At 57.7% G+C, this 112,945-nt stretch carries 111 protein-coding genes and 1 pseudogene (2 of these 112 only partly in view); 59 read left to right on the forward strand and 53 right to left on the reverse strand.

Annotation, left to right across the window (positions count from 1 at the left end):
* Window positions 1–382, forward strand: partial view of a response regulator gene (locus tag ACLEIV_RS03410; protein WP_410455253.1) — the 3' portion only. 245 nt of this gene lie to the left of the window's left edge; only the last 382 of its 627 coding nucleotides appear in the window; the start codon falls outside the window, past its left edge; the stop codon is at window positions 380–382.
* Window positions 383–448: 66 nt separating this feature from the next.
* On the opposite strand, the gene ACLEIV_RS03415 is transcribed toward ACLEIV_RS03410, so the two are convergent.
* Window positions 449–3,931 (reverse strand): NahK/ErcS family hybrid sensor histidine kinase/response regulator, encoded by a 3,483-nt coding sequence (locus tag ACLEIV_RS03415; protein ID WP_410455388.1) that lies wholly within the window; start codon window positions 3,929–3,931, stop codon window positions 449–451.
* Window positions 3,928–5,073, reverse strand: coding sequence for a 3-phenylpropionate MFS transporter (locus ACLEIV_RS03420; protein ID WP_410455254.1), 1,146 nt, complete (start codon window positions 5,071–5,073; stop codon window positions 3,928–3,930). The genes ACLEIV_RS03415 and ACLEIV_RS03420 overlap by 4 nt, the downstream gene beginning before the upstream one ends.
* Before the next feature lie 86 nt (window positions 5,074–5,159).
* On the opposite strand from ACLEIV_RS03420, the gene ACLEIV_RS03425 reads away from it, so the two are divergent.
* The 4 genes from ACLEIV_RS03425 to ACLEIV_RS03440 all read left to right on the forward strand — a co-directional run bounded on the left by ACLEIV_RS03425 (window position 5,160) and on the right by ACLEIV_RS03440 (window position 8,681).
* Window positions 5,160–6,059 (forward strand): ChaN family lipoprotein, encoded by a 900-nt coding sequence (locus ACLEIV_RS03425; protein ID WP_410455255.1) that lies wholly within the window; start codon window positions 5,160–5,162, stop codon window positions 6,057–6,059.
* 99 nt (window positions 6,060–6,158) lie between these two features.
* Complete coding sequence (locus tag ACLEIV_RS03430) at window positions 6,159–6,491, forward strand: SMR family transporter (RefSeq protein WP_410455256.1); 333 nt, start codon at window positions 6,159–6,161, stop codon at window positions 6,489–6,491.
* Between the two features lie 17 nt (window positions 6,492–6,508).
* Complete coding sequence (locus tag ACLEIV_RS03435) at window positions 6,509–7,240, forward strand: glycerophosphoryl diester phosphodiesterase (RefSeq protein ID WP_410455257.1); 732 nt, start codon at window positions 6,509–6,511, stop codon at window positions 7,238–7,240.
* A 124-nt stretch (window positions 7,241–7,364) separates the two neighbouring features.
* A complete protein-coding gene (locus tag ACLEIV_RS03440; RefSeq protein ID WP_410455258.1) occupies window positions 7,365–8,681 on the forward strand; it encodes a DEAD/DEAH box helicase in 1,317 nt (438 codons plus the stop codon).
* A gap of 384 nt (window positions 8,682–9,065) precedes the next feature.
* Here the strand turns inward: ACLEIV_RS03440 and ACLEIV_RS03445 are convergent, their stop codons facing one another.
* Window positions 9,066–9,980 carry a LysR family transcriptional regulator gene (locus ACLEIV_RS03445; RefSeq protein ID WP_410455259.1) on the reverse strand — a complete coding sequence of 305 codons (915 nt, stop codon included), beginning with the start codon at window positions 9,978–9,980 and terminating at the stop codon, window positions 9,066–9,068.
* A gap of 107 nt (window positions 9,981–10,087) precedes the next feature.
* On the opposite strand from ACLEIV_RS03445, the gene ACLEIV_RS03450 reads away from it, so the two are divergent.
* Genes ACLEIV_RS03450 through grxB form a run of 3 tightly spaced genes read left to right on the forward strand, consistent with a single transcriptional unit; the run spans window position 10,088 to window position 12,572 of the window.
* Window positions 10,088–10,756: an SDR family oxidoreductase gene (locus ACLEIV_RS03450; protein WP_410455260.1), complete on the forward strand. Its 669-nt coding sequence runs from the start codon at window positions 10,088–10,090 to the stop codon at window positions 10,754–10,756.
* An 18-nt stretch (window positions 10,757–10,774) separates the two neighbouring features.
* Window positions 10,775–11,902, forward strand: a complete 1,128-nt coding sequence (locus ACLEIV_RS03455; protein ID WP_410455261.1) for an alkene reductase — start codon at window positions 10,775–10,777, stop codon at window positions 11,900–11,902.
* 34 nt (window positions 11,903–11,936) lie between these two features.
* Complete coding sequence (gene grxB / locus ACLEIV_RS03460; protein WP_410455262.1) at window positions 11,937–12,572, forward strand: glutaredoxin 2; 636 nt, start codon at window positions 11,937–11,939, stop codon at window positions 12,570–12,572.
* Window positions 12,573–12,758: 186 nt separating this feature from the next.
* Here grxB and ACLEIV_RS03465 read toward each other — a convergent pair whose 3' ends face one another.
* Complete coding sequence (locus tag ACLEIV_RS03465) at window positions 12,759–13,919, reverse strand: benzoate/H(+) symporter BenE family transporter (protein ID WP_410455263.1); 1,161 nt, start codon at window positions 13,917–13,919, stop codon at window positions 12,759–12,761.
* A 124-nt stretch (window positions 13,920–14,043) separates the two neighbouring features.
* On the opposite strand from ACLEIV_RS03465, the gene ACLEIV_RS03470 reads away from it, so the two are divergent.
* The gene (locus ACLEIV_RS03470; RefSeq protein WP_410455264.1) at window positions 14,044–14,619 is read left to right on the forward strand and encodes a helix-turn-helix domain-containing protein; all 576 of its coding nucleotides are present in this window, start codon (window positions 14,044–14,046) and stop codon (window positions 14,617–14,619) included.
* 196 nt (window positions 14,620–14,815) lie between these two features.
* Here ACLEIV_RS03470 and ACLEIV_RS03475 read toward each other — a convergent pair whose 3' ends face one another.
* The 4 genes from ACLEIV_RS03475 to ACLEIV_RS03490 form a co-directional block, all read right to left on the reverse strand.
* Window positions 14,816–15,253 (reverse strand): CBS domain-containing protein, encoded by a 438-nt coding sequence (locus tag ACLEIV_RS03475; protein WP_410455265.1) that lies wholly within the window; start codon window positions 15,251–15,253, stop codon window positions 14,816–14,818.
* A gap of 141 nt (window positions 15,254–15,394) precedes the next feature.
* Window positions 15,395–15,931 (reverse strand): heme utilization protein HutZ, encoded by a 537-nt coding sequence (gene hutZ / locus ACLEIV_RS03480; protein ID WP_410455266.1) that lies wholly within the window; start codon window positions 15,929–15,931, stop codon window positions 15,395–15,397.
* Complete coding sequence (gene hutX / locus ACLEIV_RS03485) at window positions 15,924–16,427, reverse strand: heme utilization cystosolic carrier protein HutX (RefSeq protein ID WP_410455267.1); 504 nt, start codon at window positions 16,425–16,427, stop codon at window positions 15,924–15,926. The genes hutZ and hutX overlap by 8 nt, the downstream gene beginning before the upstream one ends.
* Before the next feature lie 18 nt (window positions 16,428–16,445).
* A complete protein-coding gene (locus ACLEIV_RS03490) occupies window positions 16,446–18,446 on the reverse strand; it encodes a TonB-dependent hemoglobin/transferrin/lactoferrin family receptor (RefSeq protein ID WP_410455268.1) in 2,001 nt (666 codons plus the stop codon).
* A gap of 155 nt (window positions 18,447–18,601) precedes the next feature.
* Here ACLEIV_RS03490 and ACLEIV_RS03495 point away from each other — a divergent pair, with 155 nt between their 5' ends.
* The 10 genes from ACLEIV_RS03495 (at window position 18,602) to ACLEIV_RS03540 (ending at window position 27,780) form a co-directional block, all read left to right on the forward strand.
* Entirely contained in the window at window positions 18,602–19,285 is a 684-nt protein-coding gene (locus ACLEIV_RS03495) for an energy transducer TonB (RefSeq protein WP_410455269.1), read from the forward strand.
* Between the two features lie 3 nt (window positions 19,286–19,288).
* The gene (locus ACLEIV_RS03500; RefSeq protein ID WP_410455270.1) at window positions 19,289–19,909 is read left to right on the forward strand and encodes a MotA/TolQ/ExbB proton channel family protein; all 621 of its coding nucleotides are present in this window, start codon (window positions 19,289–19,291) and stop codon (window positions 19,907–19,909) included.
* Window positions 19,906–20,331: an ExbD/TolR family protein gene (locus ACLEIV_RS03505; protein ID WP_410455271.1), complete on the forward strand. Its 426-nt coding sequence runs from the start codon at window positions 19,906–19,908 to the stop codon at window positions 20,329–20,331. The genes ACLEIV_RS03500 and ACLEIV_RS03505 overlap by 4 nt, the downstream gene beginning before the upstream one ends.
* Window positions 20,328–21,167 (forward strand): heme/hemin ABC transporter substrate-binding protein, encoded by an 840-nt coding sequence (locus tag ACLEIV_RS03510; protein ID WP_410455272.1) that lies wholly within the window; start codon window positions 20,328–20,330, stop codon window positions 21,165–21,167. The genes ACLEIV_RS03505 and ACLEIV_RS03510 overlap by 4 nt, the downstream gene beginning before the upstream one ends.
* A complete protein-coding gene (locus ACLEIV_RS03515) occupies window positions 21,164–22,180 on the forward strand; it encodes a FecCD family ABC transporter permease (RefSeq protein WP_410455273.1) in 1,017 nt (338 codons plus the stop codon). The genes ACLEIV_RS03510 and ACLEIV_RS03515 overlap by 4 nt, the downstream gene beginning before the upstream one ends.
* The gene (locus ACLEIV_RS03520) at window positions 22,177–22,944 is read left to right on the forward strand and encodes a heme ABC transporter ATP-binding protein (RefSeq protein ID WP_410455274.1); all 768 of its coding nucleotides are present in this window, start codon (window positions 22,177–22,179) and stop codon (window positions 22,942–22,944) included. Before ACLEIV_RS03515 ends, ACLEIV_RS03520 begins: the two co-directional genes overlap by 4 nt.
* 386 nt (window positions 22,945–23,330) lie before the next feature.
* Window positions 23,331–24,386 carry a BMP family protein gene (locus ACLEIV_RS03525; protein WP_410455275.1) on the forward strand — a complete coding sequence of 352 codons (1,056 nt, stop codon included), beginning with the start codon at window positions 23,331–23,333 and terminating at the stop codon, window positions 24,384–24,386.
* 452 nt (window positions 24,387–24,838) lie between these two features.
* Entirely contained in the window at window positions 24,839–26,506 is a 1,668-nt protein-coding gene (gene ettA, locus ACLEIV_RS03530; RefSeq protein ID WP_410455276.1) for an energy-dependent translational throttle protein EttA, read from the forward strand.
* Between the two features lie 249 nt (window positions 26,507–26,755).
* The gene (locus ACLEIV_RS03535) at window positions 26,756–27,466 is read left to right on the forward strand and encodes an AzlC family ABC transporter permease (protein ID WP_410455277.1); all 711 of its coding nucleotides are present in this window, start codon (window positions 26,756–26,758) and stop codon (window positions 27,464–27,466) included.
* Complete coding sequence (locus ACLEIV_RS03540) at window positions 27,463–27,780, forward strand: AzlD family protein (RefSeq protein WP_410455278.1); 318 nt, start codon at window positions 27,463–27,465, stop codon at window positions 27,778–27,780. The genes ACLEIV_RS03535 and ACLEIV_RS03540 overlap by 4 nt, the downstream gene beginning before the upstream one ends.
* A gap of 79 nt (window positions 27,781–27,859) precedes the next feature.
* Here ACLEIV_RS03540 and ACLEIV_RS03545 read toward each other — a convergent pair whose 3' ends face one another.
* Complete coding sequence (locus ACLEIV_RS03545) at window positions 27,860–28,675, reverse strand: phytanoyl-CoA dioxygenase family protein (RefSeq protein ID WP_410455279.1); 816 nt, start codon at window positions 28,673–28,675, stop codon at window positions 27,860–27,862.
* Between the two features lie 94 nt (window positions 28,676–28,769).
* On the opposite strand from ACLEIV_RS03545, the gene ACLEIV_RS03550 reads away from it, so the two are divergent.
* Window positions 28,770–29,675 carry a LysR substrate-binding domain-containing protein gene (locus ACLEIV_RS03550; protein ID WP_410455280.1) on the forward strand — a complete coding sequence of 302 codons (906 nt, stop codon included), beginning with the start codon at window positions 28,770–28,772 and terminating at the stop codon, window positions 29,673–29,675.
* Between the two features lie 81 nt (window positions 29,676–29,756).
* On the opposite strand, the gene ACLEIV_RS03555 is transcribed toward ACLEIV_RS03550, so the two are convergent.
* Window positions 29,757–31,097, reverse strand: a complete 1,341-nt coding sequence (locus ACLEIV_RS03555) for a Na+/H+ antiporter family protein (RefSeq protein WP_410455281.1) — start codon at window positions 31,095–31,097, stop codon at window positions 29,757–29,759.
* A 145-nt stretch (window positions 31,098–31,242) separates the two neighbouring features.
* Complete coding sequence (locus ACLEIV_RS03560; RefSeq protein WP_410455282.1) at window positions 31,243–31,833, reverse strand: DUF4202 domain-containing protein; 591 nt, start codon at window positions 31,831–31,833, stop codon at window positions 31,243–31,245.
* Window positions 31,834–32,040: 207 nt separating this feature from the next.
* On the opposite strand from ACLEIV_RS03560, the gene hmpA reads away from it, so the two are divergent.
* The 3 genes from hmpA to ACLEIV_RS03575 all read left to right on the forward strand — a co-directional run bounded on the left by hmpA (window position 32,041) and on the right by ACLEIV_RS03575 (window position 34,654).
* Window positions 32,041–33,237, forward strand: a complete 1,197-nt coding sequence (gene hmpA / locus ACLEIV_RS03565) for an NO-inducible flavohemoprotein (protein ID WP_410455283.1) — start codon at window positions 32,041–32,043, stop codon at window positions 33,235–33,237.
* Window positions 33,238–33,353: 116 nt separating this feature from the next.
* Entirely contained in the window at window positions 33,354–34,196 is an 843-nt protein-coding gene (locus ACLEIV_RS03570; RefSeq protein WP_410455284.1) for an HpcH/HpaI aldolase/citrate lyase family protein, read from the forward strand.
* 92 nt (window positions 34,197–34,288) lie between these two features.
* On the forward strand, window positions 34,289–34,654 hold the full coding sequence (locus tag ACLEIV_RS03575; RefSeq protein ID WP_410455285.1) for a glutathione S-transferase N-terminal domain-containing protein: 366 nt from the start codon (window positions 34,289–34,291) through the stop codon (window positions 34,652–34,654).
* Window positions 34,655–34,730: 76 nt separating this feature from the next.
* Here the strand turns inward: ACLEIV_RS03575 and ACLEIV_RS03580 are convergent, their stop codons facing one another.
* Window positions 34,731–34,880, reverse strand: coding sequence for an entericidin A/B family lipoprotein (locus tag ACLEIV_RS03580; RefSeq protein WP_410455286.1), 150 nt, complete (start codon window positions 34,878–34,880; stop codon window positions 34,731–34,733).
* 242 nt (window positions 34,881–35,122) lie between these two features.
* Between ACLEIV_RS03580 and chrA the strand changes: the two genes are divergently transcribed.
* Both chrA and pdxR read left to right on the forward strand, forming a co-directional pair.
* Window positions 35,123–36,253: a chromate efflux transporter gene (gene chrA / locus ACLEIV_RS03585; protein ID WP_410455389.1), complete on the forward strand. Its 1,131-nt coding sequence runs from the start codon at window positions 35,123–35,125 to the stop codon at window positions 36,251–36,253.
* 181 nt (window positions 36,254–36,434) lie between these two features.
* Window positions 36,435–37,913 carry a MocR-like pyridoxine biosynthesis transcription factor PdxR gene (gene pdxR / locus ACLEIV_RS03590; protein WP_410455287.1) on the forward strand — a complete coding sequence of 493 codons (1,479 nt, stop codon included), beginning with the start codon at window positions 36,435–36,437 and terminating at the stop codon, window positions 37,911–37,913.
* Between the two features lie 61 nt (window positions 37,914–37,974).
* On the opposite strand, the gene ACLEIV_RS03595 is transcribed toward pdxR, so the two are convergent.
* The 4 genes from ACLEIV_RS03595 to ACLEIV_RS03610 form a co-directional block, all read right to left on the reverse strand.
* On the reverse strand, window positions 37,975–38,742 hold the full coding sequence (locus tag ACLEIV_RS03595; protein WP_410455288.1) for an IclR family transcriptional regulator: 768 nt from the start codon (window positions 38,740–38,742) through the stop codon (window positions 37,975–37,977).
* Window positions 38,743–38,774: 32 nt separating this feature from the next.
* Window positions 38,775–39,182: a GlcG/HbpS family heme-binding protein gene (locus ACLEIV_RS03600; protein WP_410455289.1), complete on the reverse strand. Its 408-nt coding sequence runs from the start codon at window positions 39,180–39,182 to the stop codon at window positions 38,775–38,777.
* A gap of 73 nt (window positions 39,183–39,255) precedes the next feature.
* On the reverse strand, window positions 39,256–41,208 hold the full coding sequence (locus tag ACLEIV_RS03605; RefSeq protein WP_410455290.1) for a TRAP transporter large permease: 1,953 nt from the start codon (window positions 41,206–41,208) through the stop codon (window positions 39,256–39,258).
* Between the two features lie 119 nt (window positions 41,209–41,327).
* Complete coding sequence (locus ACLEIV_RS03610; protein ID WP_410455291.1) at window positions 41,328–42,341, reverse strand: TRAP transporter substrate-binding protein; 1,014 nt, start codon at window positions 42,339–42,341, stop codon at window positions 41,328–41,330.
* A gap of 199 nt (window positions 42,342–42,540) precedes the next feature.
* On the opposite strand from ACLEIV_RS03610, the gene ACLEIV_RS03615 reads away from it, so the two are divergent.
* Both ACLEIV_RS03615 and ACLEIV_RS03620 read left to right on the forward strand, forming a co-directional pair.
* Window positions 42,541–43,707, forward strand: coding sequence for a GMC family oxidoreductase (locus ACLEIV_RS03615; RefSeq protein ID WP_410455292.1), 1,167 nt, complete (start codon window positions 42,541–42,543; stop codon window positions 43,705–43,707).
* Window positions 43,605–43,994 carry a GMC oxidoreductase gene (locus ACLEIV_RS03620; protein ID WP_410455390.1) on the forward strand — a complete coding sequence of 130 codons (390 nt, stop codon included), beginning with the start codon at window positions 43,605–43,607 and terminating at the stop codon, window positions 43,992–43,994. Before ACLEIV_RS03615 ends, ACLEIV_RS03620 begins: the two co-directional genes overlap by 103 nt.
* Before the next feature lie 37 nt (window positions 43,995–44,031).
* On the opposite strand, the gene ACLEIV_RS03625 is transcribed toward ACLEIV_RS03620, so the two are convergent.
* From ACLEIV_RS03625 to ACLEIV_RS03640, 4 genes are all read right to left on the reverse strand, one after another.
* Window positions 44,032–46,521, reverse strand: coding sequence for a heavy metal translocating P-type ATPase (locus ACLEIV_RS03625; protein WP_410455293.1), 2,490 nt, complete (start codon window positions 46,519–46,521; stop codon window positions 44,032–44,034).
* 74 nt (window positions 46,522–46,595) lie between these two features.
* Window positions 46,596–47,018: a Cu(I)-responsive transcriptional regulator gene (gene cueR / locus ACLEIV_RS03630; protein ID WP_410455294.1), complete on the reverse strand. Its 423-nt coding sequence runs from the start codon at window positions 47,016–47,018 to the stop codon at window positions 46,596–46,598.
* A gap of 34 nt (window positions 47,019–47,052) precedes the next feature.
* Window positions 47,053–47,382: a zinc-ribbon domain containing protein gene (locus tag ACLEIV_RS03635; RefSeq protein ID WP_410455295.1), complete on the reverse strand. Its 330-nt coding sequence runs from the start codon at window positions 47,380–47,382 to the stop codon at window positions 47,053–47,055.
* Window positions 47,383–47,428: 46 nt separating this feature from the next.
* The gene (locus tag ACLEIV_RS03640; RefSeq protein ID WP_410455296.1) at window positions 47,429–47,620 is read right to left on the reverse strand and encodes a heavy-metal-associated domain-containing protein; all 192 of its coding nucleotides are present in this window, start codon (window positions 47,618–47,620) and stop codon (window positions 47,429–47,431) included.
* Between the two features lie 119 nt (window positions 47,621–47,739).
* Between ACLEIV_RS03640 and ACLEIV_RS03645 the strand changes: the two genes are divergently transcribed.
* The 5 genes and pseudogenes from ACLEIV_RS03645 to ACLEIV_RS03665 all read left to right on the forward strand — a co-directional run bounded on the left by ACLEIV_RS03645 (window position 47,740) and on the right by ACLEIV_RS03665 (window position 53,044).
* On the forward strand, window positions 47,740–49,164 hold the full coding sequence (locus ACLEIV_RS03645; protein ID WP_410455297.1) for a heavy metal sensor histidine kinase: 1,425 nt from the start codon (window positions 47,740–47,742) through the stop codon (window positions 49,162–49,164).
* A 313-nt stretch (window positions 49,165–49,477) separates the two neighbouring features.
* Window positions 49,478–50,362, forward strand: a complete 885-nt coding sequence (locus ACLEIV_RS03650) for a LysR family transcriptional regulator (RefSeq protein ID WP_410455298.1) — start codon at window positions 49,478–49,480, stop codon at window positions 50,360–50,362.
* A 143-nt stretch (window positions 50,363–50,505) separates the two neighbouring features.
* Window positions 50,506–50,619 (forward strand): annotated as a pseudogene (locus tag ACLEIV_RS03655) (IS5/IS1182 family transposase); the annotation flags it as partial.
* Between the two features lie 354 nt (window positions 50,620–50,973).
* Window positions 50,974–51,957: a DUF1852 domain-containing protein gene (locus ACLEIV_RS03660; protein WP_410455299.1), complete on the forward strand. Its 984-nt coding sequence runs from the start codon at window positions 50,974–50,976 to the stop codon at window positions 51,955–51,957.
* 43 nt (window positions 51,958–52,000) lie between these two features.
* Entirely contained in the window at window positions 52,001–53,044 is a 1,044-nt protein-coding gene (locus tag ACLEIV_RS03665) for a methionine synthase (protein ID WP_410455300.1), read from the forward strand.
* 309 nt (window positions 53,045–53,353) lie between these two features.
* Here ACLEIV_RS03665 and ACLEIV_RS03670 read toward each other — a convergent pair whose 3' ends face one another.
* The 4 genes from ACLEIV_RS03670 to ACLEIV_RS03685 form a co-directional block, all read right to left on the reverse strand.
* Window positions 53,354–53,698: a c-type cytochrome gene (locus ACLEIV_RS03670; RefSeq protein WP_410455301.1), complete on the reverse strand. Its 345-nt coding sequence runs from the start codon at window positions 53,696–53,698 to the stop codon at window positions 53,354–53,356.
* 135 nt (window positions 53,699–53,833) lie between these two features.
* Complete coding sequence (locus ACLEIV_RS03675) at window positions 53,834–54,319, reverse strand: cupredoxin domain-containing protein (RefSeq protein WP_410455302.1); 486 nt, start codon at window positions 54,317–54,319, stop codon at window positions 53,834–53,836.
* A 41-nt stretch (window positions 54,320–54,360) separates the two neighbouring features.
* A complete protein-coding gene (locus ACLEIV_RS03680) occupies window positions 54,361–55,224 on the reverse strand; it encodes a copper resistance protein B (RefSeq protein ID WP_410455303.1) in 864 nt (287 codons plus the stop codon).
* 26 nt (window positions 55,225–55,250) lie between these two features.
* Window positions 55,251–57,104, reverse strand: coding sequence for a copper resistance system multicopper oxidase (locus ACLEIV_RS03685; protein ID WP_410455304.1), 1,854 nt, complete (start codon window positions 57,102–57,104; stop codon window positions 55,251–55,253).
* A 352-nt stretch (window positions 57,105–57,456) separates the two neighbouring features.
* Between ACLEIV_RS03685 and ACLEIV_RS03690 the strand changes: the two genes are divergently transcribed.
* A complete protein-coding gene (locus ACLEIV_RS03690) occupies window positions 57,457–58,134 on the forward strand; it encodes a heavy metal response regulator transcription factor (protein WP_410455305.1) in 678 nt (225 codons plus the stop codon).
* A gap of 59 nt (window positions 58,135–58,193) precedes the next feature.
* Here the strand turns inward: ACLEIV_RS03690 and gabT are convergent, their stop codons facing one another.
* Both gabT and ACLEIV_RS03700 read right to left on the reverse strand, forming a co-directional pair.
* Window positions 58,194–59,474: a 4-aminobutyrate--2-oxoglutarate transaminase gene (gene gabT, locus ACLEIV_RS03695; RefSeq protein WP_410455306.1), complete on the reverse strand. Its 1,281-nt coding sequence runs from the start codon at window positions 59,472–59,474 to the stop codon at window positions 58,194–58,196.
* A 24-nt stretch (window positions 59,475–59,498) separates the two neighbouring features.
* Window positions 59,499–60,962 carry an NAD-dependent succinate-semialdehyde dehydrogenase gene (locus ACLEIV_RS03700; protein WP_410455307.1) on the reverse strand — a complete coding sequence of 488 codons (1,464 nt, stop codon included), beginning with the start codon at window positions 60,960–60,962 and terminating at the stop codon, window positions 59,499–59,501.
* A 217-nt stretch (window positions 60,963–61,179) separates the two neighbouring features.
* Here ACLEIV_RS03700 and ACLEIV_RS03705 point away from each other — a divergent pair, with 217 nt between their 5' ends.
* The 5 genes from ACLEIV_RS03705 to ACLEIV_RS03725 all read left to right on the forward strand — a co-directional run bounded on the left by ACLEIV_RS03705 (window position 61,180) and on the right by ACLEIV_RS03725 (window position 65,736).
* Complete coding sequence (locus tag ACLEIV_RS03705; protein WP_410455308.1) at window positions 61,180–62,112, forward strand: LysR family transcriptional regulator; 933 nt, start codon at window positions 61,180–61,182, stop codon at window positions 62,110–62,112.
* A 275-nt stretch (window positions 62,113–62,387) separates the two neighbouring features.
* A complete protein-coding gene (dctP, locus tag ACLEIV_RS03710) occupies window positions 62,388–63,395 on the forward strand; it encodes a TRAP transporter substrate-binding protein DctP (protein ID WP_410455309.1) in 1,008 nt (335 codons plus the stop codon).
* Between the two features lie 64 nt (window positions 63,396–63,459).
* Entirely contained in the window at window positions 63,460–63,990 is a 531-nt protein-coding gene (locus ACLEIV_RS03715; RefSeq protein WP_410455310.1) for a TRAP transporter small permease subunit, read from the forward strand.
* Complete coding sequence (locus ACLEIV_RS03720) at window positions 63,990–65,306, forward strand: TRAP transporter large permease (protein WP_410455311.1); 1,317 nt, start codon at window positions 63,990–63,992, stop codon at window positions 65,304–65,306. Before ACLEIV_RS03715 ends, ACLEIV_RS03720 begins: the two co-directional genes overlap by 1 nt.
* Window positions 65,307–65,313: 7 nt before the next feature.
* The gene (locus ACLEIV_RS03725) at window positions 65,314–65,736 is read left to right on the forward strand and encodes a universal stress protein (protein ID WP_410455312.1); all 423 of its coding nucleotides are present in this window, start codon (window positions 65,314–65,316) and stop codon (window positions 65,734–65,736) included.
* Here the strand turns inward: ACLEIV_RS03725 and ACLEIV_RS03730 are convergent.
* Both ACLEIV_RS03730 and zntR read right to left on the reverse strand, forming a co-directional pair.
* Entirely contained in the window at window positions 65,733–67,016 is a 1,284-nt protein-coding gene (locus ACLEIV_RS03730) for a purine/pyrimidine permease (protein ID WP_410455313.1), read from the reverse strand. The genes ACLEIV_RS03725 and ACLEIV_RS03730 overlap by 4 nt on opposite strands.
* Before the next feature lie 108 nt (window positions 67,017–67,124).
* Window positions 67,125–67,553, reverse strand: a complete 429-nt coding sequence (zntR, locus tag ACLEIV_RS03735; RefSeq protein ID WP_410455314.1) for a Zn(2+)-responsive transcriptional regulator — start codon at window positions 67,551–67,553, stop codon at window positions 67,125–67,127.
* A 217-nt stretch (window positions 67,554–67,770) separates the two neighbouring features.
* Here zntR and purH point away from each other — a divergent pair, with 217 nt between their 5' ends.
* The 3 genes from purH (at window position 67,771) to ACLEIV_RS03750 (ending at window position 71,809) form a co-directional block, all read left to right on the forward strand.
* Window positions 67,771–69,354: a bifunctional phosphoribosylaminoimidazolecarboxamide formyltransferase/IMP cyclohydrolase gene (purH, locus tag ACLEIV_RS03740; RefSeq protein ID WP_410455315.1), complete on the forward strand. Its 1,584-nt coding sequence runs from the start codon at window positions 67,771–67,773 to the stop codon at window positions 69,352–69,354.
* Between the two features lie 199 nt (window positions 69,355–69,553).
* Complete coding sequence (purD, locus tag ACLEIV_RS03745; RefSeq protein WP_410455316.1) at window positions 69,554–70,840, forward strand: phosphoribosylamine--glycine ligase; 1,287 nt, start codon at window positions 69,554–69,556, stop codon at window positions 70,838–70,840.
* 600 nt (window positions 70,841–71,440) lie between these two features.
* Window positions 71,441–71,809: a COG4315 family predicted lipoprotein gene (locus tag ACLEIV_RS03750; RefSeq protein WP_410455317.1), complete on the forward strand. Its 369-nt coding sequence runs from the start codon at window positions 71,441–71,443 to the stop codon at window positions 71,807–71,809.
* A gap of 69 nt (window positions 71,810–71,878) precedes the next feature.
* On the opposite strand, the gene ACLEIV_RS03755 is transcribed toward ACLEIV_RS03750, so the two are convergent.
* The 4 genes from ACLEIV_RS03755 to ACLEIV_RS03770 form a co-directional block, all read right to left on the reverse strand.
* Window positions 71,879–72,235 (reverse strand): sirohydrochlorin chelatase, encoded by a 357-nt coding sequence (locus ACLEIV_RS03755; RefSeq protein WP_410455318.1) that lies wholly within the window; start codon window positions 72,233–72,235, stop codon window positions 71,879–71,881.
* Window positions 72,232–72,660 (reverse strand): hypothetical protein, encoded by a 429-nt coding sequence (locus tag ACLEIV_RS03760; protein ID WP_410455319.1) that lies wholly within the window; start codon window positions 72,658–72,660, stop codon window positions 72,232–72,234. The genes ACLEIV_RS03755 and ACLEIV_RS03760 overlap by 4 nt, the downstream gene beginning before the upstream one ends.
* A 126-nt stretch (window positions 72,661–72,786) precedes the next feature.
* Entirely contained in the window at window positions 72,787–73,059 is a 273-nt protein-coding gene (gene hupA / locus ACLEIV_RS03765; protein WP_204796192.1) for a nucleoid-associated protein HU-alpha, read from the reverse strand.
* A 219-nt stretch (window positions 73,060–73,278) separates the two neighbouring features.
* Window positions 73,279–74,142 (reverse strand): NAD(P)-dependent oxidoreductase, encoded by an 864-nt coding sequence (locus ACLEIV_RS03770; protein ID WP_410455320.1) that lies wholly within the window; start codon window positions 74,140–74,142, stop codon window positions 73,279–73,281.
* A gap of 404 nt (window positions 74,143–74,546) precedes the next feature.
* Between ACLEIV_RS03770 and nhaC the strand changes: the two genes are divergently transcribed.
* Window positions 74,547–76,010, forward strand: coding sequence for a Na+/H+ antiporter NhaC (gene nhaC / locus ACLEIV_RS03775; protein WP_410455321.1), 1,464 nt, complete (start codon window positions 74,547–74,549; stop codon window positions 76,008–76,010).
* A gap of 130 nt (window positions 76,011–76,140) precedes the next feature.
* Window positions 76,141–77,241 carry an alanine/ornithine racemase family PLP-dependent enzyme gene (locus tag ACLEIV_RS03780; RefSeq protein WP_410455322.1) on the forward strand — a complete coding sequence of 367 codons (1,101 nt, stop codon included), beginning with the start codon at window positions 76,141–76,143 and terminating at the stop codon, window positions 77,239–77,241.
* Between the two features lie 369 nt (window positions 77,242–77,610).
* Here the strand turns inward: ACLEIV_RS03780 and astD are convergent, their stop codons facing one another.
* The 6 genes from astD to ACLEIV_RS03810 all read right to left on the reverse strand — a co-directional run bounded on the left by astD (window position 77,611) and on the right by ACLEIV_RS03810 (window position 83,925).
* The gene (gene astD, locus ACLEIV_RS03785; protein ID WP_410455323.1) at window positions 77,611–79,098 is read right to left on the reverse strand and encodes a succinylglutamate-semialdehyde dehydrogenase; all 1,488 of its coding nucleotides are present in this window, start codon (window positions 79,096–79,098) and stop codon (window positions 77,611–77,613) included.
* A 3-nt stretch (window positions 79,099–79,101) separates the two neighbouring features.
* Window positions 79,102–80,118, reverse strand: coding sequence for an arginine N-succinyltransferase (gene astA / locus ACLEIV_RS03790; RefSeq protein WP_410455324.1), 1,017 nt, complete (start codon window positions 80,116–80,118; stop codon window positions 79,102–79,104).
* Window positions 80,119–80,195: 77 nt separating this feature from the next.
* On the reverse strand, window positions 80,196–81,410 hold the full coding sequence (locus ACLEIV_RS03795) for an aspartate aminotransferase family protein (RefSeq protein WP_410455325.1): 1,215 nt from the start codon (window positions 81,408–81,410) through the stop codon (window positions 80,196–80,198).
* A 394-nt stretch (window positions 81,411–81,804) separates the two neighbouring features.
* Window positions 81,805–82,386: an anthranilate synthase component II gene (locus tag ACLEIV_RS03800; RefSeq protein WP_410455326.1), complete on the reverse strand. Its 582-nt coding sequence runs from the start codon at window positions 82,384–82,386 to the stop codon at window positions 81,805–81,807.
* Between the two features lie 112 nt (window positions 82,387–82,498).
* On the reverse strand, window positions 82,499–83,473 hold the full coding sequence (gene epmA / locus ACLEIV_RS03805; RefSeq protein WP_410455327.1) for an elongation factor P--(R)-beta-lysine ligase: 975 nt from the start codon (window positions 83,471–83,473) through the stop codon (window positions 82,499–82,501).
* A gap of 53 nt (window positions 83,474–83,526) precedes the next feature.
* Window positions 83,527–83,925 carry a VOC family protein gene (locus tag ACLEIV_RS03810; RefSeq protein WP_410455328.1) on the reverse strand — a complete coding sequence of 133 codons (399 nt, stop codon included), beginning with the start codon at window positions 83,923–83,925 and terminating at the stop codon, window positions 83,527–83,529.
* 250 nt (window positions 83,926–84,175) lie between these two features.
* Here ACLEIV_RS03810 and ACLEIV_RS03815 point away from each other — a divergent pair, with 250 nt between their 5' ends.
* Complete coding sequence (locus ACLEIV_RS03815; RefSeq protein WP_410455329.1) at window positions 84,176–85,219, forward strand: GMP reductase; 1,044 nt, start codon at window positions 84,176–84,178, stop codon at window positions 85,217–85,219.
* A 117-nt stretch (window positions 85,220–85,336) separates the two neighbouring features.
* Here ACLEIV_RS03815 and efp read toward each other — a convergent pair whose 3' ends face one another.
* Window positions 85,337–85,903: an elongation factor P gene (gene efp, locus ACLEIV_RS03820; protein WP_410455330.1), complete on the reverse strand. Its 567-nt coding sequence runs from the start codon at window positions 85,901–85,903 to the stop codon at window positions 85,337–85,339.
* 42 nt (window positions 85,904–85,945) lie between these two features.
* Here efp and epmB point away from each other — a divergent pair, with 42 nt between their 5' ends.
* Window positions 85,946–86,965, forward strand: a complete 1,020-nt coding sequence (epmB, locus tag ACLEIV_RS03825; RefSeq protein ID WP_410455331.1) for an EF-P beta-lysylation protein EpmB — start codon at window positions 85,946–85,948, stop codon at window positions 86,963–86,965.
* Between the two features lie 20 nt (window positions 86,966–86,985).
* Complete coding sequence (locus ACLEIV_RS03830; RefSeq protein WP_410455332.1) at window positions 86,986–87,294, forward strand: hypothetical protein; 309 nt, start codon at window positions 86,986–86,988, stop codon at window positions 87,292–87,294.
* A gap of 215 nt (window positions 87,295–87,509) precedes the next feature.
* Here the strand turns inward: ACLEIV_RS03830 and ACLEIV_RS03835 are convergent, their stop codons facing one another.
* The 4 genes from ACLEIV_RS03835 to ACLEIV_RS03850 form a co-directional block, all read right to left on the reverse strand.
* A complete protein-coding gene (locus ACLEIV_RS03835) occupies window positions 87,510–89,450 on the reverse strand; it encodes an EAL domain-containing protein (RefSeq protein ID WP_410455333.1) in 1,941 nt (646 codons plus the stop codon).
* The gene (locus ACLEIV_RS03840; protein WP_410455334.1) at window positions 89,447–89,947 is read right to left on the reverse strand and encodes a putative pterin-binding protein; all 501 of its coding nucleotides are present in this window, start codon (window positions 89,945–89,947) and stop codon (window positions 89,447–89,449) included. Before ACLEIV_RS03840 ends, ACLEIV_RS03835 begins: the two co-directional genes overlap by 4 nt.
* 226 nt (window positions 89,948–90,173) lie before the next feature.
* Complete coding sequence (groL, locus tag ACLEIV_RS03845; protein ID WP_410455335.1) at window positions 90,174–91,811, reverse strand: chaperonin GroEL; 1,638 nt, start codon at window positions 91,809–91,811, stop codon at window positions 90,174–90,176.
* A gap of 35 nt (window positions 91,812–91,846) precedes the next feature.
* Complete coding sequence (locus ACLEIV_RS03850) at window positions 91,847–92,137, reverse strand: co-chaperone GroES (RefSeq protein WP_104488540.1); 291 nt, start codon at window positions 92,135–92,137, stop codon at window positions 91,847–91,849.
* 198 nt (window positions 92,138–92,335) lie between these two features.
* Here ACLEIV_RS03850 and ACLEIV_RS03855 point away from each other — a divergent pair, with 198 nt between their 5' ends.
* On the forward strand, window positions 92,336–93,688 hold the full coding sequence (locus ACLEIV_RS03855; RefSeq protein WP_477529381.1) for an MATE family efflux transporter: 1,353 nt from the start codon (window positions 92,336–92,338) through the stop codon (window positions 93,686–93,688).
* A 352-nt stretch (window positions 93,689–94,040) separates the two neighbouring features.
* Here the strand turns inward: ACLEIV_RS03855 and ACLEIV_RS03860 are convergent, their stop codons facing one another.
* The gene (locus ACLEIV_RS03860) at window positions 94,041–94,529 is read right to left on the reverse strand and encodes an FxsA family protein (RefSeq protein WP_410455336.1); all 489 of its coding nucleotides are present in this window, start codon (window positions 94,527–94,529) and stop codon (window positions 94,041–94,043) included.
* 168 nt (window positions 94,530–94,697) lie between these two features.
* Here ACLEIV_RS03860 and ACLEIV_RS03865 point away from each other — a divergent pair, with 168 nt between their 5' ends.
* Window positions 94,698–95,159, forward strand: coding sequence for a protein-disulfide reductase DsbD domain-containing protein (locus tag ACLEIV_RS03865; protein WP_410455337.1), 462 nt, complete (start codon window positions 94,698–94,700; stop codon window positions 95,157–95,159).
* Between the two features lie 80 nt (window positions 95,160–95,239).
* On the opposite strand, the gene ACLEIV_RS03870 is transcribed toward ACLEIV_RS03865, so the two are convergent.
* Window positions 95,240–95,953 (reverse strand): SIMPL domain-containing protein, encoded by a 714-nt coding sequence (locus ACLEIV_RS03870; protein ID WP_410455338.1) that lies wholly within the window; start codon window positions 95,951–95,953, stop codon window positions 95,240–95,242.
* Between the two features lie 51 nt (window positions 95,954–96,004).
* On the opposite strand from ACLEIV_RS03870, the gene ACLEIV_RS03875 reads away from it, so the two are divergent.
* A complete protein-coding gene (locus ACLEIV_RS03875; RefSeq protein WP_410455339.1) occupies window positions 96,005–96,328 on the forward strand; it encodes a GIY-YIG nuclease family protein in 324 nt (107 codons plus the stop codon).
* A 15-nt stretch (window positions 96,329–96,343) separates the two neighbouring features.
* Here ACLEIV_RS03875 and fkpA read toward each other — a convergent pair whose 3' ends face one another.
* Complete coding sequence (gene fkpA, locus ACLEIV_RS03880) at window positions 96,344–97,129, reverse strand: FKBP-type peptidyl-prolyl cis-trans isomerase (RefSeq protein WP_410455340.1); 786 nt, start codon at window positions 97,127–97,129, stop codon at window positions 96,344–96,346.
* Window positions 97,130–97,158: 29 nt separating this feature from the next.
* On the opposite strand from fkpA, the gene ACLEIV_RS03885 reads away from it, so the two are divergent.
* Window positions 97,159–98,244, forward strand: coding sequence for a WD40 repeat domain-containing protein (locus tag ACLEIV_RS03885; protein ID WP_410455341.1), 1,086 nt, complete (start codon window positions 97,159–97,161; stop codon window positions 98,242–98,244).
* Window positions 98,237–98,452, forward strand: a complete 216-nt coding sequence (locus ACLEIV_RS03890) for a SlyX family protein (RefSeq protein ID WP_410455342.1) — start codon at window positions 98,237–98,239, stop codon at window positions 98,450–98,452. Before ACLEIV_RS03885 ends, ACLEIV_RS03890 begins: the two co-directional genes overlap by 8 nt.
* A 69-nt stretch (window positions 98,453–98,521) precedes the next feature.
* Here ACLEIV_RS03890 and ACLEIV_RS03895 read toward each other — a convergent pair whose 3' ends face one another.
* Both ACLEIV_RS03895 and ACLEIV_RS03900 read right to left on the reverse strand, forming a co-directional pair.
* Window positions 98,522–99,049: an FKBP-type peptidyl-prolyl cis-trans isomerase gene (locus ACLEIV_RS03895; RefSeq protein WP_410455343.1), complete on the reverse strand. Its 528-nt coding sequence runs from the start codon at window positions 99,047–99,049 to the stop codon at window positions 98,522–98,524.
* A gap of 124 nt (window positions 99,050–99,173) precedes the next feature.
* A complete protein-coding gene (locus tag ACLEIV_RS03900; RefSeq protein ID WP_410455344.1) occupies window positions 99,174–99,374 on the reverse strand; it encodes a YheV family putative zinc ribbon protein in 201 nt (66 codons plus the stop codon).
* 62 nt (window positions 99,375–99,436) lie between these two features.
* Here ACLEIV_RS03900 and ACLEIV_RS03905 point away from each other — a divergent pair, with 62 nt between their 5' ends.
* The 4 genes from ACLEIV_RS03905 (at window position 99,437) to ACLEIV_RS03920 (ending at window position 103,579) form a co-directional block, all read left to right on the forward strand.
* Window positions 99,437–100,114 carry a hypothetical protein gene (locus ACLEIV_RS03905; RefSeq protein ID WP_410455345.1) on the forward strand — a complete coding sequence of 226 codons (678 nt, stop codon included), beginning with the start codon at window positions 99,437–99,439 and terminating at the stop codon, window positions 100,112–100,114.
* A 275-nt stretch (window positions 100,115–100,389) separates the two neighbouring features.
* Entirely contained in the window at window positions 100,390–102,288 is a 1,899-nt protein-coding gene (locus ACLEIV_RS03910; RefSeq protein ID WP_410455346.1) for an ABC transporter ATP-binding protein, read from the forward strand.
* Entirely contained in the window at window positions 102,285–102,716 is a 432-nt protein-coding gene (locus ACLEIV_RS03915; RefSeq protein ID WP_410455347.1) for a TIGR02444 family protein, read from the forward strand. The genes ACLEIV_RS03910 and ACLEIV_RS03915 overlap by 4 nt, the downstream gene beginning before the upstream one ends.
* A gap of 14 nt (window positions 102,717–102,730) precedes the next feature.
* Window positions 102,731–103,579: a 23S rRNA (adenine(2030)-N(6))-methyltransferase RlmJ gene (locus ACLEIV_RS03920; protein WP_410455348.1), complete on the forward strand. Its 849-nt coding sequence runs from the start codon at window positions 102,731–102,733 to the stop codon at window positions 103,577–103,579.
* Between the two features lie 459 nt (window positions 103,580–104,038).
* Here ACLEIV_RS03920 and ACLEIV_RS03925 read toward each other — a convergent pair whose 3' ends face one another.
* Both ACLEIV_RS03925 and ACLEIV_RS03930 read right to left on the reverse strand, forming a co-directional pair.
* On the reverse strand, window positions 104,039–105,145 hold the full coding sequence (locus ACLEIV_RS03925) for a 1-acyl-sn-glycerol-3-phosphate acyltransferase (RefSeq protein ID WP_410455349.1): 1,107 nt from the start codon (window positions 105,143–105,145) through the stop codon (window positions 104,039–104,041).
* 85 nt (window positions 105,146–105,230) lie between these two features.
* Window positions 105,231–105,824 (reverse strand): LysE family translocator, encoded by a 594-nt coding sequence (locus ACLEIV_RS03930; RefSeq protein WP_410455350.1) that lies wholly within the window; start codon window positions 105,822–105,824, stop codon window positions 105,231–105,233.
* 154 nt (window positions 105,825–105,978) lie between these two features.
* On the opposite strand from ACLEIV_RS03930, the gene ACLEIV_RS03935 reads away from it, so the two are divergent.
* From ACLEIV_RS03935 to ACLEIV_RS03945, 3 genes are read left to right on the forward strand one after another with little or no spacing between them, the layout of a single operon-like run.
* Window positions 105,979–106,959 (forward strand): hydrolase, encoded by a 981-nt coding sequence (locus ACLEIV_RS03935; protein WP_410455351.1) that lies wholly within the window; start codon window positions 105,979–105,981, stop codon window positions 106,957–106,959.
* On the forward strand, window positions 106,956–107,180 hold the full coding sequence (locus ACLEIV_RS03940; RefSeq protein WP_410455352.1) for a YheU family protein: 225 nt from the start codon (window positions 106,956–106,958) through the stop codon (window positions 107,178–107,180). Before ACLEIV_RS03935 ends, ACLEIV_RS03940 begins: the two co-directional genes overlap by 4 nt.
* Before the next feature lie 58 nt (window positions 107,181–107,238).
* On the forward strand, window positions 107,239–108,108 hold the full coding sequence (locus tag ACLEIV_RS03945) for a phosphoribulokinase (protein ID WP_410455353.1): 870 nt from the start codon (window positions 107,239–107,241) through the stop codon (window positions 108,106–108,108).
* 206 nt (window positions 108,109–108,314) lie between these two features.
* Here the strand turns inward: ACLEIV_RS03945 and ACLEIV_RS03950 are convergent, their stop codons facing one another.
* A complete protein-coding gene (locus ACLEIV_RS03950) occupies window positions 108,315–108,719 on the reverse strand; it encodes an OsmC family protein (RefSeq protein ID WP_410455354.1) in 405 nt (134 codons plus the stop codon).
* A gap of 181 nt (window positions 108,720–108,900) precedes the next feature.
* Between ACLEIV_RS03950 and crp the strand changes: the two genes are divergently transcribed.
* Entirely contained in the window at window positions 108,901–109,539 is a 639-nt protein-coding gene (crp, locus tag ACLEIV_RS03955) for a cAMP-activated global transcriptional regulator CRP (RefSeq protein ID WP_410455355.1), read from the forward strand.
* A gap of 131 nt (window positions 109,540–109,670) precedes the next feature.
* Here crp and ACLEIV_RS03960 read toward each other — a convergent pair whose 3' ends face one another.
* Together ACLEIV_RS03960 and ACLEIV_RS03965 are read right to left on the reverse strand one after the other, a co-directional pair.
* Window positions 109,671–111,929, reverse strand: coding sequence for a putative bifunctional diguanylate cyclase/phosphodiesterase (locus ACLEIV_RS03960; protein WP_410455356.1), 2,259 nt, complete (start codon window positions 111,927–111,929; stop codon window positions 109,671–109,673).
* An 868-nt stretch (window positions 111,930–112,797) separates the two neighbouring features.
* A protein-coding gene (locus ACLEIV_RS03965) for a phosphoribosylaminoimidazolesuccinocarboxamide synthase (protein ID WP_410455357.1) crosses the window boundary here: on the reverse strand, window positions 112,798–112,945 show its end. Its footprint extends 956 nt past the window's final position; only the last 148 of its 1,104 coding nucleotides appear in the window; its start codon lies beyond the right edge, outside the window — the gene reads right to left on this strand; the stop codon is at window positions 112,798–112,800.

The following is a 112,945-nucleotide window of genomic DNA, read 5'->3' on the forward strand; positions in this document are numbered from 1 at the left end:
GGTGGTGGTCTCTGCCAGCGAAGAGCCGACGGTGGTGGTGCAGGCCATGCGCTTCGGTGCCATGGGGTTTATCCCCAAGTCCACCCCCATGCGCACCCTGGTCAGCGCCCTCAACACCATTCTCGGAGGCGATCCCTGGTTTCCCGAGGGGATAAGCCTGGATCACGCCCCCGAAAACGACATTGCCGAGCGCCTGGCCAGCCTGACGCCGCAGCAATTCAAGGTGTTGACCATGCTGTCCGAAGGCATGCTCAACAAGCAAATCGCCTACGAGCTGGCGGTATCGGAAGCCACCATCAAGGCTCACGTCACCGCCATCTTCCGCAAGCTGAATGTAAAGAACCGCACCCAGGCGGTCATCGCCCTGTCACAAAGCGAGTAAAAGACAGCCTTACACCTGCACTCTTGGTCAGCGCCGGTCAAAGGGCCACTATGCCCGCCTCACCTCTTAAAGCAGATGCTGCAGCAGCGCCCGCAGTTTCAGCGGTTTCAACGGCTTGCTGAGATAACTCAGCCCCCTTTGCTGCAACTCGGCCTGCAATTCCGGCTGCCGGTCGGCACTGATCACCACGGTGGGCACCGGCTCGAACTCCCGGCGCAGCGCCTCAATCAGCGCGACCCCGGTTTCCCCTTCATCCAGATGGTAATCCGACAGTATGATCTGCGGCTCGAAGCCATCGCGGTAATACCGATGCGCTTCGGCGCCGTTCAGGGCCAGTTTTACCTCGCACCCCCAGCGCGTCAGCAGACCCGACATGGCGATGAGAATATCGGTGTCGTTGTCGATACACAACACCCTCACCCCCGCCATCCGACTGCGACTGCTGGCCGGCAACGGTGATAGCAATGGATCTTCCTGCTCGCCCCCCGATACCGCTCGGGGCACTGTGACGCTGAACACCGAGCCCCGGCCTTCGGTGGAGCATACCGCCAGCCGGTGGCCCAGCATCACCGCCAGCCCCTGGGAGATGGCCAGCCCCAGCCCCAACCCTTGTTGATGATGGCGCTGGCCATGCTCCAGACGCATGAATTCGTCAAAAATCACTTCCTGTTTATCGGAGGCGATACCGGGCCCGTTGTCCCACACCTCGATACGTAGCTCATCGCCTCGCTCTGCATCATGGCAGCGACGCAACCCCAGTAAAATGCGCCCGCCCGGGTTATAGCGCAGGGCATTGGTGAGAAAATTCTGCAGAATACGGCGCAACAGCCGAGCGTCACTGTGTACACCGAGACCGGAAGACACCACATCGAAACGGCCGCCGTCCTGTTCGGCCAATACCCCGAACTCGGCCTTGAGGGTATCGAACAGCTTGTTGAGCGCGAAATCTTCGGGCCGGGCCGTCAGCTTGCCCGACTCCAGACGCGACATGTCGAGCAGGTCGCCGATAAGATCCTCTGCCGCCACCAGAGAGCGGTCTATGTGCCCCGCCAGCCGGCGGCTTTCATCATCGCCCGAGGTTTCCAGCCAGGAGGAGGCAAACAACTTGGCTGCATTCAGCGGCTGCATCAGATCATGGCTTACCGCCGCCAGAAAACGGCTTTTGGAAGCACTGATCCTTTCGGCCTCATGGGTTGCCGCCAGTAACTGCCGGTTGACCGTCGACAACTCCCGAGTGCGTTCGGCCACCCGGGCCTCCAGCACCACATTGGCGTCTTTGAGCAACTGCTCCGCCTGACGGAAGGTGGTGATGTCGTTGAAGGTCATCACGAAACCGCCACCGGGCATGGGGTTTCCCTGTACTTCGATCACCCGGCCATCGGGCCGGGTACGGGCAGACACATGGGCGCTGCCGGCTTTCATGTGATTCACCCGCCGGGCCACATGCTCGTCTATCGTGCCGGGGCCGCAAAGGCCCCGCTCTGCATTATGGCGAATGATATCGGCGATCGGACGCCCCACCTGAATAAGCCCCGGCGGATAGGAAAACAGTTCGATATAACGCCGATTCCAGGCTACCAGGTTCAACTCCTTGTCCACCACCGAAATGCCCTGACCGATATGCTCGATGGCCCCCTGCAACAGACCCCGGTTAAAGCGGAACACATCGCCGGCTTCATCGACAATGGCGGCCAGCTCGTCCAGCTCCATGGAGCGGCCCTGCAGTACCGATGACAACACCAGGCGTGCCGACGAGGCACCGAACACCCCGGCCAGCACCCGCTCGGTATGGCGGATCAGACTGGCCGGCGCCTGCATGCTCCCCTCCAGGGTACCCTGCTCGCCGGCATAGCGGGAAAAGGCCCGGCTGACTCTCGCCTCGCCCACAAAGCGGGAAGCCAGTTGTTCCAGCTCCTGTACCGACACCTTGGCCCGATAGACATCGCCGTCATCCCTGCTCTGCCGGCCGACAAAGGCCGCCGCCTGAAAGCGTTCGCTGACCGACGACACCGACAACCAGGAGCCCAGCAGATAGGCGGCGAGGTTGAACACCAGGCTCAGCAAGATACCCCAGGTGACCGGGCTCATCTCGCCCACCGCGCCCCAGGCGGGTGGCGTCAGCAACCAGAGCAGAAAGTTGGTGTCGGCGTCACCGGCAAAGAGCCCGGTTGCGGCCATCAGGTTCAGCAGCCACATCACCATACCGAGACTCAGGCCCCAGTAGGCCCCGCGCCGGTTACCGCCGCGCCACAGCAGCCCCAGCACCAGAGCCGGAATAAACTGGGCGATGGCGGCGAAGCTCAGATAGCCAATCCGGGACAGGCTGTCGATGTCTTCCAGCCACAGAAATACCAGCCAGGCGGTGGCCATGATCACGATAATGGCGGTACGGCGCACCTTGAGCAGCAGCTGGGCAAAATCATTGAAATCGGCGCCCTGCAGCTGTCGACGACGCAGTATCATCGGCAGCACCAGATCGTTGCTGACCATGATAGCCAGCGCTATGGTGGAAATAATCATCATGCCGGTGGCCGCCGAGGCGCCGCCGATAAAGGCCAGTACCGCCAGTCCCGGCTGCTCCAGTGCCAGCGGCAGGCTGATGACATAGGTATCGGGCGAGGTATCGGCGGCCAGCCACTGCTGTCCGGCCAGCGCCAGCGGCAACACGAACAGGCCCATCAGCAGCAGATAGACCGGAAACAAGCGGCGCGCCCAGCGCAAATCCGCCGGATCGTGGTTTTCCACTACCGTGACATGAAACTGGCGCGGCAAACAGATGATGGCGCTCATCGATAACAGGGTATAAACCCCCATGTCGAGCAGATTGGCACCGGTCACCTGGGTGAAGTTGCCGATAAAATCCTCGGTAACCATCATTCGCTGCTGGTTCGGATAAGCCAGGATCAGCCAGAGCGCGAAGCCACCCACCACGATAAAGGCCACCAGCTTGACCAGGGATTCCACCGCAATCGCCACCATAACGCCACGCTGATGTTCGGTGGCGTCGATATGGCGGGTGCCGAACAGCAGAATAAAGAGGGTAAACAACAGGGTAACCATAAAGGCCACCTCGCTCGCCCCTCGACCGCCACCGCCGACCACGTCCGGCGCCATCAGGTTCAGTCCCATGACGATGGCCTTGAGCTGCAGGGCTATGTAAGGCAAGACCCCCACGATGGCGATCAGGGTGACATAGACCGCCAGCCGCTGAGACTTGCCGTAACGGGCGGCAATAAAGTCGGCGATGGAGGTAATGTGCTCGCGCTTGGCCACCTCGATAAGCCTCGCTACAAAGGGACCGGCCAGGGTGAAGATGATGATGGGGCCGAGATAAATCGAGAAATAGGACCAGGTATCGGTGCTGGCCTGCCCCACAGTGCCGAAGAAGCTCCAGGAAGAGCAATACACCGCCAGAGAAAAACTGTACAGCAGGGGGCGCAGGCGCCGGGCGCCCGCCCCCATCCGCACCTTGTCACCCAGCCAGGCACAGATAAAGAGTACCGCCAGATAAGCCAGCGCAATATTAATGACGGTCCAGCCCTGCATCAGGCCTCCTGTGGTAATGAACTCAGCGGTTTCTTCAGCAACCAGAACGCCGGCAGCACGGTTGCCGCCATCAGCCAGTAAATCTGGCCGCCGAGCGATGGGTACCATTGGCCACACAGCACCAGCAGCAAGGCCACCGTCAATCCCATCGCAATAGCGGCATACAGCGCCTGGGCACCGAACACAGCCCCACCGCCCAGATCCCGACTGATATAGCGCATGGCTCCCAGATGACTCAGGCAAAAACTGCCCGCATGCAGCAACTGGGCCAGCATCAGCCAGCCCAACTCGGTCGTTGCGCCCAGCATGCTCCAGCGCAGCAGGGAACAGGCGGCCCCGGCCAGCAACAGCTGACGGGCATCGAAGCGCTCAAACCATCGCTTGTTCATGGCCAGCACCACAATTTCGGCCAGCACCCCCAGCCCCCACAGATAGCCGATGGTCGTGGTGCTGTAGCCCTTCTGCTGCCAGTGCAGCGCGCTGAAACCATAGTAAAAGGCATGGCTGCCCTGCAGCAACGACACTATCAGCAGAAAACGCCGCATGCCGGGACGACGCCACACCTGAAGGATCGAGTCACCCTGCCCACTCAGCCGACTGTCGACCGGAGCAGGACTCATGGGCAACCAGCTCAGCACCAACAGCAACCCCAGCGACAACACCATGGCATGCAGGACCCACTGAGGCCCCAGGTTGTTGCTCAGGCTGCCCACCACCAGGTTGGCGGCAATAAAGGCCACCGCCCCCCAGAGCCGGGACTTGCCATAATCCAGGTGCACCTGCACTATCAGGCGACTGGCAATGGCTTCCCCCACCGGCATCAGGGTCGGGTAAATCAGGCTCACCAGCACCATCAGCACCACCAGCGCCAGGCTCGACTGGCCGCCGTAAAAACAGGCAAAGCCCAGCAGGCTCAACAGGCTCAGCCAACGCACCGCCGGCAGCAAATGGCCGGCAGCTCGAATGCGGCTCATGATGCCGAGATTGCCGATGCAACGCGCCGCCATGCCCAGCCCGAGCAGGATCCCGATAAAACCGGCGTCGGCACCGACATGGCTGAGCCACAAGGCCCAGAAAGGCAGGAAGGTGCCGTAGCCAAAATAATAAATGGCAAAAAATAATGAAAGCCAGAATGCAGGCGCCATGTCCGGTACGAGTTATGGAATAATGCGGCCTATGATAATAACTTTATGAATTAATTGCTGTGTTCTGATTGAACCAAGGTGGTTTCATGCGTCTGTTCCTGTTGTTGACCCTCTTTCTGCTCGGCGGCTGCCAGACCGACGCCCGCCCCCCGACCACCCTGTTCGATTACCGGCTGTACGACCCGACGGGACAAGCGCTGTCTATTGCCCAGACCGCCCGGCAGCTCGACACCGCCGATGTGATCATGGTCGGCGAGCTGCACGGGCATCCGGGCATTCACCGTTTTCAGGCCGAACTGCTGGCCCGCTTGTTGCGCCAGCCACGCCCGCTGGCGCTGGCCATGGAGCAGTTCAGCCGGGACCATCAAGCCACGCTGAACGCCTACCTGGCGGGAAAACTGGGTGAAGATGCCTTTATCGAGCAGAGCCACGCCTGGCCCGGCTATCGCAGCGACTACCGGCCACTGGTCGAACTGGCACGCCAGGCCCAGATTCCGGTATTGGCGGCCAATGCCCCCCGCCACCTGGTGCGTTGCATCGCCAGCAAAGGCCCCGCCTACCTCGACCAGCTGCCGGCAGAACAGCGCGGCTGGGTAGCCGGGCAGCTGACCCTGAGCGACGACGCCTACAAGACGCACTTTATGGCCACTCGCCATCACGGCCAGGCCCCCACCGAATTCCAGTTTGCCGCCCAGACCGGCTGGGATGACACCATGGCCGAGAGCATAAACCGCTATCTGCAGGCTCATCCCGGGCACCGGGTGATGCTGACGGTAGGCCGCTTTCATATCGGTGACGGCCTAGGCACCGCCCGGCGCCTGCAACAACGGGCCCCCGGGCTGAAGATAGTCCTCATTTATCCGGTGACCACGGGTGAAACGCCGCCCAGAGCCCCCTTGTGGTCGTTGAAGGTTGGCTCCCTGCCCGCCGCCCGGCTGGACAAGGAACCCTTGCCGTCCTTCCGTCTCGGCACGCCCGACTGCTGAATGGCCGGTACCACCACAAAAAAGAAGCCTGATGATCTTGCTTTGATCTTCCGGCCTTAATCGGGCACATTGCCTGCCGTATCTGCCACGGAGTCTCCATTGAACGCCTATCTGTTACTGACCATGGCCATCGTTGCCGAAGTCATTGCCACCACGGCACTCAAGGCATCACACGGCTTCAGCCGTCTCGGACCCAGCCTGCTGGTGGTCACCGGCTATGGCACCGCCTTCTGGTTGCTGGGGCTGGTGATGAACACGGTGCCGGTGGGCATTGCCTACGCCATCTGGTCCGGTGCCGGTATCGTACTGGTAACCCTGCTGGCGGTGCTGTTTTACCGGCAGATCCCGGACTTGCCGGCGCTGCTCGGCATGGGGCTCATCATCGCCGGGGTGGCGGTGATCCAGCTGTGGTCCGGAAGCAGTGGCCACTGAAGGATAAGGAGAATGTCATGATCTTGTGCGGACATAGGGGCGTGGCCAGCCTGGCCCCGGAAAATACCCTGGCCGGGCTGCGCGAGGCCCACCGGCTGGGTCTTGAATGGGTGGAAATCGACGTTCAGCTGACCCGAGACGAGCAGGTGGTGGTTGCCCACGACGAAAAGGTCAACCGCTGCACCAACGGCAAGGGGTGGCTGCGCCAATTCGACCGGGATGAACTGAGCCGACTCGATGCAGGCAGCTGGTTTGCTCCGACTTTTGCCGATGAACGCATACCACTACTGCAGGATTACCTCGCCCTCGCCGCCAGGCTCGGCATTCACGTCAATATCGAACTCAAGCTCTACCCTGAAGATGATGCCGAACGGCTGTGCCGCCGGGTCAGTGAGGTCATGACACAAGGCGCCTTCGACCAGAACATGCTGCTGTTTTCCAGCTTCGAGCCCGACTGCCTGCGCCAACTGCGGGTGTTGCAACCGGATATCGACCGCGCCCTGCTGGTGGAACGCATCCCCGACGACTGGCAAACCCAACTACAGCAGCTGAAATGTACCAGCCTGAACTGCCACCACCGCCATCTGAGCCGTGCCCGGGCCGAAGCCATCAAGGCGGCAGGTTACCGGCTGAACTGTTATACCGTCAACCACACGAGCAAGGCTGCTACCCTTGCCGCCTGGGGTGTAGACATGATCTTCACCGACACGCCCCAGGATTACCTGACCACTGGCTCACGTCCGTGCTGAGTGCCAACCCCGCCTCCGTACGCCTTTGTTATAGCCTGCAGCGCTTTTCTGTTATCATGACGGCAGTTTGCCCACCGGCAATGCCTCTCAATCGTCCGCCAGGACCTTATTTGTTCGGAGTCTCATGTCTTTTGCTTCCCTCGGCCTGAACGCCCAGCTCGTTCAAGCCATTAATGAATGTGGTTATACAGAGCCGACCCCCATCCAGACCCAGGCTATTCCGCTGGTGCTTAAAGGTGGTGATCTGCTCGCCGGCGCTCAGACCGGCACCGGCAAGACCGCCGGCTTCGGCCTGCCCATGCTGCAGCGCCTGAGCGAAACCAGGGCCAAGCCGCTGGCCAATGGCCGTGCCCCGGTGCGCGCCCTGGTGCTGACCCCCACCCGTGAGCTGGCCGCTCAGGTAGAAGAAAACCTGCGGGCCTACGCCAAGCATTCGGATCTGACCACCCTGGCCATGTTCGGTGGCGTCAGCATCAACCCGCAGATGAAGGCGCTGGGCCGCAAGGTAGACATAGTGGTCGCCACCCCGGGCCGTCTGCTGGACCACGTTTCCCAACGCTCCATCGACCTGTCCCGGATCGAAATGCTGGTGCTGGACGAAGCGGACCGCATGCTCGACATGGGCTTTATCCGCGATATTCGCCGTATTATTGCCAAGATGCCGGCCAAGCGGCAGAACCTGCTGTTTTCCGCCACTTTCTCCAACGAGATCAAGCAACTGGCCCAAGATCTGCTTCACGAGCCGGAACACATCGAAGTGGCCACCCGCAATGCCACCGCCGACACCATAGCCCAGCGTTTTTACGGCGTGGACAAGAACCGCAAGCGCGCCCTGCTCAGCTACCTGATTGGCCACAACAACTGGCAACAGGTACTGGTGTTCACCCGCACCAAGCACGGCGCCAACCGCCTGGCGATGCAGCTCGACAAAGACGGCCTGCCGGCCATGGCTATTCACGGTGACAAGAGTCAGGGCGCCCGTACCCGTGCCCTGAGCCAGTTCAAGGAAGGCAAGCTGCGCGTACTGGTAGCCACCGATATCGCCGCCCGTGGCATCGACATCAGCGAGCTGCCCCACGTGGTCAACTACGAGCTGCCCCATGTGGCGGAAGACTATGTGCACCGTATCGGTCGTACCGGTCGTGCCGGTATTAAAGGCGAAGCCCTGTCTCTGGTGTGCTTTGAAGAAAAGCCGCTGCTCAAGGCCATCGAAAAACTGATCAAACAAAGCGCCGAACTGGAAATCCTGCCCGGTTACGAGCCGCTGCCAGACAGCCAGCAGCCGCCCATCGAAAAACCCGGCGCCAACAGCCGGGGCCGTGGTAATGGCGGTAGAGGCAACGGCGCTGGCCGCGGCCAGAACCCGCGCAACGCCAACAACAAGGCACCGCGCAGCAACAGGCCGAACCAGCCCCAACGCCACGGCCGTCACGACGGCTAAAACCAAAACCCCGGCATTCGCCGGGGTTATTTTTATCACCCTGGATATTATTGATTTTTTTACTCTTTTTGACGTGGCTATAACCTCGTCTCCTGCCTTACGTCCCCCCCAGTCGAGTTTCGCCACAACCCAATCAGCTGCCCCGATGTGGCCGATGTCATCAAGACTTGGCTCTGATACCTGATCGCCGGATACGTCAGATTCTCGATCGTGACCTGTTGGACAAACTCCGCGATCGAAGCCTCATCCCGCTGATAAATCAGGAGGCCCAGATGTTAGAGGGACTAGCCAGGTCCTTTAGCAAATCATAATCCCCCGCCCAGTATGAGTCTCCAGCCCCCATAAGGATCCAGCTGCCTCCCTCGCTTTTCAGCGGCACTTCTCTCAGTACCTGGCAAAATAATCCAGACTAAAATCGATAAACGCCCGGGTCCGGGCCGGCAAATACAGCCTGGCCGGGTAAATCAGAGACAGATCCGCTCCGTCCGTAACTCCAAGCACGAAATCTTGCAGATAGTCTTGCAAAATCACCACCAGCCGTCCGGATTCGGCATCCTTCTCCACATCGACCCAGGATTTCAGGGCAATGCCATGCCCGTCTATCGCCCAGCGCTTGATCACCTCACCATCATTGGATAACCGGCCCGGTTGTATTGTCAGGTGTTGCTTGTCTTGGCCGGTAGAGAAGGTCCAGCGAGTCAGTTGCTCCCCTGCCCGGATCAGCCCCAGGCACTGATGCTGGTGCAGATCTTCCGGCACTGTGGGTTTACCATGGCGTTCAAGATACCCCGGTGAGGCACAGAGCACCCGGCGGCTGATACGCAACCGGCGCGACACCAGCTGGCTGTCATCCAGGTGACCATAACGAAACACCACGTCCAAACGGCTGTCATGGATCGGTAAAATATCATCACTGAGGATCAAATGAGGCACCAGCTCTGGGTGCCGGTCCAGAAACAAATCCAGCATCGGCGCAATGACATTCTTCCCCAGATCACGCGGCGCCGAGATGCGCAGGTTGCCCCGTAAGACATCCTGCTGGCTCATCATCTGGTTCTCCATCTCGGCAATATTCTTCAGGGTTGCTTTGCTCAGCTGATAGAACTGCTCCCCTTCATCGGTCAGACGCACGGTGCGGGTCGTCCGGTTGAGCAGTTTGACGCCGTAGTGGTTTTCCAACGCCTTGAGTTTGGTCGACACCGATGCCGGCGAGGTATTGAGGTGTTTGGCCGCCGCAGCCATGCCGTTGTGCTCAACAATCGCTGCGAACAGGGCCATATTGGCCAGTTTATTCATCATCTCCCTCTTATTATTTATATATTTTAAATAATAAATTCAGTTTCGACCAGATTATCCCCGCCCCTTCTTCCGCTATTGTTTCTCCAACAGCACAAGGGAACCCCATCATGAAATCAGTTAAAGAACAAAAAATCATTATCATTGGTGGTAATTCGGGGATTGGAAAAGCACTCGCGGTCTCCGCTGAGCATCTCGGTTACTCGGTCGTCACCGCCAGCCGTCAGACCGGCCTGGATATGACTGATCCCGACTCGCTAATTAGCTTTTTTGAACAATATGCGCCATTTGATCACTTGGTGATCACCGCCGGCTCCGCCGCACCGGGCGGACCATTTCGCGACCTGGCGCTTCAGGCACTTCAGCAAGGCGTCACCACCAAGCTCTGGGGCACCCTGACCGCCGTCAAAACCGCCCTGGACTTCATCAACCCACACGGCTCAATCACCCTGACCTCCGGGGTTGTGGCACACAAGGCAGTGGCAGGCACCAGTCCGAAAACCCTGATCAATGCCGCGCTGGAGGGCGTGCTAAAACCTCTGGCGCTGGAGCTCGCGCCCCTGCGTCTCAACATGATTAGTCCGGGCCTGACAGACACCGCAGCCTATCAGCATCTGGCGCCCGAAGCGCGCGCAAGCCTGTTTGACAATGCGGCTGCAAAACACCCTCTAGGCCGGATCGCCACCGCCCATGACGTCGCGCAGGGCTACCTGTTCGCAATTGAAAACCCGAGCCTGACTGGCGCCAGCCTGCACATCGATGCCGGCGGCAAGCTTTAATTTTTTGGAGACACCGACATGACGACACCTACTACCCCGACACTTTTTGCCCCAACGAGCCTACAGGGGTTACCCCTGGCCAATAAAGTGGTGATGGCCCCGATGACCCGCGCCCGGACCTCCCAACCGGGGAACGTCCCCAATGTGATGATGGCAAACTATTATGCCCAACGCGCTAGTGCCGGTTTGATCATCACCGAAGCGACCCAGATTTCAGACGACAGCCAGGGCTACTCATTCACCCCCGGCGTTTACACCCCGGAGCAGGTTACCGGCTGGCAGCAAGTGACCCGGGCAGTTCACGCTCAGGGTGGTCGGATCTTCAACCAGCTCTGGCATGTCGGCCGAGTCTCCCACCCGACCTTCCAGAACGGCAAAGCACCGATGGCGCCCTCAGCTATCAAACCGGTCGAAACTCAGGTTTGGATTGCCGACGAAGAGGGTCAGGGACAAATGGTGGACTGCATTGAGCCCCGGGAAATGACTCAAGCCGACATTCGACGCGTAGTAACTGATTTTGCCCGGGCGGCCCGCCAGGCGATGGCTGCCGGCTTTGACGGAGTGGAAATCCACGGCGGCAACGGCTACCTGATTGACCAATTCCTGCGAACCAACTCCAACGTTCGCAACGATGCATACGGCGGCAGCCGTGACAACCGGATGCGGTTCTTGCTCGAAGTCGTGGATGCCGTGATTGACGCCATCGGGGCGGATAAAGTCGGTGTGCGTCTGGCACCGTTTGTTACCTTTAAAGACATGGACTGCCCGGACATTGTGCCAATAATTTTGGAAAGTGCCCGACATCTGCAGGCCCGGAACGTGGCTTATCTGCACCTGTCGGAAGCCGACTGGGATGATGCGCCAACCATTCCGCTTTCGTTCCGCCAGGCATTACGGGCCGTTTTCACCAATACCATCATCGTCGCCGGGCGTTATGACACGGGGCGTGCCGAGCAAATACTGACGCAAGGCCTGGCAGATCTGGTGGCCTTCGGCAGACCCTTTATTGCCAACCCGGATCTCGTAACCCGGCTTAAGCACCAGAACCCATTGGCAGGTCTTGACCCAAGCACCCTGTTTGGCGGCACGGAAAAAGGCTATAGCAATTACCCAACTTACAGCGAATCATCTCAGCTAACTGTCTGAGCCATTAATTGAACTCAATCATCAGGAATATTGAATGAAACTCTATATCTATGAGCATTGCCCTTTTTGCGCTCGGGTCCGATACATCGCCGGGCGCCTTGGGGTTGCTCTGGACATTGAAGTCCTTGCCTACCATGACGAAGCCACCCCGGTCCGCTTGGTGGGTAAGAAAATCGTCCCGATCCTGCAGCTCGACGATGGCCGACTGATGACAGAGAGCCTGGAAATCATCGAGATGCTGATCAAACTGCACTTCCAGGCACCCGCGGAGCTTACGCCATCCTCCGCCGTGCTGGCGTGGCAACGTAATGCGTTGCCCCTGCTGCAGAAAATAGGTTATCCACGATGGCATCACCTGGCCCTGAAAGAGTTTGCCGCCGCGCAAAGCCGCACCAGCTGGCAGGCACGCAAAGAGACCTCCGAGCTCAATTTTCTTGCCCTGATAGCCAATACGACCAGCATCGTCGGCGAGCTGGAAGTACTGCTGGAACAGACCATCGCATTACTCTCCGACGCCGACAGCCAGCAGCCACTGGCCCTGCTCGACAATGCGATTATCTACTCCATCCTGCGCGGCTATGCCTGCGAGCCGTCAATCAGCTGGCCGCCCGCCTTGCACCGCTGGCTCAAGCAGAGCGCACAGCTGAGCTGCGTCCCACTGGTAGTCTGAGCCGGAACCGTCGCCAAACAATAACGCCCCCGGTGTTAAACTATTCAACACCGGGGGCGCCACGCAAGCCTCTCCAAAAGCTCGCTGACTCTTCTGGCAGGATAGAGGCTGAGTATTCTGGCATTACGTAGCTGTAAAATACTGCTTGAAAAATGTAGTAAATACATCACCGGGGTGGCCGGCTTTTTAGTGTCGATGCCGTCGGTTCAGCCAGTGCACGCCGCCGCCGATCACCAGTCCCCAGAAGGCACTGCCGATACCGAGCAACGCCACGCCCGAGGCGGTGATCATGAAGGTCAACAGCGCTGCGTCACGCTCCTGCTCATTCGCCATCGCCACCGTCAGGCTGTTGCCTATAGTGCCGAGCAGCGCCAGGCCGGCGATGGCCATCACCAGCTCTGTCGGCAAGGCGCTGAACAGTCCGACCACGGTGGCGCCAAACAGCCCCATCAGCAGATAAAATACCCCGGCCCATACCGCCGCCTTGTAGCGCCGACCCGGATTGGCGTCCACCTCCTTACCCATGCAAATCGCCGCGCTGATCGCCGCCAGATTAAGGGCAAACCCACCGAAGGGCGCCAGCAAGAGGCCGCTGAATCCTGTCCAGCCGATCAGCGGTGATGCGGGAGTATGATAACCGTGGGCACGCAGCACGGCGATGCCCGGCACGTTCTGCGAGGCCATGGTCACCATGAACAAGGGCAGTCCGATACCCAGCAGGCCGGTGAGGGAAAAGCTCGGCATCATCAGCACCGGCCGGGCCAGCTGCCACTCGAAGCCGTCAAACCGCAGCAACCCCTCCCCCCCGGCGACCACCAGCCCTGCCAGCAGGCTGAGCGGTATCACATAGCGCGGCCAGCGCCGGCGCAGGGCCAGATAGGTCGCCAACATGGCCGCGACCAACCAGGGTTGGGTCTGGGCCGAGGCAAAGAGATCCAGACCGAAATTCAGCAAGACGCCGCCCAGCATGGCCGCCGCCAGTCCCGCTGGCATCAGCCGCATGATTTTGTCAAACCAGCCGGTCACCCCGCACAGCAGGATCAGGCCTGAGCTGAACAGGAAGATACCGATGGCCTCGCTCATCGGTACCCCGGCCAGGGCGGTCACCAGCAGCGCCGCCCCCGGCGTCGACCAGGCGGTGAGTATCGGCTCCCGGTAACGCAGGGAAAACCAGATGCTGGTGACCCCCGCCCCCAGGCCCAGGGCCCACATCCAGGAGCCGATCTCGACCTGGCTGGCGCCTGCCGCCGCCGCCGCCTGAAAGATAATGGCCGCCGAGCTGGTATAGCCAACCAGCACGGCGATAAAACCGGCAGAAAGATGGGAAAGACCGATGACAGCGCGCATATCACGTATCCTTGCGTGAGAGAGGTGTACGTTATAACGCACACCTCAGGGAGCGCCATGCTAGCAAAGGTATGCTATAACGCACAACAGCATCAGTAAGGAAAAATCAGTCAGGAGAAATCCCATGCAGGAGCCGAATAAGTACCTTGCCACTCGTCTGCGAACCCTGCGTAAAGAGCGGGGCTGGAGCCTGGACCGGTGCGCCGGTGAAACCGGGGTCAGCAAGGCCATGCTGGGACAGATAGAACGCGGCGAGTCCAGCCCCACCATCGCCACCCTGTGGAAGATCGCCGGCGGCTTTCATACCTCGTTGTCCGACTTTCTGGAGCCGACACCCGCTCCTCACCCCGGTCCACTCTACCGACAGGCAGATACGCTGCGCCGGCAACCGGCCGGTGACGGCATCCTGGTGGCACCGCTGTTTCCCTTCGAAGACAGATTTGGCTTCGAGATGCTGGAGCTGACCCTGCTGCCCGGCTATGAACGCCGGTCCGACCCACACGACAGCGGTGTCATCGAGCACGTTATAGTACAGCGAGGAGAAATGGAGCTGTTACTGGAAGGCCGGTGGCAACCGCTGGTTCCGGGTACGGCGGTGCGTTTTCACGCCGACCGGCCTCACGGTTATCGCAACCCGGGCCCTACGCCTGCCGTGTTTTACAACCTGATCCATTACCCCGCCCGCAAGCCTGACACCTGACCGCCAGCTATACCTATTACATCAAGGAGAGCTCCGCCGGCCCTCTGAACACCATGGATGGCGGGAATGCCTGGACGGCAGGAGTACTTCCCGGCCGAGCCCCCTCGGATGGGTTACGGCGAGCCGGCGGAGCTGGCCCTCTGTACGATTGTTTCGCTCGAACTTAAAATACAAACCGATCACTTACGCCTCATCGCTATGCGTTACGTTCCTTGAGCAGCTCGGCACACAGGCGCACAAAGTCGGAAGACGTCACTATGCCCGTCAGACGCTGCTCACTATCCACCACCGTCAGGCAGCCATGCTTGTTCTTCAGAAAAAACGACACCACTTCGGTGAGCGGTGCCTTGACGTCCACGCTTTCGACATCGGGATCGATAATCTCCACCACCCGACACTGACGTTCACGCCGTTCCAACGCGCTGACGCCATAATCCGACAACAGACTCATCACGGTGGCGATCATCCGTTTCTGGGTCAGTACTCCCAACAGTTTGCCGGTCAGCTTGTCTACCACGGGAATATGACGGATGCTTTTTCCCCGCATCAGATCATGCGCATCTTTCAGGGTGGCGGCCTGGTCCAGGGTGAGTAAATCGCGAGCCATGATATCGCCAACAGTAGTTGCAGCCATGAATTGTCCTTCCTTGTTTGTCCGATGAATCACTTCACAATATGTATTATGTGTGACATAGAGCCGGTATGGTTGCAAACACAAAAGAGAAAGCCCGGCAAGTTCGGTGACTTTCCGGGCTTTTTCTACTTTCTGAAATTCTTACTCGGCGGTAGCGACCGGCCTGTGTCCATCGGTCAGGTGCAGTACATCCACCAGATCGTCGCCACTGACGGCAAAGGCCTGGCCGAAGCCCTTGACGAACAACCCCTTGATGGGCACCAGCCGGAACAGATGAAAATCCGTCAGTCCGCTGAGTCCGGACACGGTATCACCAAAACGGGTATGCAACGCATCTATGCCGGCCTGCCACTCGGGGGTGCCAGGCGCTACCCGCTCGGGCCGGGCGTCGAAGGTCAGACGCTTGCGGGCAAACAAAGTGCGGCTGCTCTGCTCGTCTTCCACCATCATCAACGACACCTTGGGGTTGGCCAGCAGGTTTCTGGTATGACGGGCCAGCTCGCTGATCAGGATGTAATAGCCGTCTTCCCGCAGGGCGAAAGGGGCATAGCTGACGTTGGGGTCACCCTCGGTATCCACGGTCGCCAGTACCAGGGTATACATCTGATCGCGAAATTCGCGAATTTCCGGCGCCAGCCGCCCCTGCAGTCGAGCCTGCTTTTCTACTTTATCAACCATGTTGTAATTCCTTCAGTTCGTGAAAGGCGGTGATCTGCTCGGGGAAGAGTGCACCCTTTTCGTCCCGGCCCAGATAAATCTTGAAAATACAGCGACCGTCGGCACCAAAAAACACCATGGCATGGGCTTCCTTACCCCGGTGTGGCTTACTCTGCAGGGCCAGATGACGGATGGCATCCAGCTTGAGGTGGCCGTGCAGCTGGCCCGGCTCGCCGAACAGGTTGTAATAACCGTGACCGAGCCGGCCTCTTGGCAGGCTGGCCTTGACCTCAAATATCGAGCCGGCTACTTCCATGATAGTGGTTACCGGCCCCCACTCCGCCACCCGCTCCAGCACGGTCTGGGCGTGTCGGCCATCCAGCAGACAAACCATCTCTTGCGGCAGGCAGCACATGAGTTCCCACTCACTGACCGACAGTCGTTTGGCCATGTCGACCGGACGCAGTGCCGGCTCCGCCGCCAGCAGCTCGCGCACCTGTGTTGTCAGTTCGGACATGCTTATCTACTCCTCAACTTAAAACCGGTAGAGCGCATTCAGTTTGATGTTGCGCCCGGGCTCATACAATTCGTTAAATGCCCGACGATAGTAACTGTCGGTCAGGTTATCGACTACCAGACCCAGTTCCAGTCCGTCAACGGCGCCACGACCGTACCAACGGGCGCCCAGATCCAGCAGGGTGTAACCGTCGTACCGCTCGCTGTTGTTTTCACCCTCGAAACTCACCGAGTCGGTATACGTCATTCTGGCACCCAGTTTCAGCTGGTTATCCCACAGCCAGTAACCGGCACTGGCCACCCATTTGTCGGCCGGAATACCTTCCAGCGCCCGATCACTTTTCTTGTCTTTGCCTCGGGTCCGGCCGTAGGACAGTCCCAGACTCAGATCCTGCCAGTCGTAATCGATGGTCAGCTCGCCGCCTTTCAGCTCGGCATCGTTGACGTTGTTGTACGTCGTTTCAAATCGGCTGACCTGCTGCTCGATAAAGTCCTCGACGTCGTTCTCGAACAGGCTGGCGCCGAGTTTCAGGCTGTCGTCTTCCGCCATTACCCCATCAAATGCGGCCCGGGCGATCAGTTCCTTGTTGCTGGCCGTTTCCGGGCGCAACTCCGGGTTGGGTACGAAGATATTCGATCCCATCGGCCCCATGGAAAAGTGGGTGCCAGAGGTGTAAAGCTCTTCACTGGTGGGAGCGCGAAAGGCCTCGTCGTAGCGGGCAATCAACTGCAACCAGTCGGTCGCCTGCCAACTCAGTGCCAACGACCTCGATAACTCGCTCTCGCTGCGTCTGGAGTCGTCGAGGTTTTCAGCTTCGGTCTGAAAATGGTCGTAACGCAGCGCCGGGCTCAGGACCCAGGCTTCGGCCAGCGGCAAGTCCGCCTGCACGAAGCCGCCCACTACCTCGGTGCGGCCGTCCGCCGGGGCTGGCCGGCTGGCTCCTTCCCGGTGGCCCTGGCTCTTGTCCTGAAAAGCATCGACTCCATAAGTCAGCTTGCCCCAGTCCAGCTTCGAGCGGTTAACCAGGTTCAGGCCCAGGGTGCGATATTGAGTGCTGTCATGCTGTTGTTTGGCAATGCGAAATTCATCCGCCTCGGTTTTGTTACGGTACAGGGTCACGTCCAGATCAACCAGCTCGGACTCGGGATTGAGCTGATAACCCAATACCGTGCTGCCGTCGCTGGACTCACGGTCGATCAGCGGGCTGCTGGAGCCGACATTGGTGGCCGGGTTACCGGGCACCGAGCCGATGGTTTTGCTGTAACGGTGGCTCAGGGTCAGTCGCCGAGACTCGTCCAGCTGCCAACCCAGCTTGATCATGCCGCCAGTGCCTCGCTCGCTCGAATTGGCCAGACTCTCGTCATTACCCAGACGGGTGTCATTCTGATCCTGGTAATAGCCGTTTATCAGCATATCGACTTGTTCGTTAAGCTGCCCATAGAGTGCGGCGCTGGTGCTGTTTCTATCGGCTGCACTACCGACACCCTGCTTCACATAGCCGCCCAGCAGTTGGCCGGGTTTAAGCATATCCCGCGCATCACGGGTCGTTTGAGCCACCACGCCACCGATGGCACCACTCCCCCACAGGCTGCTGGCCGGGCCCTTGATTACGTCGATCTGTTCCAGCAATTCCGGATCCAGCTGGTAGGTACCGCGGTGACCGGAGTTGAAGTTCTGGCGGGAACCATCCACCAGTTGCAGGACCCGGCCCCCCGTCAAACCACGGATGATCGGCTGCTGGTTGCTGCCACGGGGACCACCGCCCACCTCGATGTTGGGTTGGTATTCAAGCGCATCGGCCACCGAATACGGTTGCTGTTCGTCCAGCTGCTGACGAGTCACCAGAGCCACGCTGCGCTTGCTCTGAACCAGACTGGTGTTGTCCCGGCTGGCCTGGACCAGTACCTCATCCAGCTGACTGGTATCGGTGGCGTAAGCCGGCGACAGCAAGGCGCCCCATACCGCCAGCGCCAGTACGCTGCAGCGGGTTACACAAGCTTGGTTCGGATGGTTCTGCACTTGTTATTCTCCCTGAAAATGAGAGCCGCAGGCTAATCCAACAACCATACAAATGCAACTCATTATCATTAAGAATAGCAATAGACATCCTGCTGAAAATACGTATTCTATAGCCCTATCACCTGACTACTCTCTTTATCATCCGGGGTTTTATCTTGAGTTTTCGACGCTACTCCCTGTTTGCTCTGGCCTCGCTGTTACTGCACGGACTGCTGGTTCAGGCCATGGAACGAGAAGACATGGTCATTTCCATGGCACCGACCACCAGCCCGGGGCCAATCAGCGTGCAGATGCTGCCAACGGTGACCAAAGCCGAGCCGGTAGTAGAACCGACGCCCGAGCCGAAACCTGCGCCAAAAACCGAACCACAGCCGACCCCCAAACCGGTACCCAAACCTGTACCTAAGCCGGCGCCGAAACCCAAGCCCAAGCCGGAACCAAAGCCTGCGCCAAAGCCGGTATCCAAACCCGAGCCCAGGCCTGCGCCTACGCCTACGCCACAACCATTGGCCAAGATAGAGCCAAAGGCACAACAGGTCTCCGCCAAAAACAGCGCGCCCAGACACATAGAGACGCCCAGTTTCAAAACCCGGCCGGCGCCCATTCCCTACCCTTCCCAGGCACGCCGTCGGGGGCTGGAAGGCACAGTTCTGGTCGAGGTCTGGCTGGATGAACAGGGCAAACAGACAAAACGGTTACTGGCCCGCTCGTCCGGCGTCAGCCTGCTCGACAAAACGGCCCTGAAAGCCATCGCCAAATGGCGTTTTTCCGCCTACGTGGAAAACGGTCGGGGCATTGCTCACCGCGTTCATATTCCCATTCGTTTCAAACTGGACTAAATCATGTCGCTTCTGAATCAACTACATCAACAACTGGGCCTGATGAGCTGGCCGCTGATCCTTTGTTCTGTTATCACCCTGACGCTATGGCTGGAACGAGGCCTGTCCCTGCTGTGGACCAGCCTGCGCGGCGAGCAGGAGAAACGTCACCTGCGGCTGCGCGGCAGCACCTACCCGGAGGCAGAAATTTCCGCGCCCAAGTCGCTGATTCTGCAGGGTTGCAGCCTGCTGGTAAGGCACAGAAGCTGTGACAAGAGCACCCGGGAAGACCTGGCCTCGGTCTGGCTGCAGCAACAAAGACGAAAACTGCATGCCGGCCTGCGGGTACTGACCCTGGTGGGGGTCATAAGTCCCTTGCTGGGCCTGCTCGGCACCGTGCTGGGGCTGATAGAAATGTTCAAAAGCGTCGGCGAAAGCAGCGACCCTGTGACGCCGGCACTGCTGGCTGACGGCCTGGGTCTGGCCATGAGCACCACCGCCGCCGGCCTGCTGATTGCCCTGCCCGCCATTGCAGGCGCCCAGCTGTTCGGGCTCTGGGCCGATCGTCTGATCGACAAGCTGACCGACGAGCTGAACCGGTGTAACCTGCAGCTGGAAGGTGTCCGGCTGGAAGTCCGTCCATGATAGGCCGCCCCGAACCCGCCCACTCCGGCTGGCGCTCCCTGACTCCGGATATCACGCCATTACTCGATATCATCTTTATCGTGCTGGTGTTCCTGATGCTCACCGCCAACATTCCGCTGCAATCGCTGGAAGTGGACCTGCCCAAGACCGACAGCGCGGCGCTGTCCAGCGTGCAGGACAACAAGGCGATCACCATCAACCTGCTGGCCGGCACGCCCGCCTGGGCACTGCAGGGGGAAAAATATGAAGGCTGGGAACAGTTCAAACCGGTACTGCAGAGTCGGGTAAGCGTCCTGAAAGACGCCGAGCTGGTACTGGCCTCCGACAAGGAAGTCACCGTCGACAAGATGCTGAAGCTGCTGGCCTTCTTGCAGGAGCACCAGATCCAGGCCACCCAGATCCTGATGGAGGAGGGACAATGATCGGCCGCTGGCTCATGCCCTTATTGCTGCTCGCCACCGGGGCAGCATCGGCCGAGCCCCACCGCCTGCTCAGTGCCGGTAGCAGCATCACAGAACTGATCCTGGCACTGGATGCCGGCAAGCAGCTGGTGGCTGTCGACAGCACCAGCGAACTGCCCGCCGATAGCCCCCTTCCCCGGCTCGGTTATCATCGCCAACTCGGCGCCGAAGGCATGCTCTCCACCCGGCCGAGTCTGGTCATCGGCAGCGAAGAAATGGGCCCGGCCTCGGCCCTGAACCTGGTACGCCAGGCCGGCATTCAGGTCGAAGCCCTGCCGGAAGCCATGACCATAGCGCAACTGCAACTCAACATTACTCGCCTGGGTAAGCTGCTCGACCGGCAGCCCCAGGCCGAGACATTGCATCGAGAAATCGGCGAACGGGCGCAAAAACTGGTCGCAGACAACCCAGCGGCCGGCAAGAGAACCGTATTCCTGTTGCTGGGAGAGGGTAACAAGGTACAGATTGCCGGCAACAGCACTCTGGCCGACAGCCTGATCCGATTGGCCGGTGGCCGCAATCCCGCCGCCGACCGTATAGAGGGCTACAAGCCGGTGGCCATGGAGGCCTTGGTCACCATGGCACCGGAACTGATATTGATCAGCCGTCGCCACCTGGATCAACAGGGCAGTAAGGAAGAACTGTTACGCCGCTTCCCCCTGTTGCGCCAGACTCCGGCCTCCGCACGCGACGCCATAGTGCCGATCAACGGCAAGGCACTGATCGGAGGCCTGGGCCTGACTACCCTTTCCGAGGCGGAGCGACTGAATCGGGACTGGTTGAGACAACAGCGGTGAACCGTCATGCCTATTTATTACCGGTGCTCTTGTGCCTGTTACTGTTCACCGGTCTGATCTCGCTGGCCACCGGTCCCATGGCGCTGAATCTGTTCAACTTGCTGACCCCTTCGCAACTCGATCCGACCGAAAGCCTGGTATTGCTGCATATTCGCCTGCCCCGTACCCTGCTCTGCCTGGGCGTGGGTGCCATTCTAGCCTTGTGCGGCGCCGTGATGCAGGGACTGTTTCGCAACCCCCTGGCCGATCCGGGCATCATAGGGGTGTCCAGCGGCGCCGCTCTGGGTGCCGCCTTGTCCATGGTATTACTGAGTCCCTTTGCCGCCCAACTGCCAGCCTGGCTCGGCGCCAGTCTCACCTCGCTGATGGCCTTTGCCGGCGGCCTGGTCACCACCCTGGTGGTTTATCAACTGGCACGCACCACTCAAGGTACCTCGGTCAGCATACTGCTGCTGGCCGGGGTGGCCATCGCCGCCCTGAGCGGTGGCATTCTCGGTTTGTTGAATTACCTGGCCGACGATGCAACCCTGCGCGATCTGACCCTGTGGCAGATGGGCTCCATGGCCCAGAGCGATGGCTATCAGCTCGTGATGGTCTGTATCACCGCCCTGGTGCTAGCCCTGTTATTGCGCCGCCATGCCCAGGATCTCAATGCCCTGGCCCTGGGTGAAGCGGAAGCAGGGCACCTGGGTATTGATGTACAGTCGCTCAAGCGCCGGCTGGTGCTGCTGGCGGCGCTGGCGGTCGGCATCAGCGTGGCGGCGGTAGGAATTATCGGCTTTGTCGGTCTGGTGGTACCGCATCTGGTGCGGCTGATTTCCGGCCCCGACCATCGGCGGCTGCTGCCACTGTCTGCCCTGCTCGGGGCCTGGCTGCTGCTGCTGGCCGATATGCTGGCCCGAACTCTGGCGGCACCGGCAGAGATGCCGGTCGGCATTGTCACCGCCCTGCTCGGCTCCCCGTTTTTTTTATGGCTGTTACTGAAACAGAAACGGGGAATAGGTCTGTCATGAACAAGGCGCCACTTGAAATCCATCGCTTATCTCTGTCGTTACGACGTCGCCAGCTACTGACAGACATAGACCTGCAACTGAATTCGGGCGAAGTCACTGTGCTGCTCGGCCCCAACGGCGCCGGCAAAAGCACCCTGTTCAAGTGCATTGCCGGCGAGCATGATCCCTCTGGTCGACTTCGGTTGTTTGACCGCCCGAGAGCCGAATGGTCACGACAGGCGCTGGCCCGCCAGCTGGCCGTACTGCCTCAGCAATCCAGCCTGCTGTTTCCCTTTCTGGCTCATGAAGTGGTGAGCCTGGGACGTATTCCCCACGCTACCTGTGAACGAGAAAATCAGCCGATTATCGAGCTGGCCATGCAAAAAGCCCGAGTCTGGCATCTGCGCGATGCACCCTACCCCCGACTTTCGGGTGGTGAAAAACAAAGAGTACATTTTGCCCGGGTGCTGGCCCAGCTGCACGGGAAACACAGACAGCGGATGCTGTTACTGGACGAACCCACCTCGGCCCTGGATCTGGGCCAGCAGCACCTGTTGCTGACCGAAGCCCGCCGCCTGGCCTCTGAAAGCTGCGCCGTGCTGGTAATACTGCATGACCTCAACCTGGCGGCCCGCTACGGTGACCGGCTGGTGCTGATGCACCAGGGCCGTATCGCCTGTACCGGCACCCCGGAGCAGGTATTAACGCCCGATAACATAGCGCAGCACTTCGGTTATCGGGCCCAGTTGCTGCACAGCCCGTCCGGGCACCGGGTACTGGTATAATCCCCGTATTCTTGTTTTCCGGACGACCGGTTATTGTGCTGCCAGTATCGACGGGCATGCCGACAAGCGGTCCTGGATGGGCCGGGGATTCTTCGGCCATACCATCCATTATCCCGGCCAGCCCGACCCGCTGTAGCAGCAAGAGAAACGACGAATAACCCGGCCGCAGGAACGTACCCCTTGCTTAATTTCCATCCTCCCTCTGCTTTCTCTTCTCTATCTGCTTTCTCTTCGTTTTGTTTCGGCCAGGCCGTTCGCTTTTGTGACCTTGCACACAATTAACCGCCACCAAAGTTAACAAAAAATTAACCAACGCGTAATCTCAAGGCCTGCAACCAATGCATACAAAAAATACACACACGCCGAGACAAATGAAGGACAACGCCATGTACAAGCTTGGAAGTACACTGCTGATCGCCGCCGGTCTGACCCTGGCTCCCCTGACTCTGGCCATGGCCGCCGACAAGGCCGACATCGCCGTACTGATCCCCGGGAAACACGACGATAACGGTTTTATGCAGGCCGCCTACCGGGGTTACGAGAAGATCAAGGCCGAACTGGATGTCAACGCCAGCTATGTATCCAATATCTCCGCTACTTCGGATCCGGTACTACTGACCGAGGCCATGCGCAAGCTCGCAGCCGAGGGCCCCGACATGATCATCGCCCACGGCGGCCAGTGCAACGGCCCGGCCCAGACCGTGAGTCAGGAATTCCCCGATATCAGGTTTGTGGTCATTCAGGGCCACGTACAGGGCCCCAATCTGTCCAGCTATGTGGTGCGCCAGGAAGACTCGGCCTGGCTGGCGGGCGCCCTGGCCGGCCTGACCACCGAATCCGATGTGGTCGGCCATATCTCCGGTGCCTGGCCCAAGCCCGGCCTGATAGGGAGAGCCGCCTTCTATGACGGACTGAAACATGTCAATCCCGACGCCAGATTCCTGACCTGGTTTACCGGCGACCTGGATAACACCGAGATCAACGGCCAGGCCGCCGCCGCCGAAATCGCCAATGGCGCCGATGTTATCTACACCATGCTCAACGCCGGCCGCCAGGGCGTGATCGACGAGATCAAATCTCACGACGGCAAGGTACGCCACATCGGCAACGTGTCCGACTGGACCCGGGTTGACTCGACCTTCGTCGGCTCGGCGGTGGCCGATGCCAGCGTCGCCATCCTCAACGCCGCCCGCGACTACACCACCGGCGAATGGCAGCCCAACCAGATCCAGGAGATCGGTCTGGGCAAGGGTGACGTGGTCAAGCTGACTCTGGCCGAAGATGTATCGCCGGAAGTGAAACAGAAGCTGGACGAACTGGCCGCCAAGATCGTCAGCGGCGAGATCACTATTTCCACCCGTTACGACGGTCAGGAATTCCACCCGGCCAGCGGCGAATTCGTGGATCAGTCGTTCAAGGAAACCCTGAAAACCAAGTCCTGATAGCTAGCCCTGACCCAGAGGCTACAGGGCCGCCTCCCTCGACACGCCATTAACCCATCCATGGGGCTTCAAAAATGCCATCCCTAGCGTTCCCTGCAGCCTCTCTTCCGGCATCGGCGTTCATGGCTGATAACACAGACAGGCAACGCCGGCGCCCAAGGAGGGCAAAGGGATCTGCTCCGCCGACCATCTGCGCCACGGACGGCGCGGCTGAGCCTACAAGGATGTATTTACGGCGAGTCGGCGGAGCTGGCCCCTTGCCCGACTGGTATGAACATTCAAAGTACCGCACCCTCGTGAAATTCCCGTTTCTCCGCCTTCGGGCTCTGGCTTTCCCCGCCCAGCCAAGTACCATATAGCGCCATGGCCCTGCGTTGGCCGCAGGTTTGGCATACCTAGCACAGCCTGCCAATACGACCTGTCAACTCACTGATTTATCAGGACAATCATAAATGGCTCAATTTGTTTACAGCATGAATCGCGTGGGCAAGGTAGTTCCGCCCAAGCGTCATATTCTGAAGAATATCTCTCTGTCGTTTTTCCCCGGCGCCAAGATCGGCGTACTGGGTCTGAACGGCGCCGGTAAATCCACCTTGCTGCGCATCATGGCCGGCCTGGATACCGAAATCGAGGGCGAAGCCCGCCCCCAGCCCGGCATCAACATCGGCTACCTGCCGCAGGAACCGAAACTGAAGCCGGAGCAGACGGTACGCGAAGCCATTGAAGAAGCCGTGGCCGAAGTCGCCGGCGCCCTGAAGGAGCTGGACGAAGTCTACACCGCCTATGCGGATCCGGACGCCGACTTCGACAAGCTGGCCAAGCGCCAGGGCCAGCTGGAAGCCATCATCCAGGCCCACGACGGCCACAACCTGGACAACCAGCTGGAACGCGCCGCCGATGCCCTGCGCCTGCCGCCCTGGGAAGCCACCATCGACAAGCTGTCCGGGGGTGAACGCCGCCGGGTCGCCATGTGTCAGCTGCTGCTGGAAAAACCGGACATGCTGCTGCTGGACGAACCCACCAACCACCTGGACGCCGAGTCCGTGGCCTGGCTGGAGCGCTTCCTGCACGACTACGAAGGCACCGTCGTGGCCATCACCCACGACCGTTACTTCCTCGACAACGTGGCCGGCTGGATCCTGGAGCTGGATCGGGGTGAAGGTATTCCCTGGGAAGGCAACTATTCTTCCTGGCTGGAGCAGAAAGACGCCCGTCTGTCGCAGGAGCAATCGTCCGAGGCCGCCCGCCAGAAGTCGATCCAGAAAGAACTGGAATGGGTGCGTCAGAATCCGAAAGGTCGTCAGGCCAAGTCCAAGGCCCGTATGGCCCGCTTCGAAGAACTGCAGAATCAGGACTTCCAGAAGCGTAACGAAACCAACGAGCTGTTCATTCCGCCCGGTCCGCGCCTGGGTGACAATGTCATCGACGTTGAAAACCTGACCAAGTCCTACGGCGACCGGGTGCTGATTGACGACTTGTCGTTCAGCATTCCCAAGGGCGCCATCGTCGGCATTATCGGTGCCAACGGCGCCGGTAAATCGACCCTGTTCCGTATGCTCACCGGGGCCGAGCAAGCCGACTCGGGTAGCATCACCCTGGGTGAGTCGGTACAGCTGGCCTCGGTCGAGCAGTTCCGTGACAGCATGGACGACAGCAAGACCGTATGGGAAGAAGTGGCCAACGGCCAGGATATGCTGCGCATCGGCAACCTCGAAATCCCCAGCCGCGCCTATCTGGGCCGGTTCAACTTCAAGGGCATCGACCAGCAGAAGCGGGTCGGCGAGCTGTCCGGTGGTGAACGTGGCCGCCTGCACATGGCCAAGCTGCTGCAAACCGGCGGCAACGTGCTGTTGCTGGATGAACCGACCAACGATCTGGACATTGAAACCCTGCGCGCACTGGAAAATGCCCTGCTGGAATTCCCCGGTTGCGCCATGGTTATCTCGCACGACCGCTGGTTCCTCGACCGTATCGCCACCCACATTCTGGATTACAAGGACGAGGGCAAGGTGGAATTCTTCGAGGGCAACTTCACCGAATACGAAGACTGGAAGAAGAAAACCTACGGCGCCGAGTCCGTTCAGCCCAAACGCATCAAGTACAAGAAAGTCACCAAGTAAGCTGTTTTTACCTGATGAACAATACCAAAGCCCGCATGATGCGGGCTTTTTGTTAGCCAGGCGTTAACAGAGCGACCTCTGCAGCAACACTAGAGCCTGTTGACCTTTCGCGGTTAAATTTCGTTCGAGTTAACCGCGTTTTCATCACGAAAGGTCAACAGACCCCAGGCCAAGGTCTGCCCCGCCTCGCCCCTCTCCGCTCATGATGGTATCCTGTCGGCTTTGTAAAGATTGAGCCCCGAGACCGTTATGAACACCTATGCCGAACAGGCACGACTGGAGCCCGCCGATACCTGGCTTGGCTTCAAGCAGTTGTTACCGCTCTCCTTTTTTGTGGCCGCCTTCGGGTTGGCGTTCGGCCTGGCCGCCGCTCAGGAAGGCCTGAGCGAAGGCAACATAGTGCTGATGAGTGCGCTGGTGTTTGCCGGAACCTCCCAGTTTGCCGCGCTGGAGCTATGGGGCACTCAGGTGCCGCTGGTGCCCCTGATCATCACCACCTTCGCCATCAATGCCCGTCACCTGCTGATGGGCGCCAGCCTCTATCCCTGGCTGCAGCACCTGCCTCCGCTCAGGCGCTACGGCATCATGCTGTTTGCCTCCGATGCCAACTGGGCCATGGCGATGCAGAGCTTTCACAAGGGCGAGCGGGCGCTGGGTATCCTGTTTGGCGGCGGCCTGGCCATCTGGTCGTTCTGGATGCTGGGTACCTGGCTCGGCCTCTATTTCGGCAGCGCCATCGAAGATCCGTTCAGCATAGGGCTGGACATGGTACTGGGCTGCTTCCTGCTGGCCATGACCCTGGGTGGACGTAAAGATCTGCGCACCCTGATTATCTGGACCGTGGCGGGCGCCTCGGCGATGCTGGCCTACTGGTGGCTGCCTGCCAACAGCCATGTGGTGGTCGGCGCCCTGTCGGGCGGGCTGATAGGCGCCCTGTGGATGGAGAAAGACCAAAAATGAATCTGGAAACCGCAGGCACAGGCACCCTGCTGATTATCGGCGTCATGGCCATAGTGACCCTGGCTACCCGCTGGGGCGGCGTCTTCGTGATGTCACTGATCCCCATCAATCACAGGGTGCAGCAATTTATCAGCGCCATGTCCGGCTCTGTGCTGGTGGCCATTCTGACCCCCATGGCAGTCAACGGCGATATCGGCGCCAGAATGGCGCTGCTGGCCACGGCGCTGACCATGCTGGCGCTGAAAAAGCCGCTGCCGGCCATTACCGCCGGCATTATCGCCGCGGCACTCAGCCGACACTTCTACGGCGGTTAACCGCCTATCGCCGCCCTTCAACGCAAAAGCCCGCCGGATGGCGGGCTTTTTTTTGATTTACAGCCAAATTATTCGCGGCTTAGCGCCGCCACACCACCGGGAACCAGTCTTCCCGCATTGTGTCACCGGTGTTCAGGTTGATGCCGTCAAAGGGAGGTGAAGTGGCGCCGCCACGGTCGATATAGCGCACGTCGTCACCCATGAAGCGAGTGGAAAAGGCCCGGCGACGGTTCATTGTCTGGTTGCCCGGGGCACCGTGTACCGTCTTGAAGTTGAACAGCAGCGCATCACCCAGCTCCATCTCGGGGATCATGATCTCGAAATCACCGCCGTCGATGTCCGGCATCTCCATGAAGTGGCTGTCTTCCTTGTACCAGGAGGCATTGGTCGACCATTTGCTCGGGCGTATCAGCCTGGGCCAGCGGTGTGAGCCCAGCACCACCTGCAGGGCGTTTTCCGGGGTGATGGGATCCAGCGGTATCCAGTAGCTGCCCGTCTGATCACCTTCCACACAGTAATAGGGCAAGTCCTGATGCCAGGGAGTGGCCTTGGAAGTACCGGGCTCTTTCACCAGAATGTGCTCGTGAAACACCTGCACCCGCTCGGAGCCGGTGGCTTCACCGACGATGGCGGCACCCGGCGACTGTTCAATCCACTGTTTGAACTCGGGAATGCGCTGCCAATTGCAGTAATCTTCAAAGAAACGACCGGTATCGGTGCCGGTGACGTTTTCACGGCCATGCTCGCTGGGGTCGTTCAGCACCTTGTCGAAACCGGCACGCAGGGTTTCAATCCAGTCCTTGAACACGCCCTTGATCACGATGGCACCATCGCGCTCATAGGCCGCCTTTTGCTCCTCTGTCAGCCAATGCTGTGCGGTTACCGGCATATTCATGCTGTATTCCTTCCCCTCTATGAGTAATGAATCGACTTTAGCACCCCCATTACATAGTATAAAAATACATTTTACATATGAGGCACATAGATAAATGGCTATCCCATTCACCTTTCGCCAGCTGAGTTATTTTGTGTCCGTGGCCCAGCACGGCAGCATCAGCAAGGCCGCCGCGGCGTTGCATGTGTCTCAGCCCTCGGTATCTATCGCCATTCATCAGCTGGAAAGCCTGCTCGGCCAGCCGCTGTTTCAGCGTCATCGCGGCCAGGGGGTCAGCCTGACACCCAGAGGGGAAGAGTTACTCAAGGAAGCTCGCCAGATCCTCACCCTGTCTCATAACCTGCTGGCCCGGCTGCAGCAGGACGACACCGAGGTGGAAGGACAACTGGTCATTTGCTGTTTCCGGGATATTGCACCTTATTACCTGCCCCGACTGGTCAGCGAATTCGAGCGTCGTTATCCCAAAATAAGGGTGGTGATGCAAGAGCAGGATCTGGCCGGCGTCAGCCTTGCCCTGACCCAGGGCAAGGCTGAACTGGCACTGAGCTATGCGCTGGGGCTGCCGCAGGAAGTGGCCACCCGGGTGCTGGATGAGCTGAAGCCCTATGCCCTGCTGCCTGCCGGCCATAGACTGGCCGAAAAATCGATCCTTAGCCTGGCGGAAATAGCGAAAGAAACCCTGATACTGCAGGACATGCCGCTGACCCGGGAGTATTTCATGTCGCTGTTCTGGCATCAGGATCTGCAACCCGCTCAGATCCACACCACCGCCTCGTTCGAGATGCAGCGGGGCCTGGTAGCTCACGGTCATGGAGTGGCCTTGTCCTGCACCCGGCCCGCCGGCGATCAAAGCTATGATGGTGCCCCTCTCGCCTGCCGACTGCTGCAGGACGCATTTCCTCCCCAGCGGGTGGTGCTGGCCCGCTCCCGCGAAGTACCGCTCTCCATCCCCGCCCGGCTGTTTCTCGATCAGGTGGCAGGCCAGAATAACCAGGCATAAAAAACCGTAAGACCCCGAGTTCAGGTTGAACCCGGGGTCTTACGGCTTACGGCTTACGGCTTACGGCTTACGGCTTACGGCTTACAATACCTGTGCCGCTATCCAGCCGAAGATCACCAGCGGAATGTTGTAATGAATGAAGGTGGGAATCACCGAGTCACGAATATGATCGTGCTGACCGTCCGCATTCAGGCCGGCGGTCGGCCCCAGGGTGGAGTCGGACGCCGGTGAACCCGCGTCACCCAGGGCCCCGGCGGTGCCCACCAGCGCCAGGGTGGCCAGCGGCGAGAAGCCAAAGCTGACCGCCAGCGGCACATAGATGGCGGCAATAATGGGAATGGTGGAGAACGAAGATCCTATGCCCATGGTGATGAACAGACCCACCAGCAGCATGATCAGCGCCGCCAGCGCCGGACTGTTGCCAATCAGCGCACCCGAGCCTGCAACCAGCTCGGGGATCGCACCCGAGGTCTTCATTACGCCGGCAAAACCGGAGGCGGCAATCATGATAAAACCAACCAGCGCCATCAGTCGCATGCCCTGAGTAAAGACATCGTCCTGATCTTTCCACTTGAACAGGCCGTTCATCGACAGCAGGGCAAAGCCCAGCAAACCACCCAGCACCATGGAGCCGGTCATCAGCTGTACTACCAGGGCACCCACGATCGCCGCCAGTATCATGAACAGCTGCTTGCGGCTGAGTCGGGCCTGTTGCTTGCCGTTGTCGACGGTCGCTACCGTCTGCTGCTGGTACTCCCGTGGGCGACGATAACTGAACAGCACCGCCACCCCCAGCCCCAACAGCATACCCAGTGCGGGCAGCAGCATCGCCTTGGGTGCCATGGACGCCGTGACATGCATGCCCAGCTCTTCACCTGCCTGATTGACGCTGTTGGTCAGAATATCGTTGAGGAAGATGGTGCCAAAGCCCACCGGCGTGGTCATGTACATGATGGTAATACTGAAGGTAATCACACAGGCCACGGCGCGCCGGTCCAGCTTCAGCATGCTCATCAGCCCCAGCAGGGGTGGCACCAGAATGGGAATAAAGGCAATATGAACCGGTACCACGGTACCGGAGGCGGCACCTATGATGATCAAGGCACCGAACATCAACCATTTGACGCCGCTAAGCTGCCCCGGCTCACGCCGAGAGCCCACCCAGCCCAGGGCCTTGCCGGCCACCATATCGGTAATACCGGTGCGCGACAGCGCCACGGCAAAGGCTCCCAGGGTGGCATAAGCCAGCGCCACGGTAGCACCACTCCCCAGCCCTTCGTTAAAGGCACCGATCACCTGATCGACCGACATACCGGCCCAGAGCCCCCCCACCAGCGCCGCCGCCACCAGCGAAAATACAACCGATACCCGAGCCAGACACAGCGCGACCATCACCAGGATGGCCAGAACAATGGCATTCATAGGATCCTCTCCCTCATGTTATTCAATCCCTTGTCAATGCTTATCGTGTCCGGACAGACCTGACACAAACAAAAACTTAACATTGTATATACATTTAACAGACATATAATTTTTATATGTTATGTATATCGTTTTGGCTATATAGTTACTCCTGAAGCGCCTTGGCCACCAGGGCCTCTATTTCGCTGCTCAGCGGAATCTTCAGGGCGGCGGCATGCCCGTCCGGCGACATTTTTCCCCAGGTCTTGCGGATAATGTCGACCAGCTTCTCTTCGCTGTGGCGGGTGGCGAAGTCTTCCAGGTAATAGCGGATAAACACCAGACAAATCACGTCTTCCAACGTCTGCACCTGCGGATCCCGCTTGAGCTGCTTTTTCAGCAGCAGATCCTTTATCCGTTGCTGCTCCTCCTCGTCAAAACCGACCTTGGCCATCAGATTCGCGGTCAGATCGCCGTGAAACTGCGCCAATTCGCTGCGCCACCGCTTGTAACCGGCGCGATCCATCGGATAGTCGGCCCGGGGAATGCTCCAGCGTTTGATATGTTGTGCCCGGCAGGCAATGTGCAATAGCTCGGGAGCCTTAGGCGCAAAGTGGTCCAGTGTTTCACTCATTCGCCGACTATAGAGATATTCTTTGGGCCAGTTCCGCCCCTCGGCCGGCACCTGATTCGGATCTTCACGGTTTTCGGCATCGATCAATGCCAACACTTGCTGTAAACGGGAGTTCTGGGTCATCACCTGACGTCCTTGGGGTAACAAAAAAGCATTGTTACCTCTGAGACTGTAAATGCAAGCAACAATCAGGGAGTTAGCCGTTTTTAACCGACAGGAAGCGGCTATCCCTCACCAATAAAGACATATTTCATATTGATGCATATTAAATATAACTATAGAATCCACCAGTAAGTTGCATCCTGAATATCACTTAAAGAGAGCCTTGCCATGCTGGATAGCCGCACCATCGAAATCGTCAAGAGCACAGTCCCCCTGCTGGAGTCTGCCAACACCGCCCTGACCGAGCATTTCTACAAGCGCATGTTCCGTGACAACCCGGAGCTGAAAGACGTGTTCAACCTCAGCCATCAGGCGTCCGGTCGTCAGCCGGCGGCGCTGTTTTCCGCGGTACTGGCCTATGCCAAAAATATCGACAATCCGGCGGTTCTGAGCGCGGCAGTCGAGCGCATCGCCCACAAGCACACCGGCTTTTCCATTCAACCGGCCCAGTACGACATCGTCGGCCATCACCTGCTGGAAACCATCAAGGAACTGGCTCCCGATGCCGCCACTCCCGAGGTAATCGACGCCTGGGCCCAGGCCTACGGCGCCCTGGCCGGTATCTTTATCGGTCGTGAAGAGCAGCTGTATCAGCAAAGCGAACAGAAAGACGGCGGCTGGCGCGGCCTTCGTTCTTTCATGGTGAAAGAAAAGCGGGTTGAAAGCGAGCAGATCGTAAGCTTCCTGCTGGCCCCGGCCGACGGCGGCGCCGTGGCCGATTACCTGCCAGGCCAGTACCTTAACCTGCACCTGAGCAGCCCCGAACTCGAACACAAGGAGTATCGTCAGTACTCCCTGTGTCAGGCCGCCAACGGTCGGGAATATCGTATCGCCGTCAAACGCGAGCCGGGTGGCGTGGCCTCCAACTTCATGCACGATCGGGTGCAGGTCGGCGACCAATTGCAGGCACTGCCACCGGCGGGCGACTTCTTCATGGAAGTGAAAGCAGAGACCCCGGTGGTGCTGATCTCCGGCGGTGTGGGCCAGACCCCGATGCGCGCCATGCTCGATCAACTGCTCACCCTGGGCCATCAGGCAGACATTCACTGGCTGCATGCCTGTGACAACCGCGCCCAGCATGCCTTCAGAGACGACATGCAACAGCGCCGTCAGGCCCACGCCAACCTGAATACCCATGTCTGGTACCGTACTCCGGCCGAAAACGACCAACCGGCAGAGGACTATCACGCCGAGGGGCTGATGGATTTGAGCCAGGTAAAAGACACCATTACATTGGACGGTGCCCATTATTACTTCTGCGGCCCACTGCCGTTCATGGCCATGATAAAAGAGACGCTATCCGGCTGGGGCATCGGTGACGACCGTCTGCATTACGAGGTATTCGGTCCTCATCAGGCCCTCTAACGGCGACCGGATCCCACAATCCGACTCTCGTTGTTTACAGTCTTGACCAACTGCTCTAAACAGAAGACTCCGTTGCACATCTCCGGGCGCCCTGCCCGGATTGACAGGGGTTTTTTATGGATATCAATGCGCTGCAAACTCTGCTGTTTGTTCCGGCCAACCGGCCGGAACGTTTCGACAAGGCACTGGCCAGCGGGGCCGATGCCATCATCATCGATTTGGAAGACGCGGTACCGGCGCCAGAAAAAGACGCCGCCTGCACCACACTGAGCGGCTGGCTCGACAAGCAGCCCGCCAACTCGGTGTTGCTCCGGATCAACGGCACCGGCAGCCCCTGGTTTACCCAGGACTGCTCCTTGTGTCGCTCTCCTGCGGTGGCCGCCATCGTCGTGCCCAAGGCCGAAGATCCCGAGGCGCTGAAAGAGCTGGCCCATATCACCGAAAAACCCCTGCTGCCCTTCATTGAATCTGCGTTAGCCCTTACCCGGCTTAACGAGATTGCCGCCGCTTCCGGCGTGGCCCGCCTGCTGTTCGGCAAGCTGGATCTGGCGCTAGATCTGGGCATGGATTACCCACCTCCTGCCGGCGAACCTCTCGACGAGTCCGCCTTTCTGTATGCCCGCAGTCAACTGGTGATCTGCTCCCGCGTTCATGCCCTGGCGGCACCGCTGGACGCCATTTATACCGCCATTCACGACGCCAAGGGGCTGACCACCTACGCCCGCCAGGGCATGCGGCTCGGATTCGGTGGCTTCCTGCTGATCCATCCGGCACAGGTAGCGCCGGCCCAGCAGGCGCTGGCGCCCACCAGCGCCCAGATTTCCTGGGCCCGGCATATCCTGGAGGCAGAGCAGAGGGTCAAGGGCGCCGTCGTCGCGGTGAGTGGCAACATGGTGGATACTCCGGTGATGGCCCGGGCTCGTCGCATCATGGAGTCCGCCAGCGGTCTGCTGAAATAGCGAAAATGCCGGTGGTTTTCAGATACAATCCCCCGTTGATCACCACGACTCGATCACAACTATCTGATGAATCGCAAAACAGGGGAGCCATCATGCTGGTAAAAATATTACGTAATGGGATTGGAGGCATACTGCAGGTGGGCGACATACTGACTCGCCCCACCAGAATGCGGCGATCGCCAGATGCACAGCAGCAGATTGATGAAGCCTGTGCACAGCTGGCGCTGTATCAGCTGCCGCGCTGCCCCTTCTGCATCAAGGTGCGCCGGGGCATGCACAAGCTGAATCTGCCCATAGAACTGCGTAATGTTCAGCCAGGCTCCCCGCACCGGGATGCACTGCAGGCGGGCGGAGGTCGCATCAAGTCCCCCTGCCTGCGCATAGAAGAAAACGGCGAAAGTCGCTGGATGTACGAGTCGAACGACATCATCGCCTACCTACAGCAACGCTTCGGCTAAGCCAGGCATAAAGACAGTAAAACGCCACCAGCAAGCAGGGCTCGCTGGTGGCGTTTTACTGTTCGGTTTTGTCTGGTCAGTAACTGCGCTGCACATCACGAGCAGCATCTTCCACCGCCTCGCCCCCCTGCTGAATGTCCTTGCCGGCACCGGCAAAGGTATTGCAACCGTAGAGCCCAACCGCCAGGCCTGCCGCCATCAGCACCATCATCAGTTTCTTGAACATCGTCTTCTTCCTTCTGCGGCAAATGAACTATCAACAGTATAGACGGCCGTACCAGACAAAAGGGAGGTTTATCTCCTCATGATAAACCCGCTCCACACTGCGCTGCCCCAGCAACATCAGCGGCGCGAGCATTGGGCAATATAGGCAACAGACATACTCACTGAATTTTTCTCATTTCAGTCATGAGAAGTTCACCACAGACGGCTATGATAGATCCTCCGCGATAACGGATGATTTCACTTATGCTTCAGGTGTTCTGGCAATTCTTTAAACTCGGCTGGATAAGCTTTGGCGGCCCCGCCGCTCACATCGGCTATTTTCAACGCCATTTCGTGCAAAAACTCGGCTGGATACCGCAGGACCGGTTCGCCTCTACCCTCGCCCTGTGCCAGTTTCTGCCCGGCCCCGCTTCCAGCCAGCTGGGCTTTGCCATCGGCTACCAGCGCGCCGGACTCACGGGGGCCCTGGCGGCCTTCGCCGGTTTTACCCTGCCCTCTTTTCTGCTGATGCTCGGCCTGTCTCTGGCCGGTCAGCACTATGCCAGCCAGCCGGCAGCCCTGGCCGTGGTAACCGGGCTCAAGCTGTTTGCGCTGGTGGTGGTGGCCGATGCGGTGCTGACCATGGCCAACCAATTCTGTCGCCAACGGCTGACCCTGACCATAGCTGTGCTGAGCACCGCCCTGCTGTGGCTGCTGCCGGGCCTGACCGGCCAGTTTGTCGTGCTGCTGACGGCGGCACTGGCCGGCGCCCTATGTCTTAAAAAGGAAGGCGCCGGGCCCGGCCAGCCGCTCGATCTCAACTGGCCTTTCCTCTTGCTGTTTCTCGGCTTGTTGCTGGCGATGCCGCTGCTGGCACTCACCGGCACGGCGGCAATATTTGCCGACTTTTATCAGGCCGGCAGCCTAGTCTTCGGTGGCGGTCATGTGGTGCTGCCCTTGTTGCAGGGGACTCTGGCCGGTGACTTGTCTCAAGAGGTGTTTCTTACCGGTTATGCGGCGGCTCAGGCCATGCCCGGCCCCATGTTTACCCTGGCGAGCTTGTTAGGCGCCGAACTGTTACCGGGCTCGCCGATACTGGGGGCCCTGGTCGCCACCTTTGGGGTATTTCTGCCCGGCTTTTTGCTGGTGCTGGCCCTGCAACACAGCTGGCAGGCGCTGGCGTCACGACCGGTCATGGCCGGGGCAGTTCAAGGCATTAATGCGGCCGTGGTAGGACTGTTGCTGGCGGCACTCTATCAGCCGGTGTTTGTCAGCAGCGTCACCGGTGCCCCGGCACTGGCCGCCGCCGCCCTCGGCCTGCTGGCCCTGCGCGCTTTCAAGTGCCCATTGCTGGTGCTGATTCCCGCCTTCATGCTGCTGGGGTTCTGGTTGTGAATGTGGAAAATAACACAAAGTGAGAAATAAACACTCACTTTAAATGATAACACGGTATTTTTATGTAAATATCGAGCCATAATAGCCTGTAATTATGATTTGGCAGGTCTGTTACTGGGTGTTGCTATCGCTTTATCAATGCCCTGCGCGTTCACTCACAGTTCATCACGGAGGCCACAGGATGTCGGCACTTTTCCATCTCGACAGAGGTAGTCAGGCGACCCTGCAACAGCAGGTCCGGGAACACTTGGTCAGTGCCATACTGGGTGGCTTTTTACCCCCGAACAAACCTCTCCCTTCTTGTCGTAGCCTGGCCAAAAACCTGAATGTAGCGCGTAATACCATAGTGCTGGTGTATGACGAATTGGTCTCGGATGGTTACCTTATTTCCCGTGAGCGCAGCGGTTATTATGTCAACGCCCAGTTTGCCGGTGGTCACCTTGACGCCTCCCGGGCCATGCCTGCAGATCCCCATATCGATAAGGTAAACTGGCTTGCGCGGCTTAAGGTAAAACCCGGCCATCAGACCAATGCCAGTCAGTCCCATTCCTGGCAAAGCTATCAATACCCCTTTGTTTACGGCCAGCTGGATACCAGCCTGTTTCCCATCGACAGCTGGCGTAAATGCTGGAAGGACGCCGTCAGTGTGCAGGCTATCCGTGACTGGAGCTCGGATCGTTACGACAGCGACGACCCCCAGTTGATCGAACAGCTGCAGAAACGCATCCTGCCGAGCCGGGGCATACAGGCGAGCAATGAAGAAATTCTGGTCACCGTTGGTTCACAGCAGGCTATCTATCTGCTGGCCCAGTTATTACTGGACGACCAATCCTGTTTCGGTATTGAAGATCCCGGTTATGTCAGTGCCGGCCATATCGCCCGGGTGTTCAATGCCCGAGTGAAAAGCCTGGGGATCGACGAAGATGGCATGGTGGTTGATGAGCAGCTGAACGAATGTGATGCCGTCTACCTGACCCCCAGCCACCAGTGTCCTACCGCAGTAACCATGCCGCTGGCACGACGGATCGCACTATTGGAAGCGGCACAACAACAGGATTTCATCGTCATTGAAGATGACTATGAGATGGAAATGAACTTTGATACCCATCCAACCCCGGCCCTGAAGAGCCTGGACAAGGCCGAACGGGTGCTTTACATCGGCAGCCTGTCCAAGACTCTGGCACCCGGATTACGCATGGGATTTCTGGTTGGGCCCAGCGCCCTGATCCAGGAAGCCCGTAATCTTCGCCAGCTGATGCTACGTCACCCGCCGCTCAATAACCAACGCGCCGTGGCGCTGTTTCTGGCCCAGGGCTATCACGATGCCCTATTACGAAAACTGGCCAGGGTATTCCAGGAGCGAGGGGAATGCCTGGCGCAGGCGTTAAAGCAGCACCTGCCCGACTGCATCAGCTCCCCCATCAGCGGCTCTTCTTGCTGGCTGGAACTGCCAGAACATATAGATGCAGGGCTGCTGAAACAAAGAGCGGCAAAAGAAGGGCTGCTGCTGATCTCCGCCGACAGCTACCATTTCGGCAACCATCTGCCGAAAAACTATCTCAAGATAGGCCTGTCGGCGATACCACTCGAAAAAATCGAACCCGGCATCCGGTTGCTGGCAAAAATAAAGGCACAGCTACAGGCGGAAACGGCAGCATAAAGGAACCGGTGGCCTCCTTTATGCTGCATGAGAACAGGTGTTTTGCGTGAAAACCGGGGATTTACAGATCCAGCACAACCTGTAGCTGGGCGGCAGCACGGCGCAAGGTCGGGGCCCACTCCATCAGGCTGGCCAGCGGCTTACGAGCGGTAGGGGCATGTACGGCGACTGCCGCGCGTACCTGCCCCACCTCGTCGTATACCGGCACGGCAAAAGCCACCATGCCCTCAAACATTTCTTCATTATCAATACTCAGGGTATTGGCGGCAATCTTCTCCAGTTCAAGTTCCAACTGTTCCCTATCGGTAATGGTATGTCGGGTATGAGCATCCAGAGACAAGCCGCTTAATAAGGCCTTACGTTTATGCAGCGGCATTAATGCCAGCAATAGCTTTCCGGCTGCGGTACTGTGTAATGGCATACGCGACCCCGGATGCAGCTGTATCCGTACCGGCCAGTTGGTTTCGACCCGTTCGAAATAGACCAGTTCATGGCCATCCAGCAGGGCAATATTGCAGGTTTCTCCCAGCTCTTCGGCCAGTTTCTGCAATACCGCCCGTCTCGGAGCGCCGACACTGCGTTGAGCCAGTACACCCAGGGCCATTTTTCTCAAGCGCGGTCCCGGACTAAAGTGACGACCGTCGGGCTCTTTCTGCAACAGACCTTCCTGTTCCAGCTGGCCGATAATGCGGTGTATTGTTGGCTTGGGCACATCCAGACGCTGACACAAGTCTGCCGCCGAGGTCGCCCTGTCCTCCTTGAGCATTTCCTCGATCAAGGCAAAAGCACGAAGCAGAGTAGAATTGGTAGCACTGGCTGATGTGCTCATAAGCCCTCCTGTATGTATATTCAGGCAGTTTATCATAGAGAAATCTGGATACGTTCAGCGAACTGCCGACAAAGGGCCACATCTTCCTCCAGAGCCCGGCCGCTGACGCCAACCGCGCCGATTAGCTGATTTACCTCAAGCAAGGGCAGCCCACCTGGCAGAGAGGTGAATTTGTCATCCAGAAAATCGGCCAGCGACAGCTGCTCGTTCAACAACCGCTGTCTGAAGATGTCGGTCGATACCCCCATCCTAGCCGCCGTATAGGCCTTGCCTATAGCAATATTGACCAGTCGTTCGGGCGCTCCATCCATCCGATACAGATAAATCAGGGCTCCCGAAGCATCTACGGCCGCAAAACAGACCGGTTTCCCCCCATCCTGCCCGGCCATGTTGGCCGTTGTCAGGCAGGACGTCGAAACTGTCATTGAATTGATAGTCAAAGGTGACTCCTTTATCTGTGCCGCCAAAAAACAAAAGCGAAGCCATCAGGCTCCGCTTCCATTAAGAAAATTATCATACTAAAAACAATGATATTTCCGGAACATAGGTAACCAGCAACAGCACCGCTATCATCACCAGCAGATACACCCAGATAGACCTGGCAAGACCGCCAATACTGACATTGGCAATACCACTGGCTACAAACAGATTCACCCCCACCGGTGGCGTAATAAATCCGATTGCCAGGTTCATGACCATCATCACCCCAAAATGCACCGGGTCTACGCCTACCGCTATGACCAATGGGAGTAAAATCGGCGTAAGAATAACGATGGCTGCCAGAGCTTCCATGAAAATACCGATCCAGAGCAGGAAGATATTAATCATGATCAGAATGACAATCTTGTTTGAGGTCAGAGCCAGAATAGACTCGGCTATAAACTCGGGGATCTGCTCAATGGTCATAATATTGCCAAAGATGGTTGCCATCGCCATCAACAATATGATGATGGATGAAATACCGGCGGCATCCTGAGCCGAGGTCCAGAGTTTATCTAAGGTCAGCTCCTTATGAATACAGATACCCACAAACAGACCATACAAGGCGGCAACCGCAGCGGCTTCCGTTGGCGTCATGATGCCGCCATAGATACCGCCCAGCACGATCACGGGTACCATCAAGGCCCACTTGGCTTGCCAGGCCGCACTCATGAAGGTTTTTAGCGAACGCTCCCGCACTTCACCATACCAGCCATTTTTCCTGGAGATCAGGTAGGCAACGACCATCAGGGCCACGCCCATAATCAGACCGGGTATGATACCGGCAATAAACAGCTTGCCGATGGAGACCTGAGCCGACACCCCGTAGACCACAAAGGGATTGCTGGGCGGAATAATCACCCCAATCGCCCCGGCGCAAGCCACCACGGTGGCAGAGAAATATTTATCATATCCCCTGGCTATCATGGCCGGTATGGTAATGGAGCCGATGGCCGCCACCGTCGCCGGGCCAGAACCGCTGATCGAAGCGAAGAAGATACAGGTCATGATACTGGCCAGTGCCATACCGCCGGGCAAGGCACCCACCAGTTCATCACCCAGTGCCAGCAGCCGCCTGGACAAGCCTCCGGCCCCCATGAATACTCCGGCCGCAATAAAGAAAGGAATGGCCATGATGGGGAAGGAGTCGATCGAAGAAAAGGCAATCTGAGCCAGATAATCCACCGGCAGGGTGCCGGCCCCCAGCACAGTGGTCAGCCCGGCCAGCCCCAGGGCAAAAGCAATAGGTACGCCCAAAACAAGAAAAAAAGTAAAGTAACCGAACAACAGCAGAGGTGCATTCCAGTCTTCAGACAGCAACACAGGCAAAAACAGCAATACCGACAACGCCATGCCCAGCACAACATCTGGCAGTATCATCTTTCTGCTCTGTTGCCACAGTGTCTGCAAGGTACGCACCGACATCAGTCCAAAGCCGATAGGAAGAATCAGATAAGGAATGTAATAACCTATCTGCAAAGCGGGTGTTATTTGTGGCATAGCCAACTGCATTTTTACATAATCAAGACCCATGTAAGAAAAAAGAAACACCAGTACCAAGGTACAACAGTCGATCATTACCCAGACAACACTCTGCCAGCGCTGTGAAAGCCTGTTGTGTAACACATCAACCCTGATTCCGCTTCTTGTGAGAATCGATATAGATACAGCAAGATATGAAATCCAGATAAAAACATATCTTGCCAACTCTTCGGTCCAGACGCCCCACCCTACGGCCCCCTTGATGTTATCACGCAGTACTTCTGTATCCAGCCAGCTACCGAAAAACCGCTCAAAACCCGGAGTAGCAATCAGTTCCAGAAGAGTGGATATACCGTATCTGAAAAACGTCTGATAATTGATGATTAGAATCATCATAATCAAACCAACGAAAAGAAAAGGTTTTTCTAGGTTATTTAGAATATTAAAAAATGAATATTTTCGCTCACGAACATCCTGTATTTCACTTTGCTTTAGCATTTCCATAAAGCAGCTCCGGCACTACACCTTCAGCAATCAATAAGGTGGGAATATCACTCCCACCCGTTATTCGGCAACCGGTCGATTAATCGTTTTCCGATACCGCTACGCATTGATAGATAATTTTACTGTTGGGTATCCTGTACCATTTCGATAAGGTCCTTCGGCAAATTGGCTGCAAATTCCTCAAATACCGGTCGGGTCAGCTCACGAAATCTGGCATTTTCTTCCGCCGTTGTTTGATGAATAGTAATGCCAGCCTCTAACATTCCCTGTCGGGCTTTATCTTCGTTTGCAGGATAAGCTTCTGTCCGCTGATAAGTAACCGCTTCCTGAGCTGCTTCTTCAATGACTTCCCTGGCTTCGACAGGAAGTGAATCCCACCATTTCTTATTGGCCATTGCCACCTGCATGCCATAGTTATGGGCCGAGGTCACCGCATATTCTAGGTTTTCATGGTGCTTGGCACCAAACATGTGAGGAAAAGTATTTCCTTCAGCATCTATGGTGCCCTGCTGAAGCGCGGTATAAACCTCTCCCCAGGCAATAGGAGCCGGATTCGCGCCCAACGCCTTGGCCACCGCCACTTCTACCGGTGAATCGGTGGTTCTCATTTTTAACCCGGATAGTGAATCTGGACCGGTTAACGGTTTACTGGTCGAAACAAAATTGCGATAGCCATATTCTGCGTACATGATGGGCTGCAAACCAATTTCATTCGACGCCTGCTCGAAGTAGGTGTTCAGCAGACCACCCTTGTCCAAAGACTTGTAAAGCTTATCCTGGTGTTCAGGGCTAGTAATATATGGCAAGTCAAAGACCTGGAAAAGGCGAGAAAAGCCTGCCAGATTCGGAGTCGAGCTAACGCCTATCTCCAGCGTCCCTCTCTGCGCCCCTTCTATCAGCACGCGATCACTGCCAAGAATGGCCCCCGGAAATACCTGAACCCTTATCCGGCTATCCGATTTTTCTTTAACCAGATCGGCAAACTTTTCATAGGCCTGAGTAATGTGATTACCCGGCGGAGCCGTGTGCGCCAGCTTCATCTTGATCTTGGGGCCTGTGTATTCAGCCATGACGACCGGACTGACCGACATGGCCAATACCACTGACGACAGGATAAATGGAGCAATTTTCATAGGTAACCTCATCCTTGACTTGATAAAAACTTACAATAAGTTAACAAGTGAGACTATATTGACCATCACATAGTTATGTCAACATCAAAATAAATCAAAACGATACATTTTGTATCGAAAAAACACCTATATTTAGTTGGTGATTTATTGACAGAAAGGCTGGTAGCTGTCAGATAAACCGAAACATTTGGAGCCATTTATGAGCGATCGTGTAGTGGGTCGGTATCAAGGTAAAACTTTTGGAGAGTTCGACTATATCGTGGTGGGCGCAGGCTCGGCAGGATGTGTGCTGGCCAACAGGCTCACCGAAGATCCGGAAATCAGGGTATTGCTGCTGGAAGCGGGGGGACGAGACTGGAATCCCTGGATCCACATTCCCGTCGGTTACTTCAAGACCATGCATAATCCCGCAACCGACTGGTGCTATATCACCGATCCGGACCTGGGGCTCAACGGCCGGCAACTGCAATGGTCCAGAGGCAAGGTGCTGGGTGGTTCCAGCTCACTCAACGGCTTGTTGTATATCCGCGGTCAACATCAGGATTACGATGACTGGGCCGCCTTGGGCAATGATGGCTGGAGCTACAAGGAAGTCCTGCCCTACTTCAAGAAGTCCGAATGCCAGTCACGAGGGCCCGACGCCTATCACGGGATCGATGGCCCGCTGAAGGTTTCCGATCTGCGCCTGCGCAGGGAAATCGCCGAGCGCTTTGTCGACGCCGCCCAGCAAATCGGCATCCCGGCCAACCCCGACGTCAATGGTGCAACACAGGAAGGCGTGAGCTACTTCCAGCAAACCGCCTACAAGGGTCTGCGCTGCAGCAGCGCCAAGGCATTTCTGCGACCGGCATTGAAACGCTCCAACCTGACGCTGCTGACCCACGCCCATACCCGCCGCATCCTGCTGGAAGGCAAACAGGCCACCGGTATCGAATTCGAACACAAGGGCAAGCGCCTGCTGGCCCGGGCAACACGGGAAGTGGTGCTCAGCGCCGGCGCCATCGGCTCGCCGCAAATACTGCAGTGTTCGGGGATTGGTGAACCGAAACACCTGACATCGGTGGGAGTGGAATGTCTGCACCCGTTGCCAGGGGTGGGCGAAAACCTGCAGGACCACCTGCAAATACGCCTGGTATTCAAGACCAGTTGCAAGACCCTCAACGACGAGGTCAACAACCCGGTGAAGAAACTGGGTGTCAGCTGCGCCCGCATAGCCGGGGCAGCATCAGGATCCGCAGCGCCGATCCACATGAATACCCCTCGATTCAGGCCAATTATCTCTCGGAAGAGGAAGATCTGCGGGTGGCGGTGGATGCGGTCAAGGTGGCCCGGCGTATCGCCGAAGCCGATGCGCTCAAGCCGGTGATCATCGATGAATATGTACCTGGCCGCCAGTATCAGACAGACGAGCAATTGCTGGGTGCCGCCCGTCGCTTCAGTCAGACCATTTATCACCCAACCAGTACCTGCAAGATGGGCAATGACGACATGGCGGTGGTCGACTGCAGACTGAGGGTTCATGGCATCAAGGGACTGCGGGTCGCCGATGCCTCCATCATGCCATTGATCGTCTCCGGTAATACTAATGCCCCATCGATCATGATCGGCGAAAAGTGCGCCGACATGATCAAACAGGATCAAACTCATGGTTAAATAACAAGATATCGACCATAAACATCACTTACCTGGCTTATGACACCGCCCTGAACTTTTTCAGCCGCAGGGCGTTGCCGACCACAAAGACGCTGGACATGGCCATGGCACCGGCGGCCAGCATGGGCGACAACAGGATGCCGAACCACGGATACAGGGCGCCGGCCGCCAACGGGATAAGACAGATGTTGTAGGCGAAGGCCCAGAACAGGTTCTGGCGGATATTACGCAGGGTGGCGTGGCTGATGGCCAGGGCGTTGGGCACGGCACGCAGATCGCCGCTCATCAACACCACCTCGGCCGCCTCGATGGCGATATCGGTACCGGTACCTATGGCCAGCCCCACATCCGCCTCGGCCAGCGCCGGGGCGTCGTTGATGCCATCACCGACGAAGGCCACGGGGCCATGCTGTTCGCGCAAGCGCTTTAAGGCCGCCACCTTTCCATCCGGCATCACCTCGGCTTCCACCTCGTCGATCCACAGCCGGCGGGCGATGGCGCTGGCAGTATGGCGGTTGTCGCCGGTGATCATGGCCACCTTCAGCCCCAGCTCGTGCAAGGCCTCGATTGCCGCCGGAGTGCCTTCCTTGATGGGATCGGCGACGGCGATAATAGCCGCCAGTTTGCCGTCGATGGCCGCATAAAGCGGGCTTTTTCCTTCCAGGGCCAGCTGCTCCGCCGTCTCGGCCAGGGCATCCAGTTCATGGCCCAGCTGTTTCATATAGCGATCGGCGCCCACTTCTATCTTTCGGCCATCGAGAGTGGCGCTGACACCGAGCCCCGGGTAAGCCTTGACGTTATGCGGTTCAAACAGGCTCAGCGTTCGCTCCGTCGCGGCGGCCACTATGGCCTCGGCAATGGGGTGCTCCGAGTGTTGCTCTACCGACGCCACCAGCGCCAGCACCTCGTTTTCATCGAACCCCGCCACCACCTGTAAATCGGTCAGTTCCGGCCGCCCTCTGGTGAGAGTGCCGGTCTTGTCCAGCGCTATCACCCCGGCATTACGCAGGGTCTGCAGGGCCTGTCCCTTGCGAAACAGCACCCCCAGCTCGGCGGCCCGGCCGGTGCCCACCATGATGGAGGTGGGTGTCGCCAGCCCCATGGCGCAGGGACAGGCGATGATCAGCACCGCCACGCCGTTGATAAGTGCGAAGCTCAGTGCCGGGCTGGGTCCCAGCCACAGCCAGACCACAAAGGTCAGCGCCGCCACCGCCATCACCACCGGCACGAACACCGCCGTGACCTTGTCTACCAGCGCCTGAATGGGTAACTTGGCACCCTGGGCCTGTTCCACCATCTGAATAATCCTGGCCAGCAGGGTATCGCCCCCCACCCTGGTGACCTCGAAGCTCAGGGCGCCATTCTTGTTGACGGTGCCGCCGACCACCTCGTGACCCGCGCTCTTTTCTACCGGTACCGGCTCGCCGGTGAGCATGGACTCGTCCACCCAGGAGCTGCCATCCTGTACCCTGCCGTCTACCGGTATCCGTTCGCCGGGGCGCACCAGCACCAGATCGCCGACCCGTACCTGCGCCAGCGGTAATTCCCGCGTGTCGCCGTTACGCTTCACTCGCGCCGTGGTCACCTGCAGGCTCAGCAACCGTCGAATCGCCTCGCCGGTGCGGCCCTTGGCCCTGGCTTCCAGATAGCGACCGAGCAGGATCAGGGTGACGATGACCGCCGCCGCCTCAAAGTACACCTGGCGTGTCCCTTCCGGCAGCATAAAGCCGGCAAAGGTCGCCACCACCGAAAAGCCCCAGGCCGAGAGGCTGCCCAGTGCCACCAGCGAGTTCATGTCCGGCGCCGCCCGCAACAGGGCCGGTAGCCCGAGTCGGAGAAAACGCAGGCCGGGGCCAAACAACACCAGGGTGGTGAGCACAAACTGAATGCCCCAGTTCAGTGGCTGCCCCAGGGTCGCCATAACCCAGTGATGCATGCCCGGCACGAAGTGCGCCCCCATTTCCAGCACAAACACCGGGGCCGTCAGCCCCGCCGACCACCACAGGGAGCGCTTGAGATCCTGCTGCTCCCGTTCCCGACGGGCGTTGTCGTCATCCCGTTCGGCAGACAGAGGCGCCGCCTCATAGCCGGCCTTGGCCACCGCGGACGTCAGCTGTTGCTCGTCCAGATTGCCGGCCAGCGCCTCTACATGTGCGGTTTCCGCCGCCAGATTGACGCTGGCGGACAAGACGCCGGGCAGCTTGAGCAACGCCTTTTCCACCCGCCCGACACAGGAGGCGCAGCTCATGCCGATGATCGACAGCTCAAACTGCTCGGTGCGGGTCTGGTAACCGGCTTTCACTACCCCCTCGGTCAACACGCTGAGCGGTGTATCGGCCGCCAGGCTCACCTCGGCCTTTTCATTGGCCAGGTTCACCGTCGCCTCGAGTACGCCCGGTGACTTGAGCAGCGCCTGCTCCACCCGCCGTACGCAGGAAGCACAGGTCATGCCCGTGATCGGCAGCTGCACGCTGAGGACCGGCGCTTTTCCGGCTGTATCGGTGGCCGTAGTGGTAAATGACGTCATGGTGTTATCCCCGTGATGAATATGTCATGTTCACCTTAAGGCTTCCCATTATGGGAAGGTCAAGCACACAAATACTATTTTTTGGTCACTCCCCCGGTGGGTGCCAATTCTGATGAGGACAACTGCTCCAGAATGGCACAGGCCGATCCCTCGTCACCCGGACAGGCGGCAATCATCCGTTGCAGCATGGCCTGCATTGCGGCCAGCTCACGCATCTTGTGCTCCACTTCCTGCAGGTGTTGTTGTGCCACCTGTTTAACCGCCCGACTGGGCCGCTGCGGGTCCTGCCACAGGCTCAGCAGCGCCTCTATCTGACGAATGGAAAATCCCAGCAATCGGGCCTGACGAATGAACCTGAGCTGCTCTATATTGTGCTCGTCATACTGCCGATAGCCGGCGGCGGTGCGCTCCGCCGGCTGCAGCAGCTTTATCTGTTCGTAATGGCGGATCATCTTGGCCGAGACCCCGGCCCTGGTTGCGGCTTCGCCTATGTTCATCTCGGCCTCCAATAACCATGAAAAACGGTATCCATTATGACGTTGCAGCCGACTTCCCTGCCTTGCGGCAACAATGGCACTCGACCGCGATGGCGTCGATATGCCCCTTTGCTTCCTCGTAATACCACTTCTGATCCCGTGCCTTCCAGATCTCCCGTTTACCGCAGTTCCGGCAGATAAAGGGCTGGTCGATATAGTCATCCGGCAAGGCGCCGTAGATATTGATATGGGAAAGCCGGTCATGATCCGCGGGCACCGCAGAGGGATGTTGTCGTTGCTGTAATGGATGCAATTGCTGCACCCGCTCGGCTTCTCGTCGTTGCTTGGCGCTGGGGTTACGCCTCTTGTCCGGGGTTCTGCTCATGATGGAGCTCCCGTCAAAGCCCGGGGCCGGCCCGGGCCATCGCTGTTTACGCCGGCGGGTAGCCGACTTCGGTCAGGGCATCGGCCAACTGTTCGTGGGTGCAGCTGCTTTCTACCTTGATGATATGATTCAACAGATCGAACTCCAGCTCACAGGCCGGATCCAGCTCTATCAGCATCTGGTTAATCACGCCAACACAGTGGCCGCAGGTCATGTCGGGCAGGGTAAAACTGATCATAGTGCTTTCCTCATTGGGCATTATCGTGATGCCCAGTATCAACCTTACCACCATGGTAAGGTCAACTGTTTTTTGGCTCATGCTATATTGGTGCTCCCGCCCCATGGAAAGGCCCCGGCATGCATCGTCTGTTTTCTCTTACCACCCGCCTGAGCCTGCTGTTCAGCGCTACCATGCTTGCCATCTGGCTCCTGGTTGGCGTCTTGTTGCTGCAGGCGCTGGATCAGCACTTTGCCCACCAGGATCAGGAAGAGCTGCAGGGCAAGTTGATATTGACCCGCAGCCTGCTGAACAGCCAGCAACATACTGCGAGTCCGGACTGGTCGATGCTGAAACAGCGGCTTGATGATGCACTCTCCGGACATGGCCATCTCTATATTACGCTGCAGGATCCCCGAGGCCAATTACTGGCCGAGGCCGGCATCCGGCACCCGCAACCCGAAAAACAGACATCGCCACCACCGCAAGCCGACATACCGCTGGCAGAAAACTGGACCGAACAAGGCACCCACTATCGCAGCCGGACAGAACGGGTACGGCTGGCCCCATCCTGGCCGGATGCGCCCGAGTCCGTGGTGATCCGCGCCACCCTGGACACCAGCTACCACCAGCATTTTATCGATGGCATCCGCCGGGCCCTGATCGGATTTACCCTGGGCATTGCCCTGCTCTCGATAGTGCTGGGCTGGATCGCCTCGCGAATAGGCCTGGCGCCCTTGCGTACCCTGGCCTCGGTATCCTCCCGGGTCAGCGCCGCCAGGCTCAACCACCGGTTGCCCCTGGCCGATGCCCCGACCGAGTTGCATGTGCCGATAAAGGCATTCAATGCCATGCTGGACCGACTGGAAGACTCGTTTCAGCGGCTGTCGGCATTTTCCTCGGATATCGCCCACGAACTGCGCACCCCGGTCAACAGCCTGATGATGCACACTCAGGTGGCGCTGGCGCATGAACGCGATGCTGCTGAATACAAGGAAGCGCTGTACGCCAATCTGGAGGCGGCAGAACGGCTGGCAAGAATGATCGGTGAAATGCTGTTTCTGGCCCAGTCGGAACAGGGGAAACTGCCCATGCAGCCAATACCCCTGGAGCTGGCCGATGAACTGGACGAATTACTGGAGTTTTTCGAGCCGCTGGCCAGCGAGCAGCAGCTACATTTTCGTCGGCAGGGCAACGCCTGCCTGCTGGGTGACAGATCCATGCTGCAACGGGCGTTCAGCAATCTGTTGACCAATGCCATTCGCTATACACCGGCGCTGGGAGAAATCCGCATTTCTGTGTTGAAAGACAGCCAGGGCATCACCGTCGAGGTCGCCAACCCCGGCCCCGTCATCCCGCCCGAGCAATGGCCCCGGCTGTTCGATCGTTTCTACCGTGCCGACAGCGCCCGCCAGTCGGTGACCGAAGGCACCGGCCTTGGCCTGGCCATCGCCAGGGCAATAATAACCGCTCACAACGGCACCCTGTCGGTGCACTCCGATGAACGGGAAACCTGTTTCACGGCCCACTTTCCCGGCGATGGCCCCTTCACGACGGCGGGCTAGCCACGGCCGTTTATAGCAACCCCATCAAGAGTCTGAGCGGATTTTGGGACTGAGGGCCAGAAGCAACACAGCCGCCTCCCTCGACGCGCCGGGATGTGACACTCATTGTTTCAACCTGCTGCGAACACTCACTGGATGTTCGGCCAGATTGAAGCCCGTCGTCACGGCAGGACAAGCTTGCCCCACCGGGCACCTGCATATCCAGACATTCAGGCATGCATTGTCGGGATTTTAATAATGAAAATAATGATATATTTTCAATAAGTCATGAATTACATTCATAATTTTAAGTGCTAAAGACCGGAGTTAAGTTATGTTGGAGCGGTTTCACCTTGAAGTGCTGGCAGCAATAAAAGAGCAGGGAACCTTAACCCAGGCTGCTGAATCGTTAAATTTATCCCAGTCTGCATTGAGTCACAGCATCAAAAAACTAGAAGGCCAGATCAAAACACCGGTTTGGCAAAAAGAAGGCAGAACCTTGCGCCTTACCAATGCTGGTGAACAAATCTTGACTCTTGCCAATCGGGTATTGCCGCAATTCAAACACACTGAACATCTATTGCGCCAGATAGCGACAGGCGAAATGGGTTCACTTCGCATCGGCATGGAATGCCACCCTTGCTATCAATGGCTGTTGAAAGTGATTGAACCTTATCTTGAAAAATGGCCAAACGTTGACATTGACGTGAAGCAGGAATTTCAGTTCGGTGGTCTGGGTGCCTTGCATAGCTACGAGATAGATATCCTCGTCACGCCTGATCCCTTGTATAAACCCAAGGTGACGTTTATACCGGTATTTGACTATGAACATAGACTCGTCGTTTCGACATCTCACCGTCTTGCCATGGAAAACTCGATCATGCCTGAACAGTTAAGTGATGAAGTGTTATTTAGCTACCCGGTAGAGCCTGAACGGCTGGATATTTACAGTCAGTTTTTAAACCCCTCAAAATACACGGTCAAAAAACACAAGACAATCGAAACTACGGAAATAATGTTACAAATGGTGGCGGCTGGCAGAGGCGTCTGTGCATTGCCTGGTTGGTTAGCGGATGAATTCGCCAAAAAAATGGCCATTAAGAGCCTCCGGTTCGGTAAACATGGGATTAGAAAACAAATCTTTTTAGGGGTGCGAAAAGGCGAGGAGCAGATTAATTACCTGAGTGATTTCATTACTCAGGCTCAGAGTGTCAGGTAGTTACTCAGTCTTGCCTTTAAACTCACACTGTTCTTCACTAACACAGCCGCCGGTCCTGTCAGGTGGCGTTGTTTCCTATATCGGTGAACTCTCTGTCTCACCCATGATCCGATCACCTGACGAACGGACTCGGAAGTAAACAGATGGGTAAAGCACGGCACAACATCAGCCACTGGCGGCCGTACAACCGGGCCTTGGTCAATCGCGGTTCACTGAGCTTCCGGATGGATGAAGAGGCTATCCGGCAATGGTGCTGCCATTTTCAGCTGATAGACGTACCCTGCCCCACCGGGGTACAGCCGCATCTGCAAGTGCGCCCAAACTGCGAACCTGGCATACCGCTTGACCGAGCGTGCGCTGGCTTACAATAAATCATGAATTTTATTCACGCATTAATGAAATTAAATCATTATTTTTCATACATCTGCCCCTGTATAACATATCTACGCTTAGCTCTAGACATCTGGACTTCTAGGTAACATTGCAGTTGATTGTTAACCAGACAAGTACCAGAAAATACTGTGCAGCTTGTTGATTGAAAAATCAGCAAGACCAGAAAGAGCAAGGAATAAATTCAGATTTTATCTCGGATAATTGGATGCCAGATCACCATGAGTAACGACTTTACATTCGCTATAACCAGCATTGGCTTCGATGAAAATTATCAGCCCTCAGACAATACGCGTATTACGACCAACTTTGCTAATTTGGCCAGAGGAGAGAGCCGCCAAGAGAACTTGCGCAACGCCTTAAAGATGATTGACAATCGGTTCAATGCCTTGGCGCATTGGGATAACCCCGAAGGAAGTCGTTATTCCGTCGAGCTTGAAATCATTTCCGTTGAGATGGACATTGATAATAAAGGCAATGGCCACACCTTTCCTACGATTGAAATATTGAAGACGAACATTGTTGATCACAAAACCAACACACGCATTGAAGGCATTGTAGGGAATAATTTCTCCTCTTATGTGCGAGATTATGATTTCAGCGTATTGCTGTTGAATCATAACAAGGGGCAACCCAAATTTAGTATCCCAGATGATTTTGGCGATCTGCATGGAAAACTATTCAAATGTTTTGTAAATTCAGACACCTACAAGCAAAATTTTATTAAACATCCTGTTATATGCCTCAGCATTTCGGATAAGGTGACCTATCATCAGACTGGAAATCAGCACCCCGTATTAGGTGTCGAATATCAGCCACATGAATCATCCTTAACTGAAAAATATTTCAAAAAAATGGGATTGGAAGTTCGCTACTTCATGCCACCAAATAGCGTTGCGCCTCTGGCTTTTTATTTCTTTGGTGATTTACTTAATGATTATAATAATCTTGAGCTTATCAGCACCATCAGCACGATGGAAACTTTTCAAAAAATTTACCGACCTGAGATTCATAATGCCAATGCTGTGGCAGGAAAATGCTACAAACCTAACCTGAAGAATCCGGATCATTCATTAACTCGAATTGTTTATGATCGAGAAGAACGTAGCAAGTTAGCAGTTAAACAGGGAAAAGTGGCTGAGGAAAACTTCATCAAACCATACCAATCTATCCTTGAACAATGGTCTGCTAGCTACGCTTCCTGATTTAGGGCCTTATAATTAACAAGAATACAGAACGGTGTTTATTATGAAAAGATTATTACCTACTTCAACTGCGGGCAGTTTACCCAAACCTTCTTGGCTTGCACAACCTGAGACACTTTGGTCACCTTGGAAATTGCAAGAGGATGAATTGATTGAGGGAAAACACGATGCTTTACGTGTGTCGTTGCAAGAACAGCAACAAGCAGGCATTGATATTGTCAGTGATGGCGAGCAAACGCGCCAACACTTTGTGACTACGTTTATTGAGCACCTTAGCGGTGTTGATTTTGAAAAACGTAAGACCGTTAAAATTCGTGATCGCTATGATGCGAGTGTACCGACAGTCGTTGGTGCTGTAAGTCGCCAAAAGCCGGTTTTTGTTGAAGATGCCAGGTTTTTGCGTCAGCAAACCAAGCAACCCATTAAATGGGCCCTGCCAGGTCCCATGACTATGATAGATACGCTTTATGATGACCATTATCACAGTCGCGAAAAGCTAGCTTGGGAGTTCGCCAAAATACTCAATCAAGAAGCTAAAGAGTTAGAGGCAGCTGGTGTTGATATTATCCAGTTTGATGAACCTGCATTTAATGTGTTTTTTGATGAGGTCAATGATTGGGGGATTGCTGCTTTAGAAAGAGCAATTGAGGGCCTTAAATGTGAAACTGCCGTACATATTTGCTATGGATACGGTATCAAAGCCAATACGGATTGGAAAAAGACGCTGGGGTCCGAGTGGAGACAGTATGAAGAGGTTTTTCCCAAACTGCAAAAGTCTAATATCGATATTATCTCATTAGAATGTCATAACTCTCATGTCCCGATCGAGCTGCTTGAACTCATACGAGGTAAAAAGGTGATGGTAGGGGCCATTGATGTGGCAACCAATCGCATTGAGACGCCAGAAGAAGTCGCCAATACTCTACGAAAAGTGCTTGAGTTTGTAGATGCCGACAAGCTTTATCCTTGCACCAACTGTGGCATGGCGCCCCTATCTCGTGAAGTAGCAAGAGGCAAGCTAAATGCCCTAAGTGCAGGAGCAGAAATCCTCCGAAGAGAACTCTCGGCCCAGGGCGTTGTTTTCTGAGTCAGTGAACAATCTGTCTCAGCTCATAGCCAGGCACTTAAGCATTAAAATGTTCATAAATGTCACCTTAGCCATTGCTCTTACTGGATTTAATCTGTTGTGATGGCTGGGTTTCATCGTAAATCAAGTGGAAAATAGTCATCGGCTTCATTGGGATTTGTTGTTTTATTTGGCGACTGACATCAGATCACAACTGAAGCCTTTTTTATATCTATTTCATGAACTTACCGTTAGCACTGGGCGATGAGCCGGACGAGTTGCTGGGGTGTTTCGAGCCGGTGAACGCGGCAGCGGGATAGTGGCAACCGCTTACTCTATGCCATTTTGTCGCTGTTGTTCGCGAATATAGGCGATGATATCGCCGACTTGGTCCCGGCTGATACCAGGCACCGGCGGCATGTCGCCAAAGCGCCAGTGATGGGCCCGTACTCCGTTGACGGCGGCGCGATAAAAGGCCTCGTCACCATGATGGGATGGCTCATACACCTGGTGAATAAACGGCGGCCCCTGGCGACTACCTTTGAGGTCTGCGCCATGACAACCGGCGCAGTTATCAAGGTAAGCCAGCTTGCCACGCCGTATTTGCTCGGCTCCGGCGGACGAGTCACCCGGCAAAAAGTGGCTGCCGACCATCGCGAGAGCTGCCAGTCCCACAACTCCTGTACCCCATAACCACCGGCGGTTAACCCTTGATGTTTTGTTCACGGCGTTGCTTGTCCTCTTGTTTGACTGGCTGAAAAGTTTGACTGGCTGAAAAAATGGCATGAGCAGCCGCCCATGCCATCCCTCTTACATCACCTGTACGCGGCCTTTCATACCCGCTTCCATATGGCCGGGGATCAGGCAGGCAAAATCGACGGTACCGGCCTGATCAAAGGTCCAGATCAAGCCGCCTTTCTGGCCCGGTTTCAGGCTGATCATATTGGGCTCGGCGTGCTTCATGTCCGGCATCTGGCGCATCATCTCGGCATGTGCCTGCAACGACTCAAGGTTGCCAATCACCAGTTCATGGGTCGCCTTGCCCGAGTTTTTAATGAAAAAGCGCACGGTTTCACCGGTGTTAACCTCTATCTGTGCCGGTGAAAACCGCATGTTATCGCTCATCACCACTTCGATGGTACGACTGACCTCGGCAGAAGTGCCGGGTCGACCGATGCCGTGCATATCCTGCTGCATGGTCGTCATATCGTGCCCCTGATGGCCACCGTGTTCACCCGCGGCCATCGCCAGGCCGGGCAACAGAGACAAGATTAAAACGGACAGTGTTTTTTTCATGTTTTTCTTCCTTGGTGTGAGTTTTATCGTGTAATGACAGATTAAAACCAGAACCTGACCCCGGCGACCCAATGGGTTTCCTGGGTCGCGTCACCTTCTCCTCGTACCTGATCGGCACTGTTGCCCAATGCCGCCGCCCATTCCCAGCCCACATAGGGCGCAAACTGGCGGCTGAATTCATAACGCAAACGAGCACCGGCCACCAGTTCGGCCAGACCTCGCCCCTGGCCGCGTTCGGCGTCGTCCTTGCCATAGGCGGTCAGTTCCGCCCTGGGTTCCAATACCAATCGCTGGGTCAGCAAGAGTTCATATTCCCCCTCCACCGCCAGCGCCGTTTGCCCGTCGTCGCCCAGATAGACGGCGGCATCCAGCTCGAACCAGTAAGGAGCCAGCCCCGCGAGACCCAAGGCCAACCACCCCTGATCCGGACCGTGCCCCGTGTCGTAACGCACACCCAGCTCACTATTCCAGAAGGTCGTCAGGGCATGGCTCCATAACAGTTCGGTGCTGGCTTCTTGCAGTCGGCCTTGTTCTATATCACCTTCCGCCTTCAGCACGGCTCTGTCGTAGTCATAGCCAAACCAGGCGCGGGTATCGTAGATCAGTGCATGGCCTTCCCCCTTGTCGACCCGTTCCAGCCGGTCGACCAGCACACCGTAAAAGGCATGTTCATCGGCCAGCCGCAGCTGCCGTGGGCCGGGCAAGGCATAGGGCCCTTCTTCCAGGGTAAAGCCTCCGGAATAGGCATGGGGATCCCGGGCATCGGCGGGTGCCGAACCTCCCTGCATCTGCATGCGGCCATGGTCTTTACCCTGCATCTGGCCGTGACCCATGCCCTGAGCCAGCGCTACCCCGGCCGGCAGCACCGACAGGATCAGCAGCATACCGTTCAATCCGGATTTCATGGTCGTTCTCCCTCTGTTGGTCCGGCTCATGACACCATCACCTCGCGGAACATGCCCGCATCCATATGAAACATAAGGTGACAGTGCCAGGCCCAGCGGCCCAGAGCGTCGGCGGTCACCAGAAAGCTGACTCGTTGGGCCGGTTGTACCTGTATGGTGTGGCGCCGTACCAGAAACTCCCCATCCGGACCTTCCAGCTCGCTCCACATGCCGTGCAGATGCATGGGGTGGGTCATCATGGTGTCGTTGTGCAGAATAATCCGCACCCGCTCGCCGAAGTTCAGGTGAACCGGGGTGGAGCTGCCGAACTCGACCCCGTCGAAGGACCAGGTATAACGCTCCATGTTACCGGTAAGGTGCAGCTCTATTTCCCGCTCCGGTGGTCGTGGATCCATGGGGCCGCCCGGCGTGCGCAAATCGGCGAGAGTCAGCACCCGACGGCCGTTGTTGCGCAGTCCGACACCGGGGTCGTCCAGATTGGTACGCGGCGTATCCACCCGCATGTCCACACTGGGGCCATATTCGCCACGGGCATGGCGCACCTCGCTACCGGCCCTGGCCAGACCGCCGGCCATGGCGCCCATTTCCATACCGCCATGATCCATGCCGGCCATGGCGCCCATCCCCATACCGCCATGGTCCATGCCGGTCATACCACCCATGGCGTCCATTTCCATACCGCCATGGTCCATGCCACCCATGGCGCCCATTTCCATACCGACATGGTCCATGCCGGCCATGTTGCCCATCATGTCTGCCATGGTCAGGTTCTGGGGTGAGTCCAGCTCGGGAACGGCGGCACTCAGCCCCTCCCGCGTGGTCAGGGTGCCACTGGCATAGCCTGTTCTGTCCATCGCCTGGGCAAACAGGGTATAGGCCTCGGCCTGGGGCTCAATCAGCACATCGTAGGTCTCGCCGGGGCCGAAGCGAAACTCATCCACGATCACCGGCACTACATTGAGGCCGTCGGCCTGTACCACCGTCATCTTGAGCCCGGGAATGCGTACATCATAAAAAGAGTTGCCGGCACCGTTGATAAAACGCAGCCGCACCCGCTCGCCCTGCTTGAACAAGGCCGTCCAGTTGCCGACGGGAGTCGTACCGTTCATCAGGTAGGTGAGGGTCTGGGATGACAAGTCCGCCAGATCACTCGGGCTCATGCGCATTTCATTCCACATCTGTCGCTTGCTCAGCGCCGTCTTCAGGCCATCGCTGGATACATCACGGAAAAAGTCGAATACGGTGGGCTGATTGAAGTTGTAGAAATCGCCCTGATTCTTGAGCTTGCCGAACACCCGCATCGGGTTTTCGTCGGTCCAGTCGGAGAGCAACACCAGATGCTCGCGGTCGGCCTGAATGAGCTCGTCCTCGGCCGGATCGATGATCAGGCCACCGTACATGCCGGTCAGCTCCTGCATGCCCGAGTGGGAGTGATACCAGTAGGTGCCGCTCTGCTCCAGCCGGTATTTGTAGGTAAAGGTTTCGCCGGGGGCAATACCGGGGAAACTGATGCCCGGCACCCCGTCCATCTGGTAGGGCAAAATGATGCCGTGCCAGTGAATGGAGGTCGGCTCCTTCAGCCGGTTAGTCACACGAATGGTGACTTCATCCCCTTCACGCATGCGCAAGGTGGGCCCGGGAATGGAGCCATTGATGGTGGTGGCCATCCGGTTCTTGCCGGTGAAGTTGACCGGCGTTTCATCGATCACCAGATCGAACTCGGTACCGGTCAGCACGGGAACGTCGCCGGTCAGGGTACCCGGACTGGCGGCCCGAGCCGGCCTTAACATGGGCGCCATGCCCAGCACCACACCGCCGGCGGCCAGACCCTGCACAAACCTGCGCCGGGGCAGACTGGGGCTGCTCTTCGCCTCTTTCATCAAATGCTCTCCCTTTCCTGACTGTTCGCTCATACGAAATAATGATGATAAGGAGAGAATAGAGAGGCATCGCTGTCTGCAAGATGACGGCAACATTACAAATTTGTCATCTTGCCGTCATCTGACTGGCAGCCGCCACGTGCCATGTATACATGTATAAAAGGCGCTCGGTCACGATAAGGGCTGTCTATTGGTCACGAATCGGCCTCTTTGTTTTATGTGCAAACATGGGGCAGCAAACAATGCCGTTCTCCTGCTCTGGATTTGTGACCAGGTGTCAGAGATAAGGGTTGTAGCAAGGTGTCCCGGGCCGTCATCATGCCCTTAACAGACAATGCAAAGAGATACTGCCATGAAAATTCTGATCATCGAAGATGAGCGAAAAACCGGAGATTATCTGCAAAAAGGGCTGAACGAGGCGGGTTTTGTGGTGGATCTTACCCGCAGTGGTCTGGACGGTCTGCACCTGGCCGCAAGCGAGCCTTACGATTTGATCATTCTCGATGTGATGCTGCCGGATCTGGACGGCTGGCGTGTCGTGGAATCACTGCGCAACCAGGGTCGACAGATGCCCTTGTTGTTTCTGACCGCTCGCGACAGCGTGGAAGACAGGGTGCGCGGGCTGGAATTGGGGGCCGATGATTATCTGGTCAAGCCCTTCGCCTTTTCCGAGCTGCTGGCCCGGGTACGCACCCTGCTGCGCCGGAGCACACCGGTGGCGCAGAGCGATCGGCTGCAGGTCGCCGACCTGACCCTGGACATAGTACGGCGTCGGGCCCTGCGTGGTGGGGAGCGCATCAGCCTGACCAACAAGGAATTCGCCCTGCTCGAGCTGCTGGTGCGCCGCCGGGGCGAGGTGCTGCCACGATCTCTGATTGCCTCTCTGGTGTGGGACATGAATTTCGACAGCGATACCAATGTGATCGACGTGGCCATTCGCCGCTTGCGCGCCAAGATCGATGACGGCTTCGAACCCAAACTCATCTGCACGGTACGCGGCATGGGCTACACCCTGGATACGCCTGAATAGAGCCATAAAAAAGGCGGGCACAGGGCCCGCCAAAATTTGATGACTACGACGTATTACTATCAGATCAGTTCTGCCAGCACTTGCTCCAGCAGATCCAGACCTTCACCAACTACCTCCAGCGGCGAGGTCAGGGCTGGCAAGAAGCGGATGACGTTGCCTCGTACCCCACAAGACAACAGGATCACTCCCTTCTCTATGCCCTTGGCCACCACAGCCTTGGTCAGCTCGGCATTGGGCTGATCCACATCCCCATTGTGAACCAGCTCCATCGCCACCATGGCGCCCAGGTTGCGTACCTGGCCGATATGGTGAGGATACTTCGCCTGCAGCGCGCTCAGGCGTTTATTCATCAGCTCACCGATAGCCAGTGCCTTGTCGCACAGCTGTTCTTCCTCGATGATGTTCAGCACCTCCAGACCCGCGGCGCAGGCCAGCGGGAAGGCCGCATAGGTGCCGCCCAGACCGCCCGGGTTGGCGGCGTCCATGATGTCTGCCTTGCCTACCACGGCAGACAGCGGGAAACCGCCGGCAATGCCCTTGGCCATGGTCATCAGATCCGGCTCTATGCCTGCGTATTCGGTAGCAAACAGCTTGCCGGTACGGGCGAAACCAGTTTGAATTTCGTCACAGATCAGCACGATGCCATGCTGATCACAGATAGCGCGCAGCTGCTGCAGGAAGGCCGGCGGGGCCTGATAAAAACCGCCCTCGCCCTGCACCGGCTCTATGATCAGCGCGGCCACACGGCCCGGCTCGATGTCGCAGTGGAACAGCTCGTCGAGCGCCTTCAGCGACTGCTCGGCAGTCACACCGTGATACTCGTTCGGGTAAGGCAGGTGATAGATTTCACTCGGGAAAGGACCGAAGCCCGCCTTGTAGGGAGCGACCTTGCCGGTCAGACCCATGGTCATGTTGGTACGACCGTGAAAACCGCCGTTGAAGGCGATAACGCCGCTGCGCTTGGTGTGGGCGCGGGCAATCTTGACCGCGTTTTCTACCGCTTCGGCACCGGTGGTGACGAAGATGGCTTTCTTGGGCGTCTCGCCCGGTGCCAGCTCGACCAGCTTTTCGGCCAGTTCCACCGCACTCTCGTAGGGCGTGACCATGACGCAGGTGTGGCTGAAACGGCTCAGCTGATCGGCCACCGCGGCCTGAATTCGCGGATGGCTGTGGCCGGTGTTGACCACGGCGATGCCGGCGGCGAAGTCGATGAAACGACGGCCTTCCACATCCCAGATTTCGTTGTTCTTGGCATGATCGACATAAACGGCGGCCATATTACCCATGCCGCGGGCGAAGACGGCATCTTTGCGTTGTTGCAGTTGCTGATTCTTGCTCATTGTATTGTCTCCTGAAGTCCTTGCTTAGCGGATGCCGCCCATGCACAGGTATTTGGTTTCCATGTAATCTTCCAGCCCCTGGGAAGAACCTTCCCGTCCCAGACCGGATTCCTTGACGCCACCGAAGGGGGCAATTTCGTTGGAGAGAATGCCCTCGTTGATACCTATCATGCCGTATTCCAGCGACTCGGCCACTTTCCAGATGCGGCTGTGGCTCTCGGTGAAGAAATAGGCCGCCAGACCGTAGGGCGTGTCGTTGGCAATGGCGATGGCTTCGGCGTCATCCTTGAAGCGAATGACCGGTGCTACCGGGCCGAAAATTTCCTGACGGGCAATGTCCATCTGCTGGGTCACGCCGGTCAGAATGGTCGGCGCAAAGAACAAGTCGCCGGCCTCATGGCGCTGGCCACCGGTCACCAGACTGGCGCCCTCGGACTGAGCCTTGTCGACCATGCCGGCAATCTTGTCTATCGCCGCCTTGTTGATCACGGGACCGAGGGTCGTGGCGTCGTTCAGGCCGTTGCCGACCACCAGCTGTTCTACCGCTTCTTTGAAGCGGGCAACAAAGGCATCGTGAATGCCGTCCTGCACCAGAATACGGTTGGCACAGACACAGGTCTGGCCGGCGTTGCGGAACTTGGAGATCACGGCACCGGCCACGGCGGCGTCCAGATCCGCATCGTCGAACACGATGAAGGGCGCGTTGCCGCCCAGCTCCAGGCTGAGTTTCTTCACGGTGTCGGCGCTCTGGCCGTAGAGCAGCTTGCCGACCCGGGTAGAGCCGGTGAACGACAGCTTGCGTACCCGGCTGTCGTCGGTCAGCGTCTTGCCTACCGCAGCGGCCTGGCTGGAGGTGATCATGTTGATCACGCCTGCGGGAATACCGGCCTGCTCGGCCAGCGCCATCAGCGCCAGGGCGGAGAAGGGCGTTTCTTCCGACGGCTTGACCACCACGGTACAGCCGGCGGCCAGCGCCGGAGCTATCTTGCGGGTGATCATGGCATTCGGGAAGTTCCAGGGAGTAATGGCCGCCACCACGCCGATGGGCTGCTGAATGCTCAGCGCACGTTTGTCGGCGGTCGGCGCGGCAAAGACCTTGCCGTAGGCACGCTTGCCTTCTTCGGCATACCACTCGATATAAGAGGCGCCGTACATCACCTCACCCCGGGTCTCGAACAGCGGCTTGCCCTGTTCCAGGGTCATCAGCAGCGCCAGGTCTTCCTTGTGCTCCATGATGAGATCAAACCAGCAGCGCAGCAGACGAGCCCGCTCCTTGGGCGCGACGTCCCGCCAGCTCAGCAGGGCGGTACTGGCCGCATCGATGGCGGCGCCGGTTTCGAGGATCCCCATGTCGGGCACCTGGCCCAGCTGTTCGCCGGTGGCCGGGTTATGGACGGCAATGGTGGCGCCGCTGTCGGCCTGACACCAGTGACCATTAATGTAACCGGCATCTTTCACCAGCTTGCTGTTGACTGAATTCATGCTCATAAGAATTGCGCCTCGGTGTTGGTTCCATACAGGCCCTAACCAAGGGCCCATCACCGGCCACTGGACCGGCGCTGCCGTCACAAAACCAGTATAAAAATCCCGGTTATCGTGACCGCCCCTGCGTCGGCATTGGCCATATTTTGATTGCATGGTAGCCTTGCGCTTAAAGTCGCATAAATCATCACGTATCAACATTCACATTGAAGAGTTTCAAACTATGAGCCAGGCAAGCCGCCCCGTGCTAGGGCAAATCGGTGATTATGAAATACGTCTGCTGAAGCTGTTCAAGACGGTGGTGGAATGCGGTGGTTTCTCGGCGGCGGAAACCGAGCTGAATATCAGTAGATCCACCATCAGCGTACACATGGCCAACCTGGAAAACCGGCTCAAGTTGAAGCTGTGCCGACGGGGGCGTTCCGGCTTTGCCCTTACCGATGACGGCGCCGTGATCTACGAGTCCGCCAAGCGACTGTTTTCACGACTGGAAGAATTCCGCTACACGGTCAACGAGCTGCACGAGCAGCTTACCGGCGAGCTGAAAATCGTTTCCAGTGACAACATCTGGCTGGAAGATGACTTTCCCATGGCCGATGTCTTCGCGGAGCTGGGCGGCCAGGCGCCCGACGTCAATGTCAGTGTGGACGTGGCTCACATGGGCGAAATCGAACGGCGGGTACTGAATGAGGATGCGGATATCGGCTTTATTCACTACCACAGAGATCTGGAAGGGCTGGAATACCACCATCTTTACAAGGTGCGCTGCTTCTTGTACTGCAGCGATCGCCACCCGCTGTTTGCCATTGAAGATGACAAGAGCATCGAACAGCAACTGGGAGAGAGCAAGCTTATCCACCCCGGTATCTACACCAACCCCGAGTCCAGCGCCCAACTGGCCGACATGCGCCTGGCGGGGCGAGCCTATCACTACGAGCCGAGGGCCGCGCTGATCCTGTCCGGCCAGTACATCGGCTTTCTGCCCGAGAGCTTCGCCCGCCGCTGGGTAGACGGTGGCCGCATGAAGGCGCTGCTGCCCGAGCAGAAAAATCATGACCTCGGTATTTCCGCCATCACTCGTCTGCATGGTCGCCAGAGCCGATTGAAAGCACTGTTTCTGCAATTGCTGCATGCTCACCTGCAAGCCGCGCCCTGAGCCCGGCTTTCGGGTCGGCTCCGCTGCGTGACTCGCCTCACATAACAGCAATCCAATATGCTGAATTTTCGCATTATGTTGGTGCTTACTACCGCTGTTACTTAAGTTTCCCGTTGTTTGTTTGACCCTGTTCAAACCAAACATGAATGATTATGTATTTATCCCCTTTTGAGGCTGGCGCAGACTGACATCACCCAAAAGGGTAGCCAATACCAAATACCGACTTTGAGTTCGACTCAAAACAGATGGAATGTGATAACACAAGGGACTACAACATGACTCGTATCTGGAGCTCCGCCCGTACCAAAATCGCCGCCTCTCTGATTGCCGTTGCCGGCATGGGCGCCACCATGGAAGCCATGGCTGCCGATGTGACCTGGCGCTTCACCAACCTGTATTCCCGCGGCACCGCCTTCGGTGATATCTATCAGTCCTTTGCCGACAAGATAGAAGCCGACTCCAACGGTCGCATGAAAATCAACATGCTCTATGCCGGTGAAGGCGTAGACACCAATGGCATCATAGGTGCCACCAAGTCAGGTCTTATCGACATGGCCGCTCCCTTCCAGCCCATGCATGCCGGTGAAATTCCCTTCGGCGTAGTCGAAGTCGGCCTGCCCGGCAGCAATGGCACCCTGGAAGAGCTGAACGCCCAGTTCTATGAAAAAGGTTGGTCCGAAGTACTGACCGAGGCCTATGATCGTCACGGCCTGGTGTGGCTGGATCCTTACTTCCAGCCTGGTGTCTACGTCATTACCAAGACCAAGATCGAATCCATCGAGGACTTCAAGGGTCTGAAGATCCGTGCTCCGGGTGCCTACGGCCGCTTCTTCCGCGAGCTGGGCGCTTCACCGGTCAACCTGGCCTGGGGTGAAACCTATACCAGTCTGGCCACCGGCGTAATCGACGGCACCATCGGCTCCAACCTGATCGACCACCGCGACGGCAACTTTGCCGAAGTAGCCAAGTTCATGTACCCGCTGCCGGTGTCCAGCGCCCAGGCCCTGCCCGTTCTGGTGAACAAGAACGCCTGGAACAAGCTGCCGGACGAGCTGAAGCAGGTAGTACGTGATGCCGCCAAGTGGCACGCCCAGGAGCAGGCAGAGAAATCCGTCCAATGGGAGCAGGAAGCCGTGGCCGACATGCAGAAAATCGGCATGAACTGGAGCCCCGAGGCATCCGAAGCCGACAAGGCCCAGTGGCAGCAGGCGGCCGAAACCGTTTGGGCCCACTATGGCAAGACCGACCAATACAGCTCTCGCCTCGTAAAACTGATGAAGTAACCCCCCCTTCCGATGAGATAGCCCCGCCACGGCGGGGCTGATGTTTTCATTCCATGGATGCATAATGAAAAAACTACTTTGTTTATGGTGCAAAGGGACCGGACTGCTGGTGTCGACCGTCGGTCATACCATCTCCCTGGCCCTCCCCCTGCTGGCGGCGACCCTTGCCTTTGAAGTGTTTTCCCGTTACGTACTCAACAGCCCGACCATGTGGGCCTACGACGTATCGCTGTTTCTGTTCGGTTATATCGGTGCCCTGTGTGGTGCCAGCGGCCAGCTGAAAAAGGCGCATATCAACGTCGACATCCTCTACCTGTCGGTATCGCAGCGAACCAAGAACATCTTCGATCTGATATCCAACTCTCTGGGCGGTTTCTTTTTGATCATAGTGGCCAGCAAAAGCTGGGAAAAGGCGCTGGAGGCCATCGATTTCGGCTATACCCGCCAGTCCGAATGGGCTCCTTCCATCGGCCACTTCTGGGTCATGGTGACCGTCGCCGCCATCCTGTTTCTACTGCAATTGTCCAGCGACATGTTGAAAGATACCTGGCAATTGATCACCGGTGAGCCCCTGCTGTCTGAGGACGATGAATAATGAGTATCGAATTATTGACCGGCCTGCTGCTGCTGGGCGTACTGATTTCCTTTGCACTGGGTGCCCAGGTAGGTCTGGCTCTGGGCGGCATCGCCATGCTGATTGGCTATGCAACCTGGGGCGAAGGTATTTTCAACATAGTCCCCACCACCATAGAGAGCACCCTGTTCAGCTTCGTGCTGCTGGCGATTCCGCTCTACATCTATATGGGCCAGCTGTTGACCCGATCCGGCATCGGCGACGCCATGTTCAAGGCCAGCCAGTTGGTTATCGGCCGGGTCCGTGGTTCGCTTGCGATCAGCGTCATCGGCGTTTGTTCCATGATCGGCGCCATGGTCGGCATTATCGGTGCCGGCATCATGACCTCCGGCAGCATAGCCCTGCGTCCCATGCTGGAACGGGGCTACGACAAGAAACTGGCACTCGGTGTCATCATGGCCGGAGGTGGTCTGGGGATACTGATCCCGCCCAGCATCCCCATGATACTGTTCAGCTCCACCACCCAGACTTCGGTCGGCAAGATGTTCATCGCCGCCCTGGTGCCGGCATTGATCTCCATCACCGTCATGGTGCTTTATGTGGTGATCTCCTGCAAACGGAACCCCAGCCGCGCGCCCATTGGTCATTCCCTGGACGTGCCCAAGAATGCCCGCGAACGCTTCATTACCCTGCGCGATGGTTTCATGGCGCTGGGCCTGATCGTACTGGTGCTCGGCAGCATCATCAGCGGTATTGCCACTCCCACCGAATCCGGTGCCATCGGTGTGGTCGGTGCCCTCTTGCTGGCCATCATGTACAAGCGCTTCAAGCTCAAGATGATGAAACGTTCCGGTATCGAAACCGCACTGCTGGTGAGCGTGGCCATCTGGATCGTGCTCGGCGCTTCCGTGTTCAGCAACTTCCACCTGCTGATGGGTGTGCAGGGCATGGTGGCCGACTTTGCCGCCGGTCTGGATCTTCCCCCCATCATGATCATCTTGATGATGCAGGTGATCATGCTGCTGCTCGGCTTTATCATCGACGAGATGATCATAGTGCTGATCTGTGCCCCCCTGTTCACCCCTATCGCCATCGGTCTGGGCTACGATCCTATCTGGTTCGGTATCCTGATGATCCTGAACATCGAGATAGCGGTACAGACCCCGCCCTACGGCTTCGCCCTGTTCTACCTCAAGGGCATTGCCCCTCCCGGGGTGACCATGATGGATATCTACAAGTCGGTACTGCCCTTCGTCATGCTCAAGCTGGGCGTACTGGTGCTCTGCATGCTGGTGCCGGAGATCGTCACCTGGCTGCCTAATAAACTGATGGGATAACGCACTTATGTTCAAGCAAATACTGTTGCCGCTGGATTTTGAGTATCTGGAGCTCTACCCACAAGTAGTCGAGGCGGCCCTGAAACTGTGCCACCCGCAAGGACAGGTTCACCTGCTGTACGTGAATTCGGCCCGCATCCACCATGCCGCCGCGCCACTGTATTCCAGTGAGCTGATCGACAATCTGGACAAGGTGATCGAACAGCAGCTCTGCGACTTCATGCAGGCCAACATACCGGCGCAGCACCAGGGACGGATCAGAATAAAACATGGGGTGGTGTATGACACCATCCTCGCCCAGGCCAGAAAACACGGCATCGAGCTTATCGTGATGCCGGCCTCCCGACCCGGAGCCAAGACCTATCTGCTCGGCTCCAATTCATCCAAGGTGGTACGTCACGCCGATGGTGCCGTGCTGGTGATTCGCTAGGGTTTAACCGCCCACAGCTTTTCCATGGTCAGCGCCAGCAGGGTACCGGTCAGCAGGCCGTTGCCCAGCAGGTACTGGGCCAGGCCCGGCAGATGCCGGTACAGCTCCGGCGGCAGGAACATGCAGCCCACGCCCAGCAACAGCGGCACCCCTATGAGGGTGCTGGAGCGATGGTCCAGCGGCTGCCTGGTCAGCATCTGGAAGGCCAGTGCCACCAGCTTGATGAAAGTGGCCAGCAGGGCGGCATTGGCCACCGGTGCCGGCAGCAGCGACAGAAAACCTACCGCCTGCGGAAACAGTGCCACCAGCGCCAGCAGCACACAGGCCAGCATGAAGGGACCACGGCGGCTGTCGCCGGTGAGCTGCACGAAGCCGGCGGTCACCGGCAAGGGCACCACGGCGATGGTCGAGAGGCTGCCTGCCATGAAATGGCTCAGTCCCGAGGCCCGACTGCTGCGGTTAATCACCTTGTCCAGATCAGGTTGTCGCTCACTCACCACCGCCGTAATGGCAGATACCGCCGCGACCTGGTTGGAAAACAGCAACAGTGAAAACAGCACCGCCACGATCAACATGCCACTGTCCAGCCGGGGAGGACCAAAGGCGAACAGTTCGGGCCACTGCAGCCCCGACGCCGCCTCCGGCAGGGTCATGTTAGCGAGATCAAAGAGCGCGAACGCTATCCAGCCCGCCACTATGCCGACCATGACCGCATAGGTACGCAACAGCGAATGACGACTGAAGGAGCAGAGCAAGACGCCCAGAAACACCAGCAACCCCACCAGCGCCACCGGCAGGCTGATCACGCCACTGCGCGGATCCGTCACCATGCCACGCACGAACACCCCGGCCAGCTGGATCACCAGCAGCAACATAAAGCAGCCGGTCACCAGCGGGGTAAACAGAAACAACAACCGGTGCACCTGCCGGGCCAGCCCCAGCACCAGCATGATGGCTCCGGCCACCAACACGCCTCCCGCCAACAGCTGCAGGGTCTCTGCGCTGTCGTATCCCTGCTCTTTTCCGATATAGGCCATCACCACGAACACGATGGCCCAGGAGCCGGCCGGACCATCGGCAATGGTATAACGATGGCCCAGTGTCGCCTGCAGCAGTGAGCTCAGTCCCACCAGTATCAGGGTGCGCTGCATCAGGCCGGCTATCTCGCCGCTGTCCAGGCCAAAGGCCTGTCCCAGAATAATGGGCAGCGCCAGGGCATTGGCCATTAAAAAGATAAACCACTGGCTGACACTCAGTCCCCAGCCAAAACGAGAATGCATAAACAACTCCTGTGATCGGTGCCGAAGGCGGCGCAAAGCAGAGCAGGCAGACACCTGCCCGTGAGGACATGCCAAAAAAGGCAGCGAATGCTGCCGTGTCAGGGGGCGTTAACGGGCGTTATTCTCGGCGGTCAGTTGCTTGCCGTCCAGCGCTTCGAGGATGGAACAATGTTCGGCGCTTTCCAGTCCGCCACAGCAAGCCTCGGACAGCTGCCGGAGCGAATCTCGAAACTGCTCCAGCTCGGCAATCCGCTCTTCCACATCGGTAATCTTGGTATCGGCCACCGCCTTCACCTCGCGGCAGGTCACCTTGCAACTGCTGACCTTGAGCGACAACAGCTCATCCACCTCTTTGAGGGAAAAACCCACCCGTTTGCAGCGCAGAATAAAATGCAGCCGCCGTTTGTCATCTTCACTATATAACCGGTACCCTGCGGGGGTTCGCAGGCTGGGCGACAGCAGCCCCTCTTTTTCATAAAAACGCAGGGTATCGGCCTTCACTCCAAAGTGTTTGGCCAGCTCACCAATCCGAAACATTCGTTACTACTCCCAGCCATTCGAGGCTTGAAAATCGGGTTTTGTTACACATGAAATCTCTTGACACCAAAGCAAATAGTCACACAAGCCACGGCAAAATACAGTAGAATACGCCGCCTCTGTTCTGGCGTACCAGGCGGTTTGGTAAAGTCGACATTATGACCCGGTTGCCGGTTTTACCAAACCCCCCGATAGATCGTTAAAGGAACGAGAACCCATGGAAACTGCTCGCCCCATTCGCCGTGCTCTGCTGAGTGTGTCCGACAAACACGGCATCGTCGCCTTCGCCCAGGGCCTGCACGCCCGCGGCGTTGAACTGTTGTCCACCGGTGGCACCGCCCGCCTGCTGGCCGAACAGGGCCTGCCCGTTACCGAAGTGTCTGACTATACCGGCTTCCCGGAAATGATGGACGGCCGGGTCAAGACCCTGCACCCCAAGGTTCACGGCGGCATTCTCGGCCGTCGCGGCCAGGACGAGGCCATCATGGCCGAGCATGCCATCCAGCCCATCGACATGGTCGTCGTTAACCTCTACCCCTTCGCCAACACAGTGGCCAACTCCGATTGCACCCTCGAAGATGCCGTCGAAAACATCGATATCGGCGGCCCGACCATGGTACGCGCGGCCGCCAAGAACCACAACGACGTGGCCATAGTGGTGAACGCCGGCGACTACGACCGCCTGCTGAACGAGATGGACGCCGACAACAACAGCCTGACCCAGGCCACCCGTTTCCATCTGGCCATTGCCGCCTTCGAACATACCGCCCAGTACGATGGCATGATCGCCAACTACTTCGGCACCATGGTTCCGGCCTACCACGACGCCAGCGAGGGCTCCGCCTTCCCACGGACCATCAACTACCAGTTCACCAAGAAGCAGGATCTGCGCTACGGCGAAAACAGCCACCAGAGTGCGGCCTTCTACGTGGAAAACGACATCGATGAAGCCTCGGTTGCCACCGCCACCCAGTTGCAGGGCAAGGAGCTGTCGTTCAACAACATCGCCGACACCGATGCCGCCCTGGAATGCGTGAAGGAATTCGATGCCCCGGCCTGTGTTATCGTCAAGCACGCCAACCCCTGCGGTGTGGCACTGGGCGACGATCTGCTGCAGGCCTACGAGCGCGCCTACCAGACCGACCCCACTTCCGCCTTCGGTGGCATCATCGCCTTTAACCGCGAGCTGGACGAAGCCACCGCCCGCGCCATCATCGATCGCCAGTTCGTGGAAGTGATCATAGCCCCCAGCATCTCTGCCGCCGCCAAGGCTGCCGTCGCCGACAAGAAAAACGTGCGTCTGCTGGAATGCGGTCAGTGGGCCGAGCAGACCAAGGGTCGTGACATCAAGCGCGTCAACGGCGGCATCCTGGTGCAGGACCGCGATCAGGGCATGATAGGTCTGGACGATCTCAAGGTGGTCAGCAAGCGTCAGCCCTCCGAAGAAGAGCTACAGGATCTGCTGTTCTGCTGGAAAGTGGCCAAGTACGTCAAGTCCAACGCCATCGTCTACGCCAAGGGCGCCCAGACCATAGGCGTGGGTGCCGGCCAGATGAGCCGCGTCTACTCCGCCAAAATCGCCGGCATCAAGGCCGCCGATGAAGGTTTGAAGGTGGAAGGTTCGGTGATGGCGTCCGACGCCTTCTTCCCGTTCCGTGACGGCATCGACGCCGCCGCCGCCGCCGGCATCAGCTGTGTGATCCAGCCCGGTGGTTCCATGCGTGACGACGAAGTGATCCAGGCCGCCGACGAACATGGCATGACCATGGTGTTCACCGGCATGCGCCACTTCCGCCACTGATAGGAAGATACGGGCGGTGTTATTGAACGCTGGGTAGCTATCGGGACAGGGGGAATCTCACGCCGACACGCCATGAACCCATCCATGGCATTTCATGGTCGGCTGAGAGACTTCCCCCTCTCCCTCCCTAACCAGCCGAGTGGCACTTTGCAGACCCGTAGCTTCCTTCGTTTGCTTTAAAAATTTAGAGGAACAGACCATGAAGGTATTGGTAATCGGCGGTGGCGGTCGTGAACACGCCCTGGCCTGGAAAGCCGCCCAATCTCCCAACGTCAGCCAGGTATTCGTGGCTCCCGGCAACGCCGGCACCGATCTCGAGCCCAGCCTGACCAATGTGGCCATCTCCGCCACCGACATTCAGGACCTGCTGGCCTTCGCCAAGCAAGAACAGGTAGGCCTGACCATCGTCGGCCCCGAAGCGCCGCTGGTGGCCGGTGTGGTCGACGCCTTCGACGCCGAGGGCATGACCATCTTCGGCCCGAGTGCGGCCGCCGCCCAGCTGGAAGGCTCCAAGGCCTTCACCAAGGATTTTCTGGCTCGCCACAAGATCCCCAGCGCCGACTATCAGAACTTCACCCAGGTGGAGCCGGCCCTGGAATACCTGCGTGAAAAAGGCGCCCCCATCGTGGTCAAGGCCGACGGCCTGGCCGCCGGTAAAGGCGTGATCGTGGCCATGACGCTTGAAGAAGCCGAAGCCGCGGTACGCGACATGCTGGCCGGTAACGCCTTCGGCGACGCCGGCAGCCGGGTGGTGATCGAGGAGTTCCTCGACGGCGAGGAAGCCTCTTTCATCGTCATGGTGGACGGCGAGCATGTGCTGCCCATGGCCACCAGCCAGGATCACAAGCGCGTCGGCGACGGCGACACCGGTCCCAACACCGGCGGCATGGGCGCCTACAGCCCGGCGCCCGTGGTGACTCAGGAAATCCATGATCGCATCATGGAACAGGTGATCATGCCGACCGTGCGTGGCATGGCGGAAGAAGGCCACGTCTACAAAGGCTTCCTCTACGCCGGCCTGATGATCGACGAAGCCGGTCAGCCCAAGGTCATCGAGTTCAACTGTCGCTTCGGCGATCCGGAAACCCAGCCGATCATGCTGCGTCTGCAGTCCGATCTGGTGGCGCTGTGTCTGGCCGGATGCAAGGGTGAGCTAAACAAGGTCACCGCCGACTTCGACCCCCGCGCCTCCGTCGGGGTGGTACTGGCTGCCGGTGGCTACCCCGGTCACTACCGCCAGGGCGATACCATCACCGGCATTCCCGCCGGTACCGATGTTGCCAAGGTGTTCCACGCCGGCACCAAGTTCAAGGACGGCGAGCTGGTCACCTCCGGCGGCCGGGTGCTGTGCGCCACCGCCCTGGGCAATACCGTGACCGAGGCCCAGGCCAACGCCTACGCCGCCGCCCGTCAGATCGAGTGGCAAGGTGTCTTCTGCCGCGGCGACATCGCCTACCGCGCCATCGCCCGCGAACAGCAGCAATAAGCGCTATTCACCTGCAAACCAGAGCGGCCCTTTCGGGCCGCTTTTTTATAACCATTATCTGAGCTTCAGGCAGGACTCGCTAAGAACCATACGAACCAGTCTCCCATCGCTGAATAGACACCTGATACCCATCTGAATAAAAATATGATCTTTCTTAAGTCCAAACTCAGAGGCAACACAGCCACCTCCCACGACACGCCATAAATTCATCCCTGAGGGCTCGGGAAATGCCGTCCATGGCATTTTACGGTCGTGGTAGTCGACCTCTGTTGCCTCTTCTCAAGCACCGAGTTGTCTGTAGACGACGCCAACAGGCAACTCCCTGGCATCAGGGAGGATAAAGGGCTCTGCTCCGCCGACCGTCCGCACTACGGATGGTGCGGCTGAGCCTAGATGGAGGTATTCACGGCGTGTCGGCGGAGCTGGCCCTTTGTCCGACCTTTGCAGAGTAACCAAATAGATCCGTTCTTTAATCTGTTTGGTATGACATCTCATCGCATAAAAACCGCCTACTATCTAATCAGATGCCATCGACTATCGGGTGCAGGCATCTATCCAGAAGCCTCCATTTACCAACAGCCCCATCGAGGAGAGTAACGAATGTTCAACAAAGTATTGATCGGTTTAACCCTGACCTTCAGCCTGCAGGCACTGGCGGCACCGGTGCAGATGGCCGATACCCCGGAGGGAGAAATACTGACTAACACAGTCGGCATGAGCCTGTATGTATTTGATAAAGACCAGCCCGGTATCAGCAACTGTAACGGCAGCTGTGCAGATAACTGGCCACCGCTGGCCGCCACCGGCGATGACACGGCCGACGACGACTACGGTATTGTGACCCGGGCCGATGGCAGCCTGCAATGGAGCTACAAGGGGCAGCCCTTGTATCTGTGGAAAGAAGACAAACAGGCAGGTGACATATCAGGCGACGGCAAGTTCGATGTCTGGCACCTGGCCAGGCCTTGATGTCAATTTACAAGGTCTACTCGGCGCCATATAAACTCACAATGAAAAAGAGCCCTTTCGGGCTCTTTTCTACAGCTGGTGCCCCAGCCAGTCGGCAAACCCCGGCAGGGCGCCGAGGTGGGGCAATAGGGTGAGGTTAATGTCCGGATACTGTTCCCGTTTCTGCATCAGTACCGAGGGCAAGTCCTTGACCACATGCTTGCCCTCGGCCAGAAAATAGGGGAACAACTTGATATTTCTGGCACCGGCGGCCACCTGCTGGTCGATGGCCTGCTCCAGGGTCGGCTCGGCCAACTCCCAGAAACCGTGCCCCATCAGCTCGAAGCGCCCTGCCATGGCGGTGGTCAGACTCTGTGCAAAGGCCGCTATTTCCTCGTTGGCGGAGGCTCGACGACTACCGTGGGCAACCAGAATAAATCCGTTCATATGACTCCTGCTTTACACTGTACCTTCGGCGCCTGGGCCGTCAGTACGTCGACACAATAATCCCAGCTCGCAATACGGTAATGCTGAATGTCCTCATCCAGATGAGTGCCCTGGCTCTGCTGGTGAAACCAGGTCAGAAAACGGGAGGGGGTAATCAGCTGGATCTGGCTGTCGATATCGGTTTCATCGTCGTCCATAAAATCCAGTACATCGGCCCCTTCCAGCACCTGATAGCCAAACAGATAATCAAACACCAGCTGGTAGATTACCCGGGGCGGGCTATCGATATCGGTGGGCATGCCCATCGACAACACCAGCTGGCCGTTCCATACATCCTGATGCAGTTCGGTCAGCATCAGCCCCTTGGTCAGGCCCCGGGCACCGGCCCATGGCGTTGCCACCTGTCGAATCGCGTTCACTTCCATCGTAGCCTCCCTAAGACGGGAACAGACTGGGTTAACTTATAACCTGTGTCAGTTATAACAACCTAAGGATTAAAGGAGCAAGTACGGAGAGGAAAAAAACCCGGCGAAAGCCGGGTTTGGAAGCGGTTACTTGATGGCGTCTTTCAGCGCCTTGCCGGCCACAAAGGCGGGCACATTAGCCGCAGCAATCTGAATTTCATTGCCGGTCTGGGGGTTGCGGCCGGTACGGGCGGCGCGGTGATTTACCTTGAAAGTACCGAAACCGACCAGTTGCACCGGATCACCTTCTTTCAGGCTTTGGGTGATACCGTTGAGTACTTCTTCCAGGGCTGCCTTGGCCTGAGCCTTGCTCAGATCTGCTTTGGCGGCAATTGCATCGACAAGCTGAGTCTTATTCATAGGGGATCCTTTCTCACTTGGCATTAAGTGGTTGCCCACTGTATTCAAATTTCAGGCTCAAGCAAAGCCTTTGTCTTGATGCCAAATATCAAGTGCCGTTGTTTTGTGCGGAAACTGCGGAAAACATCACATAACCGCAAGGAAAAGTGCCTGTAGCCCAAGGCCACAGCCGAAACAGCATAGACGACCACCGTCACGACCGCCAGCCTTGCAGCGACTTCAGGATTCTAAATCTTTGATCACCACGGTGGAATCACAGCGACCGAAACCGTCGGCCAGCAGCTTTTCATATACCTTGTGAACGTGTTCGGTCAACGGCAGGGTCAGCCCCTGCTGCTCGGCTTCATCCAGACAGATGCCCAGATCCTTGTGCATCCACTGGGCGGCAAAACCGAAGTCGAACCTGCCTTCCGCCATGGTCTGGGCCCGGTTCTGCAGCTGCCAGCTCTGGGCGGCGCCACCGGCCAACACCTCGATCAGGGTGGGAATATCCAACCCGGCCTTCCTGGCAATCATCAAGCCTTCGGCGATGCCCTGCACCGCACCGATCACGCAGATCTGGTTCACCATCTTGCAGCGCTGGCCGGCACCGACCGGGCCCAGCCGGGTCACTTTTTTGCCGTAAGCGGCCAGCACAGGAGTGGCTTCGGCCACATCGGCCTCGCCCCCGCCGACCATCACCGTCAGGGCGCCGTTTTCCGCCCCCAGCTGACCACCGGACACCGGCGCATCAATGAAGCGTGCGCCGGCTTTATTTGCCGCCACCGCCAGCTCTTCGGCCAGCAAGGCAGATGTGGTGGTGTGATCCACCAACAACGCGCCCGGCTTGATGCCCGCCAGCACGCCCTCGTCGCCATAGACCACGGTACGCACGTCGTCGTCGTTGCCCACACACAGCATCACCATGTCGGCATCTTTCGCCGCCAGTGCCGGAGTGGCAGCGCTGGTGCCGCCATGACGAGACACCCAGTCGGCCGCCTTGTCCGCATTGCGGTTATAGACACAAACCTCATGGCCACCCTGTTGCAGGTGTCCCGCCATGGGAAAGCCCATCACGCCCAGTCCGATAAATGCCAGTTTCATTACCTTTACTCCCTGCCTTGTGAACCAATATCAAAATAGCCATCAGCATACATCACCAATAATGGCCGAGAGCATAACGCAGCCTTCCGGGGGAAGTCACATCCCGGGCCATAGCCCCTGCCCTTCCTCCTGGTCGGGTAGCGCGTCAGAGTAGCACCTCATGAAAACCATCGATAAAATTGATTATTTATTCAAAAACAGACAATAAAACCACCAAACATTGACAACAAATTCAAATTTAACAACTAAATATAAACAACTAACAACATAAAACACCATTTGATAACTAAAAAAAAAGACAAAAAAATATTATTTTGCAATAATCCAGCCTGTTACATGGATTTAACCTGGATCGACGACCAAACATTGCTCTGCGATACCAATATTTTTCAGTAAGAGGGACTATGAACAACAACACACCGAAAATACCCTTTGGCATGGCGATGCTGCCTATTATTCTGATGGTGGGTGCCATGCTGGTCACCATTGTCATCTTTGAAGGCAGCCCACATATACCGCTCGCATTTGGCACCACTATCGCGGCTCTGGTGGCCTGGAAACATGGCTACACATGGCAACAGATAGAAGACAGCATCTATAGTGGTATCAAACTGGCTCTGCCGGCCGTGGTTATTATCATGCTGGTGGGTGTTGCCATCGGTGCCTGGATTGGTGGTGGTATTGTCGCCAGCATGATTTATTACGGGCTGCAGATACTTTCACCTTCCTTGTTTCTGGTTTCCATCACCCTGATCTGTGCCGTCGTTTCCATCGCCATCGGTAGCTCCTGGTCAACCATGGGTACCATCGGCATCGCCGGCATGGGTATTGGTATCAGCATGGGGATCCCCGCTCCCATGGTGGCCGGCGCCGTGATTTCCGGCTCCTATTTCGGTGACAAGCTATCGCCCCTGTCCGACACCACCAATCTGGCCGCCGGCCTGACCGGCACCGATCTGTTCGAACATATCAAGCATATGCTCTATACCACCATTCCCGGCTTGCTGATCGCCCTGGCCGTGTACTGGTATCTGGGTCTGAGTTTCGGCGCGAGCGACAGCGAATTCCAGAATATCGCCACCACCATGGCCATACTGCAGGATAATTTTGTCATCTCTCCCTGGCTGCTGCTGATCCCGGTGTTCGTGATTGTTCTGGTCACCAGAAAGGTACCGGCTCTTCCTGCCCTGATCGTGGGTATTTCACTGGGTTTCCTCAGCCAGGTGTTCATCCAGGGCGGCTCTGTCGCCGACGCGGTAAAGGCCCTGCAAGCCGGCTTCAGCATCGAAACCGGTAATGAGATGGTGGACGGCCTGTTCAACCGGGGTGGCCTGGAGTCCATGATGTATACGGTATCCATGACCATCGTCGCCATGACCCTGGGCGGCGTGCTGGAAAACACCGGTATGCTGAAGGCCATTGTCGCCAAGATCCTCAGCAAGTCCCGCTCGGCCAAAAGCCTGATACCGACCACCATTGCTTCCTGCTTCATGACCAATGCAACTTGCTCGGAGCAATACATTTCCGTGGTGGTGCCCTCCAGGATGTTTGCCGGCGCCTATAAAGAGAGAGGACTGCATTCCAAGAACCTGTCCCGGGCCTTGGAAGACGGCGGTACCCTGACCTCGGTGTTCATTCCCTGGAATACCTGCGGTGTCTTTATCCTCGCCACCCTGGGTGTTCATGCCCTGGAATATGCCCCCTATGCGATACTCAACTTCGCCGTGCCCCTGTTGTCCATCCTCTTTGCACTGACCGGTTTTTCCATCGTGAAACTGCAGAGCTCGGATCAGGTGGCGGCGCGCACCGATGATGTCGCAACCAGCGGCACGGAAGAGCTGGGCATGATGCAAAAAGCCGGTCAATAAGGCTCACCTCGCCGGCTCCGCTTATCCGGCGGAGCCGGCAATCTGGTATCGATTGACGTGAGCAGGCCCCGGCCTGCTCTTTTCTATTTCAAGCCCGGCGAACGCCGCTATCTAGCAGGAACAGGGTAAAATGAAAAAATTCCCCAGAGTGGTATGGGATCCATCCCGGCTCCTCGCCAATGCCGCCTTTCTGGATCGGCTCTGCCATCGGCAACAAGATCCCGTTGGCTGGATCCCGGTGACCAAGGTCACCTGTGCCGATCCCGATATCGTCGACACGTTAATCCGGCAGGGATACCAGTCCTTCGCCGATTCGAGAATAGAGAACCTCCGGCGTATCAAGCAGATTTCACCCGACTGCCAGACCACACTGCTGCGTCTGCCCGGTCTGCATGAGGTCGCCGAGGTGGTTCGCTACGCCGATATCAGCCTGGTATCGGAGCAGGACACCATAGCCGCGCTGCAACGCGAGGCGCAAAGATACGACCACCGCCATAAAATCATCCTGATGATTGAACTGGGAGATCTGCGCGAAGGCGTCTGCACCCATCAGGCGCTTGAGATGGGCCGCTTCATTCTGGAACAGGACCATATCGAGTGGCTCGGCATCGGCACCAACCTCACCTGTTATGGCGGAGTGATCCCGACCGCCGACATCATGCTGGAGCTGACCGGCCTGAAAGCCCGGATAGAAAACGAACTGGGCCATGCCCTGACCATTGTCTCCGGCGGCAACTCCAGCCTGCTCCCCCTGCTGCTGGAGCATCGGCTGCCTCCCGGCATCAACCAGCTCAGGCTGGGAGAAGCCCTGTTTTTCGGCCGGGAAACCGCCTATGGTCGGCACATAGCGGGTATGCATGAAGACATTTTCAGGCTCGAGGCCGAGGTTATAGAAGTCAAGGAGAAGCCTTCCCTGCCCCGGGGGCCTCTGGGGAAAAACGCCTTTGGCGAAACGCCGGTGTTCAGGGACAGGGGCATACATACCAGAGCCATCATCGCCCTGGGAGAGCAGGACGTGCCCGTTGCCGATCTGATCCCGTTCGATCCGGATATAGCCATCCTCGGCGGCAGCAGCGATCACCTTATTCTCGATGTAACGGGGTGCGATATAAAGGTAGGGGATGTACTGTCGTTCCGACTGAATTATCGGGCGCTACTCTATGCCATGACCTCCGGCTATGTCGGCAAGCACAAGCTGACAGAAGCAGAAACCGACGCCTGCGTATCCTGATTCCAAGCAGATTAAATAACAAATCTATTTGGTTCTCTGCAAAGGTCGGCGGAGCAGATCCCTTTATCCTCCCTGATGCCAGGGAGTTGCCTGTTGGCGTCCTCTACAGACAACTCGGTGCCCAAGAAGAGGCAACAGATATTGACTACCACGACCGTGAAATGCCATGGACGGCATTTCCCGAGCCCTCAGGGACGAGTTTATGGCATGTCGTGGGAGGCGGCTGTGTTGCCTCTTATCTCGGGTTTGAAAATGATCAAATGTTTATTCACATTAGTATTATCTGGCTCAAACCTGTAACGGCAGGGCACACAACAAAAAGGGGAACGCGGCCGCGTTCCCCTTTTATATACCCGGAGCCGATTGTTTTTAGAACGTCAGGCCCGGTGACAGTGTGGCCGGCATGCTGACCTTGTCGTCTTCTACCGAGGCCACCGGATAGGCACAGTAGTCGGCGGCGTAGTAGGCGCTGGCTCTGTGGTTGCCGCTGTCGCCGATGCCACCGAAGGGCGCCGCGCTGGAAGCGCCGGTGATCGGCTTGTTCCAGTTGACGATGCCGGCCCGGATGCGGCGGAAGAAGTAATCCCAGTCGTCGGCGCTGTCGGACAGCAAACCGGCAGACAGCCCGTAACGGGTGTTGTTGGCGATGGCCAGTGCCTCGGGTAGCTCACCATAACGGATCACCTGCAGCAGCGGGCCGAAGTATTCCTCGTCCGGCAGCTCGGCGATGGCGGTAACGTCGACGATGCCCGGCGACACCAGACCCGTGCCAGCCTGCAGGTGCTTGAGCATCAGCAGGGACTCACCGCCCAGCGCCAGCAGGTGCGCCTGGGCGGCCACCATGGACTTGGCCGCCGCCTCCGAAATCATCGAGCCCATGAACGGCTGGGGATCGGCGTCGTACTGGCCGACCCGGATGGCTTTGGTCACGTCCAGCAGCCGCGCCAGGATGCGATCGCCGGCTTCGCCTTTCGGCAACAGCAGACGACGAGAACAGGTGCAACGCTGGCCGGTAGTGATAAAGGCGGACTGTACTATGGTATGCACGGCGGCGTCCACGTCTTCCACTTCGGTCACCACCAGCGGGTTGTTGCCGCCCATCTCCAGCGCCAGAATCTTGCCGGGCTGGCCGGAGAACTGGTTGTGCAGCAGGTTGCCGGTGCGCGACGAGCCGGTGAAGAAAAGGCCGTCGATGCCCGGATGTGCCGCCAGCGCCTTGCCGGTGTCAACTTCACCCTGTACCAGGTTCAGCACACCGGCAGGCAGACCGGCCTGCTCCCACAGTTTGACCATTTCCTGGGCGACCATGGGGGTCAGCTCGGAGGGTTTGAACACCACGGTATTACCGGCAATCAGGGCCGGCACTATGTGGCCGTTGGGCAGGTGGCCGGGGAAGTTATAGGGGCCAAACACCGCCACCACACCATGGGGCTTGTGACGTACGAAAGCACGGGCGCCGGGCATGGGGTTTTCCACTGTGCCGGTACGCTCGAAATAGGCCTTTTCGGAAATGCCGACCTTACCGACCATGGCCGCCGCTTCGGTGAGGGTTTCCCACTGGGGCTTACCGGTTTCACGGGCGATAATGTGGGCCAGATTTTCCTTGTTTTCGGTCAGCAGCTCGGCGTAGCGCTTGGCAATAGCCATGCGTTGTTCAACACCGGCCTCGGCCCAGGCCACCGCCGCGTCGCGTGCGGCGGTAATGGCCGCATCAACCTGCCCGGCGCTGGCGGCGGCACCCTGCCAGATTTCTTCATTTTTAGCCGGATCCAGTGAGACGAAAACCTCGCCCTCGCCAGCCAGCCACTGGCCGTTGATGTATTGAACCGCTTCGGAATATTGCATTGCTTCAGTCATAAGTTACATCTCCACGAGCCGGACAGTATCGCCGTCTTCGACCTTGAGCAAGCGGGCAACCTCTTCGGTCATCACCGCCTGGGCTTTTTCTTCATTCACTGCCACATCGCCGATCAGGGCGCGGAAGTCATCGAATCGGGTATTGCTGATCAGATGCTTGCCGGCATCCGCAACATCACCAATACGCACCTTCAGATGACGGCCGTGACGCACGGTGCGGATTTGCCTGAGATCGCATTCCACGCTGGGTCCGGCATCAAAGATGTCGACATAGCCACGCCAGGAAAAACCTTCCTCTTCCAGCAGTCGCAGTGCCGGCCGGGTCTTGTCGTGGGTCTTGCCGATCACGGCTCTCGCTTCTTTAGACAGCAGGTTGACGTAGATCGGGTATTTTGGCATCAGATCGGCGATAAAACCTTTCTGGCCGATACCGGTCAGGTAATCTACCGTCGGGAAGTCCATGGAGAAAAAGTGCTCTTGCAGCCAGCTCCAGAACGGGCTCTTGCCCTGTTCGTCGGACACGCCACGCATTTCAGCCATGACCCGATTGTCGAACAGCTCGGAAAACTCGGCCAGAAACATGAAGCGGCATTTGGACAACAGGCGGCCGTTCAGCCCCTTGCGCGCCTGCTCCCGCAGGAACAGGGTGCACAGCTCGGTGGAGCCGGTATAGTCGTTGGTCAGGGTCAGGGTCTCGACCACGTTGTAGATACCCAGTTTGGGCGAGCAGTGCACCTGCTTGCCCAGCAGATAGGTATAGAAAGGTGAAGACAGACCCAGATCCGCTTCCAGGGCGGTAGTACCCACCACATCGCCGGTGTCGCTGTCTTCCGCCACAAAGAAATACAGGCACTCACCCTTGCCCGCCGCCCGGCCGGCGAAGGAGGCGATGGAGTGATCTATCTTGTTTTGCAATATTTCATCGTTGACCGGCAGCGAGGTAAAACCGTGACCGGACTCAATAGCGATCTGCTTGAGGGTTGGGAAATCTCTCTGCTCGATGGGGCGAATCACCAACATGCAGAACTCCTTATATAATATTGACGACCAGAGCGAGGCAACCCTGCCTCGCTCTGAATTCCTGTCGCCGGAATAATTTATCCGTTAACAACCCGGGCTACGGCGCGCTCGAAGCGGGCCAGACCCTCGGCCACTTCTTCTTTGGTGATCACCAGAGAAGGAGCGAAACGAACCACGTTGGCACCGGCGACCAGCACCATCAACTGCTCTTCCATCGCAGCCATCAGGAAGTCACGGGCACGGCCCTTGAACTTCTCGTTCAGTACACAACCGAGCAGCAGGCCCTTGCCGCGAACCTGCTCGAAGCAGTGGTATTTGGCATTGATCGCTTCCAGGCCCTCGCGGTACCAGCTTTCACGTTCTTTCACGCCATTCAGCACGGCGTCGTTGTTGACGGTATCGAACGCCGCCTCGGCCACCGCACAGGCCAGCGGATTACCGCCGTAGGTAGAGCCGTGGGTGCCGACCTTGAGGGAAGCGGCAATCTTGCCGGTAGTGAGCATGGCGCCGATGGGGAAGCCGCCTCCCAGGGCCTTGGCGCTGGTCATGATATCGGGAGTTACGCCCAGATCCATGTAGGCATAGAGGGCGCCGGTGCGACCCACGCCGGTCTGCACTTCGTCGAACACCAGCAAGGCATTGTGTTGATCACACAGCTCACGCACGGCTTTCACAAAGTCCGCATCCGGACTGATGATGCCGCCCTCACCCTGCAGCGGCTCCATTACCACGGCACAGGTGCGATCTGAGATGATGGACTTGAGCGCAGCCAGATCGTTATAGGCCACATGGTCGATATCACCCGGCTTGGGACCGAAGCCATCGGAATAGGTTTCCTGGCCACCCACGGTCACGGTAAAGAAGGTACGACCGTGAAAACCCTGCTTGAAGGCAATAATCTGGGTTTTTTCCGGACCGAAATGGTCGATGGCATAACGACGGGCCAGCTTGAAGGCGGCTTCGTTGGCTTCGCCGCCTGAATTACAGAAAAATACCTTGTCGGCGAAGGTAGCGTCGACCATTTTTCTGGCCAGGCGCAGGGCTGGCTCGTTGGTCATGACGTTACTCAGATGCCAGAGCTTTTCGCCCTGCTCTTTCAGTGCCGACACCAACGCCGGATGGCAATGGCCCAGACAGTTGACCGCAATGCCACCGGCAAAATCGATGTATTCGCGGTTTTGCTGATCCCATACCCGGGCGCCCTGGCCCCGTACCGGGATAACCTCGGCAGGAGAATAGTTGGGGACCATGACCTGGTCGAATACTTCGCGGGTGACTGCCATATCAGACATGCTTTGCTCCTCAAATACCGCAGCTTGCACTGCGACAAAAGTTAAATCCATGTAAATTCGCAAGCATTATTGCAAACCATTAGTGACTTGTCTCTACAGAACACGAACATGTTAGTCATTTGTTCGGTGTTAAATAAAAATATAGTCATTGATATTGCATAAGCTCGCACCAAAAACCTCGCTCCCGTGGCAAAGACGGAGGCAGGCTGCATAAACGGGCAACCAAAAAAAATTTCCGAAGATCGTCCGGGGAAGCAGGAAACACCATTATCCCCGGTGTGCAGACCGCTGACGAACGAAAAACTCTGATAACCCAGATAAGTAAAACTAATACCTGCAACCATCAATAGAATTTCTAATACACCGTCGACAGAATAAAAGGAAGGGGTAGGGCTTAAATCAGCGCGAGGAAATTGTTCAGCAGCCTATGGCCGCCTTCGGTCAGGATGCTTTCGGGATGAAACTGCACACTGTGCAGTGGCAGGGAGCCGTGTTGCATGCCCATGATCTCGTCCCGCTCGCCGGCCTCGTTCTCGGTCCAGGCGGTCACCTCGAAGCAGCTCGGCAGGCTGAATGGTTCCACCACCAGCGAATGGTAGCGGGTCACGGTGAGCGGATCCGGCAGGCCGGCGAACAGGCCCTGACCGGTATGGCGAATGGTCGAGGTCTTGCCGTGCATCACCTGACGCGCCCGCACCACCTTGCCCCCGAATGCCTGGGCGATGGCCTGATGGCCGAGGCAGACCCCGAGAATCGGTAAACGGCCGGCAAAGAGTTCGATGGCCGAAAGCGACACCCCCGCCTCATTGGGGGTGCAGGGTCCGGGCGAGATCACCAACCCAGCCGGCTGCAGCGCCGTTATCTCGTCCAGACTGATGTCATCGTTACGGCGCACCAGCACCTGCTGCCCCAGTTCACCGAAGTACTGCACCAGGTTGTAGGTAAAGGAGTCGTAGTTGTCGATCATCAACAGCATATTTGAACTATCCGTTTGATTGGGTTGCTAATGGTTGAGCACTGTTTGGATATCCCTATGATACCCGCATCGGCGACGAAGCTGAATCTGACGGCGCTGTCGCGCTCGGTTATCAGGCGCGGGTGACCGGGAAGGCAATCACCTGATCCAGCCGTTCGGCGCCGAGCGCCAACATTATGAGTCGATCGACTCCCAGCGCCACCCCGGCGCAGTCCGGCAGCCCAGCGTCCAGCGCCGCCAGCAGATATTCATCCACCGGGCGGGTCGGCAAGCCACGTTCGATACGATCCCGGTTATCCTGCTCGAACCGACGGCGTTGCTCGGTGGCATCACTGAGTTCATGAAAGCCGTTGGCCAGCTCTATGCCCTTGTAGTAGACCTCGAATCGTTCCGCCACCCGTTCATCTTGCGGGCTGATACGGGCCAGGGCCGCCTGGCTGGCCGGAAAGTGGTAGACGAAACAAGGCTCGCTCTGGCCGATACGGGGTTCGACCCCCAGTGCAAACAGCAGTTGCAACAGGGTATCCCTGTGCTCTTCGCGAGCCATCAGGTCATCGGCCCCCAGACCAAGACCGGCTACACGTAACTGGTCCAGCGAGCCGGTCAGTGGACACACGCCCAGGGTATCGATAAACGCCCGCCGGTAACTGAGTCGCGTAGGCGCTCCGCCTCCCAGTACCGCTTGCAGCAAGTCGGCCATTTCATCCATCAACCTGTGGTGATCGAAGCCGGGACGATACCATTCCAGCATGGTAAATTCCGGATTATGCAGCCGTCCCGACTCTTCGTTACGGTAAGCCTTGCAGATTTGGTAAATGGCACCGCTACCCGCCGCCAGCAGGCGCTTCATATGAAATTCCGGCGAAGTTTGCAGGTAGAGCGCCAACCCTTGTGCCATGCCGGGGCCGACAAAGCGGGTCTCGAAGTTATCCAGATGCACGTCGGTCACCCCGGCACTGGCCAGGGTCGGGGTATCGACTTCCAGCACGCCACGTTCGGCAAAGAAAGCGCGGATCTGCGCGAGCAACTGGGCTCGTTGTTGTAAAAACGCAAGGGTGGCCGTGGGTGGCCAGGTAATAGAAGTCATGACATCAGCACCCAAATAAGAGGATTTTACTCTTAATATGGATGCTTGCCAGCTCAGCCGGCGCCTTTCAGCTCTATCTGATTCCCTTCCGGATCGAATAGATAAATGGAGAGCCCTTTTCCTTCAGAACCGTAACGAATGACCGGCGCCTCAAAAATCACCCCGTTCAGCGCTAGGTAGGTACAGAGCTCATCCGCATCGAAAGGCTCGATTTTCAGACAGAAGTGATCCATGTTGGCCTTGCACTGATCGGGGGCTTCACCATCCCCTCCCAGCGGGCCGCGAATATCGACCAGATCGATAAGCTGCTCTCCGGCCCGCAGCTGAAACAGGCCGATATCGCTCTTTTTCCGCTCCAGGCTACAACCGAGAATACGGCAGTAAAAATCCAGCATCCGCGCCGGCTGCCTCACCCTTAGCACCAGATGATCCAACCCCAGTATCTTGAACATAACGCAACCCTCCCCGCCAGGATGATGCTAACAGCATGACGCAAAATCGTACAAAATAACAGCACCCAGGATCGTGGAGCGGCCCGGTATCCGACCAGCGTAAGCTCCGCCGGTTCTGACACGCCCGGATTAATTTCTGAATAACGAGTCAAGATAGTTGCAAAAAGTTTGCGCAAACCTACAATACTGAAAACCGGGGACCTAAGAAATCCCCGGTTTTTTTGTGCCTGTCACTTACTGAGGTAATACCATGCGTATCGAACAAGACTTGAAACTGGGCTTTAGTGATGTGCTGTTTCGACCCAAGCGCTCTACTCTCAACAGCCGTTCTCAGGTAGATCTTGGCCGCGAATTCGTTTTCAAACATTCGGGTCGTCGCTGGTCTGGTGTGCCGGTTATTGCCGCCAATATGGATACCGTGGCCACCTTCGCCATGGCCCGCTCTCTGGCCCGGCATCAGATCCTGACCGCGGTACACAAGCATTACTCCGTGGCCGAGTGGCAGGCGTTTGTTCAGGCAGAAAGCCCGGATATGCTGCAGCACGTCATCGTTTCCAGCGGCACCTCCGACAAGGACTTTGAGAAACTGCAGCAGATCCTGGCGTTGTCCGATGAGCTCGGCTTTATCTGTATAGACGTAGCCAACGGTTACAGCGAGCATTTCACCTCTTTTGTCAGCAAGGCCCGCAAGCAGTTTCCAAAACACACCATCATCGCCGGCAACGTGGTCACCGGTGAAATGGTAGAAGAGTTGATCCTGTCCGGCGCCGATATCATCAAGGTCGGCATAGGCCCGGGCTCTGTGTGCACCACCCGGGTTAAAACCGGCGTCGGCTACCCGCAGCTGTCGGCCATTATCGAGTGCGCCGATGCGGCCCATGGCCTGGGTGGCCAAATCATCGGCGACGGCGGCTGTACCTGTCCCGGCGATGTGGCCAAGGCTTTCGGTGGCGGTGCCGACTTCGTGATGCTGGGTGGCATGCTGGCCGCACACGAAGAATGTGGCGGCGAGCTGGTCGAGCGCGATGGCAAGACCTTCATGAAGTTCTATGGCATGAGCTCTTCCAGCGCCATGGACAAACACGCCGGTGGCGTGGCCAAGTACAGAGCCGCCGAGGGTAAAACCGTCGAGCTGGCCTACCGCGGCCCGGTGGAAAACACCATTCAGGACATTCTGGGCGGCGTGCGTTCAACCTGCACTTATGTGGGAGCTCAGCGCCTTAAAGAACTGACCAAGCGCACCACCTTCATCCGGGTGCTGGAGCAGGAAAACAACGTCTACGGCAAAGAATAAATTGTGAGGGGTGAGGAGTTAAACTGTTTCCCCCTCACTCCTTACGCTTCACCCCTCCCCTCACAAATAAAAAAACGGCGCCGAGAGGCGCCGTTTTTTTATTGAAAAGCGTCAGGCTTACTTCACGCGGGAAACATATTCACCGGAGCGGGTGTCAACCTTCAGTACTTCACCAATCTGGATGAACAGCGGCACCCGTACTACGGCGCCGGTGCTCAGGGTTGCGGGCTTGCCGCCGGTACCGGCGGTGTCACCTTTCAGGCCCGGATCGGTTTCCACCACTTCCAGCTCGACGAAGTTGGGCGGAGTCACGGAAATCGCGGCGCCGTTCCACAGCGTCAGGGTGCACACGTCCTGTTCTTTCAGCCAGCGCTTGGCATCAGACACGGCTTTCTCGTCGGCGGCCAGCTGTTCGAACGTTTCGTTGTTCATGAAATGATAGAACTCGCCATCGTTGTACAGATAGGCCAGCTCCATATCCACCACATCGGCGGCTTCCACACTTTCACCTGACTTGAAGGTTTTTTCCAGCATCTTGCCGTTGAGCAGACGGCGGATCTTCACGCGGCTGAACGCCTGACCTTTACCGGGCTTGACGAATTCGTTTTCGACAATGGCACAGGGCTCGCCATCCAGCATAATCTTTAGGCCGGCACGGAAATCATTGGTACTATAAGAGGCCATTTTACCCTCGTGAGTTTGACAGAGTTGCAGAAAATGCCGGCAATGATACCCGTAAATGGGGGCGATTTACATATTAACTGGCAAAAAGAACTTGCCCGCGCCTTTACCTCTCCCGAACAGCTGTTGCACTACCTGCAGATTGACGCAGCCCCCTGGCTGTCAGGCTTTCAGGCCCGGCGGCTGTTTCCGATGCGGGTACCCCGCCCCTTTGCCGACAAGATGCGCCCGGGTGACGCCCAGGATCCGCTGCTGCGCCAGGTGCTGCCTCTGAATGAGGAATTCGAGCAGGTACCCGGCTTTGTCACCGACCCGCTCGATGAGCACGACAGCGCCCTGCCCGGCCTGCTGCACAAGTATGAATCCCGGGTGCTGCTGGTGGTACGCGGCGGCTGTGCGGTGAACTGCCGCTACTGCTTTCGCCGTCACTTTCCCTATGCGGACAACAGCCCGGGTCGGGAAGGCTGGCGCGAGGCACTGGACTATATCTCCGTCCACCCCGAGATCAACGAAGTGATCCTCTCCGGCGGCGATCCCCTGATGGCCAAGGACGAACACCTCGACAGCCTGATCACCGGGCTGGAAGCCATACCTCACCTGAAACGACTGCGCATCCATACCCGACTGCCGGTGGTGATCCCGGCCCGGCTGACCGAATTGCTGCGACAACGACTCGAGCATAGCCGCTTGCAGGCGGTGATGGTGTTACACATCAATCATGCCAATGAAATAGACGACGAGCTGACAACCCGGCTTGCCTCCTGGCGCCAGGGCGGCATTACCCTGCTCAACCAGAGTGTGCTGCTGGCCGGGGTGAATGATAACGCCGAGGCCTTGTGTCGGCTGTCGGAGCGGTTGTTTGAAGCCGGTGTGCTGCCCTATTATCTGCATCAGCTGGACAAGGTCGCGGGGGCTGCCCACTTCGCGGTGGATGATAATGAGGCCACCGCCTTGCTGGCCGCCATGCTGGCCCGGCTGCCCGGCTTTCTGGTACCCAAGCTGGTCCGCGAAATCGGCGGCGAATACAGCAAGACACCCATAGATCTTGGTCTTGAACCGAACTGACATTAAGAAAAGGAACAGATATGCACGACTCCGTTACCGCAAAGCTGAACGACACCCTGAAAGAGCTGTATCACCAGGCGATTGATGCGGACAAGAAACTGGCCGAGCTACGCACTCGCGGCCAGGCCAAATTCAGTGCCGTACTGCGGGAAGACAGCCAGTTCACCACCCACGCGGATCATTTCATGCCCTATGTAGCCGAGCTGGCGGAAGAGCTGGAACTACTGGAAATGGCCACCGATGAAGAATATCAGGATTTGTTGTCACGGATGGTGCACAAAATCCAGCTGCTGGCCGAAACCATCAACCATTTCGCCCGCTTGTCTTGATCGTAGAGGCTGATGCCGCGCCGCCGGCCAACCAGGGCCTGTTGACCTTTCGAGGTAGTCTTTGCAGCAGTGTGTGGGCTTGATACGAGGCTGTGCTTATACCAGGTCGTCACTCTATATAAATAAGCGCTAACGCAGCGGCAAGCCCCCCACAAAGGCTGCCCTACGGGGTCGGCTAAACGCGTTTAACTCGAGCTGAATTTAACCGCGAAAGGTCAACGGACCCCAAGCTGGCGGCGCTTGAGCCAGCCCCCCACTTCCACCGCCGACAAGACTTCGCCGACCGCATCTCCCTGCGCCAGCAACGGCTGGCCCATGCTTTCAAGTACCTCAAGCTCCGCCCTGTGCTCGACACCGCAGCAAATCAGCGGCTTCTGCAGCACCCGGGCCAGGGCAAACAGGGTCTCCAACTGCCGGCGAGGCTCACCCTCGCGTTCAATACCGCTGCAGAAGGTGGCATCCAGCTTCAGCCAGCTTATCGGTAGTTGCGACAGGGAGCCCCAGGCCGAACAGCCACTGCCGAACTCGGTCAATGCCATGCGAATACCTGCCGCACGGAGCCCCTTCATCACGGCCAGCGTCTCACGGGTATCCTGCATCACCATATCTTCGTTGATCTCCAGCACCAGTGCGTCGGCCGACAGCCAGTGCTGTTTTAACACCGGCACTATGGCCTGCTCCAGCCCGATCCGAAACAGCGCCTGTGGCACCTTCAGACTGACAAATAACGGAGGCTCACCCAATAACTGCCACGCAGGCAGTTGCCGACTGATCTGCTGCAACAGCCACATAAACAACCGTTCCGACAACTGATATTGTTCGGTAACTCGCATCAGCTCCGTCATCGAAATAATCCCGAAGCCCGGATGACGCCAGCTCAACAACGCTTGCAGCCCACGGCAATGACCTGAAGGCCATTCGATCAAAGGCTGCAACTGCAGGCTCAGACTGCTACTGTCCAGCGCCGCCGGCAGGTCTCGTGCCAGCTGCTGGCGACGAGACATTTCCTTCAGCAGGGAAGGATCGAAAAACACATAAGGCAGCCGCTCCCGCTTGGACAATTCCAGTGCCAGCTCTCCCCGGGCCAGCAGCTCCACCAGATTGTCCGCATCCGCCGGATAAAGCACCACCCCCATGATCGACGTCATGTAAAAGTCATAGGCATCAACGGAAATCTTGTCGGTAAGCGCCTGCCGAAAACGGGACAGCTGCGCCCGCACTTCCTCCAGCGATACCACGCCTCTAGCCACCACCACCACCCTCTCCTGCCAGGGCTGTGCGATAAACTCGTGTGATTGCAGGCTTTGCTGCAGACGCAGGCTGAATGCCTGCAACAGGCGGTCCGCCACCTCAAACCCGAAACGATGGTGGTGTTCGGTCAAGTCTTTCAACTCCAGTACGGTCACGCTGAAGGGAGTTTTCTGTTCGATCATCGGCGCTATGCGTCGTTGCAAGGCAAAACGATTGGGCAGTCCGGTCAGCGGATCACGCAATTGCTGAATCCAGTAACGCCGCAGTTCCCGAAACAGCAGCAGCAACAGTAACGCGAAGGTAATAAAGAGACTGACTATCTGGATATAAAGCTGCTTGCCCAATTGACGATAGGCCTGGTCATACTGCGCATAAAACCGCGCATTGCCATGCATGGCGGCGGTCACGGTACGCGATAAGGGCTCCAGGTAGGGTGTCAGCTCGGCCAGTATGACTCGATAATCCGGTGAGCCGGGTTGCAGGTCTGCCACTTGCTGCTCCAAGCCCCGCACCCGAGTATCAATCTGCCGGATCAACAGCCACAGATCGGGTCGCTCACGGAGGCTATGACGGAATTGGCTGCTCAGCAGTATCGGGAGCCGGCTCCAGAGAATATCGTACCGCAGCGCCAGCTCATCCGGACCTATGGCCCCGGCATGCAGCAGTCGCACCGCATCCAGAAAACGGCCCATCTCCTGACGCAACTGCATAAACGACCAGGGAGTTTCGTAGGTACGTTGTTCCAGCAGAGTGTTGTGCTGACGAATACTCATCAGGGTATGGGTGGCACCAGTGCCGAAAGTAACCATGCCCAGCAGCAGCAAGCCACCGATAACCAGCTTGAAGGGATGTAAACGCCCATATTGGCCGTCCGCACGAAGACACGATGGAAAAATACGTCTCATTCCGGCTCCGAGAGTACCCGGATCCCCCGGAGTTGCCAGGCCATGAAGTGCAGGAAGTCGGCTTGCTGCACCTCGGGCACGCGATCGAAGGGCAGCATCAGCCACAAGGGGCCTTTATTGCGTCGACTCATCACCAGCTCGTCATCCTGCCAGGCGATAATGGAACCAAAGGGGCTTAGCTTTGACCAGTCGACGGCCACACTGAACCCGTTCAGTGTTTCCAGGTACAGGGTCACCACGCGGCGATGGCCAAACAATCGTGCCATCAGCCTGTTCAGATCCACCCCTCGGTAATGATGAGGCCGGGTCACCCAGGGATGGGCCGTGATGATATCGGCCTGGGGCAACGCCTGCAGTTCGCTCAGGGTGAAATCCAGCCGATCATATTGACGCTCATCGAGCTGGATATCTCCGAACAGGGTCAACACCACCGGCTCCGTCGCCCGGGCTTGCCACGACAACAGCAACAACAGCAGTATTCCGCCCATCAGCTTCATTACCGCTCCTCCTTAAAACCGGCAGGCCGGTATCACGCCTCAAGAGAATGACATCATCGCTCAAACGAATACCATCATACCTAAATCATTCGGCCTGACTGAAGTGTAATTGATTAATCACGCCGCTAATTACGATATTCTCAGCCCGTTAGATCGAAAAACCGGGCCACAAGGGCCCGGTTTGCTGTTCATGGTCTGCGACCAGGAAGTATAAATGTGATCTAAATCACATCATACCGCCCATGCCACCCATGCCACCCATGTCCGGCATGGCCGGCGCGTCTTGCTTCGGCAGCTCGGTCACCATGGCTTCGGTAGTGATCATCAGACCGGCCACGGAAGCGGCGAACTGCAGCGCAGAACGGGTCACCTTGGTCGGATCCAGGATGCCCATGTCCAGCATGTCACCATAGGTGTCGTTGCCGGCGTTGTAACCGAAGTTACCTTCACCGTCCTTGATCTTGGAAACCACGACGGAAGCTTCTTCACCGGCGTTGGTAACAATCTGACGCAGCGGAGATTCCATGGCGCGCAAGGCAACCTTGATACCCACGTTCTGGTCTTCGTTGTCGCCACGCAGCTCGCCCAGCTTGCTGGCTACACGCACCAGAGCCACACCACCGCCCGGTACCACACCTTCCTCTACCGCGGCACGGGTGGCGTGCAGGGCATCGTCGACGCGGGCTTTCTTCTCTTTCATTTCCATTTCGGTAGCAGCACCGACCTTGATCACGGCAACGCCACCGGCCAGCTTGGCCACGCGCTCTTGCAGCTTCTCTTTGTCGTAATCGGAAGAAGAATCTTCGATCTGCTGGCGAATTTGCGCCACGCGCGCTTCGATGGAAGCCACTTCACCCACGCCATCGATGATGGTGGTGTTGTCTTTGGTGATCACCACGCGCTTGGCACGGCCCAGATCTTCCAGGGTGGCTTTTTCCAGCTCCAGACCCACTTCTTCGGAGATCACGGTACCGCCGGTCAGGATGGCGATATCCTGCAACATGGCCTTGCGACGGTCGCCGAAGCCCGGGGCTTTCACGCCGGCCACTTTAACGATGCCGCGCATGTTGTTCACGACCAGGGTCGCCAGGGCTTCGCCTTCGATGTCTTCGGCAACCAGCAGCAGCGGCTTGGATTGCTTGGCAACGCCTTCCAGTACCGGCAGCAGTTCGCGGATATTGGAGACTTTCTTGTCAACCATCAGGATGAAGGGGTCGTCCAGCTCGACGGTACCGGTTTCCTGCTTGTTGATGAAATAGGGAGACAGGTAGCCACGGTCGAACTGCATGCCTTCTACCACGTCCAGCTCGTCCTGCAGGCCCTGGCCTTCTTCTACGGTGATAACACCGTCGGTGCCGACTTTTTCCATGGCTTCGGCAATCAGCGCGCCCACGGTTTCGTCGGAGTTGGCGGAGATGGTGCCAACCTGAGCAATGGCCTTGGTGTCTTTACAGGGTACGGACAGATTCTTCAGCTCGGCAACGGCCTGGATCACGGCCTTGTCGATGCCGCGCTTCAGATCCATCGGGTTCATGCCCGCGGCAACCGCTTTCAGGCCTTCGTTAACGATGGACTGAGCCAGTACGGTAGCGGTGGTGGTGCCGTCGCCCGCTTCGTCGTTAGCCTTGGAAGCCACTTCCTTCACCATCTGGGCGCCCATGTTTTCGAACTTGTCTTCCAGCTCGATTTCCTTGGCGACGGATACGCCGTCCTTGGTGATAACGGGAGCACCGAAGGACTTGTCCAGTACCACGTTACGGCCTTTCGGGCCCAGGGTTACTCGAACGGCGTCGGCCAGGATGTTGACACCCTGGAGCATTTTTACGCGGGCGTCGTTACCAAATTTAACTTCTTTAGCAGCCATTGTTCATATTCCTTGAAAGTAGATAAACCGGATGATTATTCGACGATAGCCAGAATGTCATTTTCGGACAGGATCAATACTTCCTGACCGTCCAGCTTCTCTGTTTTAACACCGAAGCCTTCGTTGAAAATGACCTTGTCACCCACTTTGACGGACATGGCTTTGACTTCGCCGCTGTCCAGCGTGCGGCCATTACCTACCGCCAGCACCTCACCACGGGTGGACTTCTCGGCGGCAGACCCGGTCAAAACAATGCCTCCCGCAGATTTTGACTCGGCTTCAATACGCTTGATAATAACGCGATCGTGCAATGGACGAATGTTCATCGATAACTCTCCTGATGAGTGTTGTTACCTAGTTATATAAACGGCCGGCGGCCGCAAATTGTCATGCTGTCCTTCTATATGGGAGCGCATTCCCTCCCTTCAAGGGCCAACACATAAATTTTTTTAAAAGCACGACCGGCGGCGGTATCATGGGCATCGCCTCTGCAGGGCTGACTCACTCATTTCAAGAGAGCATTAGTGGTACTACACAATTCGCTGCTGACCGCCCCCATAGGCCCGCAACTGGCCAGAATGGCCGGTCCCATGGCACTCGGCATCGTCGCCATTCAGGCCTTCAATCTGGCCGATATCTTTTTTATCGGCCTGCTCGGCACCGATGCCCTGGCGGCCATCAGCTTTACCTTTCCGATCACCTTCGTGGTTATTTCGCTGGCCATGGGCCTGGGCGCGGGCCTGTCCGCCTGTCTCGGCCAGGCGCTGGGTGCCGGCAACCGGCAAGAGGCCGCGCAATTCACCAGCCACAGCCTGCTGCTGACGCTGGTGCTGGTCTGTCTGCTGGCCGGACTGGGCGCCGCCACCATAGACCCGCTGTTCCGGCTGTTGGGGGCCACCGATACCCTGCTGGCGCTGATCCACGACTATATGCTGATCTGGTATCTGACCATGCCGCTGCTGGTACTGCCCATGGTGGGCAATGCAGCCATCCGCGCCACCGGCGACACTCGCACGCCCAGCCTGGTGATGATGGTGGCAGGCCTGGTCAACGGCCTGCTCGATCCGCTGTTGATATTCGGACTCGGCCCCTTTCCCGAGCTGGGTATCAAGGGCGCCGCCATCGCCTCGGCCAGCTCCTGGCTGATGGCCACCGGCGTCGGGCTCTGGCTGTTGTGGCGCCGGGAACGCTTGTTGCTCTGGCCCTGGCTGCGAATGGACCGCATACTCCCGCACTGGCGCCAGCTGTTGCAGGTGGCCATTCCCGCCTCCTTTACCAATCTGCTCAATCCGCTCACCACCGCCGTGCTGATGATGATACTGGCGGGGCTGGGCAAGGAGGTGGTCGCCGCCTACGGGGCCGCCTCGCGTATCGAGGCGCTGATGCTGATCGCCATGATGGCGCTGAGCTCGGTGCTGGCGCCCTTTATTTCCCAGAATACCGGTGCCGGCCTGCACGAACGCAGCCGGCAGGCGCTGCTGCTGTCGATGCGTTTTGCTCTCGGCTTTCAGCTAGTGGTATTCGGGCTCTTATGGTGGCTGGCGCCCTGGCTGGCACGCCAGTTTACCGACAGTGCCGAGGTAAGCCGGCATCTGACCTTTTATCTGCAGCTGGTGCCCTTGGGATATGGTTTGCAGGGTTGCTTCATGCTGCTGGCCTCGGCCCTGAACGGGCTGCGGGTCTCGAGTATTTCACTGCTGTTCAACGGCATCCGGCTGTTCGGCCTGCTGTTGCCGCTGGCCTGGCTGGGTAACCTCTGGCAGGGGGAAGCCGGTGTCTTTGCCGGTATTCTGGTGGCCAACCTGCTCGCGGGCATCATCGCCGGTGGTTTCGCCTGGCGGCGCTTCCCCTGGAAAATCAATCACCCGCTGGCCTGACCGAAACAAATTAGTCACAAATCGACTTGCTGAATCAAGAGGCAACAGGGTTGCCTCTTCCATGATTCGGAGCTATCCGCAGTTAGTGCCATCAAACGAAACGGGGCTCAAAGGAGGATAAATGGAGCTGCTCCGCCGACCTTCTGTTTCAGGGGTGAAACAGAGAGCCCCCATGGGGCAGCTTGCTGCCTGCATCAAGTTTGGTGATGAACCAAACATCCCGTGAATGTTTGCAGCCATTGCCAAACGCAGATGGCCTTAGCCCATGGCGTGTCGGCGGAGCGGGCCCTTTGTCCGATTCCCTGCTGCCATCAAGGTTCACAAGATGTGTGACAAAGGGACTGACTGAGGGCTACTTGTCATCGTCCTTGCGCTGAAATTCGCCGTCGAAGGTGGTGCCTTCTTCCCGGTTACCCAGTCGCTCCCGGCTGGTTCGGGTTTCGCTGTATTCATGATATTCGGCGGTAAAGGTATGGCCCTTTTGACTGCGCACATGGGCCCGGCTCATGAAACGCTCGATCAGCGCGGTGCGTACCGGCGGCAGCAGCAGCAAGAGGCCCCCCAGATCGGACACGAAACCCGGTAACAACAGCAAGACACCACTCATGGCCAGCATGATGCCGGCCAGCAGCTCCCGAGCCGGAGGCTCGCCCAGATTCACCTTGCGCTGGGCTTCCATCAGGGTCTGTACCCCCTGAATGCGTACCAGGCTGATGCCGACCACGGCGGTCAGCATGATCAGCGCTATGGTACTCCAGGCGCCGATGGCCGATCCCACCTCGATGAAAACAAAAATTTCCAGCAGGGTAGCGCCGACAAACAACAAGAAAATCTTACCCACTAAAACCTCATCTTCGCCTGCATTGGCGATTTATTCGGGTGAAAGCATCAACATGGGGGCGAACGGCGTTATTTTCAAATCAGGCAGCGCGATGATTTTAGTCCGAGGCAAGGCTATAGTAGCCTTCTCTCGGTGTTCTCTGCCGCCACTATGACCCAAAGGTGACTCATGTTGCGTATGCCGCTGTTATTGCTGACCACGGCCCTGGTCGCATTCCCCAGTCAGGCCGGGGTGCTGGAATGGCTGGGACTTAGCCCGGAGCCCGCCCCCCACTCGACGTTTCTGTCGGCGGAGCAGGCGTTTGCGCTCAGCAGCAAGCAAACGCCCACGGGCCTGCAACTGGAGTTTGCCATCGCGCCCGGCTATTACCTTTATCGCCATCGGCAGTCGGTAACGCCTCATAATGCCCGGCTCGGTGACTGGGTGCTGCCCGACGGCACCCAACACGAAGACGAGTATTTCGGTAAGACTCAGGTTTATTATCAAAGGCTTGAACTTACCATACCGCTGCAGCAGGTGATGCCCAACGGCGCAGTCGAGGTCCGTTATCAGGGCTGTACCTCGGGGCTCTGTTATCCGCCCCAGCAAGTCAGCATCCCCCTTAGACCGCTGTCGGAGGCAGGCTCTTAGTCCAGAGCCATGCCATTTATCTCCGCCTTCGTGAAAGGAACTCCAGGCCGAACCAGAGACTTCTCAGGGCGATATTGACATTATTCCTCGAGCAGGTACTCGACGCTGGTTACCACCCTCACCTGCTTGATCTCCGGCGTATAGGAATCCAGATCTGCCACCGAAAAATAACCTTGCTGGGCCGAACGAATACCACCAACCCGGGCATTCGCATCCTCGGCAAACTGGGTTGCCGCCTGACGGGCATTGGCGGTGGCTTCGGCGATCATCTGTGGTTTGATATCGTTCAGTCCGGTAAAGACATACTGGATCTTGTGTTCATAACTCTGGGTCAGCAACACGCCCCGACTGACCAACAGGGCCGACTCGGGCTGGGTCTTTCTGACTTGTTCAACCTGTTTGCTGCGCACCAGCAACACCGCATCGGCTTTATAACGCCGGGGCGGACGCTGGTCGCGATACTGATTGGCCCACAAGTCCTGCACCACCGGCGCCGCAAAGCTCAGCTCTTCGTCCTTGAAACCGGCCTGCGTCAGAAAAGCGGTGATCTTGTTCCTGTCCGTATCGATAGCGCTGTACAAATCAGCCAGGCTGTCGGCCGATACCGAAAAACTCAGCGGCCACAACGCCAAATCCGCCTTAACCTCACGCTCGGCCAGCCCCTTTACCGCTACCACTCTATCGGCCTGCTTCCATAACTGCACCGCATCTTTCAGGTAACTTCCGCTCCACACCAGCCCCAATGCCAGAGTGGCTCCCAGCACCAAAGCCGGTCCCAGATGATTTCTATTCATGTTTTATCTCGCTATTATCCCGGTAATGACAGTATGACCGAATAAGCTCCCATGCAGAACCCTATCGCAAATGATGGCAGCCATCACTGGCACCTTTACCTGCTTCGCTGCCGAGATGGCAGCTTTTATGCGGGTATCAGCCTGGATCCGGAGCGCCGCTGCAAAGAACACAACCAGCAGGTTTCACGCGCCTCCCGCTATGTCTGGTCCCGCCGCCCGGCCGAACTGGTATGGCAACGCACGGTGGCCAACCAGTCTGTGGCCCTGCAGCTGGAATACCGCCTGAAAAAACTGAGCAAGGTGGCAAAAGAACAATTGCTACACGACGAGCACGGCTGGGTGGCGCTGCAGGCCAAAATAAAAACGACGCCCTGAGGCGCCGTTGTTTGCTTACTCCGCAGCCGGAGCTTCGGGGCTGGCTTCGGACTGCTCGGCCGCCTTGATATCCAGCAACTCGACTTCAAATACCAGCACCGCATTACCGGGGATGGTACCGGCGCCAGACTCGCCATAACCCAGCTCGGCCGGGATAAAGAGCTTGTACTTGGAGCCCACTGGCATCAGCTGCACGCCTTCGGTCCAGCCCGGGATCACCTGATTCAGGGGGAAGCTCGCCGGCTCGCCACGCTCTACCGAACTGTCGAAGGTAGTACCGTCGACCAGGGTGCCGGTGTAGTGCACTGTTACCACATCTTCGGCCGCAGGCTTGGCGCCCTCGCCTTCGGTCAGCACTTCGTACTGCAGGCCGGACTCGGTCACCTTGACGCCGTCACGCTTGGCGTTTTCTTCCAGGAACTGATTGCCCTCTTCCAGGGTGGTCGCCGCCTGTTCCTTGGCCTGGGTTTCGATCAGACCATTGATATGCTCATCATAAGCCGTCAGCGCGGTCTGGATTTCTTCGTCGCTCATCTGACCCGCATCGGAGAAACCGTCTTTAACGCCCCGGAGTATGGTGTCGTTATCCAGATCGACGCCCAGCTCCTGCTGTTTTTCCAGGGTGGAGCCGATATAACGGCCCATGGACAGACCGATGGCGTAGGCAGACTTGGCTTCGAAGCTGGTCAGCTCCGGTGCCGTTTCCACAGCCGAGGGGGCAGAGGTCTGCTCTTCCTTACAACCACTCAGACCCACCAACACCGCAGAGGCCAGCAAACTGACTTGTAACAGTTTTTTCATTATTCACTCCAGAACAGGGGAAAAACCCCATGGAAAATGAGATGCTTATCAATCCGGACCTATACTACCGTTTCAAGTTGCCGATGCGAAAGCCCAAGCTTATAAAAATGCCCACCAGCCTGCTGATGGTGACGCTGTGCGTCACATTTTTACTGATCTCCGGCTGCGATGCCGGCAATGTCGCTGTGAGTCAGAGCCGTTATGCCAAGGGAACAATACTGGCGGCACAAACCAGTGCCGATGGCCGCTTTACCCTGGTCGCCACCGGCCCCAGCCCGGTGCAGGTGTGGCAACGCGGCCAGGAGCTGCCGCTTTACCACTGGCACCAGGGCGAGTCCACCGACGATATTCTACTGCTGACCATATCACCCGACGGTCACAGCGCGGCCACGGCCAGCATAAATACCGTGGCCGTCTGGTCGCTGCAGAACGGCCGCAATCTCGGCTTCTATCAGTTGAAACACTCCCTGCGCGCCCTGGCGCTGGCCAACGATGGCAACAGCCTGCTGCTCGGCTACCACACTGGCGAGGTCGAATATGTCGATTTGCAAAGCGGTCGTCGGCTCCTGTTTATGGGCCACCGGCTCGAGGGCGGAAACAGCCGTATCAACTCGGTGGATTTATCCGCCAACGGCCGCTATGCCCTGAGCGCCAGCCAGAACGGCCAGGTGTTGTTATGGCAAACCACCGACGCCGCCATCCTCAGCCAGTGGCAGCATGAAAACAGCGTCAGTCTGGTGCGCCTGGACGCCAAAGGCCGCCTCGCCTTCAGTGCCGATGCCCAGGGCCAGGGTGAGCTTCACCACTTGCCATCGGGCGAGCTCTATTCTCGTCTTCAGGTGCCTTTCCGCGGCCAGACCTTTGTCAGCGCCCGGCTGGACTCGGCCAGCAACCGGCTATTGACCGGCAGTACCTCTCGTCGTCTGGAGCTCTGGCAACTGGACGATGGTAAACAACTACAACAATGGGAAGTCGGCCTGCATACCAGACTGCGTCCCGCCAGCGCCATGGTGTATGACGTGACCTTTATCGATCAACAGCATGTTTACAGCGTCAGCTCCGCCGGCCTGGGTGAAACCTGGGCGTTACACTCGAGAGAACAGAATCATGAATGAAGACATACTCCACCGCCTGGAACAGCTGGAAACCCGGCTGGCCTTTCAGGACGACACCATAGAGCAGCTGAATCAGGAAATTACCGCCCAGGGTGCCGAAACCGCCCGTCTCAAGAGTCAGCTCAGCCTGATGGTGAAAAAACTGAAGGAGCTGCAACCGGGTGAAGTCGCCCCCGAGGCAGAGGAAACCCCGCCGCCGCATTATTAAGAGTCCAGGAAGTCGGGGGCCGGAAACAAAAAAGGCGCCGAGGCGCCTTTTTTACTGCCGAGCCGAGGCTCAGTGCTTGTGACCGCAGCAACCGCCGGCATGGTCATGATCGTGGTCGTGCTCATCGTGGCCGTGTTCGCCATGTACATGGCCATGCGCCAGCTCTTCTTCGGTCGCTTCACGCACTTCGCGCACCACACCCTTGAAGGTCAGGGTCATGCCGGCCAGCGGATGGTTACCGTCTACCTTGACATATTCTTCCGCCACTTCGACGATGGTCACCGGGCGGTGGCCGTCATCGGTTTCGGCCACGAAGGTGTCGCCTTCGGCCACTTCCATGCCGTCAAACAGTTCACCGGGCACCGACTGTACCAGGGCATCGTCACGCTCGCCGTACGCCTGCTCGGGATTCAGGGTCACGTCGAAGTCGTCGCCGACGACCTTGTCGTTCAGTACTGCTTCCAGACCGGACACCAGATAGCCGGTACCGTGCAGGTATTCCAGCGGCTGCTTGCCTTCGGTGGAGTCGAGGATGTCGCCGTTGATGTTGGTGACGGTAAAGTCCAGCGTAACCACGCTGTTTTCGGATACTTTCATGGGAATAACCCTGCTGGTGAATTTTGTCATAGCATACAGGATGGCAAGTCGGGATGAAATGCGACTACCACACAAGTGCCACTCGTTATGACCGCCGTGCGTCCTTGTTTATGTCGGCTTGAGTTTATTCCGGCTTGAATACACCGATCACTTCGCCACCGCCGGCCTGCCTGACCTGGTCGTCGGTCTGGCTTTGCGTGTGGCCGCAGCCGACACATTCGACTTTCTCGACACCGTGCTCCATATACAGCATCATGGTGTCCATGGCGTTACAGCGGGGGCAGACGGCCCCGGCAATGAAGCGCTTCTTACGACGGGTTTCCATGGTTTTACATCCTGAACGACAAACCTGACCCCGAATTCTCCGCCAAAAATGAACCTACTACAATGACCACTACCGCCCATTACAGCATTCATCATCAGCTTCTTGATCTGCCTCACCTGGTGCCAGGCAAACGCCAGCGTCACATAAAAGGCGTGCTGCTGCTGATGCACCAGGGCGCCGGGCTGCTGCAGCTGGGCCGCCATTATTATCCGCTGGTCGAAGGCGAGGCCGCCTTTCTGCCCGCCGATACCCTGTTTGCCTGGCATGGCTTTGCCCACAGCCGACTGAGCCGAGTCGAACTTTCGCCCCGCCTGGTGCAGCCCACCCGCGCCGGCAGGCTGGCTCCCTCCCCCTTGCTGGTCGCCATCGCCGCTCGTCTGGCCGACTGGCCGGGTGAGCAAGACTGGCAGGGCGCCCATGGCCGCCTGTGTCGGATGCTGCACGATGAACTGCAACTACAGACCCTATTGCCGGTAGCCTCACAGCCGCCGCTGCAGCAATGGGTGACCGCCAACCCCACCACTTTTACCCTGGCCTCGGCACAAGAGGCCGAGTTTCGCCGCCGCTTCGGCTGCGATGCAGACAGCTTTCGCCGTCAGTGTGCCCTCTTGCTGGTACTGCGCGATTTGGCCAAAAGCCCGAATCTCGATCAGCTGGTGCTGGGCCATGGCTTTACTTCGGTGCCGCAATTTGAACAAGATTGTCGCCACTGGTTAGGGTCTGTTGGCCTTTCGAGATGATTTTTGCAGCAGTTTGTGGGGGCTTGATACAAGGCAGCGCTTATGCCATGTATCAAGCCCCCACAAACGCTGCCCTGCGGGTTCGGCTAAACGCGTTTTTCTCTTTGTTGAGAGGGGTTTGCTTAGAATGACCAGGCTACATCCCTCTCGCCGCGATAAGAACGCGTTTAACTCGAACAAGATTTAATCGAGAAAGGGCAACAGACCCTAGCAAGCCCCTGTCATCGGAGCGGTAAAACCGGGTAAAATGGCGTTTTGTCACAAGTCAGGATCCTATGATCACCCTCAACCAGATTGAACTGCTCCGGGGCGGCCGCCCCCTGTTAAAAGATGCCAACGCCACCATTCACGGCGGCCAGAAGGTAGGTCTGGTGGGGAAAAACGGCTGTGGCAAGTCCACCCTGTTCGCCCTGTTCAAGGGCGAACTCGGCATCGACAGCGGCCAGTTCAATATGCCCGCCGACTGGCAACTGGCCAGCGTAGCCCAGGAAACGCCGGCCCTGAGCTGCTCGGCACTGGATTACGTGATTGACGGCGACCGGGAATATCGTCGCCTGTGCAAAGAGCTGGAGCAGGCCGAAGATCGCCACGACGGCATTGCCATCGCCGAGCTCCACGGCCGGCTCGATATTCACGGCGGCTACCATGTTCATGCCCGCGCCGCCGAACTGCTGCACGGACTGGGTTTTTCCAACGAGGCCCAGGGCCGCCCGGTCAGCGCCTTTTCCGGTGGCTGGCGCATGCGTCTCAACCTGGCCCAGGCGCTGATCTGTCGTTCCGACCTGCTGCTGTTGGATGAACCCACCAACCACCTGGACCTGGACGCGGTGATCTGGCTGGAACGCTGGCTGAACAGCTATGAAGGCACCCTGATCCTGATATCCCACGACCGGGACTTTCTCGACGCCGTGGTCAATCGCATCATCCACATCGAAAACAGCCTGCTCAACGAATACACCGGCAACTATTCCGACTTCGAGCGCATGCGCGCCGAGCAGCTGGCATTGCAGCAGTCCATGTTCGAGAAGCAGCAGCGTGCCCTCAGCCACATGCAGGACTACGTGGACCGCTTTCGCTACAAGGCGAGCAAGGCCAAGCAGGCCCAGAGCCGGCTCAAGGCCATGGAGCGGATGGAGAAGATTCTGCCGGCCCATGTCGACTCGCCGTTCAACTTCAGCTTTCGCCCGCCCGCCAGCCTGCCGATACCGCTGATCGCGATGGAAAAACTGTCTGCCGGCTACGACGGCAAGGCGATATTGTCCGACATCAAGCTCAACCTGGTGCCCGGCTCCCGCATCGGCCTGCTGGGTCGCAACGGCGCCGGCAAGTCCACCTTTATCAAGCTGCTGTCCGGCGAACTGACACCGATGTCGGGCAAGCTGGAAGCCAGCCAGGGTGTTTCTCTGGGATATTTTGCCCAGCACCAGCTGGAAAGCCTGCACCTGGAAGAATCACCGCTCACCCACCTGGCCCGACTCGACCCCAAGGCCACAGAACAGAGCCTGCGCGATTATCTGGGCGGCTTCGACTTTCGAGGCGATCAGGTCAAGGATCCGGTCGGTCCCTTCTCCGGCGGCGAAAAGGCCCGGCTGGTGCTGGCGCTGATCGTCTACCAGAAGCCCAACCTGCTGTTGCTGGATGAACCCACCAACCACCTGGACCTGGACATGCGCGAGGCGCTCACCCTGGCGCTGCAGGTCTTCGAAGGCGCCATGGTTATCGTTTCTCACGATCGCCACCTGCTGCGTGCCACCACCGACGAGTTCTATCTGGTGGACGGCGGCCGGGTGCAGCCGTTCGACGGCGATATCGAGGATTATCATCAGTGGCTGGTGGCTCAGGACAAGGCGGCCCAGCCCGAGTCGGTCAGCACGGCCGGCGACAATTCGGCCCAGAATCGCAAGGCGGAAAAACGCCGTCAGGCCGAGCTGCGCCAGCAGACCCAGCCGCTGCGCAAGGCCATCACCAAACTCGAGCAACAGATGGAACAGTGCCAGCAACAACTGGCCGATATCGAGCAGAGCCTGGCCGACCCGGACATTTACGCCGCCGAGAAAAAAGCCAGCTTGCAGCAACTGCTGAAGGCGCAGATCCCCCTGCAACAAAAACTGGCCGAGGTGGAAGCCGAGTGGCTGGAGCTGCAGGAGCAACTGGAAGAGCTGGAGCAAGCATGAGCCAGCCCGACGCCGATCAGTTCTGGCAATTCAGCGAACAGCATTACCCCCGCCCCGGCGTGGCTCAGGCCTGCCTGCAGCTGCAAGACGAACACGGTGCCAACGTCAACCTGCTGCTGTTGCTGCTGCTGCTGGAAGAACGCGGGCTCGATGTCGATCCGGCGCATTTTTTGCCACTGTTGCAAACGCGTCGGGGGCTGTTCGACCAGTGGCGCGCACTGCGCCGCCGGCTCAAGGCCCGGCTCGACAACGACGATTACCTGCAGTTGCTGCAGCACGAGCTGGAGCTCGAACGCTGGCAACAGCAGGAACTGCTGCAGGTGCTGGCGCAACATCCGCCCCGGCCCGGCAGCGGCAGCCTGCTCACCTATCTCACCCTGCTGCAGGTGGCCGATGCGCCGCTGTGGCAGCTTAAACTCGCCGGTTAATACGGACTACTTTCATGCTTAGCTATCGTCATGCCTTTCATGCCGGCAATCACGCCGATGTACTCAAACACGCGGTGCAGTCGCTGATCCTGGAAGCCCTGAGCGTCAAGGACAAGGGCTATTGCTATATCGACACCCACTCGGGTGCCGGCGGCTATGCGCTGGATCACGAGTGGACCCGGAAAAAGTCGGAATATCTGGGCGGCATAGCGCCCCTGTGGCAGCAGCGCCGCCAGTGGCCGCAACTGGCGGGTTACTTTGCCGCCATCGAGGCCATGAACCCGACCGATGAGCTCGACTTCTACCCCGGCTCGCCCAAGGTGGCAGAGCACTTTCAGCGGCCACAGGACAGCCTGACCCTGATGGAGCTACACCATAACGAAGTGGAAATCCTGCGCCAGAATATGGGGCCCAATGTCGCCATTCACCACCGCAACGGCTTCGAAGGGCTGCCGGCGCTGCTGCCACCCACGCCCAAACGCGGTCTGGTGCTGATTGACCCGCCCTATGAGCTGAAAGAAGATTATCAGACCGTGGCCAGCACCCTGGCCAAGGCCTATAAGCGTTGGCCCATCGGCATCTATGCCATCTGGTATCCGCTGCTGGCCAAGGCGGTCGATCGCAGTGGCGCCCTCAAGGAAGCGCTGGCCAACTGCGGTTTCGAGCAAGTACTGTGCGCCGAACTCGGCGTGAGTGCGCAGGCCGACGACTTCGGCATGTACGGCTCGGGCATGATGGTACTGAACCCGCCCTGGAAGCTGAATGAACAGCTGACCGAGCTGCTGCCGCGACTGAAAGACACCCTGGCCCAGGACAAGGCCGCCGCGTGGAAACTGGAGTGGCTGAAGAAAGCCGACGGCTAAAACCGGCTCCATCGTTCTGAAACAGCCCGTAGAAAAAAGGCCAAAGGGCCCGCTCCGCCGACCCGCCGTAAATACATCCGTGTAGGCTCAGCCGCGCCATCCTTGGCGCGGATGGTCGGCTGAGCAGATCCCTTTGTCCTCCTTGATGCTGCAGAGTCGCCTGTTGGCACCGTCTTCGGGCAACTCGGTGTTCAATAAGGGGCAACAGAGATCGCCTCCCACGACCGTGAAATGCCAGGGATGGCATTTCCGAGCCCCCAGGGATGGGTTCATGGCGTGTCGAGGGAGGCGGCTGTGTTGCCTCTGGCGCTCCGATCCAATATCTGATCAAATACTTGATAAGATTTCTATTACCACGACATTGCCAATAAAAAAGCCGGTAAGGTTGTCATATTGACAACCTTACCGGCTTTTTCAATTCCACAGTTTACTAATACCGGAGTTTACTAAAACAGCGGCTTACTGGCCCTTGTTCAGTACCGGGCGGGCGTACATAGACAATACCAGTTCTCGCAGCTCGGCCGGGATCCGGGCCATGTGCTGCTCGAACAGCCGGGCTTCGTCAGCGTCCCCTGCGACCTTCTGACCCGCGGCCAGCAGGTTGCTGGGAAAGAGGTGATAATTGGCATGGATCTGCCGATCGATGGCCACCGCCAGCTGATCCGCATTATCGAAGTCGCCGCGCATCGGCTGACCGAAGCTGACGTGTACTCGCCCCTTCTGGCCGACAATTCCCTGTACTATGCTCTTAACGTCTTCGAACTCGCCTTTCTCGTAGCTGCCATGAGTCGCCTTGGCATACAGTTCTCGGGCCTTGGCCAGATCACCGGGATCGTATTCATAGGAAATGGACACGGGTACCAGATTCAGGCTCTTGATGTAATCGCCGAAGGGGATTTTCTGTCGTTTGCCTTCCATGTAGAACATCTTGAGGATGGCCGGATCGGTTTTATCGTTGCCGTCTTTGGCACGACCTTCCTTCTGGGCGATCCAGATGGAGTGGCCGTCGTCCAGGGAGTGGCGCAGATAGGCCGAGAGTTCGCTGAACGCCTTCATCATTTCCCGCGGGCCCTTGGCCGAACGCTTGACGATAAAGCTCTTGTTCAGCTTCATCAACTCGGCGGCACAGGGCTTGCGCAACAGGTTATCGCCGATGGCGATACGCACCGTGTCCAGCCCGTTAGTGTGCAGGCCCCAATTGACGAAGGCCGGATCCAGCGCTATGTCCCTGTGGTTGGAAATAAACAGGTATCCCTCATCGGGATTAAGTTGATCCAGGCCGGAATAGCTGACGCCCGAGGTGGTGCTCGAGATCATCTTTTCCATGTAGCCCGCCACTTCCAGCTGGATCTGGCGGATGCTGCCGAGCTTGCGCCAGCGCCAGCTCAGATACAGGCGGATCAACGCCTTGATGAAGGGGCCACCGATACCGGACAGGGTCGAAAAACGGTATTTGGCGATGGCACCGATAAACTCGTCGTCGCGGATCAGCCGCTGAATGGCGCCGGCGACTTCGTCGTCCCGGTAGGGACGAATGTCTTTAAACAAATCTGTGTCTGAAACCATGACAATATTGGGGTCCTGGGGCAAAAAACGCCCAGATTTTACACCCTTTGGCGGCAAACTCTAAGGATAATGCGTAAAAACCGACTTAACGCCAGATCATCAGTACACTGGTCGCAGTCAATATGGCCATCGAAAGATTAAAACGCCGCCAGTCCTGTGCCGTTTTCAGCCAGCGTCGAAGATGAATGCCGAACAGCGCCCAGATATGGCCGGTGATGATGCCAAACAACAGAAATATCGCCAGCACCCCTGCCGCCGAGAGCCAGTACCCGTCACCAGCCAGGGTAAAGCCGCTGATCGCCGACACCGCCATCAGCCAGGATTTGGGGTTGAGGAACTGAAACAGAGCGCCTTGTTGCCAGCCCATGCCCGGCTCGCTGTCACCGGAAACGGGCGGGTTGGCGCAGCCAATCTTCCAGGCCAGCCATAACAGATAACCGCTGCCGGCTACCTTGAGCGCCCATTGCAGGGCCGGCCACAGCAGAAACAACTGTCCCAGCCCCAGAGCGGTGAACAGCATCAGCAGCTGCAGACCGAGCATAATGCCCAGCAGCAGCTTGAGGGTAGGGCCGTAGCCGAACCGGGTACCGGAACTGGTAAGCAGCATATTGTTGGGCCCCGGCGTGCCACAGGCAGCGAGGGCAAAACCGGCGGCGGAGCCGAGCAGGGCGAGATCCATGATGTGCTGGTCAAATAACGGTGAAGAACCTTGTTTTACTCGATTTTCTGCTCGGCGCCCAGTATTTTATCGGCTCATGGTTTTATCGACTTATGGTTTTATCGACATTAATACCGCCCCATGGCGTGCCATCTCAGCGTGACAACAGGAAACTATGATCCATCCCAGCCGATTCCATTCCCCCTGGTGGGCCCGCAATCCCCATGTGCAGACCATTATGGCCAAATACCTGCATCGCACGCGCATCGACTACCGCCGCGAACGCCTGGAGCTGCCGGATGGGGACTTTGTCGATCTGGCCTGGGCGCTGCCGGTACTGGATGAACACAGGCCGCTGGTGCTGCTGTTTCACGGCCTGGAAGGCTGTGTCGAGTCCCATTATGCCAGGGGCATGATGGCGGCCCTGCACCAACAGGGCTGGCAACCGGTGCTGATGCATTTCCGCGGTTGCAGCGGTGAACCCAACCGCTACCTGCAGGCCTATCATTCCGGCGCCATCGAAGATCCGCATTATGTGCTGGAACTTCTGCGCCAGCGCTACCCGGAACGGCCCATGGCGGCCATCGGCTATTCCCTGGGTGGCAACATGCTGATCAACTATCTTGCCGAGCACAAACGCCATCCCTTGCGTGCCGCCGTGGTCATTTCGGCCCCGCTGCAGCTGTCGGCCTGCGCCGATCGCATCAACTCGGGCTTTTCCCGCTTCTATCAGCGCTACCTGCTGGGCCGAATGAAGTTCAACTGGCAGCAACGACTGCGCCGTCATCCGCATCATCGATGGCAGGGAAGTCTCGACCGGATCCACAGCCTGCGTGAGTTTGATGACCAGATAACGGCACCGATACACGGTTTCAACGACGCCGAAGATTATTATCGCCGCTGTTCCGGTCTTTATAAGCTTTCGGGTATCAGCACCCCGACGCTGGTGATCCACGCCGCCGACGATCCCTTCATGAACGATGCGGTGATCCCGGATGCCAGCGAGCTGCCGCCGGCGATCATCTATGAACTGAGCCGCACCGGTGGCCATGTCGGCTTTATGCATGGCCAGCCCTGGCGCCCTCGCTACTGGCTGGAACAACGGGTTCCGGAATGGCTCGCCGGGCAATGGCCCCCTTATCAGGAGAAAGCATGATTATTCCATTTACTGAATTGAGCGAAGACACACTCAATAACCTTATCGAACAATTCGTACTGCAGGAAGGCACCGAATACGGTGAGCAGGACATATCGTTAAGTGAAAAAGTTATCCAGGTTAAACAACAACTTAAGCATGGGAAGGCCGTCATAGTCTATAGTGAGCTGCACGAGAGCGTTCACATAGTACCGGCGGACCAGTTCCGTAACAAACCTTGACCTGCCCCCTGCACACTGCGTATAAACATTCACAGTTTAATCATATTTAGGGTTCCTTATGTCTGCCAAGCACCCCATTATAGCGGTGACCGGTTCCTCGGGTGCCGGCACTTCAACCTCGACCGAGGTATTCCAGTCCATGTTCGCCCAGCTAGGGGTCAAGGCCGCCATGCTCGAAGGCGACAGCTTTCACCGCTATACCCGTCCGGAGATGGACGTGGCGATTCGCAGGGCTCGGGAGCAAGGCAGACATATCAGCTATTTCGGACCGGAAGCCAACGACTTCGAACTGCTTGAGCACTTTTTCAAGGAATATGGCAATACCGGCACCGGCCAGTTTCGCCGTTACCTGCACACCTTCGACGAGGCTGTGCCCTTCAATCAGATGCCCGGTACCTTTACCCCCTGGCAGCAACTGCCGGAAGACACCAACCTGCTGTTTTACGAGGGTCTGCACGGTGGCGTGGTGACCGACGAGCAAAATGTGGCACAACATGTGGATCTGCTGATCGGCATGGTGCCCATCGTCAACCTGGAGTGGATCCAGAAGCTGATCCGCGACACCGCCGAGCGCGGTCATTCGCGGGAAGCGGTGACCGATTCCATCGTCCGTTCGATGGAAGACTACATCAATTTCATCACGCCCCAGTTTTCCCGTACCCATATCAACTTTCAGCGGGTGCCGACGGTGGATACCTCAAATCCCTTCAGCGCCAAGGTGATTCCCAGCGCGGACGAGAGCATGATGGTGATCCGCTTTCGCGGCATCAAGAACGTGGACTTCCCCTATTTGCTGGCGATGATCGACGGATCTTTCATGTCCCGACGCAACACCATAGTGGTGCCCGGCGGCAAGATGGGCTTCGTCATGGAGCTGATCCTGCGCCCCATGCTCGAGCAGCTGCTGGAAACCGGCAAGATCCGTTAACAAGACCCTCAGCCTGTCTCTTGGTCACGGATCACCTGCCGCATAAAGAGGCAATCCCTGTTGCCTCTTGCATGACTAGAAGCTATCCGCAGGAACACAAGCAGACCCTAGAAACAGCCCGCTTGTTTAGATGAGGCCGCTATAAATACAACAAGGCCCGGAGGTACCGGGCCTTTTCGTCTGGCGTCATTCGGGAAAGAATGCGCTCAGGCGTTGCGGATTTCAAAGGAAGACTCGACGGTGACCGCCTTTTCCAGCATTTTCATCACAGAGCAGTACTTGTCCATCGACAACCCGACGGCGCGGGCCACCTGCTTCTCGGCCAGATCCTGGCCGGTGACCACAAAATGCAGCCGAATGGCGGTAAAGACCCGGGGCGGGCTCTCTGCTCTGTCGGCGTCCAGCTCTACTTCACAGCCGGTGACCTGCTGGCGCCCCTTTTCCAGGATGGACACCACATCGATGGCACTGCAGCCACCGGCACCCAGCAGTACCGCTTCCATCGGGCTTGCGCCCCTGCCCGGATTGGTACCATCCAGAACCATCTTGTGACCGGACTCGGATAAGCCTTCGAAACACATTCCTTCCAACCAGGTTACCTTGGCTTTCATAACACCTCCCCACTGAAAAATCACATATTAGCCTATCACCCCGGCGTCGACGAGCAGGATAAAAGCCTCAAGGCTCTTGATGGCGAGGCACAAGCCTTTTATGCTAGCGAATTATCTACGCTATTAGGCAAGGCAGCCTGCTCGCCAGGCGTTCAGCCCGAGTCAATCAAGAGGAAAGTTCATGGTTATTGGCAAGCCCCAAAGTGACCCTACCCTGGAATGGTTTTTGTCACATTGCCATATTCATAAATATCCGGCAAAAAGCTCGCTTATCCATGCGGGAGAAAAGGCCGAGACTCTCTATTATATCGTCAAGGGCTCGGTTTCCGTGCTGATAAAGGATGAAGACGGCAAGGAAATGATCCTGTCTTATCTCAATCAGGGCGACTTTATCGGTGAGCTGGGGCTGTTTGAAGAAACGGATAATCCACTGCGGACCGCCTGGGTTCGAGCCAAGTCGCCCTGCGAAGTGGCCGAGATTTCCTACAAGAAGTTTCGTCAGCTGATCCAGGTGAACCCGGAGATCCTGCTGCGACTGTCGGCCCAGATGGCAGAGCGGTTGCAGACTACCAGTCAGAAGGTAGGCGATCTGGCTTTCCTCGACGTGACCGGTCGCATCGCAGAAACCCTGCTCAGCCTGGCTCGTCAGCCGGATGCCATGACCCACCCGGACGGTATGCAGATCAAGATTACCCGTCAGGAAATCGGCCAGATCGTCGGCTGCTCCCGGGAAACCGTCGGTCGCATCCTGAAGATGCTGGAAGAACAGAATCTGATTTCCGCCCACGGCAAGACCATAGTGGTATTCGGCACCCGCTGAGCACCACCACCGGGCTGGCCTTTTTCAATACCAGTCAGACCACGGGCAATCGCTTATAGAGTCATATCACACCAGTTCAGCCGAGGTTTCCATTCCTCGGCGGGCTGGTGCCTTATCTCTGCTGCTATTCATTATCCCGCCCTGTCAGCTTGATTAGGGTTGAGCAGCAAGGCTTCCAGTTGTTCCTCTGGTTGCGGCCGGCCGTAGAAATACCCCTGCAGCAAGTCGACATCCAAAGACTGCAATATACGCGCCTGCTCCGCCGTTTCCACACCTTCGGCAATCACCACCATCTGCATTGCATGTCCGAGTCCGGTCACCGTACGAACAATGGCCTGGTCGAGCTCACTCTCGCTAATACCCATGACAAAAGAGCGATCGATTTTCAGCTTGTCGACGGGAAATTGCTTGAGGTAAGCGAGGGAAGAATAGCCGGTACCAAAGTCATCGATGGCGATTCGAGCTCCCAGATCTCGCAAGGCCTGCAAGGTCATGGCGGCAGCCTCGGGATCTGTCATCACTGCGGTTTCCGTCACCTCGAAGCTAAATTCAATACACCCGGGATCGAAAGAATAGGTACGGAAGAGACGGCTGACCGTGTCGACCAAGTCGGACTGGAGCAATTGCCGGGGAGAAAGATTGACGGATACGCCCAAAGGCAAGTTTGTATCACGCAATAAGCCCCAATGTTGGGCGAGACGACAACTCTCTTCGATAACCCAGGTGCCAATAGGAACGATCAGTCCCGTTTCCTCGGCAACGGGAATAAACTCCACCGGTGATAACAGCCCCTGGACCGGATGTTGCCAACGTAAAAGAGCTTCTACCGACACCAGCTGACCGGTGGCTGCGGCTACTATCGGCTGGAAAAACAGACGAAATTCTTTCCGTTCCAAAGCCCGATGCAGCTCATTCTCGATACGCAGCTGGGTCGCAACCTGCATCTGCATCTGTTCATCAAATAATTGATAATGGGCCCGCCCTGCGGACTTGGCTTCATACATGGCGATATCGGCTGAACCAATTAATTTTTCGGCATCCCAATCCGGCTCGGCGATGGCGATACCTATGCTGGCAGACACGAATACCTTGTCTTCTTCCACTGCGATAGGAGGGGCAAGCTCTGCCAACAGCCGCTGGGCAATAACGGTTGCATCGCGATGGCTGGCGACGTCCGGACAGACAATCACGAATTCATCACCGGCGAGGCGAGCGACGGTGTCGCTTGGCCGCATGGCCCGCTGCAATCTCTGCGCCACCGAGATCAACACCTGATCGCCCGCATCATGGCCGAAGCTGTCGTTGATCCGTTTGAAGTGATCCAAATCGATGAATAATACCGCCACACTGGTATTGGCCTCCTTTCTCTGGGACAAACACCATTGTACCCTGTCCAGTACCAAAGCTCGGTTGGGGAGCCCGGTCAGGGCATCATGCAGGGCCCGGTACTCCAGGGCCCGTTCGGCCTCCTTGCGAGCACTGATATCATGGGCAAAGGCGAAAAAACTCCAACTGGTGTGCTCTTCCAGGGACCAGAGGGTAATTTCGATAGGAAATTCCCGGCCATCCCGGTGCAAGGCCGGCAACTCGAGCCGTTGTCCCAGCACCTTCGCTCTTCCATGGGCGAGAAAACGTTCCAGCCCACGTTGATGGGCATCGCGATATTGACTCGGTACTATCGTCTCGCCGACACTCTGGCCCAATACTTCGGACAGCGACCAGCCAAAAATGACTTCGGCGGCCCGGTTCCAGGCGGTAATCATGCCCCGGGAGTCCATACCGATAAAGGCATCTCCCGCGCTGTCGATGATTTGACGGCTACGCTGCTCACTGGCCAGCAACGCCTGTCGGGAGCTTTGTCGTTCGAATACCCGTCCCAACTGGACACCCACCTGCGTCATCACATCCAGCAGCTCTGGCTGCAACTGCTGCGGTGCGCCAGTAAAAAATTCCAGTACCGCCGTGATGCTGTTGCCCGATTGCACGGGAACGGCAAACCCCGAGATCAGGCCCGCTTCCCTCGCTGCCGCTTGCCGGGGGAAGTTGCCCTCCACATGGATATCGATAATCTTGAGCGGCACCCCCTCTGACAGCACCCGCCCCGGCAGGCCGACACCCGAGAAAAAGCACCTTTGTTCGCTGACCCGCCGGAAAACGTCGAAGCTACCCGCCGGATAATGCTCATCCAGATGCCAGATCCCGCTTGACACCAGTTCACCATCAGGTCCCTTTATCCAGGAATGCCCCACCGGCCACCCCGTTAACTGACAAACGCTCTGCAGTACTTTGAGCAATGCGGCTTCCACGCCGATCGCTTGATTGGCCGCGACGGCGACCTCTTTCAACAGGTGCAGATAGTCAATGGGCGTGTCATTGGAACCGTGAGGCATTGTAACTCCTGTGGCTGCTGTCTCTTTTGATAGAAGGTCCTGTTACCCCTAACAGTTCCTCAGGGCGACGAGTGATCGTTTTACAAGCAGGTTTGACTTGTTTTAGCCGCCTTTCGCTCGCAAGTTGACCAGAATTACATAAAATTGATCAAATTATACAGCTTTAAACGAGTCAAATTATTATTTCCTCCAGTGCTACCCTGTCGGAATGTAGATTTTTTGAACTCCGCTGCGTCACCCCTCAATAGTTCCCGTTTCCTACTCCGAGTGATGCTCGTCGAAGGAGGCGTTTCCACCCGTCGAATACCCGATGAAAGCGTGCAGGTTAAAATAGAACGTCTCTACTGCGATGAAAGTGGCCTCTCCTGTGTATCGGATGTACAGGATCCCGGCCCCGCCAGGTGAGATTCATCGCGCGGATACCGATGTGGGACGTAAATGCGTCAATGTGATTGGCGTGCCGGGTTATGTAACTGCTGAATGACACCTTGAGCTGTTTCGGCGCTCGGTGAAACGGCCACACCGGGTCCCATTTCTGGATAAATTGACTAGCGTGGTGATGGATAATGCATCAATCCATCACTTTATCGAACCAACGATGCCCGATAAATGCGTGTATGAATATCTGTTTATACTGCTTTGTGACAGCCCGGAATGGGAGCTGATCTAAATCTTGTGGAAACAGGCTAAATCTCACTGGCGCCACTTTATCTCCTGGAACAAAGACAAGTTGCTGGTTAAAGTCTCGACGCTACTCAAGGGCGTAAGGCTATGCATGATTACTTATCCAGGCAGCCTGACGACCGGCTTGATATAGGCATCAAGCTCCAATGTATAAAAAAACCCGGGAACTCCCGGGTTTTTTTATTTAATCAATCAGACCGTACCGGTCGCGCAATATCGTTATGATGTCCGCCTTGGGGTTATCGGACAATTCCAACTTCTGGCCGGTAATCTTCTCGGCGATGCCTACGTAAGTACGGGATATGTCCATCAGCACCTCGACCGGCAAGGCA

The organism is Oceanisphaera submarina (assembly GCF_046521305.1).
Lineage (GTDB): Bacteria > Pseudomonadota > Gammaproteobacteria > Enterobacterales > Aeromonadaceae > Oceanimonas > Oceanimonas submarina.

Coding starts and splice junctions, on each gene's coding strand:
- ACLEIV_RS03750 (WP_410455317.1), top strand. CDS start 71,441: ATGTTCAACAAAGTATTGATCGGTTTAACCCTGACCTTCAGCCTGCAG.
- chrA (WP_410455389.1), top strand. CDS start 35,123: ATGCTTCAGGTGTTCTGGCAATTCTTTAAACTCGGCTGGATAAGCTTT.
- ACLEIV_RS03885 (WP_410455341.1), top strand. CDS start 97,159: ATGGAAAATGAGATGCTTATCAATCCGGACCTATACTACCGTTTCAAG.
- ACLEIV_RS03875 (WP_410455339.1), top strand. CDS start 96,005: ATGCAGAACCCTATCGCAAATGATGGCAGCCATCACTGGCACCTTTAC.
- ACLEIV_RS03520 (WP_410455274.1), top strand. CDS start 22,177: ATGAACAAGGCGCCACTTGAAATCCATCGCTTATCTCTGTCGTTACGA.
- ACLEIV_RS03505 (WP_410455271.1), top strand. CDS start 19,906: ATGATAGGCCGCCCCGAACCCGCCCACTCCGGCTGGCGCTCCCTGACT.
- ACLEIV_RS03830 (WP_410455332.1), top strand. CDS start 86,986: ATGCACGACTCCGTTACCGCAAAGCTGAACGACACCCTGAAAGAGCTG.
- ACLEIV_RS03795 (WP_410455325.1), bottom strand. CDS start 81,410: ATGTCTGATATGGCAGTCACCCGCGAAGTATTCGACCAGGTCATGGTC.
- epmB (WP_410455331.1), top strand. CDS start 85,946: ATGATACCCGTAAATGGGGGCGATTTACATATTAACTGGCAAAAAGAA.
- ACLEIV_RS03905 (WP_410455345.1), top strand. CDS start 99,437: ATGACCACTACCGCCCATTACAGCATTCATCATCAGCTTCTTGATCTG.
- hutZ (WP_410455266.1), bottom strand. CDS start 15,931: ATGGTTGATAAAGTAGAAAAGCAGGCTCGACTGCAGGGGCGGCTGGCG.
- ACLEIV_RS03835 (WP_410455333.1), bottom strand. CDS start 89,450: ATGAGACGTATTTTTCCATCGTGTCTTCGTGCGGACGGCCAATATGGG.
- ACLEIV_RS03870 (WP_410455338.1), bottom strand. CDS start 95,953: ATGAATAGAAATCATCTGGGACCGGCTTTGGTGCTGGGAGCCACTCTG.
- ACLEIV_RS03550 (WP_410455280.1), top strand. CDS start 28,770: ATGGCTATCCCATTCACCTTTCGCCAGCTGAGTTATTTTGTGTCCGTG.
- ACLEIV_RS03675 (WP_410455302.1), bottom strand. CDS start 54,319: ATGAAAAAAACACTGTCCGTTTTAATCTTGTCTCTGTTGCCCGGCCTG.
- ACLEIV_RS03625 (WP_410455293.1), bottom strand. CDS start 46,521: ATGACGTCATTTACCACTACGGCCACCGATACAGCCGGAAAAGCGCCG.
- ACLEIV_RS03445 (WP_410455259.1), bottom strand. CDS start 9,980: ATGATGAATAAACTGGCCAATATGGCCCTGTTCGCAGCGATTGTTGAG.
- ACLEIV_RS03575 (WP_410455285.1), top strand. CDS start 34,289: ATGCTGGTAAAAATATTACGTAATGGGATTGGAGGCATACTGCAGGTG.
- ACLEIV_RS03450 (WP_410455260.1), top strand. CDS start 10,088: ATGAAATCAGTTAAAGAACAAAAAATCATTATCATTGGTGGTAATTCG.
- ettA (WP_410455276.1), top strand. CDS start 24,839: ATGGCTCAATTTGTTTACAGCATGAATCGCGTGGGCAAGGTAGTTCCG.
- ACLEIV_RS03455 (WP_410455261.1), top strand. CDS start 10,775: ATGACGACACCTACTACCCCGACACTTTTTGCCCCAACGAGCCTACAG.
- ACLEIV_RS03595 (WP_410455288.1), bottom strand. CDS start 38,742: ATGAGCACATCAGCCAGTGCTACCAATTCTACTCTGCTTCGTGCTTTT.
- ACLEIV_RS03560 (WP_410455282.1), bottom strand. CDS start 31,833: ATGACCCAGAACTCCCGTTTACAGCAAGTGTTGGCATTGATCGATGCC.
- ACLEIV_RS03640 (WP_410455296.1), bottom strand. CDS start 47,620: ATGATCAGTTTTACCCTGCCCGACATGACCTGCGGCCACTGTGTTGGC.
- ACLEIV_RS03440 (WP_410455258.1), top strand. CDS start 7,365: ATGTCTTTTGCTTCCCTCGGCCTGAACGCCCAGCTCGTTCAAGCCATT.
- purH (WP_410455315.1), top strand. CDS start 67,771: ATGGAAACTGCTCGCCCCATTCGCCGTGCTCTGCTGAGTGTGTCCGAC.
- ACLEIV_RS03715 (WP_410455310.1), top strand. CDS start 63,460: ATGAAAAAACTACTTTGTTTATGGTGCAAAGGGACCGGACTGCTGGTG.
- ACLEIV_RS03570 (WP_410455284.1), top strand. CDS start 33,354: ATGGATATCAATGCGCTGCAAACTCTGCTGTTTGTTCCGGCCAACCGG.
- ACLEIV_RS03895 (WP_410455343.1), bottom strand. CDS start 99,049: ATGAAAGTATCCGAAAACAGCGTGGTTACGCTGGACTTTACCGTCACC.
- ACLEIV_RS03925 (WP_410455349.1), bottom strand. CDS start 105,145: ATGGTTTCAGACACAGATTTGTTTAAAGACATTCGTCCCTACCGGGAC.
- purD (WP_410455316.1), top strand. CDS start 69,554: ATGAAGGTATTGGTAATCGGCGGTGGCGGTCGTGAACACGCCCTGGCC.
- ACLEIV_RS03730 (WP_410455313.1), bottom strand. CDS start 67,016: ATGCATTCTCGTTTTGGCTGGGGACTGAGTGTCAGCCAGTGGTTTATC.
- ACLEIV_RS03425 (WP_410455255.1), top strand. CDS start 5,160: ATGCGTCTGTTCCTGTTGTTGACCCTCTTTCTGCTCGGCGGCTGCCAG.
- crp (WP_410455355.1), top strand. CDS start 108,901: ATGGTTATTGGCAAGCCCCAAAGTGACCCTACCCTGGAATGGTTTTTG.
- ACLEIV_RS03700 (WP_410455307.1), bottom strand. CDS start 60,962: ATGAGCATGAATTCAGTCAACAGCAAGCTGGTGAAAGATGCCGGTTAC.
- ACLEIV_RS03420 (WP_410455254.1), bottom strand. CDS start 5,073: ATGGCGCCTGCATTCTGGCTTTCATTATTTTTTGCCATTTATTATTTT.
- ACLEIV_RS03810 (WP_410455328.1), bottom strand. CDS start 83,925: ATGTTCAAGATACTGGGGTTGGATCATCTGGTGCTAAGGGTGAGGCAG.
- ACLEIV_RS03865 (WP_410455337.1), top strand. CDS start 94,698: ATGTTGCGTATGCCGCTGTTATTGCTGACCACGGCCCTGGTCGCATTC.
- ACLEIV_RS03475 (WP_410455265.1), bottom strand. CDS start 15,253: ATGGCTGCAACTACTGTTGGCGATATCATGGCTCGCGATTTACTCACC.
- ACLEIV_RS03900 (WP_410455344.1), bottom strand. CDS start 99,374: ATGGAAACCCGTCGTAAGAAGCGCTTCATTGCCGGGGCCGTCTGCCCC.
- epmA (WP_410455327.1), bottom strand. CDS start 83,473: ATGACTTCTATTACCTGGCCACCCACGGCCACCCTTGCGTTTTTACAA.
- grxB (WP_410455262.1), top strand. CDS start 11,937: ATGAAACTCTATATCTATGAGCATTGCCCTTTTTGCGCTCGGGTCCGA.
- fkpA (WP_410455340.1), bottom strand. CDS start 97,129: ATGAAAAAACTGTTACAAGTCAGTTTGCTGGCCTCTGCGGTGTTGGTG.
- ACLEIV_RS03840 (WP_410455334.1), bottom strand. CDS start 89,947: ATGAAGCTGATGGGCGGAATACTGCTGTTGTTGCTGTTGTCGTGGCAA.
- ACLEIV_RS03770 (WP_410455320.1), bottom strand. CDS start 74,142: ATGAAACTGGCATTTATCGGACTGGGCGTGATGGGCTTTCCCATGGCG.
- ACLEIV_RS03470 (WP_410455264.1), top strand. CDS start 14,044: ATGCAGGAGCCGAATAAGTACCTTGCCACTCGTCTGCGAACCCTGCGT.
- efp (WP_410455330.1), bottom strand. CDS start 85,903: ATGGCCTCTTATAGTACCAATGATTTCCGTGCCGGCCTAAAGATTATG.
- ACLEIV_RS03465 (WP_410455263.1), bottom strand. CDS start 13,919: ATGCGCGCTGTCATCGGTCTTTCCCATCTTTCTGCCGGTTTTATCGCC.
- astD (WP_410455323.1), bottom strand. CDS start 79,098: ATGACTGAAGCAATGCAATATTCCGAAGCGGTTCAATACATCAACGGC.
- zntR (WP_410455314.1), bottom strand. CDS start 67,553: ATGTTTCGGATTGGTGAGCTGGCCAAACACTTTGGAGTGAAGGCCGAT.
- ACLEIV_RS03525 (WP_410455275.1), top strand. CDS start 23,331: ATGTACAAGCTTGGAAGTACACTGCTGATCGCCGCCGGTCTGACCCTG.
- ACLEIV_RS03705 (WP_410455308.1), top strand. CDS start 61,180: ATGAGCCAGGCAAGCCGCCCCGTGCTAGGGCAAATCGGTGATTATGAA.
- ACLEIV_RS03940 (WP_410455352.1), top strand. CDS start 106,956: ATGATTATTCCATTTACTGAATTGAGCGAAGACACACTCAATAACCTT.
- ACLEIV_RS03690 (WP_410455305.1), top strand. CDS start 57,457: ATGAAAATTCTGATCATCGAAGATGAGCGAAAAACCGGAGATTATCTG.
- ACLEIV_RS03930 (WP_410455350.1), bottom strand. CDS start 105,824: ATGGATCTCGCCCTGCTCGGCTCCGCCGCCGGTTTTGCCCTCGCTGCC.
- ACLEIV_RS03635 (WP_410455295.1), bottom strand. CDS start 47,382: ATGAGCAGAACCCCGGACAAGAGGCGTAACCCCAGCGCCAAGCAACGA.
- ACLEIV_RS03910 (WP_410455346.1), top strand. CDS start 100,390: ATGATCACCCTCAACCAGATTGAACTGCTCCGGGGCGGCCGCCCCCTG.
- ACLEIV_RS03890 (WP_410455342.1), top strand. CDS start 98,237: ATGAATGAAGACATACTCCACCGCCTGGAACAGCTGGAAACCCGGCTG.
- ACLEIV_RS03680 (WP_410455303.1), bottom strand. CDS start 55,224: ATGAAATCCGGATTGAACGGTATGCTGCTGATCCTGTCGGTGCTGCCG.
- ACLEIV_RS03650 (WP_410455298.1), top strand. CDS start 49,478: ATGTTGGAGCGGTTTCACCTTGAAGTGCTGGCAGCAATAAAAGAGCAG.
- ACLEIV_RS03780 (WP_410455322.1), top strand. CDS start 76,141: ATGAAAAAATTCCCCAGAGTGGTATGGGATCCATCCCGGCTCCTCGCC.
- astA (WP_410455324.1), bottom strand. CDS start 80,118: ATGTTGGTGATTCGCCCCATCGAGCAGAGAGATTTCCCAACCCTCAAG.
- ACLEIV_RS03500 (WP_410455270.1), top strand. CDS start 19,289: ATGTCGCTTCTGAATCAACTACATCAACAACTGGGCCTGATGAGCTGG.
- ACLEIV_RS03645 (WP_410455297.1), top strand. CDS start 47,740: ATGCATCGTCTGTTTTCTCTTACCACCCGCCTGAGCCTGCTGTTCAGC.
- ACLEIV_RS03615 (WP_410455292.1), top strand. CDS start 42,541: ATGAGCGATCGTGTAGTGGGTCGGTATCAAGGTAAAACTTTTGGAGAG.
- ACLEIV_RS03610 (WP_410455291.1), bottom strand. CDS start 42,341: ATGAAAATTGCTCCATTTATCCTGTCGTCAGTGGTATTGGCCATGTCG.
- ACLEIV_RS03800 (WP_410455326.1), bottom strand. CDS start 82,386: ATGCTGTTGATGATCGACAACTACGACTCCTTTACCTACAACCTGGTG.
- ACLEIV_RS03580 (WP_410455286.1), bottom strand. CDS start 34,880: ATGTTCAAGAAACTGATGATGGTGCTGATGGCGGCAGGCCTGGCGGTT.
- cueR (WP_410455294.1), bottom strand. CDS start 47,018: ATGAACATAGGCGAAGCCGCAACCAGGGCCGGGGTCTCGGCCAAGATG.
- ACLEIV_RS03540 (WP_410455278.1), top strand. CDS start 27,463: ATGAATCTGGAAACCGCAGGCACAGGCACCCTGCTGATTATCGGCGTC.
- groL (WP_410455335.1), bottom strand. CDS start 91,811: ATGGCTGCTAAAGAAGTTAAATTTGGTAACGACGCCCGCGTAAAAATG.
- ACLEIV_RS03935 (WP_410455351.1), top strand. CDS start 105,979: ATGATCCATCCCAGCCGATTCCATTCCCCCTGGTGGGCCCGCAATCCC.
- ACLEIV_RS03535 (WP_410455277.1), top strand. CDS start 26,756: ATGAACACCTATGCCGAACAGGCACGACTGGAGCCCGCCGATACCTGG.
- ACLEIV_RS03755 (WP_410455318.1), bottom strand. CDS start 72,235: ATGAACGGATTTATTCTGGTTGCCCACGGTAGTCGTCGAGCCTCCGCC.
- gabT (WP_410455306.1), bottom strand. CDS start 59,474: ATGAGCAAGAATCAGCAACTGCAACAACGCAAAGATGCCGTCTTCGCC.
- ACLEIV_RS03915 (WP_410455347.1), top strand. CDS start 102,285: ATGAGCCAGCCCGACGCCGATCAGTTCTGGCAATTCAGCGAACAGCAT.
- ACLEIV_RS03435 (WP_410455257.1), top strand. CDS start 6,509: ATGATCTTGTGCGGACATAGGGGCGTGGCCAGCCTGGCCCCGGAAAAT.
- ACLEIV_RS03725 (WP_410455312.1), top strand. CDS start 65,314: ATGTTCAAGCAAATACTGTTGCCGCTGGATTTTGAGTATCTGGAGCTC.
- ACLEIV_RS03660 (WP_410455299.1), top strand. CDS start 50,974: ATGAGTAACGACTTTACATTCGCTATAACCAGCATTGGCTTCGATGAA.
- hutX (WP_410455267.1), bottom strand. CDS start 16,427: ATGTCCGAACTGACAACACAGGTGCGCGAGCTGCTGGCGGCGGAGCCG.
- dctP (WP_410455309.1), top strand. CDS start 62,388: ATGACTCGTATCTGGAGCTCCGCCCGTACCAAAATCGCCGCCTCTCTG.
- ACLEIV_RS03605 (WP_410455290.1), bottom strand. CDS start 41,208: ATGGAAATGCTAAAGCAAAGTGAAATACAGGATGTTCGTGAGCGAAAA.
- nhaC (WP_410455321.1), top strand. CDS start 74,547: ATGAACAACAACACACCGAAAATACCCTTTGGCATGGCGATGCTGCCT.
- ACLEIV_RS03760 (WP_410455319.1), bottom strand. CDS start 72,660: ATGGAAGTGAACGCGATTCGACAGGTGGCAACGCCATGGGCCGGTGCC.
- ACLEIV_RS03850 (WP_104488540.1), bottom strand. CDS start 92,137: ATGAACATTCGTCCATTGCACGATCGCGTTATTATCAAGCGTATTGAA.
- ACLEIV_RS03945 (WP_410455353.1), top strand. CDS start 107,239: ATGTCTGCCAAGCACCCCATTATAGCGGTGACCGGTTCCTCGGGTGCC.
- ACLEIV_RS03720 (WP_410455311.1), top strand. CDS start 63,990: ATGAGTATCGAATTATTGACCGGCCTGCTGCTGCTGGGCGTACTGATT.
- ACLEIV_RS03510 (WP_410455272.1), top strand. CDS start 20,328: ATGATCGGCCGCTGGCTCATGCCCTTATTGCTGCTCGCCACCGGGGCA.
- hupA (WP_204796192.1), bottom strand. CDS start 73,059: ATGAATAAGACTCAGCTTGTCGATGCAATTGCCGCCAAAGCAGATCTG.
- ACLEIV_RS03685 (WP_410455304.1), bottom strand. CDS start 57,104: ATGAAAGAGGCGAAGAGCAGCCCCAGTCTGCCCCGGCGCAGGTTTGTG.
- ACLEIV_RS03960 (WP_410455356.1), bottom strand. CDS start 111,929: ATGCCTCACGGTTCCAATGACACGCCCATTGACTATCTGCACCTGTTG.
- ACLEIV_RS03815 (WP_410455329.1), top strand. CDS start 84,176: ATGCGTATCGAACAAGACTTGAAACTGGGCTTTAGTGATGTGCTGTTT.
- ACLEIV_RS03545 (WP_410455279.1), bottom strand. CDS start 28,675: ATGAATATGCCGGTAACCGCACAGCATTGGCTGACAGAGGAGCAAAAG.
- ACLEIV_RS03555 (WP_410455281.1), bottom strand. CDS start 31,097: ATGAATGCCATTGTTCTGGCCATCCTGGTGATGGTCGCGCTGTGTCTG.
- ACLEIV_RS03920 (WP_410455348.1), top strand. CDS start 102,731: ATGCTTAGCTATCGTCATGCCTTTCATGCCGGCAATCACGCCGATGTA.
- pdxR (WP_410455287.1), top strand. CDS start 36,435: ATGTCGGCACTTTTCCATCTCGACAGAGGTAGTCAGGCGACCCTGCAA.
- ACLEIV_RS03665 (WP_410455300.1), top strand. CDS start 52,001: ATGAAAAGATTATTACCTACTTCAACTGCGGGCAGTTTACCCAAACCT.
- hmpA (WP_410455283.1), top strand. CDS start 32,041: ATGCTGGATAGCCGCACCATCGAAATCGTCAAGAGCACAGTCCCCCTG.
- ACLEIV_RS03950 (WP_410455354.1), bottom strand. CDS start 108,719: ATGAAAGCCAAGGTAACCTGGTTGGAAGGAATGTGTTTCGAAGGCTTA.